Here is a 112,815-nt window from a genome sequence, read left to right as displayed (position 1 = left end):
CGTCATGCAGCGGTGCGGGGTCGAGGGTCGCGATGGTCAGCAGCGTCTCGGCCCGCTCGCCGGGCAGCAGTCTCAGAGAGGCATCATCGAGCCCGACCCGAAGGCCCGCGCGGCGTGCGCCCGCGCCGGGCTCCCCGACGCCGAGGTAGGCGACCTCGAGCTCGGGCACGCTGCGACCGCTGCCGACGTCCGCGATCGTCGCACCCCAGCGCGTGTTCGCGACGTTGTCGGGTCGGTAGCCCCGGGTCCCGCGGATCACCACACCGGTCGAGTCGACGATCCCGACGGCGTACGGGTAGGGCCCGAGGACGGTCGCGACCCGGAAGAAGACGGTGTTCGTGAACGTCACGTCCCGCACCCGCTCCAGTTCGACGGCCTGGGACTCCCAGCCGTAGATGTGGTCCTCGGTCTGCACCGCCCGGAGGACCCAGTTGCGCACGTCGCGCAGGACGACCTCGCGGTAACGGTGGTGCTCGACGGAGATCTCGTAGACGCGCCCCGGCACCGAGGTGTTCTCCACCAGGAGTCCGTTGTCCGCCCAGCCGGCGACCGCCCACAGGTTCAGGAATGAGCCGCCGCCGCCGTCGACCCAGAAGTTGTACCGGCCCACGCCGCGATGGCCATAACCAGGGTCGCCGGGAGCAGGATCGCCCGGCCGGGTCTCCTCGGGCGCCCACTTGACGAACTGGGTGACCACATCCGAGAGCTGGCTGTGCGCGCCCGCCTGCCAGCGCACGTGGACCGAGCCCGGGTTGACCGGTGCGGTGTCCAGGCCGAGGCCAGACACGGTGTTGCGCCCACCCGGCGGCGTCTGCACGATCGCACGGGGATCATCCGGGTCGGCGAACGCGTCCGACCCGTCCGGGATGGTGAGCCAGGTCTGGCGCGGGTGCAGCCCGATCAGGTTGTTGGACGGTCCCAGCCGCAAGGTGTCGGTGAGCAGGTACGCGCCCATCGGCACGTAGACGGTGTCGTGCTCGTCGAGTGCCTGCTGGAAGATCGCCATGTCGTCCTCGGTGCCCGAGCCGACGCTCACGCCGTGCTCGGCGGCGTACTCGGCGATGTTGACCCAGTCGGTGGTAGCCGGCGGGAGGGCGATGTCGCTGCGCAGGACCCGCTCAAGGACGGCGGCCGGGGCTCGGGTGGCGTCGAGAAGCACGTCGGTGCTGCGGGACTCGCCATCGCCGAGGGCGTCGGTGACGCGCAGCCCGAGGGTGGCCTCGTCGACCCGGTAGCCGGCGTGCGGGGAGGTCCAGGTGGTGGCGCTCGGCAGCGTGCGCAGCAGTGGCCCCGAGTCGATGACGCCGGTGTTGAGGACGTTGAGCTGGTTCTGTGCCTGGACGAGCTCCGGCTCGGAGGTGGCCGGGAGCGATGCGGAGTCGTTCAGCGTGATCACCGGCCCGGCGATCCGCTCGAAGAGGGAGTCCTCGATGACCAGGCGCTGCGAGGAGGCCGGGATCGTCTCAATGCCCGCCGCCGCGTCCGCGAACCGGGTGCGCACGATGCTCAGCTTGGCATCGGTGTGCAGCCTGATCGCTGCGACCTCCTGACCCGAGAAGCTGGAGTCAAGGACGGTCGTCTGCCAGCCGGGCGTCGCCGCGAACGCGAGCATGCCGAACTGCCCGCCGCGCACGGTGACCCGCTGGAGCAGATTCGCATTGTGGTCGATACCCGCGTACCCGTCCGCGAGACTGATGCCGACGTCCTGGAGCAGGAACATCTGGGCGCCGCCGAAGCGCACCCCGATGGCGCCGGGATTGTGCTCGGCCACGACGATGTTCACGTTGACCAGACCGGTGCCGAACGTGTCGTTGTTGCCGAACGTGACCGGTGCGTCGGGCACGTAGGGCCGGCGGGTAGCGGCGAACACGAATTCCGGGTCGCCGTCGAAGCCCGGCGTGCCCGGTGCCACGTAGAACTGCGGGCGGGACGCGCCGAACCCGATCAGCCGGACCGAAGCGTGCAGGTTGATCCGGCCGCTGATCCGGTAGGTACCCTCCGGCACGAACACGAGCCCGCCGCCGTCACCGACCTCGACGCCGCGGGCGCCGCCGACGATGTTGCCGAGCCAGTTCTCACCGCCACGCCGGGACGCCTCGTTGATCGCGGCCTGGATGACGGCGGTGTCATCACCGACGCCGTCGCCGTGTACGGGGAACCCGGGGCTGCCCAGGACCACCGCGAGAGGGTCCTGCGGCATCGATGCGTAGACCGAGGGGCCGACGGGGTCCGCCAGATCCGGTTCCGGTGCGGCGGCGGCCGGGGCTGCACCTGCAGTGGCGCCCGCGGCCAAGGTGACGGCGAGCGCCCCGGCGGTGGCGGCCGCGAGAAGTCGTCGGGTGGCGGTCCCGAGCAGTCCTCGGGTGGCGCGGTGTCGCATCGGTCGACTCCACTTCGGTGTGGCGGGCGGTGGCTCCGGCACGACCTCAGCGGGTACTGCGCAAAACTGCAAGCGCCCCGCCCCGCCCCTGACATCGGACCTGCGACCTCGACCTCGTACCTTCCGTTGTACGAGGTCGAGGCTTCGGGTCCTGTCTCGCCACTGAGGATGAGGTCCGGCTCAGATCTCGCTGCCGGGACGCCGGGTGGGTCACCAGTCGTGCACGGTGCCGTCCTGCAGGCGGTTCGTGGGCAGGTAGGCCTGCTGGTACGGGTGCGCGGCGGCGAGCTCGGCGTCCAGTTCCACCCCGATTCCGGGGGCCTCGCCCGGGTGCAGGTGCCCGTCGGAGAACGTGTAGGCGTGCCGGAAGACCTCGTTGGTGAGGTCGGTGTGGCCCGAGTACTCCTGGATCCCGAAGTTGTGGATGGCGAGGTCCAGGTGGATCGCAGCGGCCATGCCGACGGGCGAGATGTCCTCCGGCCCGTGGATGGCGCTCTTGATCTGGTGCTGGGCGGCGTAGTCGAACAGCTTCCTCAGCGGGGAGACCCCACCGAAGTGGGTGACGGCGGAGCGCACGTAGTCGATCAGCTGCTCACCGACGAGGGTCTGGTAGTCGAACACCGTGTTGAAGACCTCGCCGATGGCGAGCGGGGTGGTGGTGTGCTCGCGGACCAGGCGCAGCCCGTCCTGGTTCTCGGCCGGGGTGCAGTCCTCGAGCCAGAACAGGTCGTAGGGCTCCAGGGACCTGCCCAGACGCGCCGCCTGGATCGGGGTGAGCCGGTGGTGGGCGTCGTGCAGCAGGGGCAGGTCCGGCCCGAACTCGTTGCGAACGGCCTCGAACACGCTTGGGATGTGGCGCAGGTAGGCACCGGTGTCCCAGTCCTCCACGGCCGGCAGCACGCGCTGGTCCAGCCGGGTCGGGTTCGCCGCGTGCGCACCCGAGGCGTGCACGCCGTAGACGGCCTTGAGCCCTGGCACCCCGGTCTGGATCCGGATGCTCTGGTAGCCCTGCTCCAGCAGAGCACGGACCGAGTCGAACAACTCGGGGATGCTGGCGCCGTTCGCGTGCCCATAGGTGCGCACCCGGTCCCGGCTGGCACCGCCGAGCAACTGGTACAGCGGCAGTCCGGCCACCTTGGCCTTGATGTCCCACAGCGCCACGTCCACCGCGGCGATGGCGGCCATGGTCACCGGGCCGCGGCGCCAGTACGCACCCCGGTACAGGGACTGCCAGGTGTCCTCGATCCGGTGCGCGTCGGTGCCGAGCAGCAGCGGGACCACGTGGTCCTGCAGGTAGCTGACGACGGAGAGTTCGCGCCCGTTCAGGGTCGCGTCACCCAGTCCGGTGATGCCCTCGTCGGTGGTCAGCTGCAGGGTGACGAAGTTCCGGCCGGGGCTGGTGACGACGACCTTCGCGTCGACGATCTTCATGGGGGCTCTTCCTGTCTGGTTCGGGTGGGGTAGGAGTGCGGCTCGGGTGGCCGGCGGCGTGCCCGGACCGGGCGGCGCCGCTCAGCCCTTCGTGGCGCCGGCGGTGAGCCCGGCCACTAGGTAGCGCTGGCCGAACACGGCGGCCAGGATGACCGGCACCGTCATGAGCGTGGCGGCGGCCATCAGACCACCCCAGTCCGTGCTGGCGTAGGAGATGAAGTTGAACAGCGTGACGGGCATCGTCATGGTGTCCTCGTCGGCCAGGATCAGCGCGAACATGAAGTTGTTCCAGCTCCCGATGAAGGCGAGCACCGCTGCCGCCGCGGTGCCGGGGGCGGCGAGCGGCAGCGCGATCCGCAGGAACGACCCGAACGCACTCAGACCGTCGGTGCGGGCGGCCTCCTCGAGCTCGATCGGGAGACCCTCGAAGAAGCCGATCATGATCCACAGGATCAGCGGGACCGCGACGAACATGTGGCTCAGGACCAGCACCGTGTAGCTGCCCACCAGCCCGAGCTGGGCGAACAGGTAGTACCAGGGCACCAGCAGCGAGATGGCCGGGACGATCCGGGCGACCAGGACGAGTGACCCGGTCCGGCCCATCGAGAACCGGCCGACCGCCCATGCGGCCGGCACGGCCAGCACCGCACTGATGGCCGTGGACAGCACCCCGACGATCAGCGAGTTCAGCATCGAGCCAAGGATCGCGCCGTCGGCGAACGCGCTGCGGAAGTTCTCCAGGGTGGGGGAGAAGATCAGGCCCACGTTCGGGTCCGTGACCTGCACGTTCGTCTTGAACGCGGCCGCGATCATCCAGATGATCGGCATCGCCACGATGAGACAGACCACGGTGATCGTCACGCCGCGCAGCCACGACCCGAGGCGACGCTTACCGCGACGGCGAGGGGCCGCCGTCGGGCGTTGCGTGCCGGACGGCACGGACGTCGTGCCTACGGTGCTCACGGTGCTCATGCGGAGGTCCTTCCGGTGCGGCGGCGCAGCAGCACCACGACGGCGACGATGAAGATGGTGAACAGGACCAGTACGGCCGACGCGAGCCCGTACTCCTGGTAGTCGAAGGTGAGGCCGTAGGCGTACACGTTCAGGGTCTCGGCCTCGAACGCGGAGCCACCGCCGGGGCCCTTGGTGGCGTAGATGATGTCGAACGTCTTGAGCGCGTCGACACCGCGCAGGACCAGGGCGGTGAGCAGGGTCGTCCGCAGCATCGGCAGGATGATGTAGCGGAACCGCTGCCAGGCGTTGGCCCCGTCCATCAGCGCGGCCTCCTCGGGCTCCTCGGGCAGCGTGGACAACCCGGCGAGCAGGAGGATGGTCATCATCGGGGTCCACTGCCAGACGTCGATGAGCATCAACGTGGGCAGCGACTGGCTGACCGAACCGAGGAACTCCTGCGGTGGGATGCCGACGAAGCCGAGCAGGTGGTTCGCGATGCCGTTCGTGGGGTCGAGGATCAGCAACCACAGGATGCCGATCGCGACCGGGGTGGCCAGCAGCGGGACCATCAGGATCGTCCGGACGATCTCCATGCCGCGGAACGCCTTGCGCATCAGCATGGCCAGGGCGAGGCCCAGCACCGTCTGCAGGAGCACGGCGCCGACCGTGAAGTACACGGTGCGCCAGACGGCCGGCCAGAACCGGCGGGTGTCGGTGAGGGCGTCGATGAAGTTCTGCAGGCCGATGTAGGTGTTGTTCGCGTTCACCGCGCCGAAGGCGTCGGTGAGGCTGAGGTTCAGGGTGAACACCAACGGGAAGATGATCATCAGCGCGACGAAGCCGAGGGCCGGCGAGAGCAGGGCCCACTTCAGGCGACGGTTCGCCTGCTCGAACGGGATCGCCTTGCGTCCGCTGCGGGTGGTGGCGCGCGCGGCGGGTCGCTCGGGCGCCACGGTGGGGGTCTCGGCGAGGGTGGGGGACGGCATCAGAACTCCCGCTGGCGGTTGTCACGGATGAGGAAGTCGGCGAACTCGGCGTCCGCGTCGGCAGCGACCGGCGGCACGGCCGCTCCGGTGATCCCGGCCACCAGGGGACGGCCCACGATGTCGCGGGCGCGGCCCACCTGGATCACGTCCGGGCGGTCTGTGCCCTTGCCGTTCTCGGCGTTGATCCGCATGGACTCGGCGAGATCGTTGGGGAAGGACGCGAGCGTGGCCGAGTCGTCCCACGCGGACTGGCGGGCGCCGGGGATCCCGGCGGCCTGCAGCCGGGCGACCATCTCCGGGCCGGAGATCCACCGGATGAACTCCCAGGCGTCGTCCTGCAGCAGCGAGAACCGGTTGATCCCGAGGCTCCAGGACGGGATGTTGTGCGGGACCGACCCGGCCGGACCGGCCGGGAACGGCGCGAAGCCGACCTCCTCGATCACCGTGGAGATGCCCGGGTCGAGGAAGTTGGAGTAGATGGCGTCCGCGTCGATGTAGAACGCGGCCTTCCCCTGGGCGAAGATCGGCATTGCCTGCTCCAGGCTCATGTTGGTCACGCCGGGCGGACCCGTCTCGGCGAGCAGACGGCCGTAGAACTCGTAGGCCGCGATCGCTTCTGGGGTGCCGATGCCGGACGCGCCGTCGACGGTGAAGTCGCCGCCGAACGAGTACAGGAAGCTCGACCACTGCGTCACGGCGCCGGAGCGCTGGCCGCGACCGACGTACCCGAAGAACCCGTTGTTGCGGTCGGCGAGTTCGAGGGAGATCTCGAGCATCTCCTCGAGCGTGGCCGGGGCGCCGCCGAAGTCCTCGAGGAGGTCCTTGCGGTAGTAGAGCGCGGGCCGCTCGGTGACGATCGGGACGCTCACCACCTTGTCCGCGGTGACCGACCGTTCCCGTGGCGCCTCCTGGAAGTCGGTCCAGTCGTAGGCTGCGTCGCCCTCGACCCGGTCGGTCAGGTCCGCGAGCCAGCCGTTGCGGGTGAACAGGATCTGCTCCTGCAGGGCCCGGACCATCATCACGTCGATGTCCGTGGCGGAGGCGTTCAGCTTCACGTTGTAGCTGTTCGAGAGCTGGTCCGCGGTGAGCAGCCGCATCGAGACGCGTCGTCCGACGAGGTCCTCGAACTCGGGCAGGTGTTCGGCGATCGCCTGGGACCAGACGTGGTTGATCGCCATGATCCGCAGCGGGGCGTTCGGGTCGGCGGTGCGTGGACCGGGCGAACAGGCGCTCAGGGTCGCGGCGCCGGCGGTGGCCGCGACGAGCGCGCCGAACGACCGGCGAGTCAGGGCGTGCTTGGCTGGTGCGACGGGACCGGCGCCGCGGCTCAGGCTGCGCTCGGCTGCGCCGTGGCGACGCCGGATCGGTGGCATGGTCATGCGAGGAACTCTCTTCTGGGGTGCGTCGGACCGCGACGGCCAACTGGTCCAACTGGTAGGACCAGTTGGAACCTAACAGGGAATGGGCGGGGCTCCAAAGGCGCTGGTCAGCGCGCGTCGTCCCGTCTGAGCAGGGTCTCGATGTGCCGGGTGGCCATGACGTCCAGGCTCACGTCAAGATCGGTGCCGTACGTGCGCAGTCCGAGTGCGAGGTGCTCGCGCATGTACTGCCGGGCCAGGTCCGCGTCCCGGGCCTGCAGGGCGGCCAGGATCTCCGGGTGATGCGGCACACCTGGTTCGAAGATCGCCGGATCGGAGTTGGAGCGGAGCATCATCTCGAACATCAGCCCGCTGATCGAGGAGAGCATCACGCGCAGCACCGGATTGGCGCTCGCGACCGCGATCGCGTCATGCAGCTCCACGTCCGCGCGGGCCTTGGTGATGACGTCCGTGGCGGACTCGATGCGGTCGTTGATCTCGGCGAGCACCTCGAGCTGCTCCTCGGTCGCCCGCTGCGCAGCGAGCCCGACGATCTCCACCTCGAGCGGGATCCGGGCCTCGATCAGCTGGCGGACCGTCGGCCGCTCGGCCCGGTACAGGCCGTCGTAGCCGCGGGCCTGCGCCGAGGACTGCTCGGCCACGTAGGAGCCCCGCCCGGGTGCGACCTCGATCAGGTGATGGGCCTCCAGCCGTCGCAGCACCTCGCGCACGACACCCCGGCTGGCACCGAACTGGATCGCGAGTTCCCGCTCGGAGGCGAGCTTCGCGCCGACGGCGATCGCACCGGTGCGGATGTCCTGCTCGAGCTCGCGTGCGATGCGTTCGGTGAGCAGTCCGCGGTGCCCCGTCGCGGCCGACGCCAGCGCACCCGTGCCGGGGTCGACGGCGGGTGGGCGGGGTGGGGTGGACATGCGATGAGGATACGCGGCGATGCGCGAGCGATCCCTCAGTCGTCCGGCGTCGTCACCTGCAGGTACGCCTGCGGGGTTGGTTCCAGTCCACGCGCCTGGCGGATCGTGGCGGTGCCCGCCACGAAGCCGGCCTCACCGAGGAGGTCGGCGATCGTGTCCGGATCGAGCCGGTAGGCGTCCAGGTCGATCTCGTGCCCGTAGCCCCGCTCCAGGTGCTTCGCTCGGTGATCGCCGGCTTGGAACGCCAGCAGCAGGCGTCCGCCGGGCCGCAGGGCGCGTCGGAACTCGGCGAACACCTTCGGCAGGTGTGCCGGCGGGGTGTGGATGATCGAGTACCAGGCCACGGCCCCGGCGAGCGAGCCCGGCTCGATGCCCGCGGCCTCGAGGTCCAGCAGCGATCCGACCACGAACCGCAGCTCGGGCAGGCGTTCGCGCGCGACGGCGACCATCGCGGGCGAGAGGTCGAGGCCGAACACGTCCAGCCCGATCGACGCGAGGTGCGTGGTGACCCGCCCCGGACCGCAGCCCAGATCGGCTACCGGACCTGCGCCGTCGGCCAGGACGTCCTCGGCGAACGCGCCGAGCAGGGCGCGGTCGAGTGCGTTGCCGCCGAGCTCGTCGCGCAGCAGCGACTCGTAGTCGACGGCGACCGTGTCATAGGCGGTGCGGGTGGCGGTCAGGAAATCGGGCTCGCTCACCCGGCGAGGCTACGGCTCCGGCGGCCGAGGCAGGGGGACCGACCCGCGTCGACCTGGTCCCGGTCCACTCGACCCCGGTCGGCGGGATCCGACTGTCTCGAGGGCTTGGCATCGACCTCGCCGGGTCCGCTCGCGGGGAGCGAGCACCGATGCGAGGCTTGGGGCATGTCTGAGACAGTCCGCAATGCCGCCTCCGACGCCGGTGACCACCCGGTCGTGCGTGCCGGCGCTCGCGTGGGTTACGCCGCCAGTGGGGTTCTGCACCTGCTGATCGGGTGGCTCGCCCTGCAACTGGCGTGGGCCGGCGGGTCCGGCTCGGCGGACCAGTCCGGCGCCTTCGCGCAGCTCTCGGCCACGCCCGTCGGAGCTGTGCTGCTCTGGGTGGTCACGGCCGGGTTCGCACTGCTGGGGCTCTGGCAGCTCACCGAACTGATCGGGCCCGGTGAGGCGAAGGACAAGATCAAGAGCCTCGGCAAGGGGGTCCTGTACCTGGTGCTGGCCGGCACGGCCCTGCGGATCGCGGCCGGCGGGTCGTCCTCCGGCGGCGGCGAGCAGACCTCGAGCATGACCGGCACCCTGATGGCCCAGCCGTTCGGCCGGATCCTGGTCGCTGTGGTCGGTACCGTGGTCATCGGCGTCGGCGTCTACCACGTCGTCAAGGGCGCCCGGGCGACGTTCCTGAGGGACCTGCGCGAGAACCCGGGGCGGTGGATCACCGGAGCCGGGCGGCTCGGGTACATCGCCAAGGGGATCGCGCTGGTCCTCGTCGGAGGGCTGTTCGTGCTGGCCGCCGTGCAGTCGGATCCCGAGGAGGCGCAGGGGCTCGACGGCGCACTCAAGGCGCTGCTCGAACTGCCGCTCGGATCGGTGTTGCTCAGTGTCGTCGCGTTCGGGATCGCGTTCTACGGGGTGTACTCCTTCGGGCGGGCCCGGTACGCGAAGGTCTGAGCCCCGTCACGACGACTCTCGTGCGCCGACGGCCCGACTGGCTAACCCAACTCGGTCAACCTCTTGCGCAGGTGGGTCGCCTCGGACTCGTTGCGGCACTGGCCGACCGCCTCCTCGAGAGCGGCTCGGGCGGCATCCGTGCGGCCCAACCTGGCCAACAGCTCCCCTCGGACCGCCGCAGGTCGGTGGCTGGCCGGCATGTGGACGTCGTCGAGAGCATCCAGGCCGGCCGCCGGCCCCTCGGACTCGGCCACGGCTACCGCCCGGGCCAGCTGCGCCGCCGGCGACGGCGTGAGCTGCAGGAGCGCGTCATAGCGTCGGACGATCCGGTCCCACCGGGTGACCGCGGCGGTATCGGCGGTGGCGTGTTCGGCCGCGATCTGGGCCTGGATGAGATAGGCCGCACCCTGCAGCGTCAGCGCCGGTGTGGGACCGAAGGAGCGCAGCAGTCCGAGCGCCTCGGCGATCTCCGGTGCGTGCCACATCGCTCGATTCTGGTCGGCCAGCTGGACGAGGGCACCCTCGGCGCCGACCCGCGCATCGCGCCGCGAGTGCTGGAGCAGCATGAGGGCCAGGAGGGCGATGAGCACCGACTCCCGCGGTCGCTGCGCGAGGACGACGCGAACGAGCCGGAGCGCCTCTCCGGCTAGGCCGGCCCGGAGCAGGTCGGGACCGCTGCCGGGGGCATAGCCGGCGGTGAACGCGAGATAGGCGGTCTGTGCGACGGTGTCCACGCGCTCCGGCAGCAGGCCGGCGCCCGGCACCGCGAACGGGATGCCCGCCGCCACGATCTTCTTCTTCGCGCGAGTGATGCGGGCGGCCATGGTGGACTCGGGGACCAGGAACAGGCGCGCGACGTCGGGGGTGCTCACGCCCAGGACCAGCCGCAGCGCGAGAGCGCTCGCTGCCTCGGGGGCCAGCGCCGGGTGGGTGCACATGAGCACCAGGCGCAGCACGTCGTCCTCCACCAGGTCGCCGGTGTCGGCCATCGCACCAGCCCTGCTTTGTCGGTGTTCGGAGTCGGTCACCAGCAACGGTGCGCGCCGTTGCTGCATCGCCTCGGCCCGCAGCCGGTCCAAGACGCGGCGGCTCGCGGCCGTGTTGAGCCAGGCGGCCGGGTTGTCCGGCACGCCGTCGGCACGCCACCTGTGCGCGGCGACCTCGACGGCATCGGCGAGGGCATCCTCGACCAGGTCCAGCCGTCGGAAGCGCGCGAGGAGCAGGGCGATCAGACGACCCCACTCCTCGCGCACGACCCGTGCGAGTTCGGCGTCGCTCACGTGATGTCGATGACCGGGCGGATCTCGAGGGAGTAGGACGGTGGCAGCAGCGTGACGGCCGCGATGGCGGTGTCCAGGTCGGGCAGCTCGACCTCGTAGTAGCCACCGATCATCTCAGCCGTCTCGGCGAACGGCCCGTCCGTGACCACGACCTTGCCGTCGACGTGCCGGACGGTCGTGGCCGTGTCCGCGTCGTCGAGGGCGGCGCTGGCGACCTCCCGCCCATGCTCGGCGACGAACGCCGAGAAGGCGCCGTGCTGGGCGAAGAACGCCGCCCGGGTCTCCTCGGTCGCCGTGTTCCAGTTCCATGGCTCGTAGGCGATCAGGATCAGGTAGCGCCTCATCTCACATGCCTTCGACGACCGGGCTGATCTGCATGTCGTAGGCCGGGAGTTCGGCAAGCAGTTCAACGAGCACGTCGCGATCGGGCACTTCGATGAGGTAGAACCCACCGAGCCCCTCCACGGCCTCCGCGAAGGGTCCGTCGGTGAGGGTGAGCCGCCCGCCCCGGGTGCGAACCGTGGCAGCGGCATCGCCGTCCTGGAGGGCCTCGCCGGCCAGGATGCGCACGCCCTCACGGGCAGCGCAGGCCTCGTCGAACGCCCCGAACCGCTCCATCTGTCGAGCCTGCTCCTCGGGCGTCTGCTCGCCCCAGGGCTTCTCCTCACCGTCTGCCATCAGCAGGACCACGTACTTCATGATGCCTCCTCGATCAGTGCTGCTCGCCTCGGCGGAACCGCCCGCCTGCTCATGTCCCTCACGATCACCATCAGGTGTTCGCGCATGTGCCGATCCTCTCTGCTGTCGGCCGACGTCGTTCGCCGACCGGGCCGGTCGGGCCGCGGCTGCGACCTCACCAGCATGACGGTCGAGCCCGCCGGTATTCGACACCTGTTGTGAAACTGCGACCGGGACCAGTGCGGCGTCAGGGCGACTGCAGCGCCTTGATGATCGTGATGCTCCGGGTGATCTCCGCCGCGGTGCCGGGGTGCTCCGTCGCATCCAGCTCCCAGATGGCGTTCCGCACGCACCGGACCAGGGCGAACGCGCGAGCCCGGTCGTAGTCGAGCCCGGCACCGGCGCAGGCCACGTCCAGCCGCAGTTGCAGATGTCCGCGCAGGTCATGGGCGTCCTGCGCCTGCTCCCACCGGTTCCACAGCAGCGGCGAGAGCGCGAACGCAGGGTCCGCGGCCATCGTCTCGGCATCGATGGCGACCCACTCGCCCGGGTCGGGTCTCCACAGGACGTTGCCCGGGTGCAGGTCCGCGTGCACGAGCCGGGCGTCGATGTCGGCTTCCGAGCCCAGGTCGACGGCGAGGGCTCGGCCGGCCTCGAGCAGTCGCCTCGGGAAGGCGGTACCTCGGGCGTCCCGGGTGCGCAGGGCGTCGATGTCCACGACGAGGGTGGCCAAGTGCTCGGACAGCCGCGGCGCCCAAGCCGGCGCCGGGCGGTCCAGCCGGGCGGCGAGCCGGCCGAGTTCCTCGGCGCCGTCGAGGATGCTCTCGGAGTTCAGGTCCCGCTCGTCGAGGCGCTCCAGGAGCAGGGCCCAGCGGCCGGGTTCTGCGGCGAGCAGGCGGACCGCACCGTCGCCGTCCCAGGTGCGCAGTGCGAGCCGTTCGGTTCGGCCCTCCGCGTGTGGCCAGACCAGCTTCACGATCGCGGGCGTGCCGTCCGTGCGACGGACGGGCAGTACGAGCGCGGAGTACCCGTGCCGCGCCGGCCCGTCGCGGCGCAGCCGCCAGTGCCCGAGCACCTCAGCGACGAGCCGGGGCAGCGTCGCGAGCCAGGCGGCGCCGTCGGGCAGGCCGGGGTCGGCGACGTGCCGGATGACGGTGTCGCGCAGTCCGGGCGGGATCAGGTCCGGGTCCCTCATCGTGCCTCGACCTCCGCGGGTGACCCGGCCGCGTCGGGTGCCCCGGGGCCATCCGCGGCCTCCTCGGGCAGTGTGGCGGGCTCGATCGTGAAGGTGCGCAGCGGCCGGTTCGTGATGGCGAGCATGCCGACGATCGCGGCGCAGGCCAGGCCGCCGGAGATGAGTGCGACCGGGGCGGAGGTCAGGCCGGCCACCAGTCCGGCGCGGAAGTTGCCGACCTCGGGACCGCCCACGCCGACGATGTGGTCCACGGCGGAGACCCGGCCCCGGTGTGAGTCGGGCGTGGCGAGCTGGACCATCGCGCCGCGGGTCACCACCGAGACCGTGTCCGCCGCGCCGGCGACGGCGAGCGCCGCGAACACCAGCCACAGCGGCTGGGCGAAGCCGACCACGGCGAGGGCGATGCCCCAGGTCCCGGCGGCAGTGAGCTGGATCAGGCCGGCGCGCCGGGCGCGGGTGACCGTGCCGGAGAGCAGACCGGCACCGATGCCGCCGACCGCGATCGCGGACAGGAACAGCCCGAGCGTCTGCGGGTTCCCGCCGAAGCGCAACTCGTTGATGAGCGGGAAGAGCGCGATCGGCATCGCCAGCAGCGTGGCCGCGAGATCGGTGGCGAACGAGCCCCACAGGGCGGGCTTGGTCCGGATGAACCGCAGGCCGTCGATGCTCTGCCGCAGACCTGCCCGCGCGACGGTCCCCAGCGGCGGCATCGCCGGGAGCCGGATCACGGCGACCAGGGAGGCGCAGCCGGCGACGGCTTGCACCAGGTAGGTGGGCGCCAGGCCCCACTGCGCCAGGACCAGGCCGGCCAGTGCCGGACCGACCAGCATCGACGCCTGGAACGCGAGGTTCTGCAGCGCCAGGCCCGCGCCGACCTGGTCGGCGGGCAGGAGCCGGACCGGGAACGTCCGCCGGGCGGGGGAGCCGAGCGCGTTGAACGCCGACGCGAGGCAGATGAGGAGGAACAGCACCGCGAGCGAGTCGAGCCGGAGCAGGGCCTGGACGGTCAGCCCGGTCGCCACGAGCACCTGGCCGAGGGTCGTCAGCCGCACCAGGGTGCGCCGGTCCATCGCGTCGGCCAGGGACCCGCCGACCATCCCGAACACGAGTTGCGGGATCGCGTTCACCAACCCGATCGCGCCGGTCCAGACCGGGCTGTGGGTCATCTGCCAGACCTGCAGGAGCACGGCAACTACTCCGAACTGGTAGCCGAACGTGCCGACCGAGGACCCGATCCACAGGTCCCGGAACGCGCGACTGGACCGCAGCGGGCGGATGTCGAGGAGACGGTCGGTGAGGCTCACTTGGCGGGCTTGCTGGTCGTGCCGGGGTGGCGCGTGGGGTTCGGCCCGGTGGTGTCGGCCGTGGCGGACCAGGTCGATCCAGGGGACGGAGTGGCCTCGAGCAGGGCGCGGAGCCGGTCCAGGAACGGCCGCGCGACGAGCGCCCGTTCGAGCTCGGCAACCACCCGGGTCAGCGGGTACGGCACCTCGGCGTCGAGTTCGGCAACGGCCTGTTCCGTCGCGCGCCACTCCGCCTCCAGGAACGGCACCAGGGAACGTCCGCGCTCGGTGAGCGTGATCGGGCGGGTGCGAGCATCGGCTCCCGGCGTGGTGGTGACCAGATTCTCGCGTCGCATCAGGCTGATCGTCTGACTCATCGCCGAGTGCGTCTTGCCCAGGGCGGCGGCCAACTCCTTGATGGTCAGCGGGCCGACGTGCGCGAGGCGGATCAGTGGCATGGCGAACCGTGGCCGGACGCCCTCGATGCCGCGCTCGCGGTAGAGGCGCTCGATGTCGGCATCCATCTCGGCGAGCATCCTCGTCAGGGCGTGCCAATGGCTGTGGTGGGTGGGATCCGCTGATGTCACAGCGCTAATATAACAGCACTTATAGGTTGAGTGGACGGCAGTCCGGAACGTCCGACAGGCCGCGGCCGGTTCACTCGGATCACGCGATGTGGCGACTCGGCGCGACGGCTACTTTGATCCGTACTCGTGCAGAGAGGGAGAACATGATGAGCGATCCGACCGAGGGTGCCTGGTTCGGACCTATCCATGGGCGGCGCCAGTTCCGGGAACACATCGACCCGATGCAGTTCCCCGCCGACGGCATGCCGCCCGCCGAGGCGTACGAACTGCTACACACCGGCCTGATGCTCGACGGGCGCGAGACGCTGAATCTCGCGTCGTTCGTGACGACCTGGATGGAGCCCGAGGCCGAGGCGCTCATCCACGACACGCTCCGCAAGAATCACATCGATCACGAGGAGTACCCGGCTGCCTCGCTCGTGGAGGAGGGCTGCGTACACATGTTGGGGGCGCTGTTCAACGCCCCGGACCCGGCCAAGGTCGTCGGCGTGGGGACGATCGGATCGTCCGAGGCGATCATGCTGGGGCTCCTGGCGCACAAGCGCACCTGGCGCAACCGACGTGAAGCGGCGGGACTCAGCACCGACCACCCGAACGTGGTCTATGGCGCGGAGACCCATGTGGTCTGGGACAAGTTCGCCAACTACTTCGACGTCGAGATGCGCAAGATCCCCATGACCGCGGATCGATACGTGGTCAGCGCGGAGGACGTCGAGAGCCGCGTGGACGAGAACACGATCGCGGTGGGCGCCGTGCTCGGCACGACCCATATCGGCGAGGCGGATCCGATCGAGGCGATCAACGATCTGCTCGTCCGGGTCAAGCACGAGCGAGGGTGGGACATCCCGCTGCACGTGGACGGCGCCAGCGGGGCGTTCATCGCGCCGTTCGCCGAACCGGAACTCGCATGGGACTTCCGCCTCCCGCAGGTGGCGTCGATCAACGCGTCCGGGCACAAGTACGGACTCGTCTACCCCGGTGTCGGCTGGCTGATCTTCCGGGACGCGTCGAAGCTGCCTGAGGACCTCGTGTTCAGCGTGAACTATCTGGGCGGAGCGCAGCCCACCTACACGTTCAACTTCTCGCGGGGTTCGGCGATGATCCAGGCGCAGATGTACAACTTCCTGCGACTTGGCCGGACCGGGTACACCTCGATCGTCGGCAACATGATGGCGAACGCCCGCCATCTCAACGACGCCCTCGTCGCCAGCGGCAGGTTCGAGATCCTCAATCCGGGTCTCAGCGAACCCGTCGTCACCTTCAGGCTCAAGGGCGATCCCGGCTTCGACGTCTACCACCTGTCCGCGCGGCTGCGTCAGGACGGCTGGATCGTTCCTGCCTACAGCCTCCCGCCCGACGCCGAGCAGGTTCATCTGATGCGCGTCGTGGTCAGGCTGGACCTGAGCCGTCAGATGATCGACCTGCTGCTCCGCGACCTGCTGAAGGCCTGCGACGACCTGGCCTCCGAACAACCGAGTCATCGCGCTGCCGCCAAGCCGGACCTGTGGACGGCGCCCGCTCGAGCGGCGGCGCACAGCAAGGCACGCACCGGTTTCGTCCGGTGAGCCCCCGTGACGCGCGGCGCAGCCTCGTCACGCTCGGCGCGGGCGCTGCCCGAGCTCCCGGCCGGATGGCGCGTGATCCGAACGACGGGGCCGCTCGGATTCGTCACGCATGCTCGGCTGGAACGACCTGACGGGAGCCAGGTCGAATGGACGTCGCGACGGCACCGCAAGCGACTCGGACTCGGACCCGCGCTCGAGCGGCCGCCCTCCGGCCGGATCGGCAGGACGGACCGCGGGCGACCCAGCCGGATGAGCTGGTGGCTGGCAGCCCTGTTCGGGTTCGGCGCCCTCTGCTTCGCGATCGGCTCGCTTCCCCTCTTCTTCGATCATGTCGCCCCGGGGACCGTCGCCACGATGTTCTTCGTCGGTTCGATCTTCTTCACGACCGCGGCGTACCTGCAGTTCCACGAGACGCTGACCGCCCCGGCAGGGGTCCTGCCCGAGTCCCGTCCACGGCGACGGCGACCGCTCCGAGGGGCCCCCGGGCGCATCGACTGGTGGGCGACGGCCGTCCAACTCGTGGGCACCGTGCTGTTCAACGTCAGTACGTTCGCTGCGACGCAGGTCGATCTGGGCGAGGTCCAGGAACGGCGTCTGATCTGGGGTCCTGACCTGGCCGGTTCGGTGTGCTTCCTGATCGCCAGCTGGTTGGCCTACTCGGAGGTGAACCGGGGGATCGTGCCTCGTCCGGACCGGTCCGTCGGCTGGCGAATCGCCGCGCTCAACCTGGTCGGATCGGTTGCCTTCGGAGCGGCCGCCATCGCGGCCCGCTATCTGCGAACCACCGATGAGCCGGCGAACATCACCCTGGTGAACCTCGGAACGTTCGTCGGGGCGATCTGCTTCCTCGTGGGCGCCGCGTTACTCCCGGTGGAGTCCGCGAAGGACGATGCGGGGCTCGACGAGGAGCTCAGGCTCGGTGGCCCTGCGCCAACGGCCCCGTGATGGTGCGGTGCCACCGGTTGTGCGGTGCGGTCGGCACCGCGAGCGCCGGGCCGGCGCCGTACGTCGAGGTCCGTCCCGGTCGCATCCCGCGGGCCTGCAGACCCACGCGGGGCCGTCTGGCCCGGACCAGGTGAGGCCGGTGCGGTTGGTCGGGTTGGGAGCTGCGCGATAGGTCTCGGCTCCCGGGCAGCGCTGCCCGTTCCACGTCCGACGCGCCCGATCTAGTCTCGGAGCCGTGATGACCAGAGACGAATATGAGCAGCGCGCGCAGGCGCAGGACGACTGGGCTCCCGGCTGGGAGGCGATCGACGCGGCGTTCGGCGCGGTCTATCCGGGTGTCGAACCACCGCACCTGGCCACGTCGATGCCCGCCCGGGCGATGTTCGGCGGTAACGAGTATCTCGACGGCGCCAGCCTGTTCCCCTCGCCGAATGGCTACCAGCACGTCGTCACCTACGGCATGAGCTCGCTGTACGCCGACGCAGAGGACTACGGCGGCGAACGCAGTGGTTGGGGATACGAGATGACGATGAAGGTCGTCGCGCCGGGCAAGCCGGAGGCTGGATGGGCGGTCTCCGTGATGAGCAACCTGGCTCGCTACACCTACACCTCCGGCCGGTGGTTCGAGCCGTACCAGGCGGTCGCCGGCAACGGCACGCCGATCAGTATCGGTTCCGGCAGTGCGCTCACGTCGCTCCTGGTGGTGCCGGACACGGAGGTCGCGGGCGTGGACACCGTGCACGGCAGGCTCGACTTCCTCCAGCTCGTGGGCGTCACGCAGCCGGAGTCGGACTGGATCTTCGCCGACCCCTCGCTCACGGTCGGCCGGATCCGGGAACTCGCCGCCTGGCTTGCCGAGACCACCGGACCGGACCTCGTCACCGACCTCGCCCGGACCGTCTCCTTCGTCTAACCCACCTCACTGGGGTCGAGTGCGCGGATACCCTCGGTCTCTCGTGAGTCGACCGAGGGCTCCCGCGCGCTCGGCGACCGGGATGAGGGAGGTAGTCAGGGCAGCTGGGTGACCTCCGCGGCGAGCGACGTCACGAACGCCGCGACGTCCTCGTAGCGGCCCGGTGCGTCGTCCGGGCCGGCGTCGTACCACCAGGCCGACGCCCACTCGATCAGCTCGGCGGACTCCGGGCGCCGGGCCGCCGCCCAGACCCCGGCCCGGCGCTTCGAGACCTGGGTGCCCTCGACCACCAGGTGTAGTGCCCGGCACAGGGTGAGCACGGCATAGGCCTGAGCGCCGGTGCGGCCGCGCGAGTCCTTGACCCACTCCGGCCAGCTCGCCGCATGCTCACGCACGACCGCGCGCACCGCCGCGCGGTCGACCGGCGGCAGCACCGCCGTCGGGCTCTGGCCGCGCAGCGCTCGTCCGTCCGCGCGCGCCGACGCAACATTCAGCAGGTAGTGCCGGCTCGCCTCGAACAGGTGCAGCGGCTCGCCCGGGCTGATCCGGATCATCGGGCCCGGGCGGTCGGCGAGTGCGGCCAGGGTCGCGGCCGGGAAGTAGTCGACCTCGATGCGGTCCGCCCAGGCGGGATGGTCGACGGCGAAGCGTGCGTGCCGCGGTCGCAGCAGTTCCAGCGTGGCCGGCGTGGGCACCTCGCGCAGCACGGCGAGCAGGTCCAGGTCGCTGCGGGCCGGCTCGAAGTCGCCGGCGACGTAGGAGCCGTGCACGTACAGGGCGAGGAGGTTCTCGCCGAGCGTGGCGGCGATGCCGTCGGCGAGCACGTCGAGCATCCGAAGGGGTGCGGTCGGCGCTGTGGGCACTGTGGTCATCGTCCAACCGTACGGCCCGACGCCAGCCGGCCTGAGGTACAGTGAACCAAAGTTCACTCTAAACCTGGAGCGCCTGCATGCCCCGCACAGACGAACAGAACGTGGCCATCCGGGCGGCCACCCGGGACATGATCCGGACCGCCGCCGTCCGCGAGTTCGCCGCACGCGGTTTCTCGGCCGCGAACATCCGCGGCATCGCGGCCGAGGCGGGCCTGAGCACTGGGTCGATCTACCGCCACTACGCCACGAAGGAGGACCTCTTCGACGAGCTGCTCACCCAGGCCGCCGCCGGACTCGGCGCCGCCGCGGAGCGGCTCGCCGGCCCGGGCCGGCCGCTGGACCTGGTCCGCGCGTTCGCGGCCACGTACCTGGTGGACCTGCAGGGCGATCGGGGCGAGGCCGAGTTCTTCATGGTCATCAACCAGGGCTTCACCAGCGACACGCCACCGGGGACGACGGCGCGCCTCGCCGCGGCGCACACCTCGCTCTGGCGCGCGTTCGCCGACCTCGTCCGGCGTGGCCAGGAGGAGGGGCAGTTCGCCGGCGGCGACGCCGAACGGTTGACGGTGGCCTTCTTCGCGATGCTCAGCGGGCTCACCACGCTGCGCCTCGCGCTCGGCGGCGACCTGCCGCTGCCGGAGCTCGACCTCGTGCTGCGGCACCTGACCGGAGGAGACCGATGATCGACGTCGTGCGGGCCGACGTGCTGGATGAGGCCCACCGGAGGCGGATCGCCGACGTGTGGGTCCGCGGGTTCGCCGAGGACTTCGCCTACTTCTCCTCCGATCCGATCGTGCTCGGGGACGCGTTCGCGCACCTGCTCCTGCTGGAGCGCTGGTACGTCGCGCTGGTCGACGGCGAACCGGCCGCCGTCGCCTGCCTCGCCGAGGGTGACGAGGAGGTGCTCCAGCCGCGGGCCGCCGAGTTCCGCCGGCACCTCGGGCTCGTGCACGGAACGATCACTCACCTCATCGTTCGCAACCAGTTCCTGGGCGGCCACGACGGCGCCCGACTCGGACTCGCCGAGATCGGCTTCGTGACCACGTCGCCCGGGTACCAGGGCCGCGGGGTCGCGACCGCGCTCCTGCGCCACCTTCTCGCCCTGCCCGGCTACGACGAGTTCGTGCTGCGCGACATCAAGGACACCAACGCCGCGGCGCTCGGCCTGTACGCCAAGCTTGGCTTCACCGAGTCCGGCAGGCGTACCGTGCGGGGTGCGCAGCGGGCGGGCTTCGCCGAGTACGTGTCGATGCGGCTCATCCGGGACTGACAGTGACGTCCGGCAGTATCGTCACGACCCATGGATACGAGACCTGCGAGCTACGTCGTGGCCGTCCGGGACGAGGCGGTGCTGCTGGCCCACTGGAACGAGGGCGGCCGGACCGGGTGGACGCTGCCGGGTGGCGGCATGGAGGACTACGAGTCCACCGAGGAGACCGCGATCCGGGAGTTCCGCGAGGAGACCGGTTACGACGTCGCACTGGACGGGCTGCTCGGGGTCGACACCCACTACATCGCGGCAGCGGACCGGGTCCTGGCCGGCGCCGGGCCATTGCGTGGCCTGCGGGTCATCTACTCCGGACACATCGTCGGCGGTGAGCTCGCCCACGAGGTCGACGGAAGCACCGATGAGAGCCGCTGGGTTCCGCTCGAGGAGGTCGCGGGCCTCGACACGGTTGGCTTGGTCGACGTGGCGATGACCATGCTGAGGGCCCGCCGACCTGTCTGACTCGCCCGGTCCGCCCATGTGACCTCAGGCAGGTCGCCGGTCCTGATCCTTAACCGGACACGCTGCGCCGGAACGATCGCACCGCGAGGTCGGCCGCGACGTGCCGGGGGAGGTCGCCGGCGCTGACCTCGGCGGCCGTGTAGAGGACCGCGTAGAACAGGTTCGTGGCCCACGCGTTCGGGATGTCGGCGGCGATCGCGCCCGCGGCGCGGGCCTGGTCCAGGAGTGGGGTCAGTGCGTCGTCATAGTCGTCCGACGGCCAGTTCGGGTTCCCGTCGAACCGGTCCGGGTCGGAGTAGAGGAAGATCACCCGGTCGCCGATCTCGATCCCTGCACGCAGGTACGCCTCGAGGGCGTCCATCGGGCTGTCGTGGGGCGTGACGCTGTCCGCCACCGCCCCCAGGCGGGGCAGCGAATCGAGCAGTAGTGCGTCGACGAGGGCCTGTCGATCCGGGAAGTAGCGGTGCAGCGTCGACCGGCTGACGTCCGCGCGCTCCGCGATCGCCCCGAACGACGCCGAGTAGTCGCGCGCCCAGAGGGCCGCCGCGGCGTCCAGGATCGCAGCGCGGGTGCGGGCACGCGCGCCACGTTCGAACTGCTCCGCCGTCACGACGCCGAGGATAGGCCGTTCGATAGACATGCGCCATTTCTGTTGTCAAATGCGACATCCGTGTCGCACAATGGACCAACATTGTCCCCTTCCGGTCGAGGGTGGGGCGGCGGACGGAGGGCGGACATGACGGACACCGCGAGCGAGACTCGAGCTGCGGGAACGGAAGGGGCATCCGAACGCAGCACCCGCGAGAAGGTGCGCATCCTCTGGGGCTATGCGCGCCCGCACAAGGCGGTGATCGCCGTCGCCCTGGTCCTCGGAGCCATCGGCACGGCGGCCGAGCTCGCCACCCCACTGGTCACGAAGGCGGTGCTCGACGGGCTCGAGATGTCGGCCTCGCTGCGCACCCCGATCACGATCCTCGGCGTGCTGCTCGTGGCCGGGTCGGCCGTCGCCCTGATCCAGGGGATCATGCTCGGCACGCTCGCCGAACGGATCATCCTCGCCGCCCGCACCGGCCTGGTCAGCCACCTCCTGCGCGCCCGGGTCCCGGAGGTCACGGCACGTCCACCAGGGGAACTGGTCACGCGGGTCACCTCGGACACCCTCCTGATCCGGGAGGCGACCACGTCCAGCATCGTCAACTTCGTGAACGGGATCCTCGGCCTGGTCGGAGCGATCGTGCTGATGGCCTACCTGGATGCCGTGCTGCTCGGCGTGACGGTCGCCGTGCTGATCCTCGTCGGCATCTCGGTGGTCGCACTGATGCCCCGGCTGTCGAGAGCCCAACAGGAGGCCCAGGAGCACGTGGGTGCGCTGGGTGGTCGGCTCGAGGGGGTCATCCGAGCCCTCCGCACGGTGAAGTCCGCCCGGGCCGAGTCACGCGAGACCGACCGGATCGGCGGGCACGCCGAGGCGTCGGCGCGCAGCGGCATCCGGGCGGTCAAGCTGGAGAACATCTCCTGGACCATCACCGGCGCGGGCGTCAACCTCGCCGTGATGATGCTGCTCGGAGTGGGCGCCTGGCGCGTGTCCACGGGAGCGATCACCGTGTCCACGCTGGTCGCCTTCCTGCTCTACGTCTTCCAGCTGATGGGGCCCGTGATGCTGCTGACGATGTCGCTGACCTCTCTCCAGTCCGGCCTCGCGGCGGCCGCGCGGATCAGCGACGTCGAGGAGATGGAGCTGGAGGTGGACGACGACGGCGCCCGCCACCCTGGTGCGGACGGCGGCCCGGCCGGGGGTGCTCCGGGCGCCGAGGCGCCGGTGCTCCGGCTGCGCGACGTCACCTTCCGGTACCCGGAGGCCAGCGCCGCCGCGCTCGACGGGGTCAGCCTCGACGTGCCGCGCCGTGGGCACACCGCGATCGTGGGACCTTCGGGGGCCGGGAAGACCACGATCATGTCGCTCCTGCTCCGGTTCCTGCACCCCACGCAGGGCGGCATCGAGCTCGACGGCCGCCCGTACCGGGAGTGGACCACGGCGGAGATCCGGTCCCGGATCGCCTACGTCGAGCAGGACACCCCGATCGTGCCCGGCACGCTGCGAGAGAACATCGCCTACGCCTCGCCCGAGGCCACGGATGAGCAGGTGCGGGCCGCCGTCGACGTCCTGCGGCTGACCGAGCGCGTCGCGGCGATGCCGGACGGCCTGGACACCGAGGTCACCTCCTCGAACCTCTCCGGCGGAGAGCGGCAGCGGGTTGCCGTGGCCCGCGCCCTGGTCGCACGGCCGGAGATCCTGCTGCTCGACGAGGCGACCGCCCAGCTCGACGGGCTCACCGAGGCCGCGCTCGCCGGCGCGATCGGCGAGGTGGCCCGGACCGGAACCGTGATCACGATCGCGCACCGGCTCTCGACCGTGGTGGACGCGGACCAGATCGTCCTGCTCGAGCATGGCCGGGTGCGGGGGATCGGGCGGCACGCGGAACTGCTCGAGAGCGATGAGCTGTACCGCGAACTCGTGGCCGCGCTGCGGCTGGACGCGAGCGCCGCGCGGCCGGACGAGGACGAGCGGGTACCGGCGCTGCCCTGACCCGCATACCGGTGGCGGCCCGCGTTCAACCGCGCGGACGGGCGGTGGACGTCCTACCATCGGGCATGCTCACGGCGCTGCTGTACGGGTTGGGCACCTCTGTGCCGATGCTGATCGGTGCGGTGATCGGGTTGCGTTACGACCTGCCCACCAAGGTCCTCGCGGCGATGATGGCGTTCGGTGCGGGCACCATGATCGCGGCGGTGACCACCGAGCTGTTCCAGCCCGCGTTCGACAGCGAGGGAATGCTGATTGCCGGCTCGGCGCTCCTGGGTGGCGCGCTCGTGTACGTGCTCGCGGACCGGCTGATCGAGCGCAAGCTCGGCCCGGCCGCCCTCGGTCCGGCGCTCATGCTCGGAGCGCTCCTCGACGGCATCCCGGAGAACACCGCGCTCGGGGTCAGCCTGACCGGAGCCGGTGGGATCGTGCTGCTGGTGGCGGTCGCCGTCGGCAACGTGCCCGAGGCGATGGCGGGCGCGGCGTCGATGCGCCAGCAGCCCGGCTTCGCGCCACGGCGCGCGCTCTGGATGTGGGCGGGCACCGCGATCCTGCTGACCGTGGTCGTCGTGGCGGCGTGGGCGGTCAGTGACGTGATCTCCTCCCGCAGCATCTCGGTCGTCCAGGCGTTCGCGGGCGGCGCGACCCTCGCCGTGCTCGCCGACTCGCTGATGCCGGAGGCCTATCGCGACGGCGGATGGTGGGTCGGGCTGTCCACGGCCGTCGGGTTCCTGGTCGCCTTCGCGCTCGGCGGCTGACTGCGGGCCGGCGCATCGCCCTCTCGGCTCCGAGGCCTGGGGGTCGCTGTGCCCGCGATCGGGGTCTTGTCAGCGCCCCGTCCGTCCCGTAGCATCATCGTCGATGCGTATCGACGACGATCGTGTGGCCGAGACGACGGACCCCGGAGCGGGTCCCGTCGGCGCCGCGCCGAGCGTGCGTCGTGGCCGGCCGGCACCGACGAGCAAGGACGTCGCACGCGTCGCCGGTGTCTCGCAGAGCACGGTCTCGTACGTGATGAGCGGGAAGCGGCCGATCTCCGAGAAGACCCGCCTGATCGTGTTGGAGGCGATCGACCGACTCACCTACGAGCCGCACGCCGGGGCCCGCGCGCTTGCCGGGCATCGCACGAACGTCGTCGGCCTGGTGGTGCCGTTCCACAACCCCGAGGCGGCGAGCGGACTGATGGCCTTCGCCGAGGAGATCGCGGTGAACGCCCGCGACCACGACTACGACGTCCTGATGCTGACGGCCGCCGAAGGGCCGGCCGGGCTGGCCCGGGTGCAGCGACGCGCCATGTGCGACGCCGTGATCGTCATGGAGGTCGCGACCGACGACCCCCGAGCCGCGATGGCCCGTGAACTCGAGATGCCCGTGATCTTCATCGGCGTGCCGGATGACCACGACGGACTGCACTGCATCGACTTCGACTTCGAGACCGGAGCGTTCCTGCTGGTCGACGCCCTGGCCGATGTCGGCTGCCGCGAGATCGCCGCGCTCGGATGGTCCGAGGAGCGTGTCGGCCTGGGCATGAACTACGTCCCCCGCTTCCGTGCCAGCGCCGAGGCGCGCGCCGCGGAGCGTGGGGTCCCGCTGCGCTGGATCAGCGCACCGCACACACGTGCCGGGGTCGACGCATTCCTCGACTCGGTGCTGGCGCCGGACGGCCGCCCCCACCCCGGGCTGCTCACGGTGCACAGTCCGCATGACCTCGGCGCGGCACTTCAGCAACGCGGTCTGGTGCCTGGGCGCGACCTCGACGTGGTGTCCCTGTGCACCGACGTCGAGGCGCAGGCTCAGCCGGTCCCGCCGACGGCGGTGTCCCCGCAGCCCAGGGACGTGTCCCGGCTCGCCATGGGGTGGCTGTTCGACCTGCTCGACAACGAGATCCCCGCCGAGTTGCGACTCGTGGAAGCACGCCTGACCACGCGCGGCTCAGTCCGTCCGCTCGGCTAGCGCCGGCCGCGACATCCTGCCCGACGACAACGACACATCCGATTCAAAATCGATACGTATCGACTGCCGGGCCCGATCCCGACGATCGGTCCGGTTCAGCCCACGAGGACGTGGGCCCGACAGAGAGGAACGAGATGACCAGGTTCTCCAGATCCCGAGGTGCGATCGCAGCGGCGGCCACGGTGCCGCTGATGTTCGCGGCCGCGTGCAGCGGTGGTGGCGGTGGTGGTGGCGGCGATGGTGACGGTGGCGAGGTCACCGAGCTGCACGTCCTCGACTACTACAACAACGACCCGAACAAGACCGTCTGGCAGGGGGTCCTCGACGCCTGCGCCGCCGAGGTCGGCGTGGAACTGAACCGCGAGTCGGTGCCTGGCGGCGACCTCATCGCCAAGGTGCTGCAGATGAGTTCCTCGCGCACCCTGCCGGACGTCCTCATGCTCGACAACCCCGACGTCCAGCAGATCGCTGAGAGTGGCGCCCTGGCCCCGCTGTCCGAGTTCGATCTCGACCCGGGCGGCATCGCCGAGGGCGTGCTGTCCGCCTCCACCTACGAGGACGAGCTGTACGCGCTGCAGCCGGTGACCAACACGATCGCCCTCTTCTACAACACCCAGGTCCTGGCGGACGCCGGGATCGAACCGCCCGGCACGTGGGAGGAGCTCGAGACCGCGGCCGCTGCGCTGACCCAAGGGGACCAGTACGGCCTCGCCCTGTCGGCGATCAACACCTACGAGGGCACCTGGCAGTTCCTGCCGTTCATGTGGTCCAACGGCGGCGACGAGGCGGACATCGCGACTCCGGAGGTCGCAGGAGCACTGCAGCTGTGGAAGGACCTGCTGGACTCCGGGTCGATGTCGCAGTCGGTGGTCACCTGGTCGCAGGCGGACGTCGCGGACCAGTTCTCCAGCGGCAACGCCGCGATGATGGTCAACGGGCCCTGGAACTTCGGCACGCTCGCGGAGAACGCCGAGCTCGAGTACGGCATCGTCCCCATCCCGGCGCCGGCGGCCGGCGAGACCGTGACCTCGCCGTTCGGCGGCGAGGCCTGGGCGGTCCCGCAGACCGGCGACGACGCGCGGATGGCCGTCGCCGCCGAGTTCGTCCAGTGCCTCGTCGGGGAGGATGCGGTGGTCGACGCCGCGGTCGGGACCAACACGGTGCCGACCGACCCGTCGCTGTCCGACGCCGTCGTCGAGCAGGTCCCGAACCTCGCCTCGTTCGCCGAACAGGTCCCGGACCTGCGCGCGCGCACCGGAGAGCTCGGGCCGGAGTGGCCGACGCAGGCGACGGCCATCTACGAGGCGGTCCAGAACGCGCTCGTCGGAGGCATGAGCCCGGAGGACGCATTGGCCCAGGCGCAGAACGGCTGAGCCGGTGACCTCCACCGACGTGCGGGCCGGGTCCGGCGGGCTGGCGCCGCCGGCCCCGGCCCGGCCGGCCCGGCGCCGATCGGTCGGTCGCGGCCGACTCGTCCAGGTCGCGTTCCTGATCCCAGCTGCCGTCTATCTGGTGCTGTTCTTCGGCTACCCCGTGGTCAAGAACATCACCATGGGCTTCCAGGAGTACACGACCAGGACCTTCTACACGGGCGAAGCGCCCTGGGTCGGGTTCGCGAACTACGTCACCGCCCTGACCGACCCGGTGTTCGACCGAGCCCTGCTCAACACCGGATTGTTCACGGTCGGCTCCATCGTCGGGCAGTTCACGATCGGTCTGCTCATCGCGCTCTTCTTCCACCGGCGGTTCCAGCTGTCCGGCGTGCTGCGCTCGTTGTTGCTGCTGCCGTGGCTGGTGCCGATGATCGCCGCGTCGGCGGTCTGGCGATGGATCCTCGACACCGATCACGGGGTCCTGAACCGGACCCTCGACCTGCTGCCGTTCGTGGACGGACGTCCTGCCTGGCTGACGTCGACGACGTTGGCGTTGGTCGCCGTCATCATCGTCAACATCTGGCTCGGCATCCCCTTCAACGCGACGATCCTGTACGGCGGCCTGCAGGAGATCCCCGAGGAACTGTACGAGGCGGGCTCACTCGACGGGGCCACCGGAGCCCGCGCGTTCCGGCACATCACCTGGCCACTGCTGCGGCCGGTGGTGACGGTGGTCCTCGTGCTTGGCGTCGTGTACACCCTGAAGGTGCTCGACGTCATCCTGGGTCTGACGAACGGAGGGCCCGCCAACGCGACCCAGACGATCGCGACGTTCTCGTACCACATGTCGTTCCGCGAGTTCGACTTCGGGGTGGGCGCCGCCCTGGGCAACATCCTGGTGCTGATCTCGCTCGCATTCGCGATCGTCTACCTGCGCCTCAACCGGCGCGCGATCGACGAGTAGAGGCTGGAGGTCTCATGAGTGCCGCAGTTCCGATCGCCCGGCGAACCGCCGGTGGCGACGCCGCCGGTCGCCCGTCCAAGGTGCCCACCCCGCGCCGGCCCGGCCACACGATCCTCGGCGTGATCATCATCGCCGTCATGCTCTTCCCGCTCTATTGGATGCTCAACGTCTCGCTGCAGCCGGCGGGCAATGCCTCGGCGACGCCGTGGCTGCCCCTCGACCTCTCCTTCGACGGATACCGGACGGCACTGGCGGAGCAGGGCGGCAACCTGGTGACGAGCCTGGTCGTCAGCCTCGGCGCCGTGGTGTTCAGCCTGCTGATCGCGGCCCCGGCGGCGTACGCCCTGGCGCACTTCCGGTTCGGCAAGTGGGTCGTGGTGTTCCTGTTCGCGGTGCTGACCACCCAGATGGTTCCCGGCATCGTCGTCGCGAACGCCCTGTACAGCGCGTACAGCGACCTCGGGCTGCTGAACACCTACGCCGGCCTGATCCTGGCCGACTCGGCGGCAGGCATCCCGTTCTCGATCATCCTGATGCGGGCCTTCATGATGAGCATCCCAGCCTCGATCGTCGAGGCCGCCTACGTCGACGGCGCAGGCCCGGTCCGCGCGTTCGTGTCCGTCGTGCTGCCGATCAGCCGCAACGCCCTCATCACCTCGGCGCTGTTCACCTTCCTGTTCGCGTGGGGCGACTTCCTGTTCGCGCTCACGCTGACGACGTCGGAGAGCATGCGTCCGATCACGCTCGGCCTGTACAGCTACATCGGGGGCTTCGTGAGCGACTGGTCGCCGATCATGGCGACCGCCGTACTGTCCTCGCTGCCGGCCATCGCCCTGCTGGTCCTCGCCCAGCGCTACGTCGCGGCCGGGGTCACCGGCGGCGCGGTCAAGTCCTGAGTCCCCTCACCCACAACCTAGGAGTCCACACATGTCTGAACCGATCCGGGTCCTCGTCTGGGGCGAGAACCGTCACGAGCAGCTCGAACCGGCTGTCGCGCAGCGCTATCCCGACGGGATGCACGGGGCGATCGCACAGGGGATCGAGGCGAACCTCGGCAGTCGAGTCCGGGTGCGCACCACCACCCTGGACGAGCCCGAGCACGGCCTGACCGAGGAGGCGCTGGCCGACACCGACGTGCTGATCTGGTGGGGACACGCCGCGCACGGCGAGGTTGCCGACGAGGTGGTCGAGCGGGCCCACCGGCACGTGCTGGAGGGCATGGGGCTGATAGTGCTGCACTCGGGGCACTGGTCGAAACTGTTCGTGAAGCTGATGGGCACCACCTGCACGCTGCGCTGGCGTACCGAGCATGACCGCGAGCTCGTGTGGACGGTCGACGCGACGCACCCGATCGCCCAGGGCATCCCGCACCCGATGATCATCGAGGAGGACGAGATGTACGGCGAGCAGTTCGACATCCCCACCCCGGACGAGCTCATCTTCATCTCCTCGTTCAGTGGCGGCGAGGTGTTCCGGTCCGGCTGCACGTTCCGGCGCGGCCACGGCAGGATCTTCTACTTCCGCCCCGGCGACCAGGACTTCCCGACCTACTTCCACGAGGGGGTGCGCCGGGTCATCTCGAACGGCGTCGAGTGGGCGCATACGGTGCGGCCCGAGCGGAGCCTGCCGACCCTGCTGCGGTACGAGACGGAGGACTTCTACAACGGTCACGGCTACGGCGGTGCACTGAGCGCCGAAGCCACTGCCGCGGCCGAGCAGCGGGCCACCGAACCAGCGGGCGCCGAGTGAGCCCGGCGGGGCCCTCGGGGGCGCCGCTGCGGCTCGTCCAGGTCGGCGCCGGCAGCATGGGCCGGGCCTGGCTGAACGTGATCGCGGCCAATCCGGACACCGAGCTCGTCGGCCTGGTCGACCTGGACCTCGCCGGGGCGGCGGCGGCACTCGCCGCCGCCCCGGCCGGGCTCGCCGCAGGCGACGTCGTGGTGGGCACGGACCTGGTGACGGTCGCCCGCGAGGCGGGCGCGACCGCCGTCGTCGATGTCGCAGTCCCGACGGCGCACCACGCGATCACGACGGCGGCCCTGTTCACCGGGCTCGACGTGCTCGGTGAGAAGCCGGTCACCGAGACCGTCGCCGAGGCCCTCTCGCTCGTGGCGGCGACCCAGCTGACCGGGCGACGGGTCGTCGTCAGCCAGTCCCGCCGCTACCTCCGGGAGGCGTTTCAACTGCGCGAGGCCGCCCGTGCGCTCGGGACCGCGGGGACCCTCGCCGTCGACTTCTACAAGGCGCCGCACTTCGGCGGGTTCCGCGAGCGCATGCCGCAGCCGCTGATCGTCGATATGGCGATCCACCAGTTCGACCTGGCCCGGTTCCTGCTCGACGCCGACCCGGTCGCGGTCTACGCCGAGTCGTTCAACCCGCCGTGGAGCTGGTTCGACGGTGACGCCTGCGCGATCGCGACGTTCGAGATGAGTGACGGGGCGCGGTTCTCCTACAGCGGGTCCTGGTGTGCGCCCGGGCTGGAGACGTCCTGGAACGGGGACTGGCGGCTCTCGGCCGAACACGGCAGCGCGACCTGGGACGGTGACCGCCTGCCGGTGGTGGAGGGTCCGGAACCGGTCGACCTCACCGATGTGGCCGATCCCGGACGGGAACTCGTCGGGTCCCTGGCCGCGTTCGTCGCCGGCATGCGCGGTGCTCCGGTGATGTGCGAGGTCGCGGACAACGTGCTCAGCCTCGCGATGGTCGAGGCGGCGGTCGCGTCGGCGGGCACCGGGCAGCGGGTCGCGATCGACGACGTCCTCGAGCGGGCGTACGCCGACGCGCTCGCGGCCGAGCAGCGCGACGACGTCCGCAGCGCGCTGTTGTCGTGGCCATCGGTGCGCGAAGGACTCGGGAGGACGAACCGAGGTCAGGCGTAGGCCTCCGGGATGACCGGGATCCTGTTCGCCTCGAGCCACGCGATGACGTCGGCGCGCTCGCCGGCGGCCCGCTCGTTCAGCAACTCCGGGTCGTACCCGAAGTAGTGGTCCTGGAAGCTCGTGCCACTGCTGGTCAGGGCGAGCGGGTCGGCCCCGGCATCCAGCAGCACGATCAGCTGGGCGCCGCGGTTGACCCGGGCGCAGTCGTGCAGAGGCCGACTGCCGTTCGCGTCGCCGCCGTCCGGATCCGCGCCACCGTCGAGGAGCAGGCCGATGGCCAGGTCGGAGGACGTCACGCATGCCGCTCCCAGCGCGGTCACCCCCGTGATGGAGTTCTGCGCGTCCACGTCGGCCCCGGCCGCGAGCAGGATCGGGATCATCGTCTCCGACGTGGCGTCGGACGTGTTCACGTCCACGGTGTCCTCCAGCGGGGTCTTCCCGGCCCAACCGGTCAGGTCCGGGTCGGCACCGGCATCGAGGAGGGCGGCGAGCCCGTCCGCGCTCTCGACGTGGATGGCCCACTGCGCCATGGTGAGGTCCTCGGTACCTCGCGCGTCCGGATCGGCGCCGTCGGCGACCAGCCGCGTGACTTCGTCCTCGTCGCCGGCCTCGACCGCCTCGGCCAGCGCAACTTCCTCGGCCCCGGTGAAGAACTCGGTGGCGTCCGGCCCGCCGCTACCGCCGGGGAGGAGCCCGCAGCCCGCGAGCAGACCAGCGCCGAGTCCCAGGGTGGCCAGGCCGCGGGCGGCTCGCGTGGTCATGTCCGCATGCAACCACAGGACCAGCGCCCGCACGCGTGGCCGAGGGGTGGAACCTTCCGCGCGCCCGGTCAGAGACCCACCGAGGGGTACTCCTTGCCGAGCCAGTGGCTCAGCTTCCGGCCGAACTCGCGCTGGAAGGACAACGGACCCTGCTCGAGGGTGAACTCCTCGTCGTACAGCGCGATGAACAGCGTCAGGTTGAGGAAGAAGTGCGCCCCGTGCTCGAACAGCCAGACGTAGTCGTGCGCGGCCAGCGCGGCCCGCTCGGCATCGGTGAAGGACAGCACGGTGGTCTCCTCGGAGTCGTTGAGCCAACGCCCCACCTCCTGCTCCCACGCCTCGACGGTGCCGGCCGGATCGTCCTTGTACCGCTGCACCCACTTCGGGTCCCGGTCGATCGTGTAGAGGAACTTGTCCACGTAGTACGTGCTCATGCCGGGGCTCCGTTCGGGTACCAGGTCATGTACATCTCGCGGGTGTGGAAGAGGTCGAGCTCGTCGACGTAGTCCGCCTGCACGCCGTCACCCGCGATGCCCATCATCAGCAGCAGGTCCATGAACCCGTGCGTGGCATTGCCCGCGCCCGCCATCGACTCGTGCGTCACGTTCTCCAGGATCGCGTCGACGTTCCCGGTAGCGAGCCACTCGATCGCGTTCCGGTCGAACTCCGGGTCCGGGCCGTGCTCACCGAACTGGCGCGGTCCGCCGAGCTCGAGCGACAGGTGCCCGGTGCCGATCGCCGCCACGCGCAGGTCCGAGGGATAGGCGTCGATGACCTCCCGGATCGCCCGGCCGACCTGCCAGAACCGCTTCGGCGACGGCAGTGGCGGCGCGAAGATGTTCGTGTAGATCGGCACCACCGGCAGGTCCGCCTCGGGCCGCACTGTGATGATCGGGCAGATGATCGAATGGTCGAGTTTCAGCTCGTGCGAGAACGAGAAGTCGAAGTCCCGCTCGAGCAGACCCTCGTGCAGGTACCGGGAGAGCTCGACGTCGCCGTCGAGGACGTACTTGGGCAGCCCGAACTCGCGCTCCTCGTTGTAGAACGTGGCGTCGTAGCGTTCCGCCCGCCCGATCAGGAACTGCGGGTAGTTGTCGAGGAAGAACTGGTGGAAGTGGTCGGCGCCGACCATGACCAACACGTCCGGCCGGGCCGCGGTGAGGGTCTCCCGGTAGGCCTCCACCTTGCGCTGCCACTCCGCGGCGAACGGAGGCCGCTCCTGCGGAGGTGACGTGGTGGCCTGGTAGTAGAAGGGGTGGTGCGTGCTGGCCAGCACGGCGGTGAGCTGGGCCACTTCGGGCTCCTTCGTGGGTCGACGGCGGTGGCGGGTCGGTCAGGGTACGTCCGGCTCGAGCGGGGGTACGTAGACGGCGTTGCGGTCGACCGCCGCGTAGATGGCCGGGGCGATCGGGTTGCGGCGCTCCTCGGCGATCTGGCCCAGCAGGCCGGCGGTGCGGGCAAGGAGCGCGAAGCCGCGGAGCATCTCCACGGGCAGGCCGAGATCGGCCAGCGCGGCCCCGCACACCCCGGCACCGTTGAGGGGCAGGGCTCGTCCGAGCACCGGCTCGCTCATCCGGCCGAGCGCCTCGAACAGGCGCAGGTGCGGACCGTGCAGTCCTTCCTCGTCGGCGATCGCGATCAGCCGTGGCGTGCGGGGGTCGCCCTGTTTGTGCACCGGGTGCCCGAGACCCGGGACCTTCGCGCCGGCGGCCCGCTGCGCCCGGAGGGCGGTCGCCGCGAGCTCGTCCCAGCCGGCCTCGGTGTCCGGCAGCGGTTGCGCGGCCTCGGTGAGGATCTGCGCCAGGAAGATCCCGGTGTCCTCGGTGACGCCGAGATACCTCGATCCGCCGCCGAGGATCCCGGCGGCCACCGCCCCCTGCAGCGCACCGGGCGCGCTCAGGTCGGTCAGCCGGGCGGCGATCGCCGTGGGGGTGAAGCCGTGGTCGGTGAGCGCGACCAGGACCGACTCGAACACCCGGACCTCCCCGGCGCTCGGGCGGCGCATCGCCACCAGCCAGAACGCGAGCTCGCCGAACCCGACGGTGCCCATCAGGTCCTCGGCAAGATCGTGGCCGAGCAGATGGATCTCGGTGGCACTCGACGTGCCGAGCGACGTGGGGTAGCGGGGCTGGTCGGTCACCGGTGCTCCTCGGCCAGCCACGCGCGGATCTCGTCGGTGTGCTCCCCGAGCCCCGGAGGGGCGAGGTCGTAGCGCGGAGACGTTCCGGAGTAGGTGAGCGGATGACGGACCCCGGGGACGCCGTCGGGCCCCACGGCCACCTCGGGCTCCAGCCCGAGCCGGCGCGCGTACTCGACTCCCTGCGCGATCGTGTTGATCGGCCCGCAGGCCACCCCGACGGCGTTCAGAGCCTCGAACCAGACCTCCGCCGGCTGGGTGCGGAGCCGCTCGACGAGCAGGGGCCGAAGCTCTTCGCGGCGCTCGGTGCGGCCGGCGTTCTCGGCGAACCGCGGGTCGGCGGCGACCTCGGGGATGCCGAGCACCTCGCACAGCCGCCGGAACTGGGTGTCGTTGCCGGCCGTGATGATGAGGTCGTCGTCAGCGGTGGGCAGCGGCTCGTAGGGGAACAGGCTCGGGTGGGCGTTGCCCATCCGCATCGGGGTGACGCCGCCACCGACGTAGGCCATCGTCTGGTTCACCAGCCCGCTCATCGCGGACGCCATCAGGCTCGCCTCGATGTGCTGGCCCTGCCCGGTGCGCTCGCGGTGTCGCACGGCGGCCAGGATGCCGATGGTCGAGTGCAGCCCGGCCATGACGTCGAAGACGCTGATCCCGGCCCGGTACGGCTGGCCGTCGGCGTCCCCGGTCAGGCTCATCAGTCCGGACATCGCCTGCACGATCAGGTCGTAACCCGGCAGCGTGGCGCCTTCGCCGGAGCCGAACCCACTGATCGAGGAGTAGATGATCGCGGGGTTGGCCGTGCTGACGGAGTCGTAGTCGAGCCCGAACTTCGCGAGGCCCCCGGGTTTGAAGTTCTCCACGAGCACGTCCGCGCGGCGCGCCAGCTCCTGCGCCGCGGCAAGGTCCGTCCCGTTCTTGAAGTCCAGCACGATCGAGCGCTTGTTCCGGTTGATCGAGGCGTAGTAGGTGGACACGCCGTCCGGCCGGACCGGGGGGACCCAGGTGCGGGTGTCGTCGCCGCCGGGGGACTCGACCTTGATCACGTCGGCGCCCAGGTCCGCCAGCAGCATCGTCGCGTACGGGCCGGCGAGCACCCGGGAGAGGTCCGCGACGAGCAGCCCGTCCAACGGGCGGGCCGGTGTGCTCTGGGCTGGCATGGGTTCCTTCCGGGCTGGCCGACGGCGCTGTGACCGCATGGCGGACATGTGTCCGTTGACCTAGCGTCGCCCGCGCCCGGCCCGGTGTCAAGGTCGGCCGGGCCGGGTGGGTGCGCTGTCGATCCGGGGCCGGGTGGTGCAAACTGGCGCACACGCGCCGCCACCCCGTCGGCGCCGCTCGACCCGCTCCGGAAGGACGTCATGACGCAGCCGACCCGCGGCCCCGACTTCATCGAGGCGCTCGCACGCGGGCTCGACGTGCTCCGCGCCTTCGGACCCGAGCGCCCGGCGATGACGCTCAGCGAGGTCGCGAAGGCAGCCGAACTGGCCCGCCCGACGGCTCGCCGGATCCTGCTCACCCTCGCCGAGCTCGGCTACGTCCGCGCCGACGACGGGTCCTACGCCCTCACTCCGCGGGTCGTCGAACTGGGCATGGCGTACGTCGGCGCGCTCGGTCTGTGGGACGTCGCGCGCCCGCACCAGGAGGCGCTGGTGCGGCACACGCACGAATCCTCCTCGATGTCCCAGCTGGACGGGTCGGACATCGTCTACGTCACCCGGGTCGCGGTGCCGAAGCTCATCGCCCTCCGCGTCGACGTCGGCACCCGGTTCCCGGCGATGGTCACCTCCCAGGGCAAAGTGCTGCTGGCCGACCTGCCCGACGGCGACGTCGCCAAGGTCCTGAAGGTTCCGTCCCGCTCCGGCCTGCCCGTGCCGGAGTTCACCCGGGCCGCCGTGCGTGAGACGCTCGCCCAGGTCCGGGAGCAGGGGTACGCCGTCGCCGACGAGGAGCTCGCGCCCGGGGTGCGCTCGGTGGCGGTGCCGGTGCGGGACGCCTCCGGGCGGGTCGCCGCCGCGATGAACGTCACCGTGCACGCCGCCGAGACGTCCCTGGCGGCGCTGCTGGCGGAGCACCTGCCGCCGCTGCAGGAGGCCGCGGCCGCGGTCGAGGAGGACTGGGCCCGCTGGGCCGCCCGCCCGGTCACGACGATCCGCTGAGTGGCTGCGGCCCGCCATGGGTCGGGGTTCCCTCGTCAGGGGGCCAGCACGATCCGGCCGTCGCAGCGGCCCTGCGCCTGTCGCGTCCAGGCGTCGGTGACGTCGGTGAGCGGAACCAGTTCGTGGGCGACGGTGATCGCGCCGGCGACCGCGTGCTCGAGGACCTGCGCGAGGATCTCCCGTTGTCGCGCCGGGGTCAGGGCGTTGTTGGTGTACCCGAGGATCTGCGCGGACCGGCTCCGCAGTGTTGCCGAGTCGTAGACCGCCGTCGGGCCGGCGGAACTGCCGAGGTTCACCAGCCGGCCACCCTCGCCGAGGATCGACGCCGCCGCGGTACCTGGATCCCCGCAGAGCGGGTCGACCACCAGGTCCACCGGTTCGCCGCTGGCCTCGAGCAGGCGCTGCGCGAGTTCCGCGGGTGCTTCACCGCCGCGCAGCTCGACGACGGCGTCGGCGCCCGCCGCCCCGCAGCGTCCCAGGGCGCCATCCGAGCGCGCGGCCGCGACCACGCGGCCGGCCCCAAGGATGCGCGCCGCCTGGATCGCGACCTGGCCCACAACGCCACCGCCGCCGAGCACGAGCACCGTCTCGCCCGGTCTCAGCCCGCCGCGGTCCGTCAGGACCGCCCAGGCCGCCACCGCGGACAGGCCGAGCGCGGCCACCAGTGCGTCACCGGCGCCGTCGGGCAGGGGTAGCAGGCCGTCCTCGGGGGCCACGCTCAACGGCGCCATCGACCCGTCGCCGGGCGCCATGCCGGCCGAGGTGGGGAACCAGACCCGGGTACCGGCCGGCAGGGTGGAGGAGGTCACGACCTCGCCGACGCCCTGGACCCCGGGCACGTACGGGGTGGCCGGCGCGCCGAAGTAGGAGGTGCCGCTCGCGCAGACCAGGTCCAGCGGCGCGATCGCCGCGGCGTGCACCCGGATCAGGGCTTCACCCTCGCCCGGGATCGGATCGGGGTGCTCGAGCAGGCTCGGCGGCACTCCGGCCTCGGTGATCACTGCGGCGTCCATGGCGTCCTCACGGGGGTTGACATGCGTTGGGCGTCACCTATTGTGGCTCCATCGGACAAGTGTCCGCCAGGCGGATGGGTGTCCGCGGGCCTGCGACGACGGAGGTTGGAAATGAGCGAGCAAGGCGAGGAGACGTTCGACGCGGATCGCCCGATCGTGTTCCGGAACGCTCTCGTGGTCACGATGGATGACGTGCACACCGTGCTCGACGGTGCCGACCTGCTGGTTGTGGGGGAGCGGATCGAGGCGATCGGCCCGGCTCTGGAGGTGCCCGAGTCGGCCGTCGAGATCGACGCGAGTGGCGGCATCCTCATGCCCGGCATGATCGACACGCACCGGCACCTGTGGCAGACGGCGATGCGCGGCTACGGCGCCGACTGGACACTGACCCAGTACTTCGTGTGGAACTACCTCTCCTACGGCAAGCACTTCCGCCCGCAGGACATCTATGCCGGCAACCTGCTCGGTGCGATCGAGGCGATCGACGCCGGCGTGACGACAACGGTGGACTGGTCCCATGGGCTGCAGACCGTGGAGCACGGCGAGGCGGCGCTCGAGGCGCTGCAGCAGGTGGGCGGCCGCGCGGTGCTCGCCTACGGCAACATCCACGCCGGGCCCTGGGAGTGGACCGCGGCCCCCGAGTTCCGGGCGTTCGCCGAGGCGCTCCCGCGCAGTGACATGCTCGGGTTCCAGCTCGCCTTCGACGTCACCGGTGACCCCGCGTACCCCGAGGGCGCCGCGTTCGACGTGGCACGCGACCTGGACGTGGCGGTGACCACGCACGCCGGCGTCTGGGGTGCCACGAACGACGACGGGATCCGGCTCATGCACTCCCATGGGCACATGCGCCAGGGCAACGTGTACGTGCACGCGGCGACCCTCAGCGCGGACTCCTACCAGCGCATCGCCGCGACTGGCGGGTACGCGTCGGTGTCCTCCGAGAGTGAGTCCTCCTGCGGGCAGGGCTATCCCTCGAGCTGGGCCCTGCGCGCCCACGGAGTGCCGATCTCGCTGTCCATGGACACCAGCGTGTGGTGGAGCGGGGACCTGTTCTCGGCGATGCGCGCGACCTTGGCCTCCGACCGCACCCGCGAGCACTTCGAGGCCCACGCGAGCGGCGACACGGTCACCAACATCTCGCTGCGGGCGCAGGACGTCGTCGACTGGGCCACCCGAGGAGGCGCGCGTGCCCTCGGACTGGACTCCGCCGTCGGGAGCCTGGAACCGGGTAGGAAGGCGGACGTCGTGCTGATCAAGAACGACGACTCACCCGTCATGTTCCCGGTGCTGCACCCGTACGGTCACATCGCGCTCCAGGCGCAGCGCGGCGACGTGCACACGGTGGTCGTCAACGGCCGGGTGCTCAAGCACGAGCACCGGCTGCTCGGCACCGACCTCGCGAAGGCGCGCACCGCCGTCGACCAGACGATCGAGCACCTGCGCGCCACCCTCGGCGACGACGAGTGGCGCCGGGGGATGAGCCCGGAGATCCCCGAGTCGAAGGTGCTCGACAACCCCTACATGTACACCGAGTACGCGGACGACTCGACGCACCGCGCGTGAGGTGTGCGCAAGCCGCTGCGTCACTGACCCGTGCGGTGGGTCAGTGACGCAGCTAGGCCGGGACCATCACTCGGGGCGGTCCGACTCGGTCGGCAGCTCGAGCTGACGCAGGCGCGTGTAGGCGCCGCTGAGGTGGTCCTCGGCGGCGGCCCGGGCGAGGACCGGATCCCCCTGCGCGAGCGCCATCCGGAGCTCGTAGTGCTCGGGATAACCCACGGTCGGGAAATCGGGGAAGTTCACGTTCCGGGTGTGCAGGAAGAAGAACACCTGGCTGCGGATGGAGACCCACGCGCGGCTGAGCCGCTGATGGTCCGCCGCGTCGTACAACACGTCATGGAAGGCGAGGTCCAGTCGGACCGCCTCCTGCGGGGCGACGGATCCGGAGGTCTCCTTCATCGCGTCGAGCACCCGGTCCAGTTCCGCGAAGTGGGCAGGCGTCATCCGCGTCGATGCGCGTTCGGCGGCAAGGGACTCGATGGCGGCGCGAAAGGTGTGCACCTCCTCCACGTCCACCTGGGTGAGCACGCTCACGAACGCGCCCCGGTGGCGCCGGATCTCGACCTGTCCCTCGGACTCGAGGAACGCCAGGGCCTCACGCACCGGACCCCGGCTCACGTCCAGGCTCGCGGCGAGTTCCATCTCGCGCAGGTGCTGACCGGGCGCGAGCACGCCGGTGGCGATCTGCTCACGGAGAACCGCCAACACGTACTCGGCCATGGACGTCCGGGGCGGAGAGTTCCCGGTGCCGATCACCGGACGCCCCCCAGGCGAACGGTAGCCGATACCTCGGCCGTCGAACCTGGTCCCGGTCCCGCCGTGGTGCCGCCGTGGCGGCCGGCCCGTTCCATCCGAAGAGGCCCGACGGGCCTGCAGATCATGCGCATGTTTCCCCTCAATCTCCGCCGCTACGTCGCGCTGCTGTCTACGAACGGTAGCGCCTGAATCGCCTCGGTGTGGAGCAGTCTAGCCGCTTGAAGATCATTGACAATCGTGATTGAAGATCATTGACAATCTGAGAACGGGCGGTCTAGCCTCGCCGGAGGTCGCCAGGGACGGTGGCCGCGATGACCCCCCGAGAGAGGCAGAGTCCGGACGTGAGCTTCACCGCTGAAGTCAACCCAGGTGTGGGACTGGACAAGAGTTCCTTCCCGCACGCCGCGCCCAGCGACCCGAATGCGCCGCACGTCCGTGCGGCCGAGGTGACAATCGACGCCGCCGTGGACCGCGGCGCGCTCGCCCGGATCTGGGAGAGCATCGGATACGACGAGATCAACTGGACCTACACCGCCACGGGGCGCTCCCTGCTCGGCCGGTTCGGTGAGCTGAGCGACAAGGGCTTCCACGTGCGCCCGCACTACGTGTTCTGCTCGGGCACCGGCTTCGGGATCCCGCACTGGGGCACCGGCAACGTGTTCCACCTCGACGCCGACGGAAACCCGTTCTACGACTTCACCATCGCCGACCAGGTCTACGACGCCATCGTCGAGTCCGGCAACCACGTGCTCGTCGAGCTCGCCTTCACGCCGCGCGATCTGGTGCCCGATCACGCCGCCGAGCTCGAGGTGGTGCCCAGTCCCACCGTCTACAGCAACTACGAGGCCGGCGCCTGGGGCTACCCGCCCAAGGACTACGCCGCCTGGGGCGACCTGATCGCCGCGCACGCCCAGCACTGCCTGGACCGCTATGGCGCCGACGAGGTCGACACCTGGCTCTGGGAGCTGTGGAACGAGCCGGACATCTTCTACTGGCGTGGCACCCCCGAGGAGTTCTACGAGCTCTACTCGGTGACGGCGGCCGCGGTCCGGCGCGTGCTTCCCACGGCGAAGGTCGGCGGCCCGGCTGTCACCGGGTCCGGCGCCGAGTTCCTACGCGGCTTCCTCACCCACACCAGCGCCCGCAAGGACCCGCTCGACTTCGTCTCCTTCCACACCAAGGGCTCCGCGTTCCGCCCGTGGCGCGTCTACGGGCCCACCGGCGGGCCGGCGCCGGAGCAGCAGAGCCCGAGCGCACACAAGATGCTCTTCGAGATCCGCACCCTGTCCCGTGTGATCGAGGAGTTCCCCGAATACCACGGCCTGCCCGCCATCGTCGACGAGTGCGACGCCGGGGTCCCGGCCCACTACAGCGTCTATGACAACGCGAACTTCCGGTTCCAGAACACCGAGTACTACCCGGTGTTCCAGGTCAAGCTCATGAAGAAGATCCTCGACCTGAACGCCACCGAGACCGTGCAGGTCGAGCAGGCGACCTCGTGGAGCTTCTACTTCGAGGGCGAGCGCTACTTCGAGGGCACCCGCGCGTTCCTGACCGCCGGCGGAGTGGAGAAGCCGTTCCTGAACGCCTACCGGGCACTGGCCCGGCTCGGCGAGCGCCGCATCGAGGCCGGTTCGGACGTGGCCCACCCGGTCACGGCCCTGGACGACTGCGATGGCGCCAGCATGCCGGAGGAGGTCGACGTGCTCGCCTCCCGGAGCGCGGACGGCACCGTGGCCGCGCTCGTCTGGCGGCACATCGACGACCAGTACCACGCGGACGACACCGAGGCCGCTGTGAACGTGAACATCGCCGGCTTGGACGGCGCTGCCTACACGCTGCGGCACTACCGGATCGACGCCACGCACTCCAACGCCCACACGATCTGGGCGGGGCTCGGCTCACCGCAGCTGCCCACGGACGACCAGCTCGCCGCGATCAAGGCGCGCCAGGGACTCGAGGAGTTCGAGGCCGCGCACGACGTGACGCCCGTCGACGGTGCGGCGCAGGTGGCTCTCAGCCTGCCGCTGCCGTCGGTGTCGTTGCTCGTGTGGGAGCCGAAGGCATGACGACGGCGGCGCTCACCTCGTTGGATCGGCGCACCACGCTGCCGGGTGGCGTCGGGATCCCCCAGGTGGGCCTTGGCGTCTTCCAGGTGCCGACGGCGCAGGCGCAGCGGGTGGTCGAGGAGGCACTCGAGGTCGGGTACCGCCACGTCGACACCGCGGCCGCGTACGTGAACGAGGAGGGGGTCGGCGCCGCGCTCGGGTCCGCGGGGCTGCCGCGCGAGGAGGTGTTCGTCACCTCGAAACTCCGGAACGGGGACCAGGGCTATGAGCGTGCCCTGCGAGCCTATGACGACACCCTCGCCCGGCTCGGCCTGGAGACCCTCGACCTGTACCTGATCCACTGGCCGAACCCGGCCGCCGGGCTGTGGCAGGAGAGCTGGCGGGCGCTCGAGCGGATCCTGGACGAGGGGCGGGTCCGCGCGATCGGCGTCTCGAACTTCATGGTCGAGCACCTGCGCGAGCTCCTCGGCCGAGCCGAGCATGTGCCGGCCGTGAACCAGATCGAGATCCATCCGAGCTTCGCCCAGCCGGACCTTGCCGACTTCTGCGCCGAGCACGCGATCACCGTGCAGGCCTACTCCCCGCTCGGCCAGGGCGCCGATCTCTCCGCCCCCACTGTCACCGCGATCGCGGACCGGCTCGGTGTCACCGCCGCCCAGGTGGTGCTCCGCTGGCACCTGGACCAGGGCCGGGTGGTGATCCCGAAGACCACGTCCCGAGCGCGGATGGTCTCCAACGCCGACCTCGACGGCACCGACCTCACCGCAGACGACCTGGCGGGCCTGGACGCCCTGGAGACGGGGGTGCGGATCGGCAACGACCCGCGCACCTTCGCACTCAGCCAGATCCGCTGACCCCGACCCGACACCCGATGGAGCGTGTTCGATGGCGACACAAGTGATACCGGTGGTGACCCCCCGCACCGACCGGGCGGCCGGCACCACGCCCCCCAGCCCTGCCCGACGCCGGCGCAACCGCAAGCGGAATCTGTGGATCTACGCGTTCCTGATGCCGACCTTCATCCTCTACGGCCTCTACACGATCTATCCGATCATCGCGAGCTACTGGTACTCGCTCGTCGAATGGAACGGGTTCTCCGCCGAGCAGCGGTTCGTCGGGATCAGCAACTACCAGGCCGTCATGTCGGACCCGCTGTTCTGGTCCTCGGTGCGGATCACCCTGGTGTTCATGCTCCTGGTGGCTCCCCTGCGGGTCTTCGGTGCGTTCTTCCTGGCGATCCTGCTGAACTCTCCTCGAATGCCGTTCAGCAAGTTCTTCCGGACGGTCTACTTCATTCCGGTGGTCACGACCACGGCGATCGTCGGAGTCGTCATGCGGTTTGTGCTCGATCCCGGTGCGGGGCCGGTCGCAGCCGTGCTCGGGCTGCTGGACATGCCTCCGGTGGACCTCCTCGGTAGCTCGGACTCGGCGCTGATCACGACCGCTCTGGTGTATGTCTGGAAGTTCTTCGGCATCACGCTCATCTATTGGCTGGCTGCGCTGCAGACGATTCCGCAGGACCTCTACGAGGCGGCTCGCATCGACGGGGCCGGCGGCGTGCGGATCTTCCGTTACATCACGCTGCCGATGTTGCTCCCGTTCCTGCTGATCATCTCCATCCTCACCATCGAGGACTGCTTCCACGCGTTCGACCTGATGCAGACGATGACGGCCGGGGGTCCGTTCTTCAGTACCGAGATCATCGAGATCTACATCTACAGGTGGGCGTTCGCAGCGACCATCCCGCAACTCGGCTTCGCGTCGGCCGCTGCGGTGCTGTTCGGACTGCTCGTTCTGATCGTGGCAGCCGTGCAGGCGTGGGCGACGATGGTCACCCGCCGGCCTCAGCGGGCACGGGCATGAGCGCGGCCGCCGACGTCGTGGGCGCGCCCACCCGAACCGAACGGCGACGTCCACGAGTTCGGCGCCTCGGTTGGTGGGCCGTCGCCGCCGGGCTGACCGTGCTCGGGTTCGTCTGGGTCTTCCCGTTCCTCTGGATGGTCTCGGCCTCGCTGAAGACCTCTGGTGAGGTCTTCAGCGGCGGGCTCGGCCTCATCCCGGAGACGCCGCAGTGGGAGAACTACACCCGAGCCTGGACCGATGGCCGGTTCGGGAGCTACCTGCGCAACACCATCATCGTGACCCTGGCGACGACCCTCATCGTGGTCGTGCGGTGTGCGCTGGCGGGTTACGTGATCGGTCGGTACCGGTTCCCGGGATCCCGGCTGATCATCGGGATCTTCGTCGCCACCCTGTTCGTGCCGACCGGCTACACGATCATCCCGATCGTCAAGGTGTCACTGGAACTCGGACTCCTGAACTCGCTCGCGGGCATGATCCTGGCGCTCGGAGGCGCCGCGAACGTGGCGGCGATCCTGATCTACGCAGGCTATTTCCGGGGGATGCCGGCCGAACTCGAGGAAGCCGCCATCGTCGATGGTGCCGGGTTCCTGAGGGTCTTCGGCAAGATCATGCTCCCGCTGTCCATGCCTGTGACCGCGACCGTGGCGATCCTCACGTTCCTGTCCACGTGGAACGCATTCTTCCTGCCGCTGGTCTTCTCGTTCAGCAACCCGGCGCTGCGCACGGTGAGCGTGGGTATGCAGGCGTTCGTGGGCGAGAACTCCACGGACTGGCCCGGTATGGCGGCGGCCGGCGTGATCTCGATCCTGCCGGTCGTCGTCCTCTTCATCTTCATGCAGAAGTACTTCGTCGAAGGCATCGCTGGTGCCGTCAAGTCCTGAAATCCCCCCGAATCACCCCACTCGAAGAGGAGTACCCCTCATGTCCACGTTCTCTCGTCGTCACTTCCTCGGGGGCGCCGGCGCGCTCTCGCTCGGCGGCCTGGTCGCCGCCTGTTCCGGATCGCCATCACCAGAAGGTTCCAGCGGTGGAGGTGGTGGCGGGACCGGGGCCGGCGCAGACATCCGCTGGTGGGACCACTTCGGTGGTCTCCAGGACCTGCACGCCCGCTGGGCCGCGGAGCAGGCCGAGAAGGTCGGCGTCGGTATCGAGTACACCTACAACGAACCCTCGCAGGCAACCGAGGCGCTGCAGCTCGCGAACCAGTCGAACCAGCTCCCAGACATCTACTCGAACGTGGTCGGCCTCCCGCTCCCCGCGCTTGTCGAGGCCGGGTGGCTGCACCCGATCGAACTGTCGGAGGAGGCGATCGGTCGACTTCCGGAGGGCACCTTCGTCGAAGGCATCAGCATGCTCGACGGTGTCATCTACGCACTGCCGGCACTGTCCGACCGCCAGTACTGGGCGTGCACCTGGTACAACTCCGAGATCGCGGACGAGGTCGGATTCGAAGGCCCGAAGAGCTACGACGACCTCCGGGCCGCGTTGCGCGCCATCGCCGACGACGGCAGGTACGCCCCGATGACACTGGCCCTCGGGGCCAGCGGCCGGATCCGCGACCAGGTCGACGACCTGGCCCAGGCCGGCGGCTTCCCGGGCTGGCAGGGACTGCGGTATGACACCGGCGAGTACAACTACGACCACGACACGTACATCAACGCCATCGAACTCCTCAAGGAGATCTCCGACAACGGTTGGCTGCTGCCTGGGACGAACTCATTCCAGATCCCGGACGCGCGCGGCCGATGGGCCGCCGGCAACGTCGGCTTCTTCATCGATGGGCCGTGGTCACCGGGTGGCGTCCGTGCCCTCAACGAGGAGCACCTCGCGCGGATGGCGACGTCCGGTGAACTGACGCCCGAGGGCGAGGAACTGGTGATCACCCGTGGGGCCCCCGGCGGCACCTGGTTCGTGGCGGGGAACTCCGCGAACCCCGAGGCGGCCAGCCTCGTCGTGGAGTCGTTCACCCAGGACGACTATCAGGCGGCGCTCGCAGAGGCGATGGACCAGCCGCCGCTGAACCTCGACATCGTCGCGGACGCCGACGTGATCGAGCCGTACGCCTGGCTGATCGACGACTTCAAGCAGCGGGTGTTCCGGGCGCCGCAGGTTCAGGTGCGCAACATCCAGGCCAGCGAGGCCCTCGCCCTCGCCACCCCTGTGGCGCCGACACTCGGCGACATCATCCAGGGCTACCTCGGCGGGGACGTCTCCGACCTCAAGGGCGAGCTCGTCAAGCTCAACGACGCCTTCTCGTCCGATCTCGATTCGTCCATCGAGCAAGCTGCGGGCGCCGGAGCCGAGGTCTCGCGCGCCGACTGGGAGTTCTCCGACTGGCAGCGCGGGCAGGACTACACCTACTGATGGGAGCACACAAGTTGTCGACACCATTCACGTCCGAACGCACCGCGGTCATCACCGGGGCCGGATCCGCCCGAGGCATCGGGCGGGCCACCGCGCACCGGCTCGCCACCGAGGGCTGGAGCCTCGGCCTCGTCGATATCGACGGCCCGGCCGTCGAGTCGCTCGCGACCGAGCTGACCCAGCAGTACGGGGTCGCGGCGGTGGGGCACCGGGTCGACGTGAGCGACCCGGACGACGTGCGCACCGCCGTCGGGAAGCTCGAGGCGGAACTGCCACCCCTGCTGGCGCTCGCGAACGTGGCCGGGGTCAGTTCCCCGACCCCGTACCTGGAACTGCCCGACGAGGAATGGACCCGCGTGATGCGGGTCAACCTCGACGGCGTCCACTACGTCAGCAAACGCGTCGCCGAGTCGATGGCGGCCCGTGGAGTCGGCCGCATCGTGTCGATCTCGTCCGTCTCCGCGCAGCGGGGCGGGGGCACCTACTCCAAGACTCCGTACTCCGTGGCCAAGGCCGGCGTGATCGGGCTGACCAGGGCGCTCGCCCGGGAGCTCGGGCCGTACGGGATCACGGTGAACGCGATCTGCCCGGGCCCGATCGACACCGACATCATGGGCGGCACCCTCACCGAGGAGCGCAAGCGGGAATTGGTCGCGGAGCTGCTGGTCGACCGGGTCGGCACCACGGCGGACATCGCCGCCGCGATCAGCTTCCTGCTCGGCCCGGACGCGGGCTACATCACCGGCCAGACGTTGAACGTCGACGGCGGCCTCTACATGCACTGACGGCACCCGCCGTCAGGGCATCAGGGAAGGAACACCTTGCGCACCATCACCACCGTGGCGGTCATCGGGTCCGGGTACATGGGCGGCGGGATCGCCCAGACGCTCGCCGACGCAGGCCTGGCCGTGCGGATCGCGGACGCCACCGCCGACCTGGCCAGGGCCGCGCACGCGCGGATCCTGGCCGAGGCCGCCGAGCTCGAATCCTCCGGCCTGATGCCCGGCGGCCATGCCGGGCGGGTCCGAGACCACCTCACCTGGAGCGAGTCGCTCCCGGCGGCGGTCGACGGCGCCGATTTCATCGAGGAGGCGGTGCCGGAGGATCCGGGCACCAAGCGCCGGGTCCTCGCCGAGATCAGCGCCGCGGCGTCCCCCACGGCGCTGATCGGGACGAACACCTCGACGATCCCGCTCGCCCGGCTCGCCGACGCGGTCAGCAACCCGAGCCGGTTCCTGGTGGTCCACTTCAGCAACCCCGCACACCTCGTCCCCGGGGTGGAACTGGTGGCTGGAGCCCAGACCGCGGACTCGACCGTGGCGACGATCCGGAGCATGCTCACCGGGATCGGCCGACCGAGCGCGGTGGTCGCCGACGCGCCCGGTTTCGTCCTGAACCGCGTGCAGTACGCGATGGTGAAGGAAGCCCTGCTGATCGTGCAGGAGGGGCACGCGAGTCCTGAGGACGTGGACACCATCCTGCGTTCCACGCTCGGGTTCCGGGCCGCGTTCTTCGGTCCGCTCGCGATGCTGGACATGGCTGGCCTGGACGTCTACGCCGACTCCTTCCGGCTGCTCGCCGACGCGCTCGGCGACAGGTTCACCCCGCCGGAGATCCTCACGGACGCAGCGGACGCCGGCCGGCACGGCATGAAGAACGGTGCTGGGTTGTGGCGCGACTACACCGAGGCGGACACCGGCGCCATCCAGGCCTGGCGGGCGCAGGCCTACTCGCGGATGAGCGCCCTGCTCGCCGACCTTCCCCCGGCTCCGACCCTGACCAGGAGAACGGCATGACGGCGCCCTTCACAGCCGACGCCTGGCCGATCGGCGTCGGCCTGCCCCAGCTCGTCGGGACCCTGAGCGACGGCCGTGATGTCACCACGACCGGGCCGCAGGCGTGGCGGCCGACCTTCCACGAGGTCGCCGCGGCCGGCTTCACCGAGATCGACCTGTTCACCACGTTCATCCGGATCTCCGACCTGGACGACGACGGTCGCAGCGGCCTGCAGCGCCTGCTCGCCGAGTACGGCCTGCGGATCAGCGCGATCCCGCTCGCGCGACGGAGCATCCTCGACCCGGACCCCGAGCGCGCCGCCGCCAACCTCGAGTTCGCCCTCGAGACGGTACGGGCCGCCGGTGAGCTCGGTGTGGGCACGGTGTGCGTCGGACTGCACCAGCCACTGACGGCCGAACAGCAGCGGGCGGAGTGGTTCTGGCTCGCCCCCGGCGAGGAGAACCCGGAGGACCCCGCGGTCTGGGCGGCCGCCGTCGACGGCTTCCGCAGGATCGGCGAGGAGGCGGCGCGGGCCCAGGTCCAGGTCTCCCTGGAGATGTACGAGGGCACCTACCTGGGGACGTCGGAGAGCTCGGTGCGACTGGTCACCGACATCGGCCTACCCAACGTGGGCCTGTGCCCTGACATCGGGAACATCGTCCGGCTGCACCGGCCCGTGGAGGACTGGCGGGTGATGCTCGAGCGGATGCTGCCCCACGCCAACTACTGGCAGCTGAAGAACTACCTGCGCGACCACGACCCGGCCACCGGTGCCTACTTCTCCGCACCGGCCCCGCTGGAGACCGGCTACATCGACTACCGGACCGCCGTCGGGATGGCCCTCGCGGCCGGCTTCTCCGGCCCGCTGTGCGTCGAGCACTACGGCGGCGACGGGCTGAGCGTCGCCGCCACCAACCGTGACTACCTGCGCCGCATCCTCGCGGCCAAGATCGCGAGCTGACATGACCCACCTCGTCAACGACCCCAGGACGTTCGCCGCGGATGTCCTCACCGGCTTCGCCCGAGCGCACGCCGACCGGGTCCGGGAGGTGCCCGGCGGCGTGGTCCGCGTCGCCCCCGCACCGCCCGGGAAGGTCGCGGTGGTGCTCGGCGGCGGGTCCGGGCACTACCCCGCCTTCGCGGGGTGGGTGGGGGAGGGGATGGCCGACGGCGTCGTGTGCGGCAACATCTTCGCCTCGCCCTCTGCGGACCAGGCCGTCACGGTTGTCCGCGCCGCGGACCGCGGCGCCGGGGTGCTGCTCGGCTTCGGCAACTACGCCGGAGACCAGCTGCAGTTCGGTCAGGCGGCCAAGGAGCTGCGAGCGGACGGCATCGACGTGCGGATGGTCACCGTGACCGACGACCTCGCCTCGGCCACCGAACCCGAGCAGCGCCGGGGCATCGCCGGTGACCTGATCGTGTTCAAGATCGCCGGCGCCGCCGCGGCTGCCGGCGCGGACCTGGACGACGTCGAGCGCGTCGCGACCCGGGCCAACGCCCGCACCCGCACCATCGGGATCGCGCTCGCCGGGTGCACCCTGCCTGGTCAGGACGAGCCGCTGTTCACCATCCCGGCCGGCCGGATCGCCCTCGGCCTCGGCATCCACGGCGAGCCCGGCCTGAGCACCGAGGACCTCGGCAGCGCGAGCGAGGTCGCCGACGACCTCGTCGCGCGGATCCTCGCCGAGGCCCCAGAGGATGCCGACCGGGTCGCCGTCCTCGTCAACGGACTCGGCGCTACCACCCACGAGGAACTGTTCGCCGTCTACGGCCGGGTGGCCGATCGGCTCACCGCAGCCGGCCTCGTGATCGTCGCCCCGGAGGTCGGCGAACAGGTGACCAGCCTGGACATGGCGGGCCTGTCCCTGACCGCCACCTTCCTCGACCCCGAACTCGAGCGCTATTGGACGGCGCCCGCGGACACCCCCGCGTTCCGTCGCGGTCGGCCCGGCCCCCTCCGGGCGGACCCGGCGCCCGCCGCACACCCGGCGGTGGCGACGCTCACCCCGGCGTCCAGCGCGACGGCGGTGGCCCCCGGCACCGAGGACTCCCGACGGGCGACCGAGCAGGTGCTGCGCACCGCCGCGGCGATCGCCGTCGCGCTCACCGAGCACGAGGAGGAGCTCGGCCGGCTGGATGCCGTGGCCGGCGACGGCGATCACGGGCAGGGCATGGTGCTGGGCATCGGCGGCGCGGTCCGTGCCGCCGAACAGGCGCACCTGGCCGGGGCCGGCCTCGGGGACGTCCTCGACGCCGCCGGCCGGGCCTGGTCCAACGCTGCTGGTGGCACGTCGGGGGCACTCTGGGGTGCGGCTCTACGCGCCGCCGGCGCCGAGGTCGGCAATGAGCGAGCCCCGGATGGTGCCGGCCTCGCGCGCGCCGTGGATCGCGCCGTCACCGCGGCCGCCGACCTGGGCGGCGCCCGGGAGGGCGACAAGACCGTCATCGATGCGGCGGTGCCGTTCGCCGCCCACCTACGCTCCGCCGTCGGGCAGGGCTCGGCGGTGCCCGCCGCGTGGGCGAGCGCGGCGAACGCGGCCGAGGAAGCCGCACGCGGCACGGCCGCACTCACGGCCCGGCTCGGCCGGGCCCGCACCCATGGCGAACGCGCGCGCGGTCACGCGGACCCGGGTGCCATCTCGTTCGCGCTCGTGGTCGGCACGGTCGCGCAGTCATCGACGGTCTCAGCGGAGGAATCATGAAATGGCGGATCGCGGTCGGTGCGGACAGCGCCGGCTACCACTACAAGGAAGCCCTCAAGCGGGACCTGGAGGCCGACCCGCGCGTCCTGGAGGTGATCGACGTCGGCATCGCGCAGGGGGATGGCACGGACTACCCGCACGTCGCGCTGGACGCCGCTCAACTCGTGGCCGACGGTCGCGCCGACCGCGCTCTGCTGGTCTGCGGGACCGGGCTGGGCGTCGCGATCTCGGCGAACAAGGTCCCCGGGATCCGGGCCGTCACCGCGCACGACTCCTACTCGGTGGAACGGTCGGTGAAGTCGAACAACGCCCAGGTGCTCACCTTCGGGGAGCGGGTGATCGGGCTGGAGCTCGCACGCCGGCTGGCCTCGGAGTGGCTCGGGTACACCTTCGACGGCGAATCCCCCTCCGCGGCGAAGGTCGCCGCCATCACGGCGTACGAGCGTCGTGACTGAGTTCTGGGTCGGCACCAGCTGGAAGATGACGAAGACGCTCGCACAGGCGCGCGAGTTCGCCCGCGGGGTCGGGGCGCGTGCGGACTGGCCGGTGCGCCCGTTCGTCGTGCCGCCGGCCACCGCGCTGGCCGCCGTCGCCGCGGAGCTCGGACCGGCGTCCCCGGTGCGCGTCGGAGCGCAGGACGCGCACTGGGAGGACGCCGGAGCCTGGACCGGGGAGGTCTCGGTGCCGCAGGTCGCCGACGCCGGTGCGACGATGCTGGAGATCGGGCACTCCGAGCGGCGCGAGTATTTCGGTGAGACCGACGAGCGGGTCAACCTCAAGGTGCTGGCCGCCGTCCGGCACGGCCTGCTCCCGCTGATCTGCGTCGGCGAGTCGGCCGAGGTGCGGCGGGCCGGTGGTGCCGCCGAGTTCGTCGCGGACCAGGTTCGCGCGGCCCTCGCCGGGGTCCCAGCCGGCGTGCCGGTACTGATCGCGTACGAGCCGATCTGGGCGATCGGGGCCACCGGCCGCCCGGCCCGGCCCGAGGCCGTGGCCGAGATGGCGGTGGTGATCGCCGCCGCGGCGGGCACCCGGGCGGCGGTGCTCTACGGCGGCTCGGTGAACCTGGGCAACGCGGTGGAACTGGCCCGGGTGCCCGGGATCGGGGGACTGTTCATCGGTCGGGCCGCCTGGGAGGTGTCCGACTACCTGTGCATCGCCGACGCGGTCGGCGATCTCGTCGCCTGACGGCGTCCGGGCGTCGATTCGGGCTGCGTCGGCAGGGGCACTCGCCCTACCCTGGCTCCCAGGGACGAGCGAGGGCGCCGTCGGTGCGGGAGAGGAGGCTCGAATGCGTTACGAGCCGGTCGTGGACCCGAGTCAGGACGGCGTGATGACGGCCGGGCGGGTCGTCGCGATCGTGCTCTCGGTCCTGTTCGGCCTGCCCTTCCTGGCCGGCGTGTGGGTGGTGCTGAGCAGCACCGTGCTCGCGCACCCCGAGTCCGACCAGCACGGCTACGGCCTGATCTTCGGTACCCTCCTCGCGGTCGTCGCCGGGTTGCTGACGCTCGCCGCGCTGCCGTTCGCGCTCCGGGGCACCGCCCGCAAGGTCGTTGGCGCGATCGGCATCGTGGCCGTTCTGGTCGCGCTCGGCTTCGTCGGGTACGCCGCCTACACGGTGCTCACCGGTTCCTGAGCCGTCCACAGGCCCAGTGCAGGCATCCCGCCGGTCCGCCAGGATCGTGTGATGAAGCCACCCATGCGTGTAAGACGACAGGTCCTACAATCGTGAGTATGCCAAGTATTACGATCCGCACCGACGACCAGGTCGAGCGAGCGCTGGCCGAACTGACCAGCCGCGGCTCCAATCGTTCGGACGTGGTCCGGCGGGCGATCCTCGAGCTGGCGCGAACGGAGCACGCGGCGGCGCTGCGCGCGGAAGCCGAGGCCCTACGCGACGACCCGGCCGACGTCGCCGCAGCAAAGGCTCTTGCGCATGAGATGAGCGGGATCAGTGCGTGGTGACGTCTACGAACTGAAGGCACCCCGGAACGCGCGAGGGCACGAGCAAGCCGGCCGGCGGTTCGCCGTCGTGCTCCAGTCCGATGATCTCCCGCTGTCCACCTGGGTGGTCGCGCCAACGTCCACGGGGCGGCGTGCGGCGTCCTTCCGGCCGGAGATCAGCATCGCCGGCTCACCGACCCTGGTGCTCGTCGAACAGTTGACGGCGGTGGATCCAGAGCTCAGGCTCGGGGCCCGGGTCGGGAGACTGACCCGAGGCGAGATGACCCGTATCGACAGGGCTGTGGCCGACGTGCTGGGCCTGGGCTGATCTGCCCCGATCTCATCCGATCCGGCCGACCGACCCGTGGGCCGGCCGGCCGCCGGGTCAGCTCTGCCCGTCCGCCCACGCCCGCAGCGACACCACGCGGGCGCTGTCGGTCCCGTTCGTCGCGGTCACCACGAGCCGCACCGCGCTCGCGGGCACCGGCACCTCGAGCGGGTGCCGCCGGTGCCGGCGCCGGTTGTCAGTCACGTCGGCGACAACCTGCCAACCGCCGTCGACCTCGGCCTCGACGCGGTAGTCCCGGACCAGGGTGGGCAGCACGTCGAACGGCGTCCGGTGGTGGTGCAGGTTGATGAGGTCCTCGTCGAGGTCGTCGTCGAAGATGACCGCGACCTCGGCCAGATCCACCGGCTCGTCCCAGGCCAGGGACAGGGTCGGTTCCGGGTCGTGAGCCAGGGGCTGGGAGATCCACATCTGCGGTCCGCCGAACGGACGTGCGTACCCACCGACGGCGCGCTCGGCCGCGTACGCGTCCGTGGGCGCCTCGAGCCGCACACACAGGGAGCCGCGCTGCAGCACCTGCTTCCACTCCCGCCACTGCTCGGTGTAGCGCTCGTCCTCGCCCGGGTCGCGGTGGGTGAACGTCAGGACGCCCGGCAGCGGGGTGTCCGCGGTGTGCACGCGCACGTCGGCGTTCGCCCGCAGCACCAGGAACGCGTTACGCGCCGAGGCCGGGCGCCACTGAGCGGGCAGCCGGACCCACTGCTTCTCACCGGCGGGCACCGCCACGGTCACGGTGTCGACCAGGTCGCGCGGAATGTAGTTCTGGCCCAGTTCGGGGTCGTGCACCTCGAGCACCAGCTCGGTGTCGACGTCGGCGTCGATGAGGATCTCGATACCGTCCAGCGCCGGGTCCACCGGGACCACGAGTGCCACCTGGGTCGCCAGGTCGAGGATGCCCGACGGCGTCTGCGCGGCCAGGGTGCGCAGGGTCGAGGACGCGCTCACTCGCGCGGTCAACGCGGCGTCGGCCGGGTCGTCGTGGAGCACACCGAGCACCGCCGCGTCGGCGCGCACGAGCGCCCGCCTGACCAACTCGAAACGGGACGTCGCCAGCTCGCGGGGACTGACGCCGTCGGCCACCGCGACGGCCGCAGCCACCCCGGCCGCCTCGCCGATCACCGCGCAGGTGGCCATCACCCGGGTGGTTCCGAATGCCACGTGCGAGGCCGAGATGTTGCGCCCGGCCATCCACATGTTCGTGACGTTCGCCGAGTACAGCGAGCGCAGCGGGACGTGATAGTTCCCGTCCGGGTGCCAGTGCCGCGACCCGTGCTCGGTGGCGTACATCCCGCCCGGGGGGTGCAGGTCAATGGACCAGCCGCCGAACGCGACCCGGTCGTCGAACTGCTCCTGGCCGAGCACCTCGTGCTGGGTGAGCGTGTGATCGCCGACGAACCGGCGGTACTCGCGCTTGCCGGGCACCGACCCGACCCACTCCAGGGTCAGGTTGTCCGCGTCGTACTTCCCGGAGTTCTTGATGTGGTCCCAGATGCCGTACACCGCGGCCTGCAGCTCGTCCCGGATCAGCTCGTTGTCCGCGACCACGTCCCGGTCGCCGCCCCACTCGATCCACCAGTAGTCGCACCCGTTCGCGTCCACCCGGATGCCGCGCAGCTCCGGGATGGAGGTCTGGGCGATGTCCTTCGCGAACGACGGCGGCACGAACTTCACGGGGTGCCCGACGTCCTTGGTGTAGAAGAGGATGGTCGAGCCGAGGGTCTGGCCGTCCGGCTCCTCGGGTGCCCAGGACTCGCCGAGCTCGGCGCGGGACTCCCGGCCGGTGCGGTACCGCGCGCCGGCGAGGAACCCGACCAGACCGTCCCCCGTGGCATCGACGAACGAGGTCGACGTGAACCGCAGCCGCCGCTCGGAACCCATCTGCCAGCCGGTGACCGACCGGATCGAGCGGGCGTCCTCGGGGCCGTCCGCCTCGACCTCGCGCACGTCCGTGTTCAGGAAGAGGGTGATGTTCGGCTCCGCGCGGACCGCCTCGCCGACCACGAGGTCCCAGTAGTAGGGGTTGCCGTCGGCGTTCGTGAACTGGTTCTCGACGAAGAGCTCGCCCATGATCCCGGTCTCGCGTGCGTAGTGCTGCACGCCGTGCGCGGTCGCGCCGCACACCCACACCCGGACCTCGCTGGAGGAGTTGCCGCCCAGCACCGAGCGGTTCTGGATCAGAGTCACGCTCGCGCCCTGGCGCGCTGCACCGATCGCGGCGCACACACCGGCGAGTCCGCCGCCGATGACGGTCAGGTCCGCGTGGACGTCCTCGGTCGCGATGACGGGCGACGGCGTTGGCTGGGTCACTGGGTATCTCCGATGGTGATCGTGGTGGGGTTCTGGGGGATGCCGACGGCGTCGGGGACCCGCTGGGCGACGAGCACCCAGAGCAGGGCGGCGGTGAGGGTGTCGCCGACGCGGCCGGCGAAGTGGTCGGTCCACGCCGTGCCCTCGCGGGTCCCGGTGTACAGGGTGGCGTCGGCGTCCGTCGCGAGCTGCGCCGTCGGGTCTCCGGTGATGACCACGGAGTGGGCGCCGTTGGCGCGGGCGCGCGCGAGGAAGTCCAACGCGATCTCGTCACGCCCCGAGCGGGACAGCGCCAGGGCGACGTCTCCCGCACCCACCAGTCCGGCGGCGACCCGGGCTGCCTGCGCGCCCTCGTGCCACCACACCGGGCGTCCGATCCGGAGCAGCCGCAGGTACAGCTCGTGCAGCGCGACCGAGTCCCCCCACTCGCCGTACAGGTGGATCCGGGCGGCGTGGGCGATCCAGTCCGCCACCCGGTCCGCGGTGCGCAGGTCCACCGCGCCCATCGCCTGCCTGGCCGCCCGGTGCTGCGCCGCGACGAGGACACCGAGGACCTGCTCGGGTGGGTCGTTCGGACCGATCTCGGTGCCGATGTCCCGCTGCCATCCGCCCTGGACCTCGCGGCCGTGCTCGGTGGCGATCGCCGCGCGCAGCGCCGGGAAGCCGTCGAAGCCGAGCAGGTCGGCCAGCCGGGTCAGTGTCGCCGCGGATACCCCGGCAGCCTCGGCGAGCCGGGTGATCGACTCCCGGCCGGCCGTGGCCGGGTCCGCGACGATGTGCGCGGCGGCCCGTGCCGTGGCACCGGTCAGGGTCGGCAGGGAGTCGCGCAGCGCCTGCAGCGGGCTCGTTGAATCGGCGTGGGTGCTCATGTGTAGAAGAATTGTGCACTCGCGCGCGCGTCGTGGTCGCTCACCAGCCGGGCCCAGTGCGCGCTGAACCCGGGCGGGAAGGTGTGCGTGACTAGTGCACCTGGCGCCACCTCAAGGGTGCTCACCCGCCCGAACGTGCCGTCGCCGCGGGCGTCGATCTCCAGGTGCACGGTCATCGGGGTCTCGCCGTGGTTCTGCACGTGCACGCACTTGTTGTCGAAGCCGGTCATCAGGTAGGGGTCGGAGGCCTCGCCCGCAGCCACCTCGGTGTCCCACCAGGGTCCGCCCCACCCGGCCGGCTTGCCGAAGGACCACAGGTCGTCGGTCTTGCCGAAGAACATGCCGGACTGGGGCTCAGCCGTCGTCGGGTTGAGCCCGTGGCTGGGCGAGGCGTTGTCCGCGCCGGCCACGAACATGCCACGCCAGCTGCAGAAGTCGCCGAGCACCCACAGGTGCGTGGAGATCGGTCGCACGCCCCAGATCCGGTTCCCGTACGCCCAGGGCGAGAGCTCGTAGAACATGCCGTGGTGGTCCAGGAGGAGGCGCTCGTGCTCCACCTCCCGGATCCGCGGCCACTCGGTCTGCCACTTGTGGTCGAAGGTGTGCGAGGCCTTGGGCAGCCGGTACCGGCGCCAGGTGCCGTCCGCCTCGGTGAACACCTCGAGGATGGCCGAGGCGGCGTCCCAGCCGGACGCGAAGATCGTGCCGCCGAACTCGTGGCGCCCACCGATCGCCGTGAACGGCTTGCGTTCCAGGATCCGCCAGGATTCGCCGTCGAACTCCGCGAGGCGCCCCCGGGCGCGCTCGCCGCGCCATTCCGGCTCGGCGTACTCGTTCGAGCAGACCACGAGCCGGCCGAAGCTGGAGTAGCAGTCCTTGTAGTGGACCTTCCACTCGCCCTCGGTGTCGAGCTCGTCGTTCAGGTCCCACGCGAGCTCGCAGGCCAGGGTGGTCAGGTCGAGCGAGAAGACCTCGCCCTCCATGGTCAGCACGTACACGTGCGTGTCCGGCTCGGTCAGGTGGCGGGTGGTGCCGCACAGGCGGTGCCCGGTCAGCTCGGGGACGGTGCGGATCGTGTGGTCGGGGGAGATCACGTGCGGCCCGATCACCAGGTACCCCGTGGGGTAGTGCACGAACCGGTTCGTGTAGGTGCCGTCCACCCCGAGGGTCTCGGCCACCACCTCCATGCGCAGGTCCGCGTCGATCCGGCGCAGACTCACTCCCGCGCCGCTCGCAGCCTTGTGCGAGTTGTAGTTCTGCACGTACAGCACGCCGTTGTACGGCATCAGGGCGCCGACGCCGAGCTCGCTGCGCGGCGGGCCGAAGTCGCCGACCTGGGCGAGGGAGGGGAAGACGCCGGAGACCTGGAGCGGGGCGTCGGTGGAGGAGGTCATTTGATCCCGGTGTGGGTGAGGGCCTGCACGAACCGCTTCTGCAGCAGCAGGAAGACGATCAGCACGGGGATGATGGAGACCACCGAGGCGGCCATGGACAGGTTCGGGGCGATCGCGCCCTGCTCGTCGGCGAACCCGGTCAGGCTCAGCGGCAGGGTGTAGACCTCGGGGCTGGAGATGAGCACCAGCGGGGTCTCGTAGTCGTTCCAGGACCAGACGAACGCCAGGATGCCGAGGGCGCTGATCACCGGGGTGGCCATCGGAAGGTACAGCCGCCAGAAGATCTGCCACTCGTTGGCGCCGTCGATCCGGGCCGCCTCCGCGAACGCGGCCGGCTGCGCCACGAAGAACTGGCGCATCAGGAACGTGCCGAGCACCGTGAACATGCCGGGCAGGATGAGCGCCCACAGCGTGTCGTAGAGGCTCAACTGCTGGAAGTAGATGAACCGCGGCACCAGGAGCAGCTGGGCCGGGATGATCGACGTCGCCAGGTAGGCCAGGAAGATCTTGTCCCGTCCACGGAAGTGCAGCCGGGCGAAGGCGTACCCGGCCATGGTGGCGGTCAGGACCTCGCCCAGCACCCGGGTGACGGCGACGATCACCGAGTTCGCGAACGCCGGCAGGATCGAGTTCTCGCCGGTGAGGACCTCCACGTAGGAGTCCCACTGGGCGGGATCCGGGATCCATTGCATCGGGATCGTGAACGCGTCCAGGTTGGACTTCAGGGAGGTCGAGACCATCCAGGCGAACGGTGCCAGGAACGCCAGCGCGAGCAGCCACAGCGGGATCCCCCAGAGCCAGCGGTCGCGCCGCGCCCGCCGTTGCCGCGGGGTCAGGTTCACGCGAGGCGCGCCGCCGGTGCGCGCCGGGACTCGGGTCAGGGTTGCGTCAGTCATTGAGGGCCTTTCCACGCTGGGCCCGCCACATCGCGAGCGTCAGGGCGAGCACACCCACGAACGTGACCATGCCGATCGCCGCGGCGTATCCGAACCGGTAGAACTGGAAGCCGGTCTGGTACATGTAGAAGGACAGCACCGTGGTCGCGTCACCCGGTCCGCCCGCGGTCAGCAGGGCCACCAGTCCGAAACCCTGTGAGGTGCCGATGAACAGGGTGACCAGGAGGAACACGGTGGTGGGCAGCAACGAGGGCCAGGTGATGGTGCGGAACCGCCGCCAAGGGCCGGCGCCGTCCATCTCGGCGGCCTCGTAGAGGTCGGTCGGGGCATCCTGCAGAGCGGACAGGTAGATGACCGCGGCGTAGCCCATGCCGCTCCAGATGGCGATCACGATGAGCGCCGGAAGAGCCCAGTAGGAGGAGGCGAACCAGCCGGGCAGGTCGGTGAGGCCGAACGCACCGAGCACCTGGTTGACCAGGCCCGCGGAGGGGTTCATCAGCATCAGCCAGGTCATCCCGATGGCCACCGTGCTGACGATGTAGGGCATGAAGAAGACAGCTCGCAATGCGCCGCGGCCCGGGATGTCCCGGTCCAGGGCCAGCGCCAGCGCCATGCCGAGCAGCACCGTGAGCGGCACGCTGACCCCGGCGTAGACCACCGTGCGGCCCACGCTGCCCCAGAACAGCGGGTCGGCGAGCACGTTCGTGAAGTTGTCGACGCCGATGAACTCGATGCCGCCGAGGCCGGAGACCAGGTTCCAGTCGGTGAACGCGAGGATCACCACCGAGACCAGGGGCACGAACGTGAACAGGGCCACGCCCACCAGGTTCGGCAGGATGAAGAGCCAGCCGACCCGGTCCGGTGGACCCAGCCGGCGCCGGTTGCCGGGAGCCGGCGCCGCAGTGGTCACTGCGGGCGCGGTGACGGTCGCCATCAGTTCCTCCGTCCGTAGCGCTCGATCGCGGCGGTGGCCTGGGCGTCGATCGAGGCGATCGCGTCCTCCGGCGAGCGTTCGCCGATCCAGCACACGTCCCGCTGCTGCTCGTTGGCGAGGGTGATCTCGGGGAAGGCCGTCAGGTTGGTGTCCACGAACAGTTCGGGTTCGTCGTCGAAGAGCACCCGCCGGAAGGATTCGACGTCGAACCAGTCCTCGGCGTCGGGACCGAGGAGGCTGGCGAGCATCTGGTCGGTGTCCACGTTCTGCAGGGTGGGGATCTTGCCACCGGGAGCCATGAACTGCGAGCCCTCGGTGATCCAGAACCGGACGAACTCCCAGGCGAGGTCGTGCTTGGTCGAGTTCGGGTTGATCATCACGAAGTTGCCGAAGATGCCGGTGTTCCAGCTCCCGGCATCGCTGGTCGGGATCGGCGCGGCCGCGGCCCGGAACTCATGCGGGTAGTTCGTCGCGTCGTACAGGTACCGCAGGCTGAACGGTGCGGTGACCCAGAGGGCGAACTCCTCCGAGACGAAGCCGTTCTGCTGGTACGCCTCGAGCTGGCGGGCGAGCACCTCCGTCCACGGGAACAGCACCCCATCGGAGATGAGGTCGCGGCTGCGGGTGAAGTGCTCGACGAACAGTGGATCGGAGAAGTTCGAGTCGCCGTCGGGCGTGAACCAGAAGTTCGGCCCGAGGCCGATCCGGGGGACGTCCGGCATGCTGTAGCACCCGTGGGCGCCGTCCGTGGTCAGGATCCGCGCGGTCTCGACGAACTCCTCAACGGTCCACTCGGTCGGCAGCTCGAGGCCCGCGGCCTCGAGGCGATCGAGGTTGGCCACCACCATGTTCGGCTCGCGGGTGGTGGCCAGGGCGCTGACCCGTCCGTCCTGCCAGTACGCCTTCGGCGCCTCGGTGTCCAGGAACGGCTCGAGTTCGGGTGCCGCCTGGACCCGGTCGGTGACGTCCAGCGCCAGTCCGGAGCCGGCGCGCAGCGCCATCGACTCCATCGAGTAGGTGAAGTAGACGTCGATGTCCACGCCGCCCTGCAGGGCCGTGTCCAGCTTGAGATTGCCCCGGTCATCGTTGATGAACCGGGTGTAGACGACGGTGTACTCCGGGTGGGCCGCCTCGAACGCCTCCACCAGGGCACCGGGTCCCGACTCGGGAGGCACCCCGCCCCACACATTCAGCGTCGTTGCCGACGACGTCGACGTGCCCTGCCCGCAGGCGGTCAGCGCCCCGAGCGTGCCGAGGCCGAGCGCCCCGCCCAGCACGTGCCGGCGGCTGGGTCCGGTGGGCATCACCGGACGGTCCCGACGGTGGTCATGGCATCGGCCGCCACCGCGGTGGTGGTTGGCACTTCGAGCACGCGATCTCCTTCGACCAGATCCATTGCGTGTAAGAAGTTACCGTTGTGGTTGTCGATATGCAAGGCGCATGAAAATAACTTGCACACGCTCCTGACGGTCGAGCGGGTGAGTTCCCCGCGGGATCAGGCCGTTGGTCGGTCGGCGTGCGCACCCATCGTGCTGGTCCGCGCGACGAGGGCAGGCTCGAAGACCTGATGGGTGTGCTCGTGAGCCGGACCGGTCTCGATCTCCGCCAGGAGCAGTTTCGCCGCGACTTCGCCCATCTCGCGGATCGGCTGTCGCACGGACGTGAGCGGCACGGCGGCGCCGGCTGCGAACGGGATGTCGTCGTATCCGACCACGGCGAGATCGTCCGGGACCCGGACCCTACGCGTCGTCGCGGCCTGGAGTACGCCGAGGGCGAGCAGATCGTTCGCACAGAAGACCGCGCTCGGCGGAGTCGGTGAGTCGAGCAGGCGCTGACCCGCCTCGATTCCCTGCGCGATCGTGTCCTGGGCACAATCCAGAATCTTCTCGGGCCGCACCTCGTGGCCGGCGGCACGCAACCCGTCGACGTAGCCGGACTTGCGGTGCTGGTAGACCGCCGCCTCTCCGGGGCCGCCGACGTAGGCGAAGCGGTCGCGGCCCAGGGCGCTGAGGTGCTCGGCGACGAGGGTGCCGCCGCGGGTGTCGTGCCCGCCCACGGTGCAGGCGTCCAGGTCGTCCTGGGCGTTCGCGATCGCCACGACTGCGAGGCCGCTGGCGCGGGTGCGGGCGATGTTGGCATGGAGGGCGGGGGTGAAGCGCGTGGACGCCAGGATGACCCCCAGCGAGCGCAACTCCGCGAACCGGCGAAGCGTGGAGTCCTCGCGCTCGGCACTGTTGTGCGTGCTCGCCATGAACACGGTGATCCCTTCGTCCTCGAGGACGCCCTCGACGCCGGCCGTCAGTTCCCCGTAGAACGGACTGACAGCCTCGAGGACGGCCAGGCCGACGACCTGGCTGCGGCCGGACTTGAGCGCGCGTGCCGAGGCGTTGCGAACGTAGCCGGTGGACTGGATCGCCTCCTCCACCTTCCGACGATTCGCCGCCGTCACCGTGGCGCGCCCGTTGAGAACGTTGGAGACGGTCATGGGCGAGACCCCGGCGATGCGGGCCACGTCACCGATCGTCGGCATGTCTTCCTCGTTCCAGTCCGGTGCCGAGCCCGTGCCGCTCCCGGACGGGAGGCCGGTGCTCAGGGTCTTGACGTCGCTCGACGTGAATGTAACGCTACACCGAGCCGATGTAGCGCTACATCCAATCGACGACGAGGTGACGTGGGCATGAAGCAGGTGGATCGCCAGCGAGTGATGGGGTGCTGGCTCGGCAAGGCGGTCGGGGGCACTCTGGGTCAGACCTTCGAAGGGCTCGAGGGCCCGCTCGAGGCCGAGTTCTACGTGCCGGTGCCCACGGAGATGGTTCCGAACGACGACCTCGACCTCCAGGTCCTCTACGCCTGCGCGATGGACCTGATGGACTCGCCCGCCGTGGACCGGCACGTGCTGGCGGAGTCCTGGCGCAACCACGTGGAGTTCCCCTGGAACGAGTACGGCGTCGGCATGCGCAACCAGGCCGAGGGCATCGAGCCGCCACACTCCGGAAGCTTCGACAACTGGTTCACCTGTGGCGAGGGTGCGGCGATCCGGAGTGAGCTCTGGGCCTGCCTGGCCGCCGGTGACGCGGACCTGGCCGGTGCCTACGCCTACGAGGACGCCTGCTTCGACCACGCGGGCGACGGCATCGATGCGGCGGTCTTCCTCGCACGGATCCAGGCACTGGCCTTCGTCGAGTCCGACCCCAGGACCTTGATCGACGGCGCCCTGGCCGGCCTGTCCCCGGAGAGCGGGATCACCCGCGTGGTACGGGACACGCTGTCCTGGCTGGACGAGGGCCGGGCCTGGCTCGCGGTCCGCGAGCAGATCGTGGCGCGCTACGGCAACAGTGACTTCACCGACGTGCGGCTCAACACGGGCTTCATCATCCTCGGCTGGCTCGCCGGAACGTCCTTCGGTGAGCGGATCCTGATCACGAACAACTGCGGCGGGGACTGCGACTCGTCCACCGCGTCGATCGGCGCCCTACTCGGGATCCTCGACCCCGATTCCATCGAGGAACGCTGGCTGGCACCGATCGGGCGTGACCTCGTGCTCAACCCGGAGATCACCGGCATCGAGGCGCCGCCCACCCTTGACGCGTTCACGGACCTGGTCCTCGACCTCCGGGAGCGCCTGGACGGGCGACGCCCCGAGGCGGTCAGTGGCCCGTTCGACCCGCAGGACCACCGCATCGAGGTCGAGCTGGGCTGGATGAACACCGCGAACGGCAAGTGGGACGTCCGCGACCAGACCGAGCTCCCGCCGGCCGGTAGCCCCGTACCCACGGTGGAACTCACGGCGTCGACCCTGCCGGGCACCTGGGTGCGGATGCCCGCAGCCGACTTCCAGGACAGGATCCTGGTGCTCCGCTACCGCTTCGACGCGCGCGGACGCACCGACGTCCGGCTGATGTTCAACTGCACCGAGCACTACCGGATCTGGTTCGGCGGCGAGTACCTGCACGGAGCGCAGGGAAGCCAGTACCAGTTCCCGGCGCCGCACATGGCGCCGCTCGGCCAGTTCATCGACTTCCGGCCCGGCGCGGGCGTGCACGAGGTCACGATTGCCGTCAAGCGGCCGCCCGCGCACCGCGAGGTCGCGGAGTGGGTGATCGGCGCCGTCGAGCTGCCCGGGCACATGTGGATCGAGAACTCGTTCCGACCTGACGTAGCCGGCCGCTGATCCGCGCTCAGAGGCCGTCGCGGTCGTGCCAGTGCTGCTGCCAGCGCCAGTCGATCGGCTCGCTGGCGCGCTGATACCGGATGTCGGTGGACAGGCGCATCCGCCCGTCCGGGTCCACGTTGTCCAGCGCCGCGTGGATGATGTGCGCGGAGTGGATCATCACGTCGCCCGCCCGGTAGTCGGTCACCAGCCACCGGGCGTCGTGGGCGTCGGCGAGCCCGGGCAGGTCCGCCGTGATGGACGCCGCCGGCCGCTTCAGCCGGCCCTGCGCCTCCTCCGCGAGGACCACCCGGTGTGAGCCCTCGAGGTAGGTGAGGCCGCCGAGCGTCGTCGGGCAGTCGCCGAGCGGGATCCACATCGACAACACCCGGTCCGTGCCGTCGCGCAGGTACACGAGGTCGTAGTGGGCCTGCGTGGCCGTGCCGATCCCGTTCTGGCCGGGCCTCGTGTGCCGCAGGATCTTGCGCCGGTGCAGGTGCACATCGTCACCGAGGAACCAGCCGAACCAGCCGGCGATCGACGGCAGCCGACACAGGCGGTCGTACTCGACCGAGGGGACGACATGCCCGAACAGCGCCTGCCGGTAGGTGGCCTGGTCGATGGGTCCCGGCCCGGCGATCCCGTCCTCCGGCCCGGTGCCCGACCGGGTGACGCCCGCGGGCGCGAGGGTCTCGAAGTAGAACCTGCGGAACGCCGCCACCTCCTCCGTCGGGAGCTGGTCCCGCAACAGTAGGTAGCCCTGGGCGCGCAGGCGACGCCACAGCGCATCCCGGTCGCTGCGCTCCTCGTCCGGGGTCTCGGTGAGTTGACCGAGACGGTCTGGACTTTCCACCAGCTCGTAGCCGTTCGACGTCAACATCCGACGTACGCTAACGTGCGGCGAACCTCCTGCCCATGGACGATCGGCGGTGATCACTTGGACTTTTCTGCAAGTGTCAATGGTCCGGGCTGGCGCGCCTACCCGGCGGCGGAGCCCGCCCTGCGGGACAGCGGCCTGAGCTGCCGCGGAGCCGGGGAGCAGAGCGGTCCGGCGCGGCACACCAGAGACCGCCGTCTCGCCACGCACGGCCTCGTGCTCGTCACCCAGGGTCGCGGCCGGTACACCGACGAGGCGCACCCCGACGGCGTCGCCGTGCGGGCCCCGGCGGTGATCTGGCTGTTCCCCGGGCTGGCGCACGGATACGGGCCCGACGGCGATGGCTGGCACGAGCACTGGCTCCTCTTCGAAGGGGTCGGCACGCGGGCGCTCGAGGGTTTCGGTGCCTGGGACCGCGACGAACCGGTGCGTCGCGCGGCGCCGGAGCTCGTCGGGTGGGTCACCCCCGTGTTCGCCCGCCTGCGCCGGCTGCTTGCCGTGCCCGGCGGGCGCGGTGCGATGCTCGCGGCGGCGCTGACCCATCAGCTCATCGCCGTCGCGGCGGAGTGCGCGCCGCCGGAAGCCGCGGCGCCGGCGCGGGACGTGATCGAGTCCCTGGCCGCTGCCGCGCTGGTGCCGATGCCCGTCGAGCGCCGCGCCCGCGCACTGGGCCTCACGGAGGCGCAGTTGCGCGAGGCGGTGCTGCGGGCAACCGAGCTCACGCCGCACGAGTTCGTGCTCGCGACCCGCCTGGAGCGTGCCCAGTTCCTGCTGGCGGAGACCAGGGCCGGCGTGGCCGAGGTCGCCGTCCAGGTCGGCTACGACGACCCGGCCTACTTCAGTCGGCTGTTCCACCGCCGGGTCGGGATGTCGCCGTCAGCGTTCCGGGAGCAGGAGACCCGTCGCGGCGAGCCAGCTCGGTCATGATCGCCGCGTCGACCTCGCGACGCGAGCGCAGGTAGTGCTCGCGGTCGTAACTGAACGTGGCGTACCCGAGTGTGCCGCCTTGGTCCACGGTGGCCCGCGCCGTGGCCGCGTCGGTGAGGTCGCGCAGCAGCTGGAGCGCGCGGTGATCGTCCATGGCCTGGGCGAACACCCGGTACCTGATGCTCAGCCACGGCTGCCCATCCGGTCCGGGGTAGACGATGAACGGGTCGCCCGCCGGGAACGCGCCGCCGGAGCTGGTGTCCGTGAACGGGTCGATCGGACGTGTCGAGTACTGGGCTGCCCAGAAGTTGAAGCCCCAGTGCAGGAAGCCGGGCGCGCCGGCCACGAACAGTTGCCGCCCGAGCACCCGGTTGCGCAGCGACGGCAGCCCGATGAACCGGTTCGCGACGTCGCGGTGCTGGGACACGCAGTAGTACACCCACGGGCTGAGCCCGTGGTCGAGGAACTCCTGCACGTGGTTCGTCGCCACGATCGGGGTGTCCACGGCACCCGAGCGAGCGAACTCGAAGTCGCTCAGCGCATCCACGACCGTGGCGCCGGCGAGCAGGTCCTCGACCACGGCGCGCGCCGCCCGGTAGTCGGGCAGCATGTGCTCGCGTGGCTCGTCGCTGATGTGGAAGAGCACGCCGCCGTCCCAGTGCTCGGCCAGGTAGGCGCGTAGCGCGGGCAGCAACTGCGCCAGGAGGGCCCGGTAGCGGGGGTCGGTCGCGGGCACGTCCCACCCGAACCGCCGCTCGATGCCGGCCGGGGTCCGGACGTAGATGGCCGGGGTCGCCGTGGCGCCCCACTGTGTGAACAGGTGGGCGATCTCCACGGTGGCGATCCGGTGCTTGCGGCACAGACCCAACCACCTGCCGAGGAGGCCGAAGTCGAAGGCGTAGCCTCCGCCGTCGGGCGTGATGTCGACCAGTTGCACCGGCGTGCGCGCGGACCCCACCGCGGTGTCCAGTGGCGGCGTCCAGGTGGGCGTGAGCACGGAGTTCACGCGCATCCGCGCGGCGGCGCCGAGGTAGGCGTCGAGCAGGTCCCAGTGCTCCTCGCTGAACACAGGCACGTCGTGGTACTCGGCCAGGCTGTCCGCATGCAGCCAGTGCGTGTTGACGATGTCCAGCGCGGGGAGCTCGACCGGGTGGACCACGACCTCGATCGTCGCGGTGAACAGCGTGGCACCGTCGGCGTCCGCCACACTCAGGCGCAGATCATGGCGCCCGGCGAGGGCCGGGTCGCTCACCTCGACGTCGAACCACAGCGACTGCCAGTACCCGACGGCGGGGCGCACCGGAGTCCCGGACGGCACGGGCCGGAGCAGGTCCGGGTAGAGGCCGGGGGAGTCGCGCAGGTAGCCGTCGTCATGCCCGTCGAACGCCACCAGGGCGCAGGGAACGAGTTCCACCGTGGAGACCTGCACCAGGTGCGCGAGTGGGCCGTCCACCCGCGGGTGCAGCGTGCCGAGCACACTCAGGCTCTCCGTAGCGGGCGGCAGGTAGGCGAGCTGGACGGACAACGTCTCGCCGAGGAACCCGGACAGCGGCGTGCCGGCCGCCATCGGTGCCGGGCGCTCGTCCGCGAACACCTTCTCCAGGGTGTCGACGAGTTGGAACGTCCAGTCCGGGCGGGGGGGGGGGCGATCGGTCAAGTGAGCTTCCTCGGGTCGCGGCGTTGCGTGGAGACTAGCGGGCCCGCGCCACCCGTGACCTCACGCGCTCGCGGGCGCCGTCACCGATCGGGCGAGCTGGCAGGGGCGTCGGGGGTGGGGCGGCGATCTCCCAGGATGGCGCCGACGGTCGCCAGCATGCCGCCGGCCACGGCCACGAATCCCGCGGGCCCTCGCTGGATCAGGACGTAGCCTCCGGTCGCTCGGCCCTGCTCGTCGACGCCGTCCCAGATGACCTCCGCGGTGGGCACGAGGACCAGAGCCAGCACCAGGATGAGGAGGCCGAGACCCGCGAGCACCACCGGCCACGTGCGGGTGCGGCGCCAGACCAGCGCAGCCACGCCGCCGAGCGCGACGAGGCCGGTGATGTACAGGCTGATCGCCGCGACGGGGTCCTCGCTGAAGTCCGGGTCCCCGGGGGTGGCGTTGCTGACCGTCCAGGGCAGGATCGCCGCGACGAGTGCGATCGCGAGCCCACCGATGGCGAACACCAGCGCGGTGGTCGGTGCGCGCGACGGACGTCCGACCTGGTGATCCGGGTACCCCTGCATTTCCGGAGTGTAGGCAGACGGCTCGGCTCCGGCCCGGTGGCAGCGTGGGTGCAGGTGCCCATTGACCTCGCACCTGCCGCGCTGAGACCGCCCCTCGCGACGGACGAGGTCGACGGCGCAGGTACTGGGTCGGCGGGGCGGCGGTTGGGTCGGGTCTGCTCAGAGGATGGCGCCGGGGTTGAGCAGGCCCATCGGGTCGAGCGCGTCCTTGATCGTCCGGTTCAGCCGGAGCACGTCCTCGCCGACGTAGCCGGGCAGCCAGGCCTTCTTGGTGCGGCCGACGCCGTGCTCGCCGGTGATGGTGCCGCCGAGCCGGATGGCCAGGTCCATCACCTCGCCGTAGGCGACCTCGGCGCGGGCGGCCTGGTCGGCGTCGTCCGGGTCGAAGACCACGAGCGGGTGCGTGTTGCCGTCCCCGGCGTGGGCGATCACGCTGATGATCACGTCCCGGGCGTCGGAGATGGCCGCGATCCCGGTGACCAGGGCGCCGAGCTCGGGCACCGGCACGCCGACGTCGCCGAGCAGCAGCCTGCCCTTGGTCTCCACGGCGGGGATCGCGCCGCGGCGGGCGGCGGTGTAGGTCTCGCCGAGTTCGACGTCCGCGGTCACCAGGACCTCCTCGGCGCCGAGGTCCCGGCAGACGGCGGCGATCGCCTCGATCTCACGGGTCGCCGCCTCGCCGGGCTGGTCGGACTGCGCGATCAGCATCGCCTGGGCGGTGCGGTCGAGGCCGTAGCCGTGGATGTCCTCGACGGCGTTGATCGCGACGTTGTCCATGAACTCGAGCATCGAGGCGCGGGTGCTGCTCGCGACCGCGAGCACGGCCCGGCAGGACGCGTCCAGATCGGCGAAGGTCGCCACCATCGTCGCCGACGGCGGTGGTTGGGGCACCAGGCGCAGCACGATCCTGGTGATGATCCCGAGGGTGCCCTCGCTGCCCACGAACAGCTTGGTCAGCGACAGTCCGGCGGCCTCCTTCAGGCGCGGGCCGCCGAGGTCGACGGCGGTGCCGTCCGCCAGCACGACGGTCAGGCCGAGCACATAGTCGGTGGTGACGCCGTACTTCACGCAGCACAGTCCGCCGGCGTTCGTGGCGACGTTGCCGCCGATCGAGGAGAAGCCGATGCTCGCCGGGTCCGGCGGGTACCAGAGCCCGACGGCGGCGGCCGCCGCCTTGAGGTCGACGTTGATCACGCCGGGCTCGACGAACGCCATCCGCGTGACCGGGTCGATCTCGACGTGCGTCATCTCTGCCATCGACACCACGATCCCGCCCTCGACGGCGGACGCGCCCCCGGACAGGCCGGAGCCGGCGCCGCGCGGGACGATCGGGATCCCACGCGCACCGGCGTAGCGCACGACCTGCTGGACCTGCTCGGTGGTGTGCGGCAGGACCACGGCCATCGGCAGCCCTGCGTTGGGGTCGAGCGCACGGTCCCAACGGTGTGCCTCCCGCTCGTCGAGGCTGTGCAGCACCTTCAGCCCGGGCAGCGCCCGGAGCAGGTCGTCGACCGGTTCGACGATCTCCGGATCGAGATTCGTCACTCTGTGTGCCCTTCGTCGCGCGAGACTTCCGTCTCCAAGATAGGCGATACCCGGGTCGCGGCCTGCCATCGTGCGGATCGGTGGCCCTCCCCAACGTGTGTGCGACGCTGGATGGGTGCCGAAAGCCGGGCCCGTATTACCATCTGGACGCAGATTTGACAGCCCATCCCCTGGCGTCTTACGGTTTCGGGAGAGCGGTTTCCGGAGAGTCCCGGACTAGGCCATTATTGTCGCCGATCGCTGGACCGCCGCTCTTTGGTATTTGCCGGCAGCACTCCGCGTGCTGCCTTTCGTTCCTCGTGTTTTGAATCGTTTCACACCGAGTGACGTCGGCATGCAACGACGCATTTATGGAAGGTACTGATGACGCAGACACAAGTCGCCGAGAAAGTCGGTGATTCGGATGCCGATGCGGTGACGTCCCAGTCCGAAGATCGCATGCCTACTGGCAGGCAGCAGCCGTGGTGGGCCAGGATGTGGCGCGATCGCACGCTGCTGCTCTTCGCCCTGCCGGGCATGGTCCTCATCCTGATCTTCCAGTACGTGGCGCTAGCCGGGAACGTGATCGCGTTCCAGGACTATCAACCGTTCCTTGGCATCCGGGACTCGCTCTGGGTGGGCTGGGAGAACTTCCGGGTCCTGGTCAACGGCGATCCAGCGTTCGTCACCGCCGTGCGCAACACCCTTGCCCTCACGCTCATCCAGACCGTGTTCGTGTTCCCGGTCCCGATCGCCCTGGCACTACTGCTGAACAGCCTGCTGTCCGAGCGGATCAAGAAGTTCGTCCAATCCGTCCTCTACCTGCCGCACTTCCTCTCCTGGGTCGTGATCGTGGCGATCTTCCAGCAGGTCCTGGGTGGAGCGGGTCTACTCAACAACTTCCTGCGCGCGCAGGGGTGGGCGACCCTGGACATCCTTGGCAACCCGGACATCTTCTTCGGCCTCCTTACGACGCAGGTCATCTGGAAGGACGCGGGGTGGTCGACGATTCTGTTCCTTGCGGCGCTCTCCCAGATCGACGCGTCGCTGTACGAGGCCTCGGCGGTCGATGGGGCCGGACGGTGGCGACAGATGTGGCACATCACGCTTCCGGGACTGCGCGGAATCATCATCCTGCTGCTCATCCTCAGGCTCGGGGACTCGCTGTCCGTGGGCTTCGAGCAGATCATCCTGCAACAGAACGCCGTCGGTCTGGCGGCCTCGGAGGTGCTGGACACCTACGTCTACAACAACGGAATCGTCGGTGGTGGCTGGGGCGTCTCAACCGCCGTCGGCATGGTGAAGGGCGTTATCGGCGTGATCCTCGTGCTTGGCGCCAACAAGCTGGCGCACATCTTCGGTGAGAATGGGATCTACAAGTCATGAGTGTGATCGCTCAGTCAGGGTTGTCCGAGCGGAAGATCCGCCGGAGGGACCGCCTCGTCAACGGGAACCGGCGTCCCGGGGTGGCGATGCTGGCCCTCAAGGGCGTGGTCCTGTCCATCGCCTGCGCTCTCGTCATCATCCCCTTCGTCGGGATCGTCTCGACCTCCATCTCGAGCCCGGCGCACGTACTGGACTCCGGCGGCTTCGTCCTGTTCCCGGACACCGTCAACCTCACCGCCTATCGGTCGATCCTCGGTGGCGGCGTGGTCACCCAGGCGCTGTTGATCTCGGGGTTCGTCACGGTGGTGGGCACGCTGTGCTCATTGACCGTCACGAGCCTGCTGGGCTACTCGCTGTCGCGGCCGGAGACATTCGGGGGCAAGCCCATGCTGATGGCGCTGCTGGTCAGCATGCTCTTCTCCCCGGGACTCATCCCGCTGTACCTGGTCGTCAAGGGCATGGGCATGATCGACTCGCTCGCAGCTCTCATCGTGCCGACGATGATCAGCGCGTTCAACGTGATCGTGATCCGGGCCTTCTTCTCCAACCTCCCGCAGGAGCTGATCGACGCGGCGAAAGTGGATGGAGCAGGGGAGTTGCAGACGTTCACCCGGATCGTCCTGCCTCTGTCGAAAGCCGTCCTGGCAGTGATCGGCCTGTTCTACGCGGTCAACTACTGGAACGCGTTCTTCAACGCTCTGATCTACCTGAACGATGCAGCCAAATGGCCTGTGCAACTGGTCTTGCGGACCTATGTGATCAACAATGCCCAACTCGACTCCGGGGATCTTGGTGGACTCGAGTCCATGCCGCCGCAACCATCGATTCAGATGGCCATTCTCGTGATCACCCTCATCCCTATCATCTGCGTTTATCCGTTCCTTCAGAAGCATTTCGCCAAGGGAGTGCTCACGGGTGCGGTCAAGGGCTGAACAGCAATCGTCCCAGCTAGAAAAGGAAAGAAGTCGATGAGTGCAAATTTGAGCAGGCGCACATTCACGCTCGGGACGGCCGGTTTGGGCCTCGTGGGCGCGCTCGGTCTGGTCGGGTGCTCCTCCCAGCAGGGCGGTGGTGGTGGCGCGGAGCAGGGCTCCGGCCGGCTTCCGGCCTACATCCCCTACGAGGGACTGACCCCGGACCTGCCCACGACCGAAGACGGCCTGCCCGCAGGGTTCTTCGCCTACCCGGCCGACCCGGTGCAGGCCTTCACCGAGCCCCCGGGCGACGGCGATCCGGTCAGTGCGATCGTCCAGACGTCCGAGCCGATACCCCCGGCGGTGGACAACAATCCGTACTGGCAGGAGCTGAACGCGCGACTCGGCTCGGACCTGCAGGTGGCGATGACGCCGGCTGGTGACTACGCCTCGAAGTTCGCCACCATCGTCGCCGGAGACGAACTCCCCGACGTGTTCCAGGTCGCACGAGGGGCCAACCAGGTCCCGCAACTCCTCGCGGCCAAGGCGCTGGACCTGAGTCCGTACTTGGCCGGTGACGCGATCGCCGACTACCCCATGCTCGCCAACATCCCGACCGAGTCGTGGCAGCACGGCATGTTCGACGGGAAGATCCTGGCGGTCCCGGTCCCACGAGGTGTGCTGCAGAGCACCATCCAGTACGCCCGTGCCGACCTGCTCCGGGAGCTCGGCATCACGGCCGCCCCGACGAACTTCCAGGAGTACTTCGACCTCTGCAAGGAGGTGACGGCTCCGACCGCGAACACCTGGGCACTGACCTCGGTGCCGACGAACTACATCATGCAGATGCTCAGCGTGCCGAACGGCTGGCGCGAGGAGGGCGGCTCGCTGATCCACTACTCCGAAGTGGAGGAGATGCCCGAGGCGCTCGAGGCAGCGCGCACGATGTACGAGGCCGGCGTCGTGGTGCCGGACTCGTTCGCCGTGAACGGCTCCCAGTACAAGCAGTGGTTCATGGCCGGCGCTGCGCTGTTCACCGGTGACTCCTACAGCGCCTGGCCCGCGTACTACGCGCAGTCCGGGGGCATCGAGGGGTTCGAACTCGCCGGCCTTGACATGCCTGGATACGACGGCGGGGAGGGCAGCATCTGGGTGCGGTCACCGACCCACAGCATCGTGGCGGTCAACCAGCAGAGTGAGGCGCGCGCAGAAGTCATCCTGGGCATCATGAACTGGTTGGCCGCGCCGTTCGGCACCGAGGAGTACCGGTTCCGTAAGTACGGGGTGCAGGACCACAACTTCACCCTCGACGGTTCTGACCCGGTGCGCATCGAGGAGACCACGGGCGAGACCTTCCTCGGCATCCAGTACCTCGCAGACGCGCCAACCGCGCTGTACCTGCCCGGCAACGCGGGCGTCGTGCAGGCCCAGTACGAGCAGATGGGCCGTGTCATCCCGGGCGGCAGCCCTGACCCGACCGAGGCGCTCTACTCCGAGACCAAGACCCGCAAGTACAGCGGTTTGACCGATGTGCTGAACGCGGTCCGCGACGACATCATCCAGGGACGCCGGGAAGTCTCGGACTGGGCGGCAGAGGTCGAGACGTTCAAGACGAACGGCGGGGACACGATCCGGGCCGAGCTCGAGGAGGCACTCGCCGCCCAGGCCTGAACCGACGCGCGCGCACGTCCCCCGCTTCTGACTCCGAGGAGAGAACATTGCCCACACCGGTCGATCGCACCGCCACAGTCGCCCGACACACCGTCCACCTGGACGGCCTGGACCCTCGCTCGCCGCTCTCGGTCGGTAACGGGGAGTTCGCGTTCACCGCGGACATCACCGGGCTCCAGTCGCTGCCAGGCTCCTACCCGGTGGGCCCTCGGGACCGGAGCCTTCCCCCTGGCACGCTCCTCGGCACCCAGGCCCAGTGGGGCTGGCACAGCGTCCCCGCCGGCGAGGACTTCCGCCTCGAGGACTCGATCGTGGAGTACGGGACCACGCGCGGACCGGTCGGCTACGTGGACATGGTCGGCACGATCCAGGGCGGCACCGAGACCGGCACGCCGCGCCGCGACCTCTGGCTGAGGGCGAACCCCCACCGGCTGGATCTGGGCCGGATCGGCCTCCTCCACGGGGCCGCGCGTGGGCACGCCCCGCTGGAGCTCGAGCAGATCACGGACGTGCATCAGGTGCTCGACCTGGCGCGTGGCCTTCTGCACAGCCGTTTCCGTCTGGACGGCGCACTCGTCGAGGTCCGGACGGCGTGTGACCCCGAGCAGGATGCGCTCGCCATCGAAGTCTCGACCGGCGCACCCCTGGCGCTGTCGTTGGCCTTTCCCTATGGCAACGAGGCATGGCACAACGCCGCCGACTGGACGCAGCCCGAGGCTCACACCACGGAGCTCGAGGGCACCTGCGATGGGTGGTTCATGAGCCGGACCCTCGACGCGACGAGATATCACGTCCGGGTGGTACTCGAACCCGAGCTTCGCCGGACCGGGCCACACAGCTTCGTCGCCGAACTTCCCCAGGGCACCACGCGGATCGTCGTGGCGTTCGGTCCCGGCGGAGACGACACGGGTCCCGCGCCGAGCGGATCCGACGAGATCATCCGACACGCAGCCGACCACTGGTGCGACTTCTGGGCGGGCGGCGGCGCCGTCGACTTCTCTGCCTCAGAGGACCCACGGGCGTTCGAGATCGAACGTCGGACGGTGCTCTCGCAGTACCTGACCGCAATCAACTGCGCGGGCTCCTCACCGGCACAGGAGACCGGCCTGGTCTGCAACTCCTGGAGGGGTCGGTTCCACCTGGAGATGCACTGGTGGCACAGCGCCCACTTCGCGCAGTGGGGTCGGCCCGACCTGCTGTTGCGAAGCCTGCGTTGGTACCACGGCGCCCTGGCGACGGCGCGGGGCATTGCGACCCGTCAGGGCTACGCCGGTGCCCGGTGGCCGAAGCAGGTCGGCCCGGATGCACGCGAGAGCCCGTCCGAGATCGGCCCGTTCCTCGTCTGGCAGCAGCCGCACGTGATCTACATGGCCGAGCTGGCCTACCGCGCGCGCCCGAACCCGGAACTGCTGACCGAGTTCGCGGAGATCGTGTTCGCGACCGCCGAGTTCATGGCGGACTTCGCAGTCAGGGCGGACGATGGCGCGTACGACCTGCTCGCCCCGCTGGTCCCCGCACAGGAGAGTTACGGCCGCATGCGCCGGGACGTGCGCGGACCCGCCTACGAGCAGGTCTACTGGCACTGGGCTCTCGACGTCGCCCAGAACTGGCGGGCCCGTCTCGGTCTCCCGGAGGAACCCACCTGGCGTGCCGTGAGCGCAGGCATGCGACCCCCCGTCGTGCGCGACGGGCGCTACCCGGCGATCGCCGTCGAGCCGTGGACGATCCGCAAGGACCACCCGTCCATGCTGTGCGCACTCGGACTGCTGCCCGCTACGGACAAGGTCGATCCGGAGGTCATGCGCGCCACCCTGAATGACGTCCTCGGGGACTGGAACTGGGAAACGACGTGGGGGTGGGACTACCCGGTCATCGCGATGACCGCGGCTCGGCTGGGTATGAGCGAGGTGGCCGTGGACGCGCTTGTCAGCGATCGGACGAAGAACATCGTGCTCGCCTCCGGGCACAACTGGCAGTCGTCGTCACTACCCCTGTACCTGCCGGGCAACGGCGGGCTGCTGTCCGCGGTGGCGCTCCTTGCCGCGGGCAGTGACACCGGTCCCGACGACTCCGGGTTCCCACCCGGATGGCACGTCCGCCACGAGGGCCTGATCCCCGCTCCCTGATCCGTTCCGACCACCCCGAGTAGCCAACGATGGAGAGTCCGCAAATGACCGAAACCACCACCCGCCCGCTGAGGTACGCCGTCGTGGGTACCGGCAGCCGGGCAGAGATGTACGTCCGGGCCCTGCTCACGACGCACGCCGACGCCGGCTCGCTCGTCGCGTTCGTCGACACGAATCCCGTACGGATGAACTACTACGACGATCTCGTCGAGTCGGTCGCCGCCGGACACGCCGCCATCCCGCACTTCGGTCCTGAGGCCTTCGACGAAATGGTTCAGACGCTGCGGCCCGACGGCATCATCGTGACCACACCGGACGCGATACACAGCGACTACGTGGTGCGGGGCCTGGAACTGGGGCTCCGCGTCGTCGTCGAGAAGCCGTTGACGATCGACGAGCAGAGGGCGCAGGCGATCGCGGATGCTGCCGATGCCTCCTCCGGTTCGGTCGCGATGACTTTCAATTACCGGTACTCCCCGCGGAACACGGTCGTGAAGGAACTGATCGCGTCCGGGGAGATCGGAGCGCCCACGTCTGTGCACTTCGAGTGGCTGCTCGACACCGGGCACGGCGCCGACTACTTCCGTCGGTGGCACCGGGACCGGGCCAACTCCGGCGGCCTGCTCGTGCACAAGTCCACCCACCACTTCGACCTGGTCAACTGGTGGTTGGCGGACGCCCCGGCCACCGTGGCTGCCCTGGGCAGTCTGCGGTTCTATGGTGCCGAGAACGCTGCCGCGCGGGGCGAGGACCGACCCGGGCGAACCAGCCGCGACGACCCGAGCAGCCCGTTCTCGATCGACCTGGCCGCCGACCCCCGGATGAAGCGCCTGTTCCTGGACGCCGAAGCCGAGGACGGGTACGTCCGCGACCAGAACGTGTTCGGCACCGGCATCACGATCGAGGACACGATGAACCTCCTGGTCGGCTACAGGGGAGGCGCCGCGCTGACCTACTCGTTGACCGCCTACGCACCTTGGGAGGGCTACCGGGTGGCCATCAACGGCACCCGCGGCCGGGTGGAGCTCGACGTCGTCGAGCGCCCGCACCGCGCGAAGGACAGTGCGGAGGCGCTGGACCCCAGCGCCGTCGCCGAGGAGGCGCAGACCGACGCGGACCGTGAGGCGCTGCGCCCCCGGTCCAGCCGGATCCTGCTCCAGCGGCAGTGGGAACGCCCCCGCGAGATCACGATCCCGGAGGGTAGGGGCGGGCACGGGGGAGGGGACGCGAAGCTGCTTGACGACGTTTTCCGCGGGGATCGCGAGGACGTGCTCGGTCACCGAGCCGGCCACCTGGACGGGCTGCGGAGCATCAGCATCGGGATCGCCGCGAACAGGTCGATCGCGAGCGGTGAGTTCGTGCGGATCGAGGACCTTGGGCTGCGGCTCTAGCCAGCCAGCCACGACAACAGGCGGCCCCTCGACCAGCACCGGCCGAGGGCCTCGGAGTGCCGACCCGCCCGGTCGACGGTGGCCAACCCGATGATGCTGTGGCCGGAGGCGCGGCGGTCACCGAGGGTTGGGATCGTCGGTGCGACGCCGACGCCCTCGGCGGACACCCAGGCCACCGGGCGGTCGCCGGCCGCCTCGTCGAGGGCGTCCAGGAAGAGTCGGCGACCCTCGAGGGGCAACCGGGACAGTGCCCACGTGGAGGTGATGACCGGCACCGCGTGCGTCGGCACCCGGGCGATGGCCGCGGGCAGCATCGCCGGCAGGATCCCCTGGAGCAGTACCGGCGGCCCGCTCGCCGCCAGCGCCACCTCCGCGTCGAGCCGCGCCAGCTGCTCGGGCCGGTCGGGTGCCAGACAGGCGCGCAGCCAGCGGGCGTCGTCCGGGTCGGTCACGTCCATCGGGTCCCGATCGATGCCGATCCGGGCGACGACCTCGGGCAGTGCGAGTTCCGGCAGCGGTCGGTCGCCGACGATCGAGGCCGACTGCTGGACGGGTGAGGCCACGTCGCCGAGCACCTGCCCGTTGCCGTAGGTCAGGCCGACCCGGTCGACGGTCAGGTTGAGTCCGGCCGAACAGCCGATGTCGATCAGTCCGATCGCGTTCGCGCCGACGCGTTGCGCGGCCTGCGCGATGGCCGGATACAGCACCGTGGCCCGCCCGGTCTCCTCGGCCCGCAGCTGTCGGCCGGTGACGATGGAGACGACGGCGTCGGCCATCGCGGTGAGCGTGTCGACGGCGGCCCTGGCGGCAGCGTCACCGTCGCCGGCGGCGTAGGCGTCGGCGAGCGCGGGGGCGCGACCGGCGAGTGCGAGGTCGTGCAGCGCGGCGAGGATCATCGGGGGACGTCGCTTGCGTGCCGGCGCCCCCTCGACGGCGCGCAGCGCCGCGCTCGACTGGCTCACGGCGACGGCGACGCGTCGGTTCAGGGGCGACGCCCCGCCGTCGTCCTCCGCGAAGCGCCGATACACCTCGGCGAGCGTGCGTGGACTACCCACGGCTCCCACTGATCTGCCGTCGTCTCCGGTCGGTGTCTGGCATCGGCGACGATCCTAGCCAGGGCGCGCTCCGCCGTCGTGACTACGTGGTGGACGCCCGCCGGTCACCGCGTCGTTCGAGGTTAGGCTGGAGGCGATCACGCCAGGAGGATATTCATGAAGATCGCCATCGGGTCCGACAGTTCGGGTCACGGTTTGAAGGACGCCGTCATCGCGCACCTGCAGGAGTCCGGCCACGAGGTCATCGACGTCGGATGGGATGGCGCGGGTGAGGCGGAGTACTCCGCCCACTACGCCAAGCAGGTCGCGCACCTGATCCGCGACGAAGCGGCCGACCGCGGCGTCCTGATCTGCGGCACCGGCATCGGGATCTCCATCTCGGCGAACAAGGTCCGCGGCATCCGTGCTGCGGTGTGCTCGGAGCCGTTCACGGCGAAGCACACCCGCGAGCACAACGGTTCGCAGATCATCGCGTTCGGTGCCTTCGTGGTGGCTCCGGAGATGGCGTTCGCGATCACCGACGCGTTCCTCGGCGCCGAGTTCAAGGGCGGCATCTACCAGGAGCGCTTCGAGATCATCGCCGGTATCGAGGCCGAGGAAGCCCGGGTCTGACGCGGCCCGATCAGGCGCCGTCCGTGGCCGTTCCGGTGAGCCGGGCCCGCAACTGATCGGCGCTGGGGTTGCGCAGCACCTGATCGCCGATCAGCACCGTCGGCGTCAGTTCGTCACCGTTGTTGAGCCGGCGGACCTCGGTGTTCGCCTGCCGGTCCGCCCACACGTTCACCCAGGTGATCCGGTCGTCGCCGCGCAGTTCGTGGAGCAGGCGCTCGCAGTAGACGCACCCGGGTTTCCAGAAGACGACCGCGCCGCCGGTGCCGAGGCGCTGCGCGGCGGCCCGCCACGGGGTGTGCCGCCCGCGTCGGGCGAGCAGTGCGATCAGGAGCAGCCCGGCCACCACCACGGCACCGATGAGCCAAGGGCTCCCGTCGCCCAGGATCAGCAGGACCAGGGCTACGACGATGGGCAGCAGGCCGAAGGCGATCTGCTTGCGCCGTTCCGGGACCATGGTTCGAGGCTAACGTGCCCAACGCCTGGTGACCGGATCGTTCCGCTCGTTGGCGCCATGATGCCTTGCCTGTTCCCGGCTCGCACCACAGGATGGCTGTATGACGCACCCAACCGGCACCGCACTACTCGTGGTCGATGCGCAGGAGTCCTTCCGGCAGCGATCGAAGGACTGGGCGACGACGGCGAACCCCCGGGTCCTGGACAACATCGCCGCGCTGGTGGGGCACGCCCGCGCGGCCGGTGACCTGATCGTGTGGGTGACGCACGCCGAGCCGGAGACCGGCGGCGCTTTCGACCCGGCCCTCGGTTTCGTCCGGGTCGTCGCCGAACTCGAGCCCCACGACACTGATCTTCAGGTGGTCAAGACCTCCATCAACGCCTTCACCACGACGAATCTGCACCAGCAGCTGATGTTGCGAGGCATCCGCCGAGTGGTGATCTGCGGGATCCGCACCGAGCAGTGCTGCGAGACGACCGCTCGGGTGGCGAGCGACCTCGGCTTCGAGGTCGTGTTCGTGGCCGATGCTACGACGACCTCCGGGATCACGGCGGGAGAGGGGTACTCCGCCGTCTCCGGCGAGGACCTGATGCGTCGCACGGAGAGCGTTCTCGGCGGTCGGGGCTTCGCCTCCATCGTGACCACGGCGCAGCGGCTGAGCGTATCGGCCGTGGTGTGACCCAGGTCGTCTTCCTGCTCGCACCCGGGGTGATCCTGCTCGATCTCGCCGGTCCGGCGCAGGTGTTCTCGACGGCCGCCACGGCCGGCGCCACCTACCACCTGAGCTATGTCGCGGAGCAGCAGCGGATCCCGTCGGGACAAGGACTGCCGCTGGAGGCCTCGCTCGACTGGCCGCAACTGGGTCGCGACGACCTCATCGTGGTGCCTGGATGGCGGTCCCCACTCGAAGCCGGCTCGGGCGCGTTCGGTGAGACCACCCTGCAGCGCCTGCGTGATCATCACACGGCCGGCGGCACGGTGGCGAGTGTCTGCTCGGGAGCGTTCGCGCTCGGTCGGGCGGGCCTCCTGGACGGCAGACGCTGCACGACGCACCACGACATCCAACAGGAGCTGCAGCGGCGGTACCCCCGTGCTGCCGTGGCACCGGACGTGCTGTTCACGCAGGATGGCGGCGTCATGACGTCCGCGGGCATCGCGAGCGGCATCGACATGGCGCTGCACCTCCTGGCGAGCCGCCACGGGCCGGCCGTGGCCGCGCAGGTCGCCCGGGACATGGTCGTGTTCGCCCGCCGCAACGGCGAGGCGCCGCAGCTGAGTGCCTTGCTTCGCTACCGCTCACACGTCGACGACCTCGTCCATCGCGTGCAGGACGTGATCGACGAACAGTTCGATCGCGAGCTGCCGCTGACGAACCTCGCCGAGATCGCCCGCTCGAGCCCGCGAACCCTCACCAGGGCGTTCACCAGAGCGACCGGGCTGACCCCCTTGAGGTACCAGCAGTCGCTACGCCGTGAACGTGCCGAACACCTGATCGCACACGGGGCCACTGCCGAGGCGGCCGCGCGCGAGGTCGGCTTCGAGGACGGGCGGATGCTGCGCCGGCTACGCCAGAACCTCCCCTCGCCGCGGGCGTGAGCCCAGTGCCGACCAGATTCGGAGAGACCACGATCCCCTTCGGCCCTCAGCTCATCGGCCAGACCGAGAAGGCACTCAACGCGGTCCTACGCACCATTATTGCCACGCACGAGCTCACCGAGGCGCAGTGGGTGACCCTCCGGCTCACCTCACAGTTCGACGGGACCGGCAGCTTCGAGGACCATCTCGCCGACAGGACGCAGTTCCCGGACCCGTCGTCCCTGGTCTCGGAGCTCGCGCTGCGGGGGCTCCTGACCGGGCAGCGGCTCACGGAGGCCGGGGATGACCTCGTCGCTGTCATCGGCAACCGCATCGCGCAGGTGACCGGGCCGATCTGGGACTCGCTCGACGCCGAGGACGTCGCGACGACGGGCCGGGTACTCAATGCGGTGCTGGAACGAACCCGAGAGGTCCTGCGGTCATCCCGATGACGTCCTGGCTCCTGGCGCGATGGTGACACGGTGGGTCCACGCCGAACGCACCGGCACTCGAAGGCGCGGAGCGGTTCATCGGTCCGAGGGGCCTCCTGAGGGTCGCGGTCGGGCCCCGAGCGAACCGAGCAACTCGACGACGGGGTCCCAGCGCCTGGGTCGGTCCGTCATCGACGTGAGCGAGTCATGGAGTTCACGGGCTTGGACCACCAGGTCTGCCTCCCGATCCTCGAGCAGCGCCTCGTACCGCTCGTCGAGCAGGTGGCTGTTCCCAGCCGCGAGCAGGGCGATGTGGTCGAGGAAGATGGTCAGCGACCGCGCGCGGGACTCCTCCGGATCGTCCGCCGCCGACACCGGCACGTAGTCGAACCGCCCGGACCAGAGCTCGGCCTGGGCAGGCTCGGGCTTCAGCGGAAGGACGGTTCCGAGCGGTCGCTCCTTGTCCTCGGGCGACATGGAGCCCGCCTCGCGGAACGCGAGCACCTCGTGCGTCAGCCGGAGGAAGTTGTCGTCCGTCATCGAGGCTCCGACGACCAGGAGGTGACGGGTCACCATCAGCGACTGGACGAGCGAGCCCATCGGCCCGGAGGTGGCGTTATAACTGACGAAGTCGCTCCGGGTGAGCACGATGGTCTCGGGCCGCTCGGCATCCCCGTGCATCTTCAGCACCCAGGGCCGGTCCTGCTGGGCCCGGTCGAAAGGTAGGACGGCGACCCCCACGTTCGCCTGGAGGTCACCGGCCGCGAGTTCGTACAGCCGGTCGTAGTTCGTGGTGACGACCTGGCGGCACCCGAGCGCGGCGAGGATCGCGTGGGTCATCGCGTAGCGGCGTTGGCTGGTGACCTGGGCCGCGATGGCACTGCCGAAGTCGGCGCCGTACTTGATCCGCAGGAGCTCGGCCCGGTCGAGGGTCGACGAGAGCTGCGTCAGATCGACGTCTTTTCCCTCCGCGAGATTGCCGAGCAGACTGCTCCACGATGGCAGCCCCGCCCCGATGCTCACGCCGGCGCCCAGGAACAGCGCCAGGTCCCCGGATCGCGCGACGGCGGCGAGTTGTTCCGCGGCCGCACGCAGCTCTGGAGTCAGTGCCACGTCCTCGGAGCCGAGTTCCCGCCGGCGCTCCTGGAGTGCGGTGTAGTCGGAAGTGGAGTTCGCGATGATCACGATGTCGATGCCGAGAGCGGCGGACTCCTCGCGACAGACCCGTAACTGGGTGTCGATGACCTGACCGCGGATCGGGCCGAACCCGCCGTGCCCGGTGCCGAGCAGTGGCATCGAGACGAGCACGTGGGACCTGCCCTGCCCGGCCCTGAGCTCTTTCACCTCGGCCAGCACCAGACGCAGACGGGCCATCACGCCGTCGAGGTCCTCGGTCAACGAACGGGAGAAGTAATACGCGACGTCCATGAACCACGTCGGCTTCGGCGGCTCGGCGGTGCCGGCCGCGGTGGCGCGGCCCCACCGTCGCGCACGCCATCCGTCCGGCTGCAGGGCTCTGACGGCTTCGTCGAACCCGGCGCCGGGTAGTCCGAGCGTCGGTGCCCAGTGACCGCCCACACTGAACGACAGGTCGGTGGCGACGATCACCGCGTCGCTGTCAAGGTTCTCCATCCGTCCCTGGACGACGAACACGTGCCCGTTGCTCATGATCGGACGGTATCGCGGACGGCGTGCTGCCAAGGGACCCGTGTTCGTCAGACGGGCGACCCGATGTACTTCTCCTCGAGGAACTCCTCGATCCCCTCCGCGCTGCCCTCCCGCCCGAGACCGGACTGCTTCATGCCACCGAACGGCGCGGCGGGATCGCTGAGCACGGCACGGTTGACGCCGACCATGCCGGCGTCGATGGCGAGGGCGACCGTCATGGCGTCACCGGGTGGGCCGTAGACGTAGGCGATCAGCCCGTAGATGGTGTCGTTGGCCATCCGGACCGCGTCGGCCGGATCGTCGAAGCCGATCAGCGTGACCACAGGTCCGAAGATCTCGGTGCGGGTGATCTCGCTGCCGTGGGTGACGTCGGCCAGGACCGTCGGCGGGTAGAACGCACCGGCACCGCTGGCGGCACCACCGAGCACGACTCGGGCTCCGCCGTCGACAGCGGTGTCGACGAGTGCGGCGACCTTGTCCCGCTCGGCCACCGAGACCAGGGCGCCCAGGTCGTTCTCCGGGTCATGGCCCGGACCGGTACGAACGCGGGACATGGCCGCCGTCAGCTCGGTCGAGAACTCCTCGAGCAGGCTGGTGTGCACGTAGAACCGGTTCGCTGCCGTGCAGGCGGAACCGCCGTTGCGCATCTTCGCGACCATCGCCCCGGCCACGGAGTCCGCGACGTCGGCTCCCTCGAGCACGACGAACGGTGCGTTCCCACCGAGTTCCATCGAGGAGCTGATCACGTTGTCGGCCGCCTCGTGCAGCAGCAGCCGGCCCACCTCGGTCGAGCCGGTGAAGGAGAGCTTGCGCACGGCCGGATGGTGCAGCATCGCGCGGACGGCCGGTGCGGTGGGCGCGGGGGTCACCAGATTGACGACGCCCGACGGCGCGCCCGCCCGCTCGAGGACGCCGATCACGTAGGCCGCGGTCAGCGGCGTCTCGGAGGCGGGCTTCAGCACCACGGTGCAGCCGGCGGCGAGGGCCGGCGCGATCTTCCGGGTGGCCATCGCGGCCGGGAAATTCCACGGCGTGACCAGCACGCTGACACCGATCGGCTGGCGGGTGACGGTGATGCGCTTGTCCCCGGCCGGCGACAGCCGGAAGTCGCCGCCGATGCGGACGGCCTCCTCGGCGAACCAGCGGAAGAACTCCCGTGCGTAGCGTGCCTCCGCCAGCGCGTCGGCATGGGCCTTGCCGTTCTCGCTGACGATGATGTCGGTCATCGTCAGCTCCTCCGCCGCCAGGATCTCGTAGCAGCGCCGCAGCAGTTCCGATCGTTCGCGTGGCGGGGTGGCGGACCACGCCGGCAGCGCGCGCTCCGCCGCGGCCACGGCGTCGAGGCAGTCGCCGGGGGTGGCGACCGCGAACGTGGCCAGCTCGGTGCCATCGGCCGGGTCGATGACGGGAAAGCGGCGGTCCTCCGTTCCGGGCCGCCACGTACCGTCGATGAAGAGATCGTTCAGGTAGGTCATGGGTGCGCTCCCGCTCAGGTGTGGTCGCCGCGCCAGGCGGCGGTGACGATTCCGGGGATCCGTTCGATCGGCTTGGCAGCCGCCACGTTCCCCGCGAGTCTGCTGATGCCTGCCGCTCGTGCCGAGATGTCCGGAAGATCCTCGGCACGGACTCCGAGTTCGGCGAGGCTCGCCGGAATCCCGATGTCGGCGACGATCTGCTCGATCCGGCGGATCGCATCGAGAGCCGGGTCGGAGCCGGTCTCGGCGACGCCGAGGAGCGTACCGATCCGGCGCAGTGCCGGATCGATGTCCGGTCGGCAGCCACGCAGCACATACGGCAGCAGCAGGCCGGTGCCGAGGCCGTGCGGGGTCTTGGTGAGCGCCCCGATCGGGTACTGGATCGCGTGTGACAGGTGGGTTCCGGCGCTCCCGAAGGCCATCCCGGCGAGCAGACTGCCGTAGGCCATCTCGGTTCGCGCGGCCTCGTCATCGGGGTCCGCCACCGCGCGGACCAGGTTCGCCGCGATGACGGTGATCGCCTCCTCGGCGAGCAGGCCCGCCAGTCGGTTCTGACCCACGAACACCGGCAGCTGTTCGGTCCACTCGGGAGCCCTGACCTCTGCGGTGTAGGACTCGATCGCGTGCACGAACGCGTCGACGCCGGCGTATGCCGTGACCGCGGTCGGCGCACCGCGGGTCAGGGTCGGATCGACCACGGCGAACCGCGGGATCAGATGGGGGCTCGAGATCCCGACCTTGAGGTCCCGGCCGGGATCGGTGACGACGGCCACCGGGGTCACCTCCGATCCCGTACCGGCCGTGGTCGGCACGGCGATCATCGGCGTGATGGGTCCCGGGACGGCGTTCTCGCCGTAGTAGTCGCTGAGCCGACCCCCGTGACTGCTCAGCAGTGCCACCAGCTTCGTCAGATCGAGCGCGCTTCCGCCCCCGAAGCCGATGACCAGGTCGGGAGCCCAGACCGAGGCCGCGTCCGCGGCACGGTGCACCGAGTCGACCGGGAGCTCGGGCTCCACCTCGGTCCAGATCTGCAGGACCGCTCCGGCGCTCCGCAGCTCCGCGCAGGTCCGCTCGAACTGCGGCGTATCGGCCAGGAACGGGTCGCAGCACACGAACACCCGCCGGCCGAGTTCTCGCGCAAGGGGCGCGATCTGCGACGCGGCGCCGTTCCCGAAGTGGATCCGGGTCGGCAGCCGCAGCAGCCCGAACCCGTCGGAGTGTGTCAGGGTGTGCGTCATGCGCCGTGCTCCTCGAGGAGTTGTTCGACCTCTTGCCAGACCTGGGGGTTGATCGGGATGCCGTTGGCCAGTCGCTCGGCCCGGGTCGCCCTCGCCCGATCGCCCGGCACCGTGACCGGGTCCGGGCCGGTCCCGCTGGCGCGGACGTCCTGGAGGTAGGCCTCCACGAGGCTGAGGTGGGGGAGTCCTCCGATGCGGTCGAGTGAGATCGCGACGAAGATGTCGCCCTTCGTGGCGACGTGTTCGACGTCCAGCGTGCCCTGCTTCCGAGGGCCGAACGCCGTCCCGGTGACCGTGCCCACGAGTACCTCCAGGGCGATCCCGAGGGCGTATCCCTTCGGGCCGCCGAACGGCGAGAGAGCCCCGTCGGATGCCTCGACGGGATCCGTGACCGGTCTCCCGTGACGATCGACCGCCCACCCGAGTGGGATCGGCTGCGAGGTGGCGACGTGGTCGAGGACCTTGCCCATCGAGACCGCGGCGGTCGACATGTCGAGGACGAGCGGCTCGCTCTCGGTCGGCACCGCGATGCCCACCGGATTGGTGCCGACCATCGGCCGTGCGCTGCCCCAGGGGTGGACGAGCGCTTCGCTGGTCGTCAGGGCGATGCCGATCTGACCGACCGCGGCGATGCGTTCCACGTACGGGGCGAGCATGCCCATGTGATTGGCGTTGTGCACCGCAGCCAGGGCGATGCCGCTCTCGGCGGCCCGTCGGGTGATTGCCTCGATGGCCACCCCCGCCACCACGGGACCGAAGCCCCGATCGCCGTCGACGCTCAGGAACGCGTCGCTGATCCACGTCGTGCGTGGCGCTACGCCGGTCCGGATGAGCCCGTTGCGCATGCGGCCGACCAGCACGGCGAGCCGCCGCACCCCGTGCGAGGGGTGGCCGCGGAGATCGCCCTCGACGAGCACTTCCGCCTGTTGAGCGGCGTCGGCGAGGGTGGCACCCTCACCAACAAGGATCTGGACCACGGCGTCGTGCAGACGATCTGCGCTCACGGCCACGTCGGTGCCGACGCTGTTCGTCGTCATAGGTATCCTCCTCGGTCACGTCTGGACCGATGATGACCATCACGGAAGGAAGCGGCTATGACCCGTCCCGAACAGCAGGACGCGAGCTCTTCGCTCATCAAGGGCTTGTCCCTGCTCAACCTCTTCTCGGTGACCGACTTCGAGATCAGCATCAGCGAGATGGCCCGGACCTCGGGAATCCCGAAGTCCACGGCCCATCGGCTGGTGACCGACCTAGTGGAGTGGGGCGCCCTCGAGCGTGGCAGGAACGGATACCGGCTCGGGGTGCGCATGTTCGAGCTCGGGCACCTGGTGCCCGCCCAGCGGACCCTGCGCGAGGTGGCGCTCCCGTATGCGCACAACCTCAACGAGGTGACCGGCCTGACCTGCAACCTGGCCGTCCGGGACAAGCACGAGATCATCTACCTCGAGAAGATCTCCCGCCGTGACCTGCTGGTTCCGCACTCGCGCCTCGGGGGCCGGCTGCCGCTGCACTGCACCGGGCTCGGCAAGGCGATCCTCGGCTTCAGCGACCACGACTTCGTGGAGTCGGTGTTGAGCGCGCCCCTGACGAGGCTCTCGCCAAAGACGATCACCGACCCCACCGCGCTGCGCCGAGAACTGGCGAGGGTGCGCGAGACCAAGGTCGCCTACGACGTCGAGGAGTCGCAGCCCGGCCTGTTCTGTGTGGCAGCACCGATCTTCGGGATGGGCAATCACCTGGTCGGAGCCATCTCGGTGACCGGTGCGACCGCGTTGTCCCAGGCCCAACGCTACGCATCCGCGGTCCGGATGACGGCGATGGCGATCTCCCGTGTGCTCGGATCGAGGCCCGGTCGTCCGGCATAGCGGGACGACCGCTTGATGCCCCTCGGCTTCCGCGCGATCGTCGGAGCCCATCGGGACGAGGACGTAGCCCGATGTCCGACGGTCGTACCCCCGGCCGCGGACCTCTCGAGGGAGATGAGAGCCAGTGGCGAACACGCAGGTCTCGGCATCCGCGCCGGATGTCGCGCCGGCCAGGAGCCGCAAGGAGAAGCCGCGACGCCAGAATCTCGCGGGCTGGATGTTCGTCGGTCCGGTGATCTTCGGAGTGCTCGCGTTCCAGATCGTTCCGGTTATCGCCTCACTCGGCGTCTCGATGACGAACTGGACCGGCCTGAACGAGCCGGACTTCCTCGGTCTCGGGAACTTCGTCGCACTGTTCACGACCGACACCCGCTTCTACTCGACGCTGCTGAACACGGCGATCTTCACCGTCGCGATGGTTGTCCTCTCGATCGCGATCGGACTCGCGCTGGCCGTTCTGTGCAATCAGCGGATCCGCGGTGTCGGCGTGTTCCGGACCCTGTACTACTCCCCGGCGATCACCAATGTCGTGGCCATCGGGTTCGTCTGGTTCTGGCTGTACGAGCCGAACAACGGCCTGATCAACTCGACCCTGCGCGGAGTCGGGATCACCGGTCCGGCGTGGCTCTCCGACCCCAGCACGGCCCTGATCGCGGTGATCATCGTGGCCCTGTGGCAGGGCGTCGGTTACCCGATGGTGATCCTGCTCGCCGGACTGCAGTCCATCGACAAGTCGCTCCTGGAGGCCGCCACCGTCGACGGCGCTTCCAACTGGCTTCGATTCTGGCGAGTCACCTTCCCGCTGCTGACCCCGAGCATCTTCTTCCTGACCATCATGCAGTTCATCTCGTCGTTCCAGGTCTTCGGCATCATCTACGTGATGACGTCCGGCGGGCCGAACAATGCGACGTCGGTCCTGATCTTCGAGATCTATCAGGTGGCTTTCGCACAGGGGCGTCTCGGCTACGCCTCCGCGATGGGCTGGGTCCTGTTCCTGATCGTCGGCCTGGTGACCGTCTTCCAATGGAAGATGGAGAAGCGGTGGGTGCACTATGACAGCTGAACGCGTCGTGGCCCGAGCGCCACAGGGACGTGTGGTGAGCACCGCCGATGGAGTCGAGGGTCCCCGGGCAGCACCCGCCCGACGGCGTCGCCCGCGCGGCATCGGACGGCGGACCGCGGTCATGATCACGCTGATCGTCCTGGCGGGCGTCTTCGCGATGCCGCTGCTGTGGATGGTGAGCGCGTCGCTGAAGCCCGAGAACGAGGTGCTTGCCTCGCCGCCCACGTTCATCCCGTCCGTCTTCCAGTGGGAGAACTATGCGGCTGCCGCAGACGGTCTCCTGCCGTTCTTCCTGAACAGCGTGAAGCTCGCGGCGCTCAACGTGACCGGACTGCTCTTCTTCGCGTCGCTGGCCGGCTACGGGTTCGCTCGCCTGAACTTCGTGGGAAAGAACGTCGCGTTCGCGCTGTTGTTGGCGACGGCGATGATTCCGAGCATGGTGTACCTGATCCCGCAGTACATGCTCTTCCGGGAGATCGGCTGGATCGACACACACTTCCCGCTCTGGGTCCCCAATGTGCTGACACCGGTGTTCGGGACATTCCTGCTGCGGCAGTCGTTCCGTGGCGTGCCGAGGGAGTTGGAGGAGGCGGCGAAGCTGGACGGGGCGTCCGTGTTCGGGACGTTCTGGCGGATCATGCTGCCGCAGGTCAAGCCCGCCCTGGCCGCCGTCGGCGCCCTGACCTTCATGGCGTCCTGGAACGACCTGTTCGGGCCGTTGATCTTCCTGAACTCCACCCGACTGCAGACCATGCCCATCGCACTCGTGCTCTTCCAGGGCGAGTTCTTCACCCAGACGAATCTCATGATGGCGGCGGCCACGCTCACGATCATTCCGCCGCTCATCCTCTTCTTCCTCGCCCAACGGTATTTCGTTCAGGGCATCACCATGTCCGGTCTGAAAGGTTAGGTCCCCGATTCATGCGCATCACACAGGTCGAGTCCATCATCCTGCTCGAGCAGTTCCATATCGTGAAGGTCCACACCGACGAAGGGCTCACCGGTATCGGTGAGATCAGCCCGATGAAGGCGGCGGTCACGCACGCGATCGTCGAGCACGCCCTGGCACCGCTACTCGTGGGTGAGGACCCGGGGGACATCGAGCGGCTCTGGCGCCGGATGTACACCAAGCCCTACAAGCTCGGACCGATGGGTGCCCAGCTCGAGGCGATCGCCGGCATCGACATCGCACTGTGGGATCTCCTCGGCAAGGCCGCGAACCTCCCCGTCTACGCGCTCACCGGCGGCAAGTACCGCGCCGGTATGAAGGTCTACGCGAGCTCGATGTCACGCAGCATGAGTCCGCAGGAGGAGGCCGAGCGGGCGGTGTCGTTCCAGGAGCAGGGCTATCACGGCTACAAGATCCACTCCTCGACCCCGTGGATGCATGACGACGGCTTCGACCAGACGATCGCCACCGTCGCCGCGGTCCGCGCCGCAGTCGGTGACGACTTCCCGATCCTCGTCGACGTCAACAACGCCTACTACGAGCACACCGCGATCCGGATCGCGCGTGAACTCGAGGCGTACGGCGTCTGGCACTTCGAGGAACCTCTCGCCGCGCACGACTACGCCGCCTACGCCCGGCTCGCGGACGCCGTCGACATCCCCATCGCGGCGGGCGAGCAGGAGTACACGAGCTGGCAGTTCCGCGACCTGATCACCCAGGGCCGGGTCGACATCCTGCAACCCGACGTCATCAAGTGCGGCGGCATCACCGAGTTCCGCAAGATCGCCGTGCTCGCGGACGTCCACACGAAGCCGATCACGGTGCACAACACCCAGCAGACGATCGGCACTTCGGCACATGCGCACCTGTGGGTGAGCACGCCCTCGTGCGTGTACCCGCAGGAGTACAACATCGAGCACAACCCGGTGCTCGACGACGTCCCGATCTGGACCAACCCCCTCGTCCCGGTCGATGGCGTCATCACCCCGTGGGACCTGCCCGGTCTCGGGGTCGAACTCGACGAGGACGCCGTGGCGCGGTTGCGCAGCAACTGACGGCGAATCCTTCATTCGGAGCGCCGCATCGCAGCGACTCCGGCTCACCGGCTCGATTCCTCGGCCGGCCCATCAACACGGCTCAGCACACAAGGACAGGACGAACCAATGGCGGTAGATCAGGTCTCACGACGATCATTGCTCAAGACCCTGGGAGTGGCCTCCGGCGCGGCCCTCATCGGTGGCCCACTCGCCGGCTGTGGGGGCGGTGGTGGCGGCTCCGGCTCGGGGTCGAGCGGGACCTTCGCCTTCATGAGCTGGGACGCTACCTCCGACACCCCGCTGTACCAGGTCGCCCAGAACTGGGCGGAACAGGCCTCCCGGGAGATCGACGTGCAGTCGGTGCCGGGTGGTGGCGATTACGAGACGAAACTTCGCACCGTGCTCTCGTCCGGCGCCCACCCGGACGTCATCCGCATCAACGACGACTTCGTGCAGGCGTACTACAGCGAGGGCTCGCTGCTCGATCTCACCCCCTATCTCGAGCAGGACTCGATCGAGGCGGACGATTTCTACCCGGTGGCGTTCAACTTCGCCAAGCAGGCCGACGGCGCGCACGCGGCCTGGCCGATCCTGACGAACCCGGGGGTCATCTACTGCAACGTGGACGCCTTCGAGGAGGCGGGCGTGCCGCTCCCGCCGACCGACTGGGACGCCGACGGGTGGACCTGGGACGACTTCCTCGATGCGGCCACGAAACTCACCAAGCCGGGCGGTGAACGCTGGGGTGCGCTGCTCTTCCACGACACCGCCCTGGAGACCGTCTGGCCCGTCAACAACGGCACGACCGGCATCTACTCCGAGGACGCCCAGTCGTTCACGCTCGCCGACGAGGGCAGCACGGACGCACTGCAGTGGGTCGCCGACCTGGCGCTCGTGCACGGCGTCCACCCGGACTTCGGTACGGTCAGCACCGGGAAGTCCACCCCGAACTGGGCCCAGTCCCTGTTCGGGACCGGACAGGTCGCGATGCTCCTCGGGCTCACCAGCTCGATCCCGTACCTGCGCGAGAACGCAGAGGTGAACTGGGACATCTTCCCGCCGCCGCAGCAGGCGACCCGGCAGACCGTGAACACCATGACGGTCCTGGCCGTGCCGTCCGAGTCGCCGGATCCCGATGCCGCCTGGGACTTCCTGAAGTACTGCGTCGGCCCCGAGGCCGCCGAGCTCTTCGCCGAGTCGCGCGGGTTCGTGCCCGTGGCCACCAGTTCCGCCGAGCTGTTCGTCGCCGACGATCAGGCACCCCAGAACCTCGCGATGGTCAGCCAGGCCCTCGCGAACGCCGTCAACGAGAACTTCGGGCTGTATATCGAGCGGGCGCGTACGGTCTACCGGCCCGTCCTCGATGAGATCTGGAGCGGCCGCCAGAGTGCTGCCGACGCGCTCGGTGGGATCCGGGCCGAGGTCGAGGCGATCCTGGCCGGGCAGGGTTGAGCATGAAGATCACCAAGGTCACCGTCCAGGTCACCTCCGAACCCAAGCAGCACGCGATCCGGGACGCGATCCAGCTGCTGGATCGCAACGGCCGCTGCGACGTGACGGTCGAGACGGACGCCGGCATCAGCGGCACGAGCAGCACCTACTTCGGTCGCGTCGCCAGCTCACCCCCGCTGCTCGGTGCCCTGGTCACCGAGCAGCTCGGCCCGGCGATCATCGGCCAGGACGCCACCATGATCCGGCACATCCGCGACCAGCTCCGGACCCTGACCGACTATCAGGGCACGGCGGGCCTGTCGACCTTCGGCATCTCCGCGATCGATCAGGCCCTCTGGGACCTGCTCGGCAAGTCACTCGGGGTGCCGGTCTGGAAGCTACTGGGTGCCAACCGGACGGCGATCCCCACCTACGCGATGGTGGGGTGGCTCGAGCTGGACGTTCCGCAGCTGCAGGACGTCTGCGCCAGGGCCATGGAACAGGGCTTCCAGGGCGTGAAGATGAAGGTGGGCGGTGGCCCCCTCGCCGAGGACCTCGAACGGATCGGGGCGGTCCGTGCAGTGATCGGCGACGGGGTCCCGCTGATGGTCGACGCCAACCAGGCGTTCGACCTCGCCGAGGCGATCCGGCGGGGGCGCGCGTACTCCGACCTCGGCTGCCGGTGGTTCGAGGAACCGCTGCGAGCCGCGGACACGGCGGCGCACGTCCGGCTGGCCGAGAAGCTGGACATCCCGATCGCCACCGGGGAGAACCGCTACGGGCAGGAACAGTTCCGGGACCTGTTCGTCGGTGGCGGCGTCGGCGTGGTCCAGCCGGACCTGCGCCGGGCCGGCGGGCTCACCGACTGCTACGAGATCGGACTGATGGCGGCCGGGTTCGGCATCCCGTACGCCTCGCACGGCGGGGGTGCACACATCCACGTCCTCGCGGCGCTGCCGAACACGATCTACGTCGAGAGCGGGCTGCTGCCGGCGGACGGATCGGTCACCCTGACCGACGGCTGCTACCCGCTGCCCACCGAACCCGGCCTGTCCTCCTGGAGTGCGCACTGAGCGATACCGGTCAACCGACCACCAGAGCCACGACCAGGCAGGCGAGCGCCGCCGTCGACGTGGCAGTGCGCGCGTGGTTCCACCGGACCCACCGCGCCTCGAAGGCGGCTCGCACCCCGGCCGGGTCGGCCGGGGTGGGGCCGGCCCGGTCGATCGCGTTGTTCAATGGGATGTTCACGCGGCCGGTGATGATCAGGCAGGCCAGGTAGCACGCCACGGCGGCGCCGATCCACGGTACGGCCGCGGTGGAGGCGTCGCCGACCAGGTGCGCGATCAGCGCGAGGACGGACAGCACGATCGCCCCTCCGAACGCGAGCGCGAACCTCGGGTTCAGGATCGCGGTGTTGATGTGATGCATCACCTCGACGAACGCCGCGTCACGCGCGCGTGCCATCCCGGGCATCACGGCCACGGAGAACGTGTAGAACAGCCCCGCCGCGAGGCCCATCGCGACCGTGGCCGCGGCGAGGCTGAGGGTGGCAAGCATCAGCGCACCGGCGCGGGCACGCGGTCCCACGCCCCGCTCGCGGCAGCCTCGCGCGCCCAGTCGGAGAAGTCCCGGGCCGGACGTCCGAGGACCTGCTGGACACCGTCGGCCGGGATCGAGTTGCGCCCGTCGAGGACCTCGGTGAACAGGTACATGAAGAGGTCCACGAGGTCTGGCGGGGTGCCCTCGGCCGTGAGCCCGGCGCGGAACTCCTCGGCCGGGATCTCCTGGTGGCGCACCTCGAGGCCACTCGCGGCCGAGATCTCCGCCATCGCGTCCGCGAACGTGAGCGAGCGTGGGCCGGAGAGCTCGTACACCCTGCCTGCGTGGCCGTCCTCGGTGAGCACGGTCGCGGCCACCTCGGCGATGTCCTCGACGTCGGTGAACGGTTCCGGCGCGCCCGGCCCGGGTGCCGCGAACACGCCGCTGAGCACGGCCGGCAGCAGGAAGCTCTCACTGAAGTTCTGGTTGAACCAGCTCGCGCGCAGGATCGTCCAGTCGGCGCCCGAGGCCCGCACCCGCTCCTCGGCCTGCTCCGCAGCCGTCTCCCCGCGGCCGGAGAGCAGCACCAGGCGGTGCACGCCGGCGGCGACCGCCTGCTCGGCGAAGGCGCCGATCACGTCGTCGGCGCCCGGCAGGGCGAGGTCGGGCACGTAGGCGATGTAGACGGCGCTCACGCCGTCGAGGGCGTCGGCCCAGGTGGAGGGGGCCTCCCAGTCGAACGGCGGCTCGGCCGATCGGGAGCCGAGGCGTACGGGATGCCCGACGGCGGTGAGCCGCTTGGCAACTCGGCTGCCGGTCTTGCCGGTGGCGCCGAGGACGAGGGTCAGATCGTTCGTGGTGGTTGTCATGGCTCCACTCAACAGGGCCCGCCTGAGACGATCCATAGTTCAGGCTCTTGATTTCATACGCGGGCGTCTACACACTGAGGTTGTGGATGCACTCACCGGACTCCTCGACGGCCCTCGAGCGCGTGGCGCCTTCCTGATGCGCTCGTTGATGGCGCCGCCGTGGGCGATCCGGATCCGGGATGAGGCGCCGCTCACCGTCGTCGTGATGACCAAGGGCACCACGTGGATCCGTCCCGACGCCGGCGAACCGGTCCGGTTGACGGCGGGCGACGTGGCCCTCGTGCGCGGCCCGGACCCGTACACCGTGGCCGAGCCGCCGGACGCGCCGATCGGGGTCTACATCAACCCGGGCCAGCACTGCACCGCACCTGACGGTCGCTCCCTCGAGGAGGAGATGTACCTCGGTGTGCGCACCTGGGGCAACGACGCCGATGCCCCGACCGAGGTGATCACCGGGGCGTACGGCGTGGAGGGCGAGGTGAGCCGGCGGCTGCTCGACGTGCTGCCCACCGTGATCGTCATCCCGGCGGGGGATCCGGCCGCACCCACCACCCTGGTGCGGCTCATCCGTGAGGAGATCGTCAAGGACGACGTCGGTCAGGACGTGGTGCTCGACCGGATGCTCGACCTGCTCCTGATCGCGGTGCTGCGGAACTGGTTGAGCCGCCCGGAGGCGCAGCCGCCCGCCTGGTACTCCGCGAGTGCCGATCCGATGGTCGGACATGCCCTGCGCCTGCTCCACAACAACCCCGGCCACCCCTGGACCGTCGCCGGGCTGGCTGCCGAGTGCGGCGTCTCCCGGGCCGCGTTCGCCCGCCGGTTCACCCAGCTCGTCGGGCAGGCGCCGATGGCCTACCTCACCGACTGGCGGCTGACCATGGCGGCGGACCTGCTCCGCGAGCCGGACGCCACCGTGGCTTCGGTCTCCCGGCGGGTCGGCTATGGGAGCTCGTTCGCGTTCAGTTCCGCGTTCAAGCGGGTCCGCGGAGTGAGCCCGCAACGGCACCGGAGCGACGCCGCGCTCGTGGCCGTCGGGACCGACTGAGCCCGACGGCGGAACTCGCCTGCCGCCGTCGGGCGCGGCCTGCAGGTTCAGCGGGTCATCGACAGCATCTGTTGTGCGTAACTCTCCCGGAGTCCCTGCACGACGGCCCGCTGCCACGATCGGGTCACGATGCCGTGGGTCAGCCGCCGCGCCGAGCGAGGCTTGTCGAGAATCTGCGCCGCGATCTCGAGGGCTCGGGGCAGGAGTTGGTCGCCGGGAAGGATCTCGTTCACCACCCCGGCAGCCATTGCCTGGTCGGCAGTCAGCCTCGCGCCGGTGTAGGCCAGATATGCCGCCCGCTTCGGGCCAATGAGCTCGCTGAGCACGAGGAACATGCCGTCACCGGGCACGGATCGGGCAGCAAAGTTGCCGTCCCCGATCGTCACCGTCGGAGAGCAGAGCGTCACGTCACACAGCAATGCGATCTCCTGCCGAGGACCTGGACCGTTCAGCACCGCGATCGTGGGGACCTCGAGATCCATCACGAGTCGTTCGAGCATGCGGACGCCGTCGGCGTACTGCGCGTCCAGCTCGTCGCTGTGCCATTGCGAGGTGGGCGTGCTGAACGACTCCGGCTGGAAGCCGCCGATCCACGCTTCACCCGTCCCGGTGATGACGACCACTTCGTTCTTGCGGTCGGCACCCACCTCGGCGAGCAGCAGGCTCCAGGCGTTGAGGAGGCCGCGTGACCAGACCGCGGTGCCCCCGGCCGTGTGTACCCGGATCACCAGCACCCCGTCCTGATCGCGGGACAGGGCGAAGTGGTCCTGGAATCGCTGCCCGTAATCCTCGATCGTTCGGGCTTGCACCACGTTGCCAAGGCGTCGGTCGCGATCGCTCAGAGCGTCGGTCATGGTCACATACTTTCACTGCGCTCGCGGACTGGGGTCGGAGCCGCCGAGCTTGCACCTGCAGATCGAGGGCACCCTCTCGAGCCGGACCTCGTGACGCCGCCCGCTCAGTGCGGGTTCCGGGTCTGGTCGCCGTGCTGGTGATGGAACCGTACGCGCTGCCCGATCCAGACCGTGCGCGAGGCCTCGATGAGCGCGCCCTCGCTGTCGATGCTGACGGCGTTGACGACCATCAGGGGAGCCTCCTGCGGGCAGCGCAGGACCTCCGCGAACTCAGCCGACGCGGTCTCCGGGTGGAGGTAGCTGTGAACCTCCGTCGCGACGATGCCGTACCTGCTCTCCAGGGTGGTGGACAGTGAGCCCTCGATGAGCGGCGCGGATTCGATCCCCGGCGCGACGCCCGGTGCGAGCCAGGAATCGGACATGCCGATCGGGTTGCCGTCGACGAGTTGCAGGCGGCGGAACCAGCGTGGCCCGATGTCGCCATGGGCGAGGTCCAGGTCGAACAACAGCGCGACGGGCGGCGCTCGAATGTGTTCGGTCGGGACCTCGACGGATGTCGCCTTCATCCCGGAACTTGCGAGCCGGTCACGCCAGGGCTGGGCGATGGCGAGGTCGTGCTGGACCACCTGAACGGTGTCCGAGACGAACGTGCCCGACCCCTGCCGACGATGGATGTAGCCCTCGTCGGCGAGGGAACTCAGGGCCTGCCGCACCGTGATCCGGCTGACGCCGTAGTTCTCCGCCAGTTCGTTCTCGCTCGGAAGCTGTACTCCGGGCGCGAGTTCGCGCTGCTCGATCCGCCGCCTGATGTCACGGGCGATCTGCCCCCACCGTGCAACGGGAGACCGTCGATCCGTTGTCGCCGCCATAGTCATCCCCACCCGCTCCCGACCGTGGGCAACTGTGCCATGCCCCGTGCCGCAAGAGTCCCGTACCGAAGTTGTATTGACAAGAGCACCTCTAAAGGTATTAAGGTCCGTACAACTAGATGGGCAACCCGGGAGGTGAACGATGGACAACATCCGCCAGGTGGCATTCGGTCACGTCGTCATCGACGACATCGTGCTCGCCGACGGACGAGAGCTGACGGGGCTGCTCGGTGGCGCCGGTGCCTACGCCGCCCTCGGACAGGCGATGGGCAGCGGCCGCAGGGTGGCCCTGCTCTCCGGGATCGGCGCTGACTTCCCGACGGAGGCGGCCACGCACCTACGGGCCGCAGGCGTCGACCCCGACGCGTTGACCGTCCTGGACGAGCACACCCCGCGGACCAGGATCCGCTACTTCCCGGATGGCGAGCGCGAGGAGTCACCGGCGTACGGACTGACGCACTTCGTCGCCCTCGACCCGAGCGCGGCCATGCTGCCGCAAGGACTCGGCGACCTGTCCGGGATCTATGCGTTCGCCTCGGTCGAGGACCCGCTCTGGCAGGACCTACCCGATCTCGCCCGGACGAGCGGCGCCACTCTCCTGTGGGAGATCCACGCAGACTCGTGCGCGCCGGGCCGGTTCGACGAGGTGGCGGCCCGGTTGGCCGACGTCGACATCCTCTCCCTCAACCGTGCCGAGGCGCGGAACCTGTGCGGCAGCACGGACCTGACCGTGTGTCTCTCCCGGCTCCTGGAGCACGTCGGCGTGCTCGCACTGCGGCTCGGGTCGGACGGCGCACTGGTGGCCACCCGCACCCTCGTCGCCCGTGCGCGACCCGCGGCGCGAGCCGTGATCGACCCGACCGGAGCCGGCAACGCGTTCAGCGGTGCGCTCGTCGGGGCGTGGCCCGCCGCCACCACCGAGGAGGAGACGGACCTGAGGTCCCCGCTGGCAGCAGCGATGGCGGCCGCTGCCCTGACCATCGCCCAGTACGGCCCGCCACCGGTGACCGAGTCGGTGCGCGCCGACTTTCGCGCGCTGGCCCGCTCGGTCGAGGTCGCCCTCGCACCCCTCGACTCCCTACAGAACGGAACACAGCTGTGATCAACCCGAACGCCCTGCACGATCAGGCGACCAGCCTGCCCGCCCTGATCAAGGAGCAGACCTGGCGCCTGGAGGATGACCTGCGCAAGTCCGTCCCCACGCCGGTCCAGCACGCGATCCGACACATCGTGCTCACCGGTTCCGGTGACTCGGCGATCGCGGGCCTCGCCGCCGAGCAGACGTTCCGGCGGTTCGTCGGCGTGCCCGTGTACGCCGGTGAGTCGCTCGCCGTGAGCAGGTTCCTGCTCGACTCCTACGGCAACGAGTACCCGCACACGCCGATGCTGCTCGCGACGTCGAACTCGGGCGAGGTCGCCCGGGTCGTCGAGGCAGCTCAGCGGGCCGCCGCGGCCGGCGGCTACGTCGTCGGGCTCACCGGGAACGCGCAGTCGCGGCTGGCCCGGGCATCGCAGAGCATCATCGACGTGGGAGCGCCTGCGTTCCCGGCCGCACCCGGCATGCGCAGCTACGTCATGGCCGTCCTCGCGCTCAACCTGTTCGCGATCCGGTTCGCCGAGGTGCGGGGGCGTATCACCATGGATGAGGCGCAGGCCCTGCGCGGCGAACTCGCCGGACTCTCCGACGTGGTTCAGCAGGCGATCGTGACTGCCGATGCTCCGCTGCGTTCCTTGGCGCAGGATTGGCGCGACCTCCAGGGGGTGGAGTTCCTCGGGTCGGGACCGTCCCGCGCTTCCGCGGCGTTCGGGGTCGCCAAGATCCTCGAGGCCGTCGGCAAGCAGTCGGCACACGTTGATCTCGAGGAGTTCATCCACCTGAACTACTTCGAGCGCGCGGCCACCGGCATCGGCACCGTCGTGCTGGCGCCGGCCGGCTCCCCGGTCCGCAGCCGTGCGGACGAACTCGCGCCACTGCTGAACAACCTCGGCCGGCCGTGGGTCGCTATCGGCGCCGTCACCGACGCTCCGGTCAGCATCGAGATCCCGCAGGTGCGGGAGGAGTTCGCCCCGGTGGTCCAGGCAGCCGTGCTCGGTCTCCTTGCCGCCCACCTCATGGACGCGACGGGGGAGGAGCCGGGCCGCGGCGCCGTCGGCCCATGGGCGGATTGCGCGGACGGCGCCACCACCCGCGACAGCCAGATCGTCCTCTGAGACGACGAGCAGACAAGGACCCCAGACCATGACCAGTCGCCACCCACTGCAGACCAATGGCAACGAGGCCTACGACATCCAGCCCGAGATCAACGAGGCGGTCACCGAGAGCGGCGTCCAGGAGGGCCTGGTGACGATCGTCGCACCGCACACAACCGCGGCGCTCGGAATCATCTCCTACCACGACCCGCTCGGGCTCGAGGATGTGATGGACGAGTTCCAGCGTCTGGTGCCTGCGCGGATCACCTTCAAGCATGAGCACGACACCCCGCAGGACGCGGCCGGACACGTGCTGTCGACGATGGTGGGACCGACACTCACGCTGATCGTCACCGGAGGCGAGGTGCTCCTCGGGCACTCCCAGAAGGTGTTCTTCCTCGAGTTCGACGGCCCCCGCAAGCGCCAGTTCTTCGTCAAGGTCACCGCCGACCCGACGCCCGAGGCCTGACCGCATGGGCGCCGTCGACGCGATCGAGCCGCACCCGACTACGAACGGCCCGGACGACGTGCTCGGTCGCTACCGGTACGCAGCGAACGTCCCCGCCGGCGGGCTCATGATCGATGGCCGGCCGGCCCTCACCCAGTTCGACCCCTCCCGCATCGGGCGGTACGTGCTGCTCGTCGTTCGCGACCCCTTGTGCGCCTACGACGAGGACCCGGCCGCCCAGTTCGCCGACGAGCTCGACGACGCGGAGCTCGTGGGTCGCTCTGGGATGTTCACCACCTACTCGGGGACCTACAAGGATGCGCCGGTGACCGTGCTCAGCGGGGGATCGGGCGGCCCCGAGGTGGAACTCGCGCTCATGGAGCTCTTCGAGCACACGAACGCGGACACGTTCATCAGGGTCGGCGGCTCCGGGGGCATGCACGCAAGCGTTCGACCGGGCGACCTCGTCATCGCCACCGGGGTGGTTCGTGACGAGGGCGTCACCCAGGCGTACATCCCGCAGGCCTATCCGGGCGTCTGCTCGGCGGAGGTCGTGCTCGCGCTGACGCAGGCCGCGGCCGGACAGGGTGCACCGTTCCACCTCGGACTCACCCGGTCCACCGACTCGGACTTCGTGGCCGGCGGCCGACCCGCCGCGCGCGGCTACTTCCAGCCCGCCCATCTGGACCTCGTCGAGACCTGGACCAGAGCCGGAGTCCTCAACGGGGATCGTGAATCCGCGCCGATCGTCACGCTCGCGAGCCTGTTCGGGCACCGCGGCGGCTCGATCTGCTCCGTCGCCGACAACATCGTCACCGGCGCGAGGTTCATCCCGGGGGCCGGCCACGCCGACGCCATGAGCGTCGCGCTCGACGGTGTCGCCGTCCTCCACGCGATGGATCGTGCGCGCGAGGCCGCCGGGCTGGCCATGTGGATCCCGGCGCTCGCGGAAGCGGGTGGGTCGGAATGAGAACGGTCCTTGTCGACGGCGGACTCAGCCGCGACCATCTGGTCACCGTCGGTCGGCCGCCGCGCTACGACGAGCCGGGCGGGCCGGGCGTCTACGCAAGCCTGGCTGCCGTCCTCGCGGTCTCGCTCCTTCGGCGTCGGAGGCCGGAGTCGACGCAGGTCGCACTGAGCACAACTTTGCCGAGAACCGATGAGGACATCCGGGCGGTGCTCGCCGGGGCGGGCGTCGACCTCAGCCTGTGCGTGGACGGACCGGCGATCCCGAAGCTCTGGATCCTCAACTCCGCGCAGGGGCGACGGATCGTGCGAACCGCTGCCGCGGCGACGGCCCACGAACTCGACGAGACGGACGACCCGGGGACGGCGCCACCCGCTCAACAGGGCACGACCGCGCCCGACGCACTGCTCCGGTGTGCGCCCGTCCGGGCACTCGAAGGTCACCGCCCGGCCGTCACGCTCGTCGACCCGGACCAGCGGTCCCTCGCCGCCGGCGGCTGGGACTACCTCGCCGAGCTCACCCCACGGACCGACGTCTACCTGCCGAGCCGGGTGCAGCTGACCCAGCTCGATGCCGACCCGGTGGAAGCGGCGTGGGAACTACGACGCAGGACCGGCAGGTCGGTGGTCGCCAGGCTCGACGTCGAGGGATCCCTCGTCCTGCCCTCCGACGGCGGAGCCTGGCGCGTCGCCGCCAGGACCGTCGACGTCGAGGAGACCACCGGCGCAGGTGACAGCCACGCCGGAGCATTGGCGGCCGCACTGGCGCAGCCGGGCATGACGCTCGTCGACGCAACCCTCCTTGCCACGGCCGTCGTCGCACGCAACCTTGCGGGGCCTGGAATCTCCGGCCTGATAGCCGGCGATGAGATCACCGAGAACGAGCTGCGCGGCATTCGCGTGGCGGAAGAGGAGCAGCCGTGACAGACCAGCACGCCGCAGCCGCAACACTCGGCGGTCTCGCAGTTCCCGACATCGTGCCACTCGGGGGGCGCCGAGCCGCCTTCCTCGGCTGTGGAGACTCGCTCGCCGCGGCGAGACCGGCCGAGGCCGATGGGCACCGTGTCCTGTCTGCCGGGGACGTCGCATGGAGCGGCATCGCCCCGCGCGGGGTCGACCTGGTGGTCCCCCTGTCCTGGTCGGGTCGGACCGGGGCGACGATCCGGGCGGCCCAGACGGCCAAGGACGCAGGGCTGCCGGTCCTGTCGATCACGTCCAATCCAGGCTCCCCGCTTGCTGACCTCTCGGACGAGCACATCGCCCTGCCGCGCAACGACGTCAGCGAGGACATCCCCGCGATCGGCTACGCACTGCACTCAGCCGCGATCGCACGGCTGACCGGCCTCGCGAGTCCGGACCCCGCCACCCTCGCCCTGGACTGGGCCGATGCCGGACCGGGCATAGCCCGTGTCGTCACGGCCGCGGGTGCTGAACCGGCCGGGATCACGATCGCGAGCATGCCGGACGCACACGGCGCAGCCGAGTTCTGGATGCTCAAGATCATCGAGGCCACCGGCATCACGGTCCGGACCGCACCGATCGAGGAGATCGGTCATGTGGACTACTTCCTCGGGCCGCAGGCCCATCTGACCCTGATCGTCTCCGGCGCGGCCGACGCGCCCCGGGCGGACGGTCTCGGTGCCGCACTGATCCGCAATGGCCAGCGGGTGGTCCAGATCCGGCTCAGCGACTTCACCGCCGCGGCCGGGACCGAACGCGAGATCCTCGGCGGTCTCATCGGCGCCGATGTGGCCGCCGGGCTCGCGGCCGCGTGGGGCCGACCCCACTTCAGAGGCGGCGTCGTCGACATGTCGGCGCAGCACATCCAGGTGCCGGTCGCCTGACCGGACCCCACCCCCCCGGAGAACCCACATCTCTCAACGAGGAGCATCACCATGAAGAACATCAGAAGGACCCTGCGGGTCACGGCGGCCGCCGCAGCGATCGCGCTACTGGCGGCCTGCGGCGCGGGCGGTGAAGGATCGTCCGACGGGCGTGAGGAACTCGAACTCTGGTTCTGGGGTGCCACGCCGGCGCAGCGGGCGGCGCTCGAGGAGAACCTTGTCGACGCCTACAACGCCTCGCAGGACGAGTACACCCTGACCGTCACGTTCAACGAGCGCGTCGACAGCAACATCCAGACCGCGCTCGCGGCCAACGAGGGACCGGACATCGTCTATGGCTCGGGCCCGTCGTTCGTCTCTCCGTTCGCGCAGAGCGGCAAACTCCTGAACCTCGACGACTACTCCGAGCAGTACGGCTGGCAGGACCGGCTGCTGGCACCCATCTACGAGTCCGGCACGGTGGACGGCAGCCTCTACGCCGTCGCCAACTCCATCAACACGGTCGGGATCTTCTACAACCAGGCGGTCCTCGACGACCTCGGGGTCGGCGTTCCGACCACCATCGAGGAGCTCGAGACGGCGTTGGCTGCCGCCCAGGACGCGGGACTCTACCCGTCGGTCACCGGGAACAAGGGCTGGCAGCCGGTCAACGAGAACTACTCCTCGATGTTCCTGACGGCGGTCGCCGGCCCGGACGCGATGCATGACGTGCTCACCGGCGCGGCCTCGTGGACGGATCAGCCCTACGTCGATGCCGTCCAGATGAGTGCCGACTGGTACGAGAACGGGTATCTCGGCGGCGGCCAGTACACCAACCTCAACTTCCTCGAGTCCATGCAGCTGCTCTCGGACGGGCAATCCCCGTTCTTCTTCGGACCGACGCTCGCGTTCCAGTTCGCGGCCGAGTTCTTCAACACCGAGAACGGTAACGTCGACGATCTCGGCTTCATCCCGTTCCCCACGGTCGGTGCGGAACTCGAGTCGCCGCTGTACACGCTGGCCACCACCGCATCCTTCTCGATCAACGCCCAGACCGAGCATCCGGATGCCGCCGCCGAGGTCATCGACCACATGCTCACTGAGGACTTCATGAGCACGATGACCGCCCAGTGGCCCGGGTACTGGGGTGTCCCGCTCGCAGGGGTCGAACTCGACCCGGCGCAGTTCGACGGGCTGTCCGCGGCGTACGTGACCGCACTGGTCGATATCCTCGCCGCCACCGAGGAGGGCCGCTTCGGGTACTTCACCGGCACGTTCTTCCCGCCCCAGACCCAGCAGGCGCTGGTTGACATCGACACGGTGTGGACCGGTCAGGCCGACGCCGAGACCTTCCTGACCGGCATCGAGACCACCTTCGCCGCCGAACTCGCCGACGGTGCCGTCCCGCCGATCCCGGCGCCCTAGCAGTGGTGACGGGTGGGTCGCCCCCACGCAGTGCGGCCGACCCACCCGAACCCGCAGGAACGGAACGACTCATGACAGTTCTGAGCTCTGTGCAGCCTGACGCCGAGCCCGCCTCGACCGTCCGGGGTGGCCGCCGAGGACGGGGGCATGGTGTCCACTACCTACTCCTGGCGCCGGCGATCCTGCTCTCGATGGCGATCGTGCTCGTTCCCGGCGTGTTCACCCTGGTCACCTCGTTCACGGACTGGAACGGGGTGGCGACCGATCCGGAGTTCGTGGGCGTCGAGAACTACGCGGCGATCCTCGCGGATCCGATCTTCCGGACCGCCGTCGGGAACAACATCATCTGGACCCTGTTGTTCCTGACCATCCCCGTTGTCCTCGGGTTGAGCGTGGCGTTGCTGCTGCTTCGCCGGCCGCGCTCGCGCGGGCTCTACCAGGTCATCTTCCTACTGCCGTACGTGATGGCCGCGGTCACGAACGCGATGGTCTGGCTGAACATGATCTACAGCCCCATCTCCGGCGTGATCGGGTTCCTGAACAAGCAGGGCTGGGACATCGATTCGCCGATCGCCAGTCTCGACGGCGCGATCTATGCGGTGGCGGCGGTCGACATCTGGCACTACTGGGGCTTCCTCCTGGTCGTCTACCTCGCTGCGCTGCGACAGACGCCGGTGGAGCAGATCGAGGCGGCCCAGCTCGAGGGAGCGAACTCCTGGCAGGTGTTCCGCTACGTCTACCTGCCGAACATCCGCCCCACGATGCAACTCATGTTCGTGATGATCATGATCTTCTCCTTCCTCACGTTCGACTACATCTTCCTGATGACCCAGGGCGGCCCCGCCAACTCAACGGAGATGCTCAGCACGTTCGCCTACAGCCTCGCGTTCGCGACGTTCCAGTTCGGCAAGGCTGCCGCCGTCGGCATCGTGATGGGTGCGTTCGGGCTCATCGCATCCGTCATCTACACCCGAATGAGCCGGAGAGGCATGGACGTATGAGTCGCAGTTCGAACCGGGCGCTGCGGGCGACCCCCGGTCACATCATTCTCATCCTCCTCGTCTTCACGGCGCTGTTCCCGATCGTGCTCGTGCTGCTGAACAGCCTGAAGGACGCCCCGGAGGTGGTGCGCAATCCACTCGCGCTGCCCGAGTCCCCGGACTGGTCGAACTTCGCCGAGGCGTGGCAGTACGCCGGATACACCCGCGGATTCGCCAACAGCGTGCTGCTCACTGCCACGACGGTCGCAACCGTGCTACTCACCGCGGCGCCGGCGGCCTACGTACTCGCTGCCCGGAAGATCAAGGCGGCCGGCCCGGTGATGATCTATCTCATGGTGGCCATGACGGTGCCGATCCAACTCTTCCTGTTCCCGCTGTACGCGGTGTTCGCCCGGCTCGGCCTGCTCAGCAACGTCATCGCCGTCGGAATCATCGTCGCCGCGATCAACATGCCCCTCGCCGTCATGCTGCTGCGCACGTTCTTCCTGCGGATCCCGAGCGAACTGCCGGAGGCCGCCACCATGGACGGCGCGAACACCTTCCAGGTGCTCCGGCACGTGCTGATCCCTGCCGTATCGCCCGGCATGATCACCGTCGGCATCATCGTGGGGCTGAACGCCTGGAACGAGTACCTCATCTCGGTGACGTTCCTCCAGAGGGAGGAGAGCTACACCGCCACCCTCGGGTTCCTGTCCCTGACCGGAACATTCGCGGTCGACCAGGGGGTCCTGATGGCCGGCGCGGCCATCCTGATCCTTCCGATCGTGTTCCTCTTCCTGGCCGCGCAGCGCAAGTTCGTCGACGGCCTCGTCAGCGGTTCGGTGAAGGGGTGAGCGCGGCGGTCATGAACGAGCAGGACTACACGGAGCGAACGTATGCGGGAGTGCTCGGGAAGATCGTCGGTGTGTACCTGGGGCGACCGGTCGAGGGCTGGGCCTATGCCGACATCGTCGAGCGGTTCGGAAGACTGACCCACTACGTCAATGACCAGCTCGGGATCCCGGTCGTGACTGCCGACGATGACATCTCCGGCACGTTCGCGTTCTCCCGCGCGGTGCTCGACCACGCCCGCACCGGGCCGCTCACGGCCCGGCAGGTCGGCGAGACCTGGCTCAACTACATCGTTGAGGACCGCACGATCCTGTGGTGGGGCGGTCGTGGGCGATCCACCGAACACACCGCCTATCTGAACCTCAAGAACGGCGTGCCCGCGCCCGGATCGGGCTCCGCGCGACGAAACGGCCGGACCCTGCCCGTGCAGGTGGGCGCCCAGATCTTCGTCGACGGCTTCGCCATGATGAGTCCCGGCGACCCGGACCGGGCCGCTGCGCACGCCCGGGCGGCAGCCTCCGTGAGCCACGACGGCGTGGCAGTGGATGCTGCGGCGTTCATCGCCGCAATGGAGGCACTTGCGTATATCGAACCCGACCTGCACGCCCTGATCGAGACGGGCCGGGCCCAGGTCGCGGATCCGGTCCTGCAGCACATCATCGACGACGTGCTGGCCTGGTGTGCGCCCGGAGCCGACTGGCGGGAGGTCCGGGAGCGGATCGAGAAGACGTATGGGTACTCGGTGTTCGACGGCCCGTGCCCGGCCACGACCAACAACGCCGCTGTGCTTGCGGCCCTTCTGCTGGGCGGCGACAGTTTCCACCGGGCCGTGTCGATCGCGGCCTCGGCAGGCTGGGACACGGACTCGAACGCCGGCGTCGTCGGGGCGCTGAACGGGATCAGGCTCGGGCTCGGCGCACTGGATGCGGAGGCGGACCTGCGCTCGCCCGTGGCCGACCGATTGCTGGTGGTGACCGCGGACGGTGGGGAGTGCATGTCCGACGCGGTGCAGCAGACGCGAGCCATCGCGGCTGGCAGGCGCCTCCTCGATGGTCTCCCACCTGCGCCACGTGAGGCGAGATTCGCATTCGAACTGCCGGGCTCCGTGCAGGGCTTCACCCCGTGCCTGGACGTCGGTTCGCCCTACACCCGGGTAGCGGTCGCCAACGTCCGCCCGCGTCCCGGCGGACCGGCCGGCCCGGATGCGAGCGGCCTGGTGATCACCTGCGCGGGCGTCACCGAATCGGTGGCCGCGGCCGTCTCCACCCCAGTGTTCCTGCCGAGGGCCGACGGCGGGGACAACTTCTCGACCATCGCCAGCCCGACCCTCTACCCCGGGCAGCGCGTCCGGCTCACTGCCCGCCTGGCCCTGGGCACCTCGCACGCGGCGCCGACCCTGCGCCCGTACGTACTCATCGAGACGGACGCGCGCATGGAGGCGACGTTCGGTCCCGAGCTCCTCCTGGCGGACGAGCCGCGCGAGCTGGTCTGGGAGGTACCCGAGGTCGGTGCGAACCCGATCCTGCGATTCGGGGTCGCTGTGACCTCCATGGGCAGATTCGACGGCGACGTGGTGCTGGAGCGGGTGGACTGGTCCGGCGCACCGGTCCGTCACGCCCGGTCCGGCGTCCTGATGACCTCGATCTGGGACCTCACCCCGGAGCCACTGCGGGCGTGGGTGAACTCGGCGAAGAACTTCGAAGCCGACTTCAGGTACTCATACTCCGTCTCCCACCCCGAGGGGACCGGACTGGCCACCATCGGCACCCGGGACTGGGACGACTACACGTTCACCTCGACTCTTGTGTTCAATCCCCACGAACGCGGCGGCCTGGTGGTCCGGGCCCGCGGACACCGCCGCTACTACGCCGCCGTGTTCGAGTCGTGGCAGCGGATCTCGTTGGTGCGCCGCGACCATGACCGGGAGGCGATCCTCGCGAGCGCACCCTTCGCCTACACCGAGGACGTGCCGTATCGGGTCACGGTGAGCTGCCACCGGGACCGGCTCACCGTCCGGATCGACGACGCCGAGGTCCTCACAGCCTCGGACACCGCCGAGAACGCGCACTCGAGCGGAGGAGCAGGCTTCCTCGTCACGACCGGCACAGTGCTGGCCGACGGCTTCGAGGTCGGTTCGCTCGCTGGGCCGGACCGATGACGGGCATCGCCGTGGTGGGCAGCCTCAACGAGGACCTCGTGGTGCAGGTCTCCGAGGCACCCTCGGCCGGCGAGACCGTACTGGCCCGTGGCCACCAGCGCGGACTCGGCGGCAAGGGCGCCAACCAGGCCGTCGCGGCGGCCAGGCTCGGCGGCCGGGTACACCTGACGGGCTGCCTCGGTGACGACGCCGGCGGCATCGAGTTCCGGCGCCGGCTGGCCGCCGAGCGGATCGATACGACCGGCATCAGGGTGCGTGAAGGCAGTGCCACCGGACTTGCCGTCATCGTCGTCGACCGCGCCGGGGAGAACCGGATCCTGGTCAGTGCCGGCAGCAATTCGACGTTGGGGCCGGGGGACCTCTCCGAACGCGTCCTGGCCACGGCATCCGTTGTGCTCGCGCAGCTGGAGGTGCCGGCGACCGCGGTGCTGACGGCGTTCCGGATGGCCTCCGGACTTCGGATCCTCAACGCCGCTCCGGCCGCGCCGGTATCCGCCGAACTGCTCGAGCTCGTCGACGTCCTCGTCGTGAACGAGACCGAGCTCGCCTCGATCACGGGCCGCGGGATCCCCGACGGTCCTGACGGCGCGCTCGCCCTGGCTGGCGTCGTGACCGGACCGAACGCGGTCGTCGTCACGCTCGGCGGCGCGGGTTGCGTGGTCCGCACCGCCGGTGAGTCGTGGCACGAACCCGGTCACACCGTTCCGGTCGTCGACACGACAGCGGCCGGAGATGCCTTCTGCGGCGCCCTCGCCGTGCGGCTCTGCGCGGGCGACGACCTGCGGCATGCGGTGCGGTACGCGACCCGGGTGGGCGCCGCCGTCGTGACTCGTCGCGGAGCCATCGACTCCCTCCCGACCCTCACCGAACTCGACGATCCGGACGAAGGATGGAATGCATGACCACAAAGCTCATCATCGACTGTGACCCGGGCATCGACGATGCCCTGGCCATCATCCTGGCTCTGAAGGATCCCGGGCTCGATGTCCTGGCGCTGACGGCGGTCACCGGGAACCTCCCGTCCGACCGCACCGCAGTGAACGCCCGGAAGGTGCTCGAACTCATGGGCGAAGGCGGGATACCAGTGGCCCAGGGGCCGTTGCAGCCGATCTCGCGGGAGTACCCGCACGACCCGTTCTCCCACGGGGACGACGGCCTCGCGAACACCGCACTGCCGGTGCCGACACTGCCACTGGAGGGCCGCAGCGCCGCGCAACTGATCGTCGACGTCGTCAACGACAACGCCGGAGACATCGCGATCGCCGCGCTCGGCCCGATGACGAACATCGCCCTGGCGCTCGAGCTCGACCCGGAACTGCCCCGCAAGGTGAGCCGGATGACGGCCATCGCCGGGTCGTTCGGATTCACCCGCTACGCGTGGACCCAAGCCACCGGCGACAACCCGGTGAGCGAGTGGAACGTCTACGTCGACCCCGGCGCGGCCGCCACCGTGTTCGCCGCCGGGTTCGCGCTGACCGCCGTCGGGCTGGACGTCGCCACGCACCCGGACGTGAATCTCAGCCAGGAGCGGTTCGACCGGCTCGCCGCGAGCGGCCGACCCGAGGCGCGGTTCGCGACCGACATCGTCAGATTCGTCCGTGGCCGCGGCTACCAGAGCTATTGCGCCCTGATCGACTCGCTGGCGATCGCCGCCCTCGTCCATCCCGAACTCATGACCACCGAGCGGATCCGGTGCGCCGTGGAGACCCGCGGCGAGCTGACTCTTGGTATGACTGTCGCCGACGTCCGTAACCACCACCGGTGGGACCATCTGCCCCTGCTGGAGGCGGTGAGCGACGTCGACTTCGACGGCTTCCTCGACCATCTCGTCGACGGGCTGGTGCGATGATTCGGCAGATGAGCGACGTCCCGGTGAACCCAGCCACGCCTCCCTGCGCCGAGCTGCACCTGCACATCGAGGGCACTCTCGAGCCGGACCTGGTGTTCGCGCTCGCGGAGCGCAATGGGGTGGACCTGCCGGATCCGGATGTCGGTGCGTTGCGGTCCCGGTATGCGTTCACCGACCTGCAGTCCTTCCTGGACCTCTACTACGAGAACATGGCGGTGCTGCGCACGCCGGCGGACTTCGCGGAGATGACGCGCGCATACCTGACGCGAGCACGGGCGGCCGGGGTGCGGCACGCCGAGATCATGTTCGACCCGCAGGCGCACCTGGCCCGGGGGGTGCCGCTGGCGGCGACCGTCGAGGGCATCGCGTTCGTGCTACGCACGAGCGAGGCCGAGTTCGGGATCTCCACCGGCCTGATCGCGGCGTTCCTGCGGGACCGGCCGGCCCGCGAAGCGCTCGAGGTCCTCGAAGACCTGCTCGCGATGGACGCGCCGATCATCGGCATCGGCCTCGACTCCGCCGAGGTGGGGAACCCGCCGTCGGGCTTCACCGCGGTCTACGACCGCGCCCGCCGGGCCGGCCTGCACCTGGTCGCGCACGCGGGCGAGGAGGGGCCGCCTTCGTACATCGCCGGGGCGCTCGACGACCTCGGCGTCGAGCGGATCGACCATGGGATCCGGTGCCTCGACGACCCGGCACTCGTGACCCGGCTCGCCGCCGAGCAGATCCCACTGACCGTGTGCCCGCTGTCCAACGTGCGGCTGCGGGCGGTGGCCTCCCTCGCCGCGCACCCGCTGCGCCAGCTCCTCGAGGCCGGCGTGATGGTGACGATCAACTCCGACGATCCGGCCTACTTCGGCGGGTACGTGGACGACAACCTGCACGCGATCCGGGAGGTCCACAAGCTGACCGACGACGAGCTGGCCGCGCTCGCGGCGAACTCGTTCCGGGCGTCCTTCCTCGATACCGGGCGGCGGGACGCGCTGCTCGCGGAGGTCGAGGTCTGGCGTGGCGCGGCGCGGTAGCCGCAGTCGTCAGTCGGCGCGGTGGGCAGGTCGGCTCAGCGCAGCTCGGTTACCTGCACGTGGTCCATGTCGTCGAAGGACTGGTTCTCCCCGGCCATCGCCCACACGAACGAGTAGGCGCTGGTACCCACACCGGAGTGCACCGACCAGCTCGGAGAGATGACGGCCTGCTCGTTGGCGACCACGAGATGCCGGCTCTCGGTGGGTTCACCCATGAGGTGCAGCACCCGCGCGTCCTCGGGGAGGTTGAAGTAGAGATAGGCCTCCATGCGCCGGTCGTGGGTGTGCGCGGGCATGGTGTTCCACATGCTGCCCTCGTGCAGGGTGGTCACGCCCATCACCACCTGGCAGGACCGCACGCCGTCGGCGTGGATGTACTGGTTCAGGGTGCGCCGGTTCGAGGTGCGCTGCTCACCGAGTTCGCGGACGTTGCCCTCACCCGCGCGGACCAGGGTGGTCGGGTAGGTAGTGTGCGCGGGCGCCGAGAACCCGTAGAACCGGGCCGGCGTCGCGGTGTCGGACGAGGCGAACGTCACGTGCTCGGCGCCGCGGCCGACGTACAGGCAGGCGCCGTGACCGAGTTCGTACGCTGCGCCGTCGACCGTCACGGTGCCGGAGGCACCGACGTTCACGATGCCGATCTCGCGCCGGGAGAGGAAGTGCTCGGCGCGCAGCTCCGCCGGTGCGACCAGGCCGATCGGTCGGTCCGTCGGCATCGCACCGACCAGGACCACGCGGTCGTGGTGGGAGTACGTCACGCTCACCTCCCCCGGCTGGAAGAGGTCCTCGACGAGGAACCGGCCGCGGAGCGCGTCGGTGCCGAGCGAGGGAATCTCGGTGGGGGAGGTGGCGTAGCGGATGTCCACTTCAGGAGCCTGCTTTCATCTGGCTCGACGGCGGTGCGCCGCCGGGAACTGCTGACCGGTCAGCGGGCGGCGCGGCCGGCCTGGAGGACCTCGGGGTTGAGGATGTTGCGGGGGCGCTTGCCCGCCACGACGTCGACGGCGTTCTCGGCCGTGCGGCGCTTCAGCTCGGAGTAGGACTCCTCGGTGTAGAAGGCCGCGTGTGGGGTGAGGATCACGTTGTCGAACCGGGCCAGCGGGTGATCGGCCGCGATCGGCTCCTCCTCCAGCACGTCGATGCCGGCCGCGTGCAGCCGGCCCGACTCGAGCGCCGCGACGAGGGCGTCGGAGTCGACCACGCCGCCGCGTGCTGTGTTGACCAGGATCGCACCCGGCTTCATCGCCGCGAACGCGGCGTCATCGAGCAGGTGGAGGCTGGCTGCGTCGAGCGGGGTGTGCACGGTGATGACGTCTGACTCCGCGAGCAGCTGCTCGCGCGAGACCGCGAGCCAGCCCTCCGGACGGACCTCACCAGGGGTGAACAGCACGTCGTGGACGAGCACCGTGAACCCCAGCGCGGCGGCCTTGCGGGCCGTCGCCGACCCGATCCGGCCGCACCCGAGGACGCCGACCGTCTGGTTCGAGAACTGCCGGATCGGTAGGGCGGGGCCGAGGTCGTGCTCACCGCGCCGGATGCCCCGGTCGAGGTTCACCAGGCCGCGGATGGCACCGAGGATGAGGGCGATCGCGTGGTCGGAGACCGCCTCGGTGCCGTAGTCGGGCACGTTGCAGACGGCGACGCCGAGCTCGGTGGCAGCCTCGATGTCGACCGTGTCCACGCCGACGCCGTAGCGGCTGACCACCTTGACGTCCGGCAGCGCCTCGAGGACCTCGCGGGTGATCTTGGCGTACTGCACGATCAGGCCGTCGGCGCCCTGCGCGCCCGCGATGACGTCCGCCGGGGCGTTGGTCTGGTTGAGCGTGAAGTCACCCCCGGCGGCCGCGACGACGTCGCGTTCGATGTCCAAGGTGGCGTGGTCGCAGTCGGTGACGACGATGCGCATCGGTGCTTCCTTTCAGCTAGATGAGGCCGAGTAGTCCGGGTAGCCACAGGGACAGTGCCGGCACGAACTGGATGATCAGGAGCATCACGATCAGCGACACGTAGAAGTACAACAGCGGCTTGAAGACCCTCTCGACCCTCACCTCGGCCACCTTGGCACCGACGAACAGGACCGGTGCCGATGGTGGTGATATCACCGCGATGCACATGTTGAACACGAGCATGATGCCGAAGTGGATCGGGCTGATCCCGTACGCCTCCACCGCGATCGGCAGGAAGATCGGCGTGAAGATCAGCACCGCCGGGGTGGCGTCCAGGGGGATCCCGATGATCAGCAGGATGACCATCATGATGAGCAGGAACACGATCTTGGAGTCGGTGATCTGCGTCATCCACTCCCCGATCAGCTGCGGCACCCGGGAATAGGTCATCGCGAAGGACATGATCGAGGAGAGCCCGATCAGGAAGATGACCACAGAGGAGGTCCGGGTGGACTGCAGCAGGATCTTGGGGAAGTCCTTGATCTTGACGGCCCGGTAGATCATCGCCAGGGCTGCCGAGACCACCACGGAGACCGCGGCGCCCTCGGTGGGGGTGAAGAACCCGAAGATGATCCCGCCGATGACGATGAGCACCATGGACAGGGACGGCAGCGCCCGCCAGAGGATCGTCAGGAACACCTGGAACGTCGGGAAGCCCTTCCCGCGCAGCTCCGGCTTCTTGCGGGCGTACAGCCAGATGATCACGGCACAGGACAGGCCCCAGAGGATGCCGGGGATGTACCCGGCGACGAACAGCGCGCCGACGGACGCCTGGGAGACCAGTGCGTACACGATGAGGGTGTTGGACGGCGGGATCAGCATGCCCGACGGGGCCGAAGCCACGTTCGCGGCGGCCGCCCAGTGCATGTCGTGGCCATCTTTGCGCTGCTGCGGTGCCATCGAGGATCCGACGGCGGCAGCGCCGGCGAGGGCGGAGCCGGAGATCGAACCGAACAGCATGTTCGCGACGACGTTGGTCTGCATGAGGGAGCCGGGCATCCGGCCCGTCATCGCTCTCGCCAGGTCGATGAGTCTTGTGGCTATGCCGCCGTTGTTCATGATGGCTCCGGCCAGCACGAAGAGTGGGATGGCGAGCAACGCGAACGAGTCGATGCCGTTGTAGATCTTCTGGGCGCTCGTGTAGATGCCCTGTTCGTTGCCCTGGAGCAGCACCAGGCAGATCGAGGCGGGAAGTCCGATGGCGACCGAGACGGAGACACCGAGGGCCATCAGGCCGAACATGCCGATCACCATGATGAGAGTGACCATGAGTGCGTCGTTCATGTCAGATCCCCTCTTCCGCGATCTTGCTGATGTCCAGGTCTTCGGGCTCCTCGTGGTGAGTGATCTCCTCGTCCGAGGCCCGCACGATGTCGATGGTGTGCAGGATGCTGTAGATGACGATCAGCGCACCGGCGATCGGGAGCACCAGGAAGGTCTGACCCTGGGTGACCGGCATCAGTTGCACGTGGTCCTCCCAGCCGGCCAGGACGTTGCGCATCCCGCCCCAGATCATGATCCAGATCGCGAAGAAGGCCACGATCGCGTGGGCCAGGATCGAGACACCCTTGACCGCCTTGACCGGCAGCTTGTTG

The 112,815-nt window shown here is 69.9% G+C and carries 109 protein-coding genes (2 of these 109 running past the window's edge); 62 read left to right on the top strand and 47 right to left on the bottom strand.

Annotated elements, in window-relative coordinates; translation table 11 throughout:
- From HALOF300_RS07010 to HALOF300_RS06980, 7 genes are all read right to left on the bottom strand, one after another.
- Positions 1-2,380, bottom strand: partial view of a glycosyl hydrolase family 28-related protein gene (locus tag HALOF300_RS07010; protein ID WP_197522365.1) — the 5' portion only. The gene continues 626 nt to the left of window position 1, outside the view; the window shows 2,380 of its 3,006 coding nt (coding positions 1-2,380); its start codon is at positions 2,378-2,380; its stop codon lies beyond the left edge, outside the window.
- A gap of 210 nt (positions 2,381-2,590) precedes the next feature.
- Complete coding sequence (gene manD, locus HALOF300_RS07005) at positions 2,591-3,811, bottom strand: D-mannonate dehydratase ManD (RefSeq protein WP_156740220.1); 1,221 nt, start codon at positions 3,809-3,811, stop codon at positions 2,591-2,593.
- 81 nt (positions 3,812-3,892) lie between these two features.
- Positions 3,893-4,783 carry a carbohydrate ABC transporter permease gene (locus HALOF300_RS07000; RefSeq protein WP_156740219.1) on the bottom strand — a complete coding sequence of 297 codons (891 nt, stop codon included), beginning with the start codon at positions 4,781-4,783 and terminating at the stop codon, positions 3,893-3,895.
- Complete coding sequence (locus HALOF300_RS06995; protein WP_156740218.1) at positions 4,780-5,751, bottom strand: carbohydrate ABC transporter permease; 972 nt, start codon at positions 5,749-5,751, stop codon at positions 4,780-4,782. The genes HALOF300_RS07000 and HALOF300_RS06995 overlap by 4 nt, the downstream gene beginning before the upstream one ends.
- Positions 5,751-7,130: an ABC transporter substrate-binding protein gene (locus HALOF300_RS06990; RefSeq protein ID WP_197522364.1), complete on the bottom strand. Its 1,380-nt coding sequence runs from the start codon at positions 7,128-7,130 to the stop codon at positions 5,751-5,753. The genes HALOF300_RS06995 and HALOF300_RS06990 overlap by 1 nt, the downstream gene beginning before the upstream one ends.
- A 107-nt stretch (positions 7,131-7,237) precedes the next feature.
- Entirely contained in the window at positions 7,238-8,041 is an 804-nt protein-coding gene (locus HALOF300_RS06985) for a FadR/GntR family transcriptional regulator (protein WP_156740217.1), read from the bottom strand.
- 35 nt (positions 8,042-8,076) lie between these two features.
- Positions 8,077-8,739 carry a class I SAM-dependent DNA methyltransferase gene (locus HALOF300_RS06980; protein WP_156740216.1) on the bottom strand — a complete coding sequence of 221 codons (663 nt, stop codon included), beginning with the start codon at positions 8,737-8,739 and terminating at the stop codon, positions 8,077-8,079.
- Positions 8,740-8,904: 165 nt separating this feature from the next.
- Here HALOF300_RS06980 and HALOF300_RS06975 point away from each other — a divergent pair, with 165 nt between their 5' ends.
- Complete coding sequence (locus HALOF300_RS06975; RefSeq protein WP_156740215.1) at positions 8,905-9,687, top strand: DUF1206 domain-containing protein; 783 nt, start codon at positions 8,905-8,907, stop codon at positions 9,685-9,687.
- A 41-nt stretch (positions 9,688-9,728) separates the two neighbouring features.
- Here HALOF300_RS06975 and HALOF300_RS06970 read toward each other — a convergent pair whose 3' ends face one another.
- The 6 genes from HALOF300_RS06970 to HALOF300_RS06945 all read right to left on the bottom strand — a co-directional run bounded on the left by HALOF300_RS06970 (position 9,729) and on the right by HALOF300_RS06945 (position 14,710).
- Positions 9,729-10,967, bottom strand: coding sequence for an RNA polymerase sigma factor (locus HALOF300_RS06970; protein WP_156740214.1), 1,239 nt, complete (start codon positions 10,965-10,967; stop codon positions 9,729-9,731).
- Positions 10,964-11,311, bottom strand: coding sequence for a YciI family protein (locus tag HALOF300_RS06965; RefSeq protein ID WP_156740213.1), 348 nt, complete (start codon positions 11,309-11,311; stop codon positions 10,964-10,966). Before HALOF300_RS06965 ends, HALOF300_RS06970 begins: the two co-directional genes overlap by 4 nt.
- Before the next feature lies 1 nt (position 11,312).
- Positions 11,313-11,666: a YciI family protein gene (locus tag HALOF300_RS26935; RefSeq protein ID WP_197522363.1), complete on the bottom strand. Its 354-nt coding sequence runs from the start codon at positions 11,664-11,666 to the stop codon at positions 11,313-11,315.
- Positions 11,667-11,892: 226 nt separating this feature from the next.
- Entirely contained in the window at positions 11,893-12,840 is a 948-nt protein-coding gene (locus tag HALOF300_RS06955) for an aminoglycoside phosphotransferase family protein (protein ID WP_156740211.1), read from the bottom strand.
- A complete protein-coding gene (locus HALOF300_RS06950; protein ID WP_156740210.1) occupies positions 12,837-14,144 on the bottom strand; it encodes an MFS transporter in 1,308 nt (435 codons plus the stop codon). The genes HALOF300_RS06955 and HALOF300_RS06950 overlap by 4 nt, the downstream gene beginning before the upstream one ends.
- Positions 14,141-14,710, bottom strand: coding sequence for a MarR family winged helix-turn-helix transcriptional regulator (locus HALOF300_RS06945; RefSeq protein ID WP_197522362.1), 570 nt, complete (start codon positions 14,708-14,710; stop codon positions 14,141-14,143). The genes HALOF300_RS06950 and HALOF300_RS06945 overlap by 4 nt, the downstream gene beginning before the upstream one ends.
- Positions 14,711-14,856: 146 nt before the next feature.
- On the opposite strand from HALOF300_RS06945, the gene HALOF300_RS06940 reads away from it, so the two are divergent.
- The 3 genes from HALOF300_RS06940 to HALOF300_RS06930 all read left to right on the top strand — a co-directional run bounded on the left by HALOF300_RS06940 (position 14,857) and on the right by HALOF300_RS06930 (position 18,133).
- Positions 14,857-16,275 carry a glutamate decarboxylase gene (locus HALOF300_RS06940; RefSeq protein WP_197522361.1) on the top strand — a complete coding sequence of 473 codons (1,419 nt, stop codon included), beginning with the start codon at positions 14,857-14,859 and terminating at the stop codon, positions 16,273-16,275.
- A gap of 249 nt (positions 16,276-16,524) precedes the next feature.
- Positions 16,525-17,220, top strand: coding sequence for a YrhK family protein (locus tag HALOF300_RS06935; RefSeq protein ID WP_156740208.1), 696 nt, complete (start codon positions 16,525-16,527; stop codon positions 17,218-17,220).
- A 238-nt stretch (positions 17,221-17,458) separates the two neighbouring features.
- Positions 17,459-18,133 (top strand): suppressor of fused domain protein, encoded by a 675-nt coding sequence (locus HALOF300_RS06930; RefSeq protein ID WP_156740207.1) that lies wholly within the window; start codon positions 17,459-17,461, stop codon positions 18,131-18,133.
- 95 nt (positions 18,134-18,228) lie between these two features.
- Here the strand turns inward: HALOF300_RS06930 and HALOF300_RS06925 are convergent, their stop codons facing one another.
- Positions 18,229-19,005: an aminoglycoside adenylyltransferase domain-containing protein gene (locus HALOF300_RS06925; protein ID WP_156740206.1), complete on the bottom strand. Its 777-nt coding sequence runs from the start codon at positions 19,003-19,005 to the stop codon at positions 18,229-18,231.
- 77 nt (positions 19,006-19,082) lie between these two features.
- On the opposite strand from HALOF300_RS06925, the gene HALOF300_RS06920 reads away from it, so the two are divergent.
- The 3 genes from HALOF300_RS06920 to HALOF300_RS06910 are packed head-to-tail and all read left to right on the top strand — an operon-like array spanning position 19,083 to position 20,734.
- Positions 19,083-19,688, top strand: a complete 606-nt coding sequence (locus HALOF300_RS06920; RefSeq protein ID WP_156740205.1) for a TetR/AcrR family transcriptional regulator — start codon at positions 19,083-19,085, stop codon at positions 19,686-19,688.
- Entirely contained in the window at positions 19,685-20,275 is a 591-nt protein-coding gene (locus HALOF300_RS06915) for a GNAT family N-acetyltransferase (protein WP_156740204.1), read from the top strand. The genes HALOF300_RS06920 and HALOF300_RS06915 overlap by 4 nt, the downstream gene beginning before the upstream one ends.
- A 30-nt stretch (positions 20,276-20,305) precedes the next feature.
- Entirely contained in the window at positions 20,306-20,734 is a 429-nt protein-coding gene (locus tag HALOF300_RS06910) for an NUDIX hydrolase (RefSeq protein ID WP_156740203.1), read from the top strand.
- Positions 20,735-20,783: 49 nt separating this feature from the next.
- On the opposite strand, the gene HALOF300_RS06905 is transcribed toward HALOF300_RS06910, so the two are convergent.
- Positions 20,784-21,344, bottom strand: a complete 561-nt coding sequence (locus HALOF300_RS06905) for a TetR/AcrR family transcriptional regulator (RefSeq protein ID WP_231955110.1) — start codon at positions 21,342-21,344, stop codon at positions 20,784-20,786.
- A 126-nt stretch (positions 21,345-21,470) separates the two neighbouring features.
- Between HALOF300_RS06905 and HALOF300_RS06900 the strand changes: the two genes are divergently transcribed.
- The 8 genes from HALOF300_RS06900 to HALOF300_RS06865 all read left to right on the top strand — a co-directional run bounded on the left by HALOF300_RS06900 (position 21,471) and on the right by HALOF300_RS06865 (position 30,487).
- Entirely contained in the window at positions 21,471-23,321 is a 1,851-nt protein-coding gene (locus tag HALOF300_RS06900; RefSeq protein ID WP_156740202.1) for an ABC transporter ATP-binding protein, read from the top strand.
- Between the two features lie 65 nt (positions 23,322-23,386).
- Entirely contained in the window at positions 23,387-24,076 is a 690-nt protein-coding gene (locus HALOF300_RS06895; protein WP_156740201.1) for a ZIP family metal transporter, read from the top strand.
- A 103-nt stretch (positions 24,077-24,179) separates the two neighbouring features.
- On the top strand, positions 24,180-25,271 hold the full coding sequence (locus HALOF300_RS06890) for a LacI family DNA-binding transcriptional regulator (protein WP_156740200.1): 1,092 nt from the start codon (positions 24,180-24,182) through the stop codon (positions 25,269-25,271).
- Between the two features lie 134 nt (positions 25,272-25,405).
- A complete protein-coding gene (locus HALOF300_RS06885; RefSeq protein ID WP_156740199.1) occupies positions 25,406-26,644 on the top strand; it encodes a sugar ABC transporter substrate-binding protein in 1,239 nt (412 codons plus the stop codon).
- A 4-nt stretch (positions 26,645-26,648) separates the two neighbouring features.
- The gene (locus tag HALOF300_RS06880; RefSeq protein ID WP_156740198.1) at positions 26,649-27,608 is read left to right on the top strand and encodes a carbohydrate ABC transporter permease; all 960 of its coding nucleotides are present in this window, start codon (positions 26,649-26,651) and stop codon (positions 27,606-27,608) included.
- Positions 27,609-27,622: 14 nt separating this feature from the next.
- On the top strand, positions 27,623-28,504 hold the full coding sequence (locus HALOF300_RS06875) for a carbohydrate ABC transporter permease (protein ID WP_156740197.1): 882 nt from the start codon (positions 27,623-27,625) through the stop codon (positions 28,502-28,504).
- Positions 28,505-28,535: 31 nt separating this feature from the next.
- The gene (locus tag HALOF300_RS06870; RefSeq protein WP_156740196.1) at positions 28,536-29,357 is read left to right on the top strand and encodes a ThuA domain-containing protein; all 822 of its coding nucleotides are present in this window, start codon (positions 28,536-28,538) and stop codon (positions 29,355-29,357) included.
- Positions 29,354-30,487 (top strand): Gfo/Idh/MocA family protein, encoded by a 1,134-nt coding sequence (locus HALOF300_RS06865; RefSeq protein ID WP_231955109.1) that lies wholly within the window; start codon positions 29,354-29,356, stop codon positions 30,485-30,487. Before HALOF300_RS06870 ends, HALOF300_RS06865 begins: the two co-directional genes overlap by 4 nt.
- On the opposite strand, the gene HALOF300_RS06860 is transcribed toward HALOF300_RS06865, so the two are convergent.
- The 5 genes from HALOF300_RS06860 to HALOF300_RS06840 all read right to left on the bottom strand — a co-directional run bounded on the left by HALOF300_RS06860 (position 30,478) and on the right by HALOF300_RS06840 (position 34,545).
- The gene (locus HALOF300_RS06860; protein ID WP_156740194.1) at positions 30,478-31,248 is read right to left on the bottom strand and encodes an ankyrin repeat domain-containing protein; all 771 of its coding nucleotides are present in this window, start codon (positions 31,246-31,248) and stop codon (positions 30,478-30,480) included. The genes HALOF300_RS06865 and HALOF300_RS06860 overlap by 10 nt on opposite strands.
- A gap of 68 nt (positions 31,249-31,316) precedes the next feature.
- Complete coding sequence (locus tag HALOF300_RS06855; RefSeq protein ID WP_156740193.1) at positions 31,317-31,682, bottom strand: hypothetical protein; 366 nt, start codon at positions 31,680-31,682, stop codon at positions 31,317-31,319.
- Positions 31,679-32,542, bottom strand: coding sequence for a DODA-type extradiol aromatic ring-opening family dioxygenase (locus HALOF300_RS06850; RefSeq protein WP_156740192.1), 864 nt, complete (start codon positions 32,540-32,542; stop codon positions 31,679-31,681). The genes HALOF300_RS06855 and HALOF300_RS06850 overlap by 4 nt, the downstream gene beginning before the upstream one ends.
- A 39-nt stretch (positions 32,543-32,581) precedes the next feature.
- Positions 32,582-33,388 (bottom strand): citryl-CoA lyase, encoded by an 807-nt coding sequence (locus HALOF300_RS06845; protein ID WP_156740191.1) that lies wholly within the window; start codon positions 33,386-33,388, stop codon positions 32,582-32,584.
- Positions 33,385-34,545, bottom strand: a complete 1,161-nt coding sequence (locus HALOF300_RS06840; protein WP_156740190.1) for a CaiB/BaiF CoA transferase family protein — start codon at positions 34,543-34,545, stop codon at positions 33,385-33,387. The genes HALOF300_RS06845 and HALOF300_RS06840 overlap by 4 nt, the downstream gene beginning before the upstream one ends.
- A 201-nt stretch (positions 34,546-34,746) precedes the next feature.
- Here HALOF300_RS06840 and HALOF300_RS06835 point away from each other — a divergent pair, with 201 nt between their 5' ends.
- The gene (locus HALOF300_RS06835) at positions 34,747-35,544 is read left to right on the top strand and encodes an IclR family transcriptional regulator domain-containing protein (RefSeq protein ID WP_156740189.1); all 798 of its coding nucleotides are present in this window, start codon (positions 34,747-34,749) and stop codon (positions 35,542-35,544) included.
- Between the two features lie 35 nt (positions 35,545-35,579).
- Here HALOF300_RS06835 and HALOF300_RS06830 read toward each other — a convergent pair whose 3' ends face one another.
- Entirely contained in the window at positions 35,580-36,557 is a 978-nt protein-coding gene (locus tag HALOF300_RS06830; RefSeq protein ID WP_156740188.1) for a quinone oxidoreductase family protein, read from the bottom strand.
- A 111-nt stretch (positions 36,558-36,668) separates the two neighbouring features.
- Between HALOF300_RS06830 and HALOF300_RS06825 the strand changes: the two genes are divergently transcribed.
- Entirely contained in the window at positions 36,669-38,120 is a 1,452-nt protein-coding gene (locus HALOF300_RS06825; RefSeq protein ID WP_156740187.1) for an amidohydrolase family protein, read from the top strand.
- Positions 38,121-38,186: 66 nt separating this feature from the next.
- Here HALOF300_RS06825 and HALOF300_RS06820 read toward each other — a convergent pair whose 3' ends face one another.
- Entirely contained in the window at positions 38,187-38,837 is a 651-nt protein-coding gene (locus tag HALOF300_RS06820; protein WP_154796494.1) for a GntR family transcriptional regulator, read from the bottom strand.
- 377 nt (positions 38,838-39,214) lie between these two features.
- Between HALOF300_RS06820 and HALOF300_RS06815 the strand changes: the two genes are divergently transcribed.
- From HALOF300_RS06815 to HALOF300_RS06750, 14 genes are all read left to right on the top strand, one after another.
- Positions 39,215-40,942 carry a GH39 family glycosyl hydrolase gene (locus HALOF300_RS06815; protein ID WP_231955108.1) on the top strand — a complete coding sequence of 576 codons (1,728 nt, stop codon included), beginning with the start codon at positions 39,215-39,217 and terminating at the stop codon, positions 40,940-40,942.
- Positions 40,939-41,796, top strand: a complete 858-nt coding sequence (locus tag HALOF300_RS06810; protein ID WP_156740185.1) for an aldo/keto reductase — start codon at positions 40,939-40,941, stop codon at positions 41,794-41,796. Before HALOF300_RS06815 ends, HALOF300_RS06810 begins: the two co-directional genes overlap by 4 nt.
- A 31-nt stretch (positions 41,797-41,827) precedes the next feature.
- The gene (locus tag HALOF300_RS06805) at positions 41,828-42,805 is read left to right on the top strand and encodes a carbohydrate ABC transporter permease (RefSeq protein WP_156740184.1); all 978 of its coding nucleotides are present in this window, start codon (positions 41,828-41,830) and stop codon (positions 42,803-42,805) included.
- A complete protein-coding gene (locus tag HALOF300_RS06800; RefSeq protein WP_156740183.1) occupies positions 42,802-43,686 on the top strand; it encodes a carbohydrate ABC transporter permease in 885 nt (294 codons plus the stop codon). Before HALOF300_RS06805 ends, HALOF300_RS06800 begins: the two co-directional genes overlap by 4 nt.
- A 40-nt stretch (positions 43,687-43,726) precedes the next feature.
- Positions 43,727-45,169: an ABC transporter substrate-binding protein gene (locus HALOF300_RS06795; protein ID WP_156740182.1), complete on the top strand. Its 1,443-nt coding sequence runs from the start codon at positions 43,727-43,729 to the stop codon at positions 45,167-45,169.
- A gap of 14 nt (positions 45,170-45,183) precedes the next feature.
- Positions 45,184-45,954 carry an SDR family NAD(P)-dependent oxidoreductase gene (locus tag HALOF300_RS06790; protein ID WP_156740181.1) on the top strand — a complete coding sequence of 257 codons (771 nt, stop codon included), beginning with the start codon at positions 45,184-45,186 and terminating at the stop codon, positions 45,952-45,954.
- 36 nt (positions 45,955-45,990) lie between these two features.
- Positions 45,991-46,965 (top strand): 3-hydroxyacyl-CoA dehydrogenase family protein, encoded by a 975-nt coding sequence (locus HALOF300_RS06785; RefSeq protein WP_156740180.1) that lies wholly within the window; start codon positions 45,991-45,993, stop codon positions 46,963-46,965.
- The gene (locus HALOF300_RS06780; protein ID WP_156740179.1) at positions 46,962-47,906 is read left to right on the top strand and encodes a sugar phosphate isomerase/epimerase family protein; all 945 of its coding nucleotides are present in this window, start codon (positions 46,962-46,964) and stop codon (positions 47,904-47,906) included. The genes HALOF300_RS06785 and HALOF300_RS06780 overlap by 4 nt, the downstream gene beginning before the upstream one ends.
- A 1-nt stretch (position 47,907) precedes the next feature.
- Positions 47,908-49,647, top strand: a complete 1,740-nt coding sequence (locus HALOF300_RS06775; protein ID WP_156740178.1) for a dihydroxyacetone kinase family protein — start codon at positions 47,908-47,910, stop codon at positions 49,645-49,647.
- The gene (locus HALOF300_RS06770; protein ID WP_156740177.1) at positions 49,644-50,102 is read left to right on the top strand and encodes a ribose-5-phosphate isomerase; all 459 of its coding nucleotides are present in this window, start codon (positions 49,644-49,646) and stop codon (positions 50,100-50,102) included. The genes HALOF300_RS06775 and HALOF300_RS06770 overlap by 4 nt, the downstream gene beginning before the upstream one ends.
- The gene (locus HALOF300_RS06765; RefSeq protein WP_156740176.1) at positions 50,095-50,832 is read left to right on the top strand and encodes a triose-phosphate isomerase; all 738 of its coding nucleotides are present in this window, start codon (positions 50,095-50,097) and stop codon (positions 50,830-50,832) included. The genes HALOF300_RS06770 and HALOF300_RS06765 overlap by 8 nt, the downstream gene beginning before the upstream one ends.
- 103 nt (positions 50,833-50,935) lie before the next feature.
- The gene (locus HALOF300_RS06760) at positions 50,936-51,280 is read left to right on the top strand and encodes a hypothetical protein (protein WP_156740175.1); all 345 of its coding nucleotides are present in this window, start codon (positions 50,936-50,938) and stop codon (positions 51,278-51,280) included.
- A gap of 98 nt (positions 51,281-51,378) precedes the next feature.
- Entirely contained in the window at positions 51,379-51,609 is a 231-nt protein-coding gene (locus HALOF300_RS06755) for a hypothetical protein (RefSeq protein WP_156740174.1), read from the top strand.
- A complete protein-coding gene (locus HALOF300_RS06750; protein WP_156740173.1) occupies positions 51,599-51,916 on the top strand; it encodes a type II toxin-antitoxin system PemK/MazF family toxin in 318 nt (105 codons plus the stop codon). Before HALOF300_RS06755 ends, HALOF300_RS06750 begins: the two co-directional genes overlap by 11 nt.
- 57 nt (positions 51,917-51,973) lie before the next feature.
- On the opposite strand, the gene HALOF300_RS06745 is transcribed toward HALOF300_RS06750, so the two are convergent.
- The 7 genes from HALOF300_RS06745 to HALOF300_RS06715 form a co-directional block, all read right to left on the bottom strand.
- Positions 51,974-54,241, bottom strand: coding sequence for an FAD-dependent oxidoreductase (locus HALOF300_RS06745; RefSeq protein ID WP_231955107.1), 2,268 nt, complete (start codon positions 54,239-54,241; stop codon positions 51,974-51,976).
- Positions 54,238-55,110, bottom strand: a complete 873-nt coding sequence (locus HALOF300_RS06740) for a MurR/RpiR family transcriptional regulator (RefSeq protein WP_156740172.1) — start codon at positions 55,108-55,110, stop codon at positions 54,238-54,240. The genes HALOF300_RS06745 and HALOF300_RS06740 overlap by 4 nt, the downstream gene beginning before the upstream one ends.
- Complete coding sequence (locus HALOF300_RS06735; RefSeq protein ID WP_156740171.1) at positions 55,107-56,504, bottom strand: hypothetical protein; 1,398 nt, start codon at positions 56,502-56,504, stop codon at positions 55,107-55,109. Before HALOF300_RS06735 ends, HALOF300_RS06740 begins: the two co-directional genes overlap by 4 nt.
- A complete protein-coding gene (locus HALOF300_RS06730; RefSeq protein ID WP_156740170.1) occupies positions 56,501-57,400 on the bottom strand; it encodes a carbohydrate ABC transporter permease in 900 nt (299 codons plus the stop codon). Before HALOF300_RS06730 ends, HALOF300_RS06735 begins: the two co-directional genes overlap by 4 nt.
- The gene (locus HALOF300_RS06725; RefSeq protein WP_156740169.1) at positions 57,393-58,334 is read right to left on the bottom strand and encodes a carbohydrate ABC transporter permease; all 942 of its coding nucleotides are present in this window, start codon (positions 58,332-58,334) and stop codon (positions 57,393-57,395) included. Before HALOF300_RS06725 ends, HALOF300_RS06730 begins: the two co-directional genes overlap by 8 nt.
- Complete coding sequence (locus HALOF300_RS06720) at positions 58,334-59,638, bottom strand: ABC transporter substrate-binding protein (RefSeq protein ID WP_156740168.1); 1,305 nt, start codon at positions 59,636-59,638, stop codon at positions 58,334-58,336. Before HALOF300_RS06720 ends, HALOF300_RS06725 begins: the two co-directional genes overlap by 1 nt.
- Before the next feature lie 191 nt (positions 59,639-59,829).
- The gene (locus tag HALOF300_RS06715) at positions 59,830-60,864 is read right to left on the bottom strand and encodes a LacI family DNA-binding transcriptional regulator (RefSeq protein WP_156740167.1); all 1,035 of its coding nucleotides are present in this window, start codon (positions 60,862-60,864) and stop codon (positions 59,830-59,832) included.
- 147 nt (positions 60,865-61,011) lie between these two features.
- Here HALOF300_RS06715 and HALOF300_RS06710 point away from each other — a divergent pair, with 147 nt between their 5' ends.
- The gene (locus tag HALOF300_RS06710; RefSeq protein WP_156740166.1) at positions 61,012-62,505 is read left to right on the top strand and encodes an ADP-ribosylglycohydrolase family protein; all 1,494 of its coding nucleotides are present in this window, start codon (positions 61,012-61,014) and stop codon (positions 62,503-62,505) included.
- Positions 62,506-62,512: 7 nt separating this feature from the next.
- Here the strand turns inward: HALOF300_RS06710 and HALOF300_RS06705 are convergent, their stop codons facing one another.
- Entirely contained in the window at positions 62,513-63,364 is an 852-nt protein-coding gene (locus tag HALOF300_RS06705) for a phytanoyl-CoA dioxygenase family protein (protein ID WP_156740165.1), read from the bottom strand.
- A gap of 57 nt (positions 63,365-63,421) precedes the next feature.
- Between HALOF300_RS06705 and HALOF300_RS06700 the strand changes: the two genes are divergently transcribed.
- Positions 63,422-64,288, top strand: a complete 867-nt coding sequence (locus HALOF300_RS06700) for a helix-turn-helix transcriptional regulator (protein WP_156740164.1) — start codon at positions 63,422-63,424, stop codon at positions 64,286-64,288.
- On the opposite strand, the gene HALOF300_RS06695 is transcribed toward HALOF300_RS06700, so the two are convergent.
- The 3 genes from HALOF300_RS06695 to HALOF300_RS06685 all read right to left on the bottom strand — a co-directional run bounded on the left by HALOF300_RS06695 (position 64,200) and on the right by HALOF300_RS06685 (position 68,059).
- Entirely contained in the window at positions 64,200-65,945 is a 1,746-nt protein-coding gene (locus HALOF300_RS06695) for a DUF4091 domain-containing protein (RefSeq protein WP_231955106.1), read from the bottom strand. The genes HALOF300_RS06700 and HALOF300_RS06695 overlap by 89 nt on opposite strands.
- 80 nt (positions 65,946-66,025) lie before the next feature.
- On the bottom strand, positions 66,026-66,514 hold the full coding sequence (locus HALOF300_RS06690) for a hypothetical protein (protein WP_156740163.1): 489 nt from the start codon (positions 66,512-66,514) through the stop codon (positions 66,026-66,028).
- 159 nt (positions 66,515-66,673) lie between these two features.
- Positions 66,674-68,059 carry an FAD-binding oxidoreductase gene (locus tag HALOF300_RS06685; protein ID WP_231955105.1) on the bottom strand — a complete coding sequence of 462 codons (1,386 nt, stop codon included), beginning with the start codon at positions 68,057-68,059 and terminating at the stop codon, positions 66,674-66,676.
- Between the two features lie 438 nt (positions 68,060-68,497).
- Here HALOF300_RS06685 and HALOF300_RS06680 point away from each other — a divergent pair, with 438 nt between their 5' ends.
- The 5 genes from HALOF300_RS06680 to HALOF300_RS06660 are packed head-to-tail and all read left to right on the top strand — an operon-like array spanning position 68,498 to position 75,526.
- Positions 68,498-69,424: an ABC transporter permease gene (locus HALOF300_RS06680; RefSeq protein WP_197522359.1), complete on the top strand. Its 927-nt coding sequence runs from the start codon at positions 68,498-68,500 to the stop codon at positions 69,422-69,424.
- Positions 69,421-70,356 carry a carbohydrate ABC transporter permease gene (locus HALOF300_RS06675; protein ID WP_231955104.1) on the top strand — a complete coding sequence of 312 codons (936 nt, stop codon included), beginning with the start codon at positions 69,421-69,423 and terminating at the stop codon, positions 70,354-70,356. Before HALOF300_RS06680 ends, HALOF300_RS06675 begins: the two co-directional genes overlap by 4 nt.
- Before the next feature lie 36 nt (positions 70,357-70,392).
- Positions 70,393-72,009: an extracellular solute-binding protein gene (locus tag HALOF300_RS06670; RefSeq protein WP_156740161.1), complete on the top strand. Its 1,617-nt coding sequence runs from the start codon at positions 70,393-70,395 to the stop codon at positions 72,007-72,009.
- 47 nt (positions 72,010-72,056) lie between these two features.
- Complete coding sequence (locus tag HALOF300_RS06665; protein ID WP_156740160.1) at positions 72,057-74,135, top strand: hypothetical protein; 2,079 nt, start codon at positions 72,057-72,059, stop codon at positions 74,133-74,135.
- 44 nt (positions 74,136-74,179) lie between these two features.
- Positions 74,180-75,526 carry a Gfo/Idh/MocA family protein gene (locus HALOF300_RS06660; protein ID WP_156740159.1) on the top strand — a complete coding sequence of 449 codons (1,347 nt, stop codon included), beginning with the start codon at positions 74,180-74,182 and terminating at the stop codon, positions 75,524-75,526.
- Here the strand turns inward: HALOF300_RS06660 and HALOF300_RS06655 are convergent.
- Positions 75,523-76,581: a DUF2332 domain-containing protein gene (locus tag HALOF300_RS06655; protein ID WP_156740158.1), complete on the bottom strand. Its 1,059-nt coding sequence runs from the start codon at positions 76,579-76,581 to the stop codon at positions 75,523-75,525. The two genes, HALOF300_RS06660 and HALOF300_RS06655, sit on opposite strands and share 4 nt — an antisense overlap.
- Positions 76,582-76,737: 156 nt before the next feature.
- Here HALOF300_RS06655 and rpiB point away from each other — a divergent pair, with 156 nt between their 5' ends.
- On the top strand, positions 76,738-77,193 hold the full coding sequence (rpiB, locus tag HALOF300_RS06650; RefSeq protein WP_156740157.1) for a ribose 5-phosphate isomerase B: 456 nt from the start codon (positions 76,738-76,740) through the stop codon (positions 77,191-77,193).
- A 10-nt stretch (positions 77,194-77,203) separates the two neighbouring features.
- Here the strand turns inward: rpiB and HALOF300_RS06645 are convergent, their stop codons facing one another.
- Positions 77,204-77,647 carry a glutaredoxin family protein gene (locus HALOF300_RS06645; protein WP_156740156.1) on the bottom strand — a complete coding sequence of 148 codons (444 nt, stop codon included), beginning with the start codon at positions 77,645-77,647 and terminating at the stop codon, positions 77,204-77,206.
- Positions 77,648-77,747: 100 nt separating this feature from the next.
- Between HALOF300_RS06645 and HALOF300_RS06640 the strand changes: the two genes are divergently transcribed.
- Genes HALOF300_RS06640 through HALOF300_RS06630 form a run of 3 tightly spaced genes read left to right on the top strand, consistent with a single transcriptional unit; the run spans position 77,748 to position 79,674 of the window.
- On the top strand, positions 77,748-78,326 hold the full coding sequence (locus tag HALOF300_RS06640) for an isochorismatase family protein (RefSeq protein WP_156740155.1): 579 nt from the start codon (positions 77,748-77,750) through the stop codon (positions 78,324-78,326).
- Positions 78,323-79,243 carry a GlxA family transcriptional regulator gene (locus HALOF300_RS06635; protein WP_156740154.1) on the top strand — a complete coding sequence of 307 codons (921 nt, stop codon included), beginning with the start codon at positions 78,323-78,325 and terminating at the stop codon, positions 79,241-79,243. The genes HALOF300_RS06640 and HALOF300_RS06635 overlap by 4 nt, the downstream gene beginning before the upstream one ends.
- On the top strand, positions 79,240-79,674 hold the full coding sequence (locus HALOF300_RS06630; RefSeq protein ID WP_156740153.1) for a helix-turn-helix domain-containing protein: 435 nt from the start codon (positions 79,240-79,242) through the stop codon (positions 79,672-79,674). Before HALOF300_RS06635 ends, HALOF300_RS06630 begins: the two co-directional genes overlap by 4 nt.
- 75 nt (positions 79,675-79,749) lie before the next feature.
- On the opposite strand, the gene HALOF300_RS06625 is transcribed toward HALOF300_RS06630, so the two are convergent.
- Genes HALOF300_RS06625 through HALOF300_RS06610 form a run of 4 tightly spaced genes read right to left on the bottom strand, consistent with a single transcriptional unit; the run spans position 79,750 to position 85,071 of the window.
- The gene (locus HALOF300_RS06625) at positions 79,750-81,321 is read right to left on the bottom strand and encodes an SIR2 family protein (protein WP_156740152.1); all 1,572 of its coding nucleotides are present in this window, start codon (positions 81,319-81,321) and stop codon (positions 79,750-79,752) included.
- Positions 81,322-81,368: 47 nt separating this feature from the next.
- A complete protein-coding gene (locus tag HALOF300_RS06620) occupies positions 81,369-82,796 on the bottom strand; it encodes an NAD-dependent succinate-semialdehyde dehydrogenase (RefSeq protein ID WP_156740151.1) in 1,428 nt (475 codons plus the stop codon).
- Positions 82,797-82,810: 14 nt separating this feature from the next.
- Positions 82,811-84,034: an iron-containing alcohol dehydrogenase gene (locus HALOF300_RS06615; protein ID WP_156740150.1), complete on the bottom strand. Its 1,224-nt coding sequence runs from the start codon at positions 84,032-84,034 to the stop codon at positions 82,811-82,813.
- The gene (locus HALOF300_RS06610; RefSeq protein WP_156740149.1) at positions 84,031-85,071 is read right to left on the bottom strand and encodes an Ldh family oxidoreductase; all 1,041 of its coding nucleotides are present in this window, start codon (positions 85,069-85,071) and stop codon (positions 84,031-84,033) included. Before HALOF300_RS06610 ends, HALOF300_RS06615 begins: the two co-directional genes overlap by 4 nt.
- Positions 85,072-85,128: 57 nt before the next feature.
- Between HALOF300_RS06610 and HALOF300_RS06605 the strand changes: the two genes are divergently transcribed.
- From HALOF300_RS06605 to HALOF300_RS06580, 6 genes are all read left to right on the top strand, one after another.
- Entirely contained in the window at positions 85,129-85,899 is a 771-nt protein-coding gene (locus HALOF300_RS06605) for an IclR family transcriptional regulator (protein WP_154792393.1), read from the top strand.
- Positions 85,900-86,023: 124 nt separating this feature from the next.
- Positions 86,024-86,962, top strand: coding sequence for a carbohydrate ABC transporter permease (locus HALOF300_RS06600; RefSeq protein ID WP_197522358.1), 939 nt, complete (start codon positions 86,024-86,026; stop codon positions 86,960-86,962).
- A gap of 121 nt (positions 86,963-87,083) precedes the next feature.
- Positions 87,084-87,872: a carbohydrate ABC transporter permease gene (locus HALOF300_RS06595; protein ID WP_197522357.1), complete on the top strand. Its 789-nt coding sequence runs from the start codon at positions 87,084-87,086 to the stop codon at positions 87,870-87,872.
- An 11-nt stretch (positions 87,873-87,883) separates the two neighbouring features.
- Positions 87,884-88,966: a mandelate racemase/muconate lactonizing enzyme family protein gene (locus tag HALOF300_RS06590; RefSeq protein ID WP_156740147.1), complete on the top strand. Its 1,083-nt coding sequence runs from the start codon at positions 87,884-87,886 to the stop codon at positions 88,964-88,966.
- 252 nt (positions 88,967-89,218) lie between these two features.
- The gene (locus HALOF300_RS06585; protein WP_156740146.1) at positions 89,219-90,400 is read left to right on the top strand and encodes an extracellular solute-binding protein; all 1,182 of its coding nucleotides are present in this window, start codon (positions 89,219-89,221) and stop codon (positions 90,398-90,400) included.
- Positions 90,401-90,402: 2 nt separating this feature from the next.
- A complete protein-coding gene (locus HALOF300_RS06580; RefSeq protein WP_156740145.1) occupies positions 90,403-91,452 on the top strand; it encodes a mandelate racemase/muconate lactonizing enzyme family protein in 1,050 nt (349 codons plus the stop codon).
- 10 nt (positions 91,453-91,462) lie between these two features.
- Here HALOF300_RS06580 and HALOF300_RS06575 read toward each other — a convergent pair whose 3' ends face one another.
- Entirely contained in the window at positions 91,463-91,939 is a 477-nt protein-coding gene (locus tag HALOF300_RS06575) for an anthrone oxygenase family protein (RefSeq protein ID WP_156740144.1), read from the bottom strand.
- The gene (locus tag HALOF300_RS06570) at positions 91,939-92,790 is read right to left on the bottom strand and encodes an NAD(P)H-binding protein (protein WP_197522356.1); all 852 of its coding nucleotides are present in this window, start codon (positions 92,788-92,790) and stop codon (positions 91,939-91,941) included. The genes HALOF300_RS06575 and HALOF300_RS06570 overlap by 1 nt, the downstream gene beginning before the upstream one ends.
- A gap of 82 nt (positions 92,791-92,872) precedes the next feature.
- Here HALOF300_RS06570 and HALOF300_RS06565 point away from each other — a divergent pair, with 82 nt between their 5' ends.
- A complete protein-coding gene (locus HALOF300_RS06565) occupies positions 92,873-93,835 on the top strand; it encodes an AraC family transcriptional regulator (protein ID WP_156740142.1) in 963 nt (320 codons plus the stop codon).
- Between the two features lie 47 nt (positions 93,836-93,882).
- On the opposite strand, the gene HALOF300_RS06560 is transcribed toward HALOF300_RS06565, so the two are convergent.
- Positions 93,883-94,689: an enoyl-CoA hydratase/isomerase family protein gene (locus HALOF300_RS06560; protein WP_156740141.1), complete on the bottom strand. Its 807-nt coding sequence runs from the start codon at positions 94,687-94,689 to the stop codon at positions 93,883-93,885.
- A gap of 104 nt (positions 94,690-94,793) precedes the next feature.
- Positions 94,794-95,558: a GntR family transcriptional regulator gene (locus HALOF300_RS06555; RefSeq protein WP_197522355.1), complete on the bottom strand. Its 765-nt coding sequence runs from the start codon at positions 95,556-95,558 to the stop codon at positions 94,794-94,796.
- A gap of 142 nt (positions 95,559-95,700) precedes the next feature.
- Here HALOF300_RS06555 and HALOF300_RS06550 point away from each other — a divergent pair, with 142 nt between their 5' ends.
- The 13 genes from HALOF300_RS06550 (at position 95,701) to HALOF300_RS06490 (ending at position 109,274) form a co-directional block, all read left to right on the top strand.
- Entirely contained in the window at positions 95,701-96,660 is a 960-nt protein-coding gene (locus HALOF300_RS06550; protein ID WP_156740139.1) for a carbohydrate kinase family protein, read from the top strand.
- Positions 96,657-97,769 (top strand): SIS domain-containing protein, encoded by a 1,113-nt coding sequence (locus HALOF300_RS06545; protein WP_197522354.1) that lies wholly within the window; start codon positions 96,657-96,659, stop codon positions 97,767-97,769. The genes HALOF300_RS06550 and HALOF300_RS06545 overlap by 4 nt, the downstream gene beginning before the upstream one ends.
- A 28-nt stretch (positions 97,770-97,797) precedes the next feature.
- A complete protein-coding gene (locus HALOF300_RS06540) occupies positions 97,798-98,217 on the top strand; it encodes a secondary thiamine-phosphate synthase enzyme YjbQ (RefSeq protein WP_156740137.1) in 420 nt (139 codons plus the stop codon).
- A gap of 4 nt (positions 98,218-98,221) precedes the next feature.
- Positions 98,222-99,166, top strand: a complete 945-nt coding sequence (locus tag HALOF300_RS06535; protein ID WP_156740136.1) for a nucleoside phosphorylase — start codon at positions 98,222-98,224, stop codon at positions 99,164-99,166.
- Complete coding sequence (locus tag HALOF300_RS06530; protein WP_156740135.1) at positions 99,163-100,086, top strand: carbohydrate kinase family protein; 924 nt, start codon at positions 99,163-99,165, stop codon at positions 100,084-100,086. Before HALOF300_RS06535 ends, HALOF300_RS06530 begins: the two co-directional genes overlap by 4 nt.
- Positions 100,083-101,006, top strand: a complete 924-nt coding sequence (locus tag HALOF300_RS06525) for an SIS domain-containing protein (RefSeq protein ID WP_156740134.1) — start codon at positions 100,083-100,085, stop codon at positions 101,004-101,006. The genes HALOF300_RS06530 and HALOF300_RS06525 overlap by 4 nt, the downstream gene beginning before the upstream one ends.
- Positions 101,007-101,057: 51 nt before the next feature.
- The gene (locus HALOF300_RS06520; protein ID WP_156740133.1) at positions 101,058-102,410 is read left to right on the top strand and encodes an ABC transporter substrate-binding protein; all 1,353 of its coding nucleotides are present in this window, start codon (positions 101,058-101,060) and stop codon (positions 102,408-102,410) included.
- Between the two features lie 71 nt (positions 102,411-102,481).
- A complete protein-coding gene (locus HALOF300_RS06515) occupies positions 102,482-103,411 on the top strand; it encodes a carbohydrate ABC transporter permease (RefSeq protein WP_156740132.1) in 930 nt (309 codons plus the stop codon).
- Entirely contained in the window at positions 103,408-104,244 is an 837-nt protein-coding gene (locus HALOF300_RS06510; RefSeq protein ID WP_156740131.1) for a carbohydrate ABC transporter permease, read from the top strand. Before HALOF300_RS06515 ends, HALOF300_RS06510 begins: the two co-directional genes overlap by 4 nt.
- Positions 104,241-106,400 carry an ADP-ribosylglycohydrolase family protein gene (locus HALOF300_RS06505; protein WP_156740130.1) on the top strand — a complete coding sequence of 720 codons (2,160 nt, stop codon included), beginning with the start codon at positions 104,241-104,243 and terminating at the stop codon, positions 106,398-106,400. Before HALOF300_RS06510 ends, HALOF300_RS06505 begins: the two co-directional genes overlap by 4 nt.
- Positions 106,397-107,302 carry a ribokinase gene (locus HALOF300_RS06500; RefSeq protein WP_156740129.1) on the top strand — a complete coding sequence of 302 codons (906 nt, stop codon included), beginning with the start codon at positions 106,397-106,399 and terminating at the stop codon, positions 107,300-107,302. The genes HALOF300_RS06505 and HALOF300_RS06500 overlap by 4 nt, the downstream gene beginning before the upstream one ends.
- Positions 107,299-108,249 (top strand): nucleoside hydrolase, encoded by a 951-nt coding sequence (locus HALOF300_RS06495; RefSeq protein WP_156740128.1) that lies wholly within the window; start codon positions 107,299-107,301, stop codon positions 108,247-108,249. The genes HALOF300_RS06500 and HALOF300_RS06495 overlap by 4 nt, the downstream gene beginning before the upstream one ends.
- Before the next feature lie 8 nt (positions 108,250-108,257).
- Positions 108,258-109,274: an adenosine deaminase gene (locus HALOF300_RS06490; protein ID WP_156740127.1), complete on the top strand. Its 1,017-nt coding sequence runs from the start codon at positions 108,258-108,260 to the stop codon at positions 109,272-109,274.
- Between the two features lie 35 nt (positions 109,275-109,309).
- Here the strand turns inward: HALOF300_RS06490 and kduI are convergent, their stop codons facing one another.
- The 4 genes in view from kduI to HALOF300_RS06470 are tightly spaced (at most 59 nt apart) and all read right to left on the bottom strand, a layout consistent with a single transcriptional unit that may run on beyond the window.
- Complete coding sequence (kduI, locus tag HALOF300_RS06485) at positions 109,310-110,140, bottom strand: 5-dehydro-4-deoxy-D-glucuronate isomerase (RefSeq protein ID WP_156740126.1); 831 nt, start codon at positions 110,138-110,140, stop codon at positions 109,310-109,312.
- Positions 110,141-110,199: 59 nt separating this feature from the next.
- The gene (locus HALOF300_RS06480) at positions 110,200-111,180 is read right to left on the bottom strand and encodes a C-terminal binding protein (protein ID WP_156740125.1); all 981 of its coding nucleotides are present in this window, start codon (positions 111,178-111,180) and stop codon (positions 110,200-110,202) included.
- 16 nt (positions 111,181-111,196) lie between these two features.
- The gene (locus HALOF300_RS06475; RefSeq protein ID WP_156740124.1) at positions 111,197-112,504 is read right to left on the bottom strand and encodes a TRAP transporter large permease; all 1,308 of its coding nucleotides are present in this window, start codon (positions 112,502-112,504) and stop codon (positions 111,197-111,199) included.
- Between the two features lies 1 nt (position 112,505).
- On the bottom strand, positions 112,506-112,815 hold the 3' portion of the coding sequence (locus tag HALOF300_RS06470) for a TRAP transporter small permease (RefSeq protein WP_156740123.1). Its footprint extends 233 nt past the window's final position; the window shows 310 of its 543 coding nt (coding positions 234-543); its start codon lies off the right edge, out of view; the stop codon is at positions 112,506-112,508.

This window comes from Occultella aeris (assembly GCF_902703175.1).
GTDB lineage: Bacteria > Actinomycetota > Actinomycetes > Actinomycetales > Beutenbergiaceae > Occultella > Occultella aeris.
This window is presented reverse-complemented; position numbering and strand designations above follow the sequence as displayed.

Bases quoted from the DNA above. Each gene is read 5' to 3' on its own strand.
- manD (WP_156740220.1), bottom strand. From the start codon at position 3,811: ATGAAGATCGTCGACGCGAAGGTCGTCGTCACCAGCCCCGGCCGGAAC.
- HALOF300_RS07000 (WP_156740219.1), bottom strand. From the start codon at position 4,783: ATGAGCACCGTGAGCACCGTAGGCACGACGTCCGTGCCGTCCGGCACG.
- HALOF300_RS06995 (WP_156740218.1), bottom strand. From the start codon at position 5,751: ATGCCGTCCCCCACCCTCGCCGAGACCCCCACCGTGGCGCCCGAGCGA.
- HALOF300_RS06990 (WP_197522364.1), bottom strand. From the start codon at position 7,130: ATGACCATGCCACCGATCCGGCGTCGCCACGGCGCAGCCGAGCGCAGC.
- HALOF300_RS06985 (WP_156740217.1), bottom strand. From the start codon at position 8,041: ATGTCCACCCCACCCCGCCCACCCGCCGTCGACCCCGGCACGGGTGCG.
- HALOF300_RS06975 (WP_156740215.1), top strand. From the start codon at position 8,905: ATGTCTGAGACAGTCCGCAATGCCGCCTCCGACGCCGGTGACCACCCG.
- HALOF300_RS06965 (WP_156740213.1), bottom strand. From the start codon at position 11,311: ATGAGGCGCTACCTGATCCTGATCGCCTACGAGCCATGGAACTGGAAC.
- HALOF300_RS26935 (WP_197522363.1), bottom strand. From the start codon at position 11,666: ATGAAGTACGTGGTCCTGCTGATGGCAGACGGTGAGGAGAAGCCCTGG.
- HALOF300_RS06955 (WP_156740211.1), bottom strand. From the start codon at position 12,840: ATGAGGGACCCGGACCTGATCCCGCCCGGACTGCGCGACACCGTCATC.
- HALOF300_RS06940 (WP_197522361.1), top strand. From the start codon at position 14,857: ATGAGCGATCCGACCGAGGGTGCCTGGTTCGGACCTATCCATGGGCGG.
- HALOF300_RS06935 (WP_156740208.1), top strand. From the start codon at position 16,525: ATGAGCTGGTGGCTGGCAGCCCTGTTCGGGTTCGGCGCCCTCTGCTTC.
- HALOF300_RS06930 (WP_156740207.1), top strand. From the start codon at position 17,459: ATGACCAGAGACGAATATGAGCAGCGCGCGCAGGCGCAGGACGACTGG.
- HALOF300_RS06925 (WP_156740206.1), bottom strand. From the start codon at position 19,005: ATGACCACAGTGCCCACAGCGCCGACCGCACCCCTTCGGATGCTCGAC.
- HALOF300_RS06920 (WP_156740205.1), top strand. From the start codon at position 19,083: ATGCCCCGCACAGACGAACAGAACGTGGCCATCCGGGCGGCCACCCGG.
- HALOF300_RS06915 (WP_156740204.1), top strand. From the start codon at position 19,685: ATGATCGACGTCGTGCGGGCCGACGTGCTGGATGAGGCCCACCGGAGG.
- HALOF300_RS06910 (WP_156740203.1), top strand. From the start codon at position 20,306: ATGGATACGAGACCTGCGAGCTACGTCGTGGCCGTCCGGGACGAGGCG.
- HALOF300_RS06900 (WP_156740202.1), top strand. From the start codon at position 21,471: ATGACGGACACCGCGAGCGAGACTCGAGCTGCGGGAACGGAAGGGGCA.
- HALOF300_RS06895 (WP_156740201.1), top strand. From the start codon at position 23,387: ATGCTCACGGCGCTGCTGTACGGGTTGGGCACCTCTGTGCCGATGCTG.
- HALOF300_RS06890 (WP_156740200.1), top strand. From the start codon at position 24,180: ATGCGTATCGACGACGATCGTGTGGCCGAGACGACGGACCCCGGAGCG.
- HALOF300_RS06885 (WP_156740199.1), top strand. From the start codon at position 25,406: ATGACCAGGTTCTCCAGATCCCGAGGTGCGATCGCAGCGGCGGCCACG.
- HALOF300_RS06875 (WP_156740197.1), top strand. From the start codon at position 27,623: ATGAGTGCCGCAGTTCCGATCGCCCGGCGAACCGCCGGTGGCGACGCC.
- HALOF300_RS06870 (WP_156740196.1), top strand. From the start codon at position 28,536: ATGTCTGAACCGATCCGGGTCCTCGTCTGGGGCGAGAACCGTCACGAG.
- HALOF300_RS06860 (WP_156740194.1), bottom strand. From the start codon at position 31,248: ATGACCACGCGAGCCGCCCGCGGCCTGGCCACCCTGGGACTCGGCGCT.
- HALOF300_RS06855 (WP_156740193.1), bottom strand. From the start codon at position 31,682: ATGAGCACGTACTACGTGGACAAGTTCCTCTACACGATCGACCGGGAC.
- HALOF300_RS06840 (WP_156740190.1), bottom strand. From the start codon at position 34,545: ATGCCAGCCCAGAGCACACCGGCCCGCCCGTTGGACGGGCTGCTCGTC.
- HALOF300_RS06835 (WP_156740189.1), top strand. From the start codon at position 34,747: ATGACGCAGCCGACCCGCGGCCCCGACTTCATCGAGGCGCTCGCACGC.
- HALOF300_RS06830 (WP_156740188.1), bottom strand. From the start codon at position 36,557: ATGGACGCCGCAGTGATCACCGAGGCCGGAGTGCCGCCGAGCCTGCTC.
- HALOF300_RS06825 (WP_156740187.1), top strand. From the start codon at position 36,669: ATGAGCGAGCAAGGCGAGGAGACGTTCGACGCGGATCGCCCGATCGTG.
- HALOF300_RS06820 (WP_154796494.1), bottom strand. From the start codon at position 38,837: ATGGCCGAGTACGTGTTGGCGGTTCTCCGTGAGCAGATCGCCACCGGC.
- HALOF300_RS06810 (WP_156740185.1), top strand. From the start codon at position 40,939: ATGACGACGGCGGCGCTCACCTCGTTGGATCGGCGCACCACGCTGCCG.
- HALOF300_RS06805 (WP_156740184.1), top strand. From the start codon at position 41,828: ATGGCGACACAAGTGATACCGGTGGTGACCCCCCGCACCGACCGGGCG.
- HALOF300_RS06800 (WP_156740183.1), top strand. From the start codon at position 42,802: ATGAGCGCGGCCGCCGACGTCGTGGGCGCGCCCACCCGAACCGAACGG.
- HALOF300_RS06795 (WP_156740182.1), top strand. From the start codon at position 43,727: ATGTCCACGTTCTCTCGTCGTCACTTCCTCGGGGGCGCCGGCGCGCTC.
- HALOF300_RS06780 (WP_156740179.1), top strand. From the start codon at position 46,962: ATGACGGCGCCCTTCACAGCCGACGCCTGGCCGATCGGCGTCGGCCTG.
- HALOF300_RS06775 (WP_156740178.1), top strand. From the start codon at position 47,908: ATGACCCACCTCGTCAACGACCCCAGGACGTTCGCCGCGGATGTCCTC.
- HALOF300_RS06770 (WP_156740177.1), top strand. From the start codon at position 49,644: ATGAAATGGCGGATCGCGGTCGGTGCGGACAGCGCCGGCTACCACTAC.
- HALOF300_RS06760 (WP_156740175.1), top strand. From the start codon at position 50,936: ATGCGTTACGAGCCGGTCGTGGACCCGAGTCAGGACGGCGTGATGACG.
- HALOF300_RS06755 (WP_156740174.1), top strand. From the start codon at position 51,379: ATGCCAAGTATTACGATCCGCACCGACGACCAGGTCGAGCGAGCGCTG.
- HALOF300_RS06740 (WP_156740172.1), bottom strand. From the start codon at position 55,110: ATGAGCACCCACGCCGATTCAACGAGCCCGCTGCAGGCGCTGCGCGAC.
- HALOF300_RS06735 (WP_156740171.1), bottom strand. From the start codon at position 56,504: ATGACCTCCTCCACCGACGCCCCGCTCCAGGTCTCCGGCGTCTTCCCC.
- HALOF300_RS06730 (WP_156740170.1), bottom strand. From the start codon at position 57,400: ATGACTGACGCAACCCTGACCCGAGTCCCGGCGCGCACCGGCGGCGCG.
- HALOF300_RS06725 (WP_156740169.1), bottom strand. From the start codon at position 58,334: ATGGCGACCGTCACCGCGCCCGCAGTGACCACTGCGGCGCCGGCTCCC.
- HALOF300_RS06720 (WP_156740168.1), bottom strand. From the start codon at position 59,638: ATGCCCACCGGACCCAGCCGCCGGCACGTGCTGGGCGGGGCGCTCGGC.
- HALOF300_RS06715 (WP_156740167.1), bottom strand. From the start codon at position 60,864: ATGCCGACGATCGGTGACGTGGCCCGCATCGCCGGGGTCTCGCCCATG.
- HALOF300_RS06710 (WP_156740166.1), top strand. From the start codon at position 61,012: ATGAAGCAGGTGGATCGCCAGCGAGTGATGGGGTGCTGGCTCGGCAAG.
- HALOF300_RS06705 (WP_156740165.1), bottom strand. From the start codon at position 63,364: ATGTTGACGTCGAACGGCTACGAGCTGGTGGAAAGTCCAGACCGTCTC.
- HALOF300_RS06690 (WP_156740163.1), bottom strand. From the start codon at position 66,514: ATGCAGGGGTACCCGGATCACCAGGTCGGACGTCCGTCGCGCGCACCG.
- HALOF300_RS06680 (WP_197522359.1), top strand. From the start codon at position 68,498: ATGCCTACTGGCAGGCAGCAGCCGTGGTGGGCCAGGATGTGGCGCGAT.
- HALOF300_RS06675 (WP_231955104.1), top strand. From the start codon at position 69,421: ATGAGTGTGATCGCTCAGTCAGGGTTGTCCGAGCGGAAGATCCGCCGG.
- HALOF300_RS06670 (WP_156740161.1), top strand. From the start codon at position 70,393: ATGAGTGCAAATTTGAGCAGGCGCACATTCACGCTCGGGACGGCCGGT.
- HALOF300_RS06660 (WP_156740159.1), top strand. From the start codon at position 74,180: ATGACCGAAACCACCACCCGCCCGCTGAGGTACGCCGTCGTGGGTACC.
- rpiB (WP_156740157.1), top strand. From the start codon at position 76,738: ATGAAGATCGCCATCGGGTCCGACAGTTCGGGTCACGGTTTGAAGGAC.
- HALOF300_RS06645 (WP_156740156.1), bottom strand. From the start codon at position 77,647: ATGGTCCCGGAACGGCGCAAGCAGATCGCCTTCGGCCTGCTGCCCATC.
- HALOF300_RS06640 (WP_156740155.1), top strand. From the start codon at position 77,748: ATGACGCACCCAACCGGCACCGCACTACTCGTGGTCGATGCGCAGGAG.
- HALOF300_RS06625 (WP_156740152.1), bottom strand. From the start codon at position 81,321: ATGAGCAACGGGCACGTGTTCGTCGTCCAGGGACGGATGGAGAACCTT.
- HALOF300_RS06620 (WP_156740151.1), bottom strand. From the start codon at position 82,796: ATGACCTACCTGAACGATCTCTTCATCGACGGTACGTGGCGGCCCGGA.
- HALOF300_RS06615 (WP_156740150.1), bottom strand. From the start codon at position 84,034: ATGACGCACACCCTGACACACTCCGACGGGTTCGGGCTGCTGCGGCTG.
- HALOF300_RS06610 (WP_156740149.1), bottom strand. From the start codon at position 85,071: ATGACGACGAACAGCGTCGGCACCGACGTGGCCGTGAGCGCAGATCGT.
- HALOF300_RS06605 (WP_154792393.1), top strand. From the start codon at position 85,129: ATGACCCGTCCCGAACAGCAGGACGCGAGCTCTTCGCTCATCAAGGGC.
- HALOF300_RS06595 (WP_197522357.1), top strand. From the start codon at position 87,084: ATGATCACGCTGATCGTCCTGGCGGGCGTCTTCGCGATGCCGCTGCTG.
- HALOF300_RS06590 (WP_156740147.1), top strand. From the start codon at position 87,884: ATGCGCATCACACAGGTCGAGTCCATCATCCTGCTCGAGCAGTTCCAT.
- HALOF300_RS06585 (WP_156740146.1), top strand. From the start codon at position 89,219: ATGAGCTGGGACGCTACCTCCGACACCCCGCTGTACCAGGTCGCCCAG.
- HALOF300_RS06580 (WP_156740145.1), top strand. From the start codon at position 90,403: ATGAAGATCACCAAGGTCACCGTCCAGGTCACCTCCGAACCCAAGCAG.
- HALOF300_RS06575 (WP_156740144.1), bottom strand. From the start codon at position 91,939: ATGCTTGCCACCCTCAGCCTCGCCGCGGCCACGGTCGCGATGGGCCTC.
- HALOF300_RS06570 (WP_197522356.1), bottom strand. From the start codon at position 92,790: ATGACAACCACCACGAACGATCTGACCCTCGTCCTCGGCGCCACCGGC.
- HALOF300_RS06560 (WP_156740141.1), bottom strand. From the start codon at position 94,689: ATGACCGACGCTCTGAGCGATCGCGACCGACGCCTTGGCAACGTGGTG.
- HALOF300_RS06555 (WP_197522355.1), bottom strand. From the start codon at position 95,558: ATGGCGGCGACAACGGATCGACGGTCTCCCGTTGCACGGTGGGGGCAG.
- HALOF300_RS06550 (WP_156740139.1), top strand. From the start codon at position 95,701: ATGGACAACATCCGCCAGGTGGCATTCGGTCACGTCGTCATCGACGAC.
- HALOF300_RS06540 (WP_156740137.1), top strand. From the start codon at position 97,798: ATGACCAGTCGCCACCCACTGCAGACCAATGGCAACGAGGCCTACGAC.
- HALOF300_RS06535 (WP_156740136.1), top strand. From the start codon at position 98,222: ATGGGCGCCGTCGACGCGATCGAGCCGCACCCGACTACGAACGGCCCG.
- HALOF300_RS06530 (WP_156740135.1), top strand. From the start codon at position 99,163: ATGAGAACGGTCCTTGTCGACGGCGGACTCAGCCGCGACCATCTGGTC.
- HALOF300_RS06520 (WP_156740133.1), top strand. From the start codon at position 101,058: ATGAAGAACATCAGAAGGACCCTGCGGGTCACGGCGGCCGCCGCAGCG.
- HALOF300_RS06515 (WP_156740132.1), top strand. From the start codon at position 102,482: ATGACAGTTCTGAGCTCTGTGCAGCCTGACGCCGAGCCCGCCTCGACC.
- HALOF300_RS06510 (WP_156740131.1), top strand. From the start codon at position 103,408: ATGAGTCGCAGTTCGAACCGGGCGCTGCGGGCGACCCCCGGTCACATC.
- HALOF300_RS06500 (WP_156740129.1), top strand. From the start codon at position 106,397: ATGACGGGCATCGCCGTGGTGGGCAGCCTCAACGAGGACCTCGTGGTG.
- HALOF300_RS06495 (WP_156740128.1), top strand. From the start codon at position 107,299: ATGACCACAAAGCTCATCATCGACTGTGACCCGGGCATCGACGATGCC.
- HALOF300_RS06490 (WP_156740127.1), top strand. From the start codon at position 108,258: ATGAGCGACGTCCCGGTGAACCCAGCCACGCCTCCCTGCGCCGAGCTG.
- HALOF300_RS06480 (WP_156740125.1), bottom strand. From the start codon at position 111,180: ATGCGCATCGTCGTCACCGACTGCGACCACGCCACCTTGGACATCGAA.
- HALOF300_RS06475 (WP_156740124.1), bottom strand. From the start codon at position 112,504: ATGAACGACGCACTCATGGTCACTCTCATCATGGTGATCGGCATGTTC.